We start from the raw sequence: 112,613 nt of genomic DNA, 5'->3' as shown, positions 1-112,613 counted from the left end.
GGCGGCCAGCTGCAGCGCGCCATGACGGCGATGGCGCTCTGCCCCAATCCGGAGCTGATCATCTTCGACGAGCCGACCACCGCTCTCGACGTCACCACCCAGATCGACGTTCTTGCGGCGATCAAGCATGCGATCGAGGAGACGCACACGGCGGCCCTCTACATCACCCACGACCTCGCCGTCGTCGCGCAGATTTCCGACGACATCATGGTGCTGCGCCACGGCAACATGGTCGAGTACGGCACCGCCAAACAGATCATTGAGGAGCCGCGCGAGGAGTATACCCGCGCGCTCGTCAATGTCCGCGAAATGGGCAAGCCGGAGGCCGAGGACCAGTCCGACGCCGTGCTGAAGGTCGAGAATGTATCGGCAAGCTACGGCAACGGCTTCAAGGTGCTGCACGATGTCAGCCTGCATGTCCCGCGCGGGCAGACGCTGGCGATCGTTGGCGAATCCGGTTCGGGCAAGTCGACGCTTGCGCGCGTCATCACCGGCCTGCTGCCGGCGTCGGAGGGCAAGATCACCTTTGACGGCGAGGTCCTGCCGCCGGCCCTCAAGCAGCGTTCGCGCGATCAGCTGCGCCGCATCCAGCTCATCTACCAGATGGCCGACACCGCCATGAACCCGCGCCAGACCGTGGGCGACATCATCGGCCGGCCGGTGACCTTCTACGAGGGGCTGACCGGCGCCAAGCGCCGGGCGCGCGTCAACGAGCTGCTCGAGGCCATCGAGATGGGCAAGGGCTTCTTCGAGCGCTATCCGGCCGAGCTTTCCGGCGGCCAGAAGCAGCGCGTGGCGATCGCCCGGGCGCTGGCGGCCAAGCCGGAACTCATCCTTTGCGACGAGCCGACCTCCGCCCTCGATCCGCTTGTGGCCGAAGGCATCCTGAAGCTGTTGATGAAGCTGCAGAAGGAGACCAACGTCTCCTACGTCTTCATCACCCACGACATCGCCATCGTCCGCGCCATCGCCGACAGCATCGCCGTCATGCTGCAAGGCAGGCTCCAGCGCTTCGGTCCGAAGTCGAAGGTGCTTTCGCCGCCCTTCGACGACTACACCGACCTGCTGCTGAAGTCCGTCCCGGAAATGGAAATCGGCTGGCTGGAAAAAGTGCTGGCAACCCGACGAATGGAAAGCGCCGGCAATTGACGATCACATCAGGTGCCGCCCTCCCGGGGGCGGCATTTTCTTTTTGTGACGGGAGGATGACATGCAGCTTCGTGACGTGCCGGACTGGGCTTACCTCCTGCAGGAATTCGACTCGCTCTATCGCCAGAGTTCCTCGGGCGGCAGCAAGGCGATCCGCAGCCACCGCAAACGGGTTCGCGAAGCCCTTTCCGCCGTCATCGACGGCAACCCCGAACTGATCGACCGGCAACCTCAAGTGAAGCCGGTCACGGCCCATCTTGGCCGCGCCTTCGAGATCGCCGCCCGCGCCGGCGTCTCGCGGCTCAGCCGTACGCTGGAGCGCGTGTCACATCTGCTGACCTGGGAGTATGGCTACCAGTCGGTGCCGAAGGCGCTCGCCCAGAAATATGCCTATTGCGAAATCCTCGGCTCCATCGGCCCGATCCGCTCCGAACGGCTGATCCTCGGTTTCGTGCTGTTTGCGCCGAACACCGTCTATCCCCGCCACAGCCATCACGAAATCGAGGAAAGCTACATCTCGGTCGCCGGCGCCTGGTCGGAAAACGAAATGGCGGTCTACGCGCCGGGCTCCATGGTCCTCAACATGCCCGGCCACGAGCACCGCATCACGACCGGCGAACACGACCCTTGTCTGCTGGCCTATGCCTGGATCGGCCCCGATGAACGCCTTGCCCAGCCCGGCATGAAGTTCTCGAAGGTGCGCAAACGCCTGGAACAGGGCATCTGACCGTCCGGACCGCTGCGGCACATCCGGAAATGACAGCCATCAAAAATCTGTCATGCATGCGTGGAATAAGCTCAAGGGTACCGAAGCAGATTTCTGACAGACGGAGCGCCCCGTGAACACACCCTTTTCCGCCGGTCCCGGCGCCGATTGGCTCGAAGCCGAGCTCGCCGATACGCTGGATGAGGACTATGAGCTGGAATTGTCCGAGCCGGCGCTGTCGGAAGAGATCAGCCGCATCTACAAGAAGAACCATCCGCCATCGATCCCGCGCATGGACTATTTCCGTGCGCTGCTGACCCTGCAGTCGGAACTGATCAAGCTGCAGGACTGGGTGTCCTACCACAAGGAAAAGGTCGTGGTGATCTTCGAGGGCCGCGATTCCGCCGGCAAGGGCGGCGTCATCAAGCGCATCACCCAGCGGCTCAATCCGCGCGTCGTCCGCGTCGTCGCGCTGCCCGCCCCGTCCGACCGCGAGAAGACGCAGTGGTATTTCCAGCGCTACGTGCCGCACCTTCCGGCTGGCGGTGAAATCGTCCTTTTCGACCGCTCCTGGTACAACCGTTCAGGTGTCGAACGGGTGATGGGCTTTGCATCCGAGGACCAGGTCGAACAGTTCTTCGACGACGTTCCGGAATTCGAACGCATGCTGGTGCGCTCCGGCATCCGCCTCGTCAAATACTGGTTCTCGATCACCGACGAGGAGCAGCAGATGCGGTTCCTGATGCGCATCCACGATCCGCTGAAACAGTGGAAGCTCTCGCCGATGGACCTGCAATCGCGCGTGCGTTGGGAGGCCTACACCAAGGCCAAGGAAGAGACCTTCGCCCGCACCAACATCCCGGAAGCCCCGTGGTACATCGTCGAGGGCAACGACAAGAAGCGCGCCCGCCTCAACTGCATCGACCACCTCCTGTCGACGATCCCCTATGAGGACGTTCCGCATGAGGAGGTCTGCCTGCCCGAACGCGTCTTCAATCCCGACTACGAACGCAAGGTGCTGCCGCCCGAGCTCTATGTGCCGTCGAAATATTGACGCGGGCCATTGACGGTAAATGATCGGCAATCCACATTATGACCACAGTAGTCATAATGTGGATTTTGCCATGAAGGAAATCCAGCTGAAGGATGCCAAGGCACAGCTCTCCTCGGTCGTCGATGATGCGGTCAATGGAAACGGCGCAATCATAACCCGACACGGCAAGCGCGATGCGGTACTCATCTCCTTCGAAGAGTTCCAGCGCCTGACGAAGCAGCTGCCTACCTTTGGATGGCTGCTGTCACAAGCCCCCCTGGAGGATGCGGATCTTCCCACCCGCAAAAGCGCCCGCACGTTGGATGAAGACGCCGTCTGATGTATCTGCTCGATACAAATGTCATTTCGACACTTTCACCGTCTACTCCTGAAGGGTCTGCCGAGACTGACCCATTGAGGCGCTGGCTGTCGACAACGGATGCAGAGCTGTATCTATCTGTTGTCACGGTCGCAGAAATCCAGGCCGGGCAGGCCAAGGCGGAACGGATCGGCGCCACCCGGAAAGCTAGAGCCATTGCGGCGTGGCTCGAGGCGATCATCGGCTTTTATGGCAACCGGATACTGGCTTTGGATTCCGTCGCAGCCAGGGCCACCGGACGCCTGCTAGACAAAGCCATCGGAGCGGGAGGCGATCCGGGGTTCGAAGATGCGGCGGTAGCCGCGATTGCACAGCAAAACGGGTTGATCGTTCTGACCCGGAATGTACGACACTTCCGGCATTTCGATGTCGCATTTGCCAATCCCTTCGAGAACCTGCCACCCTTATGATCTGATTCGAACTCACTCCCGTTTCCTGAAGGCTCCCCCATGACGTCCCGCCCCTTTTCCGTCATCGAAAACCAATGGATCACGCTCGCCGACGGCACGCGGCTTGCGGCCCGCATCTGGATGCCGGACGGTGCCGAGGCCGAACCGGTGCCGGCCGTCTTCGAATTCCTGCCCTACAGAAAGCGCGACGGAACGAGCCCACGCGATGAATCCACCTACCCGGTCTTCGCCGCCGCCGGCATCGCAGGCGTGCGGGTCGACATTCGCGGCTCCGGTGAATCCGACGGCGTCATCGACGGCGAATATACCGAACTCGAACTCGCCAATGCCTGCGAGCTGATCGCCTGGATCGCCGCCCAGCCTTGGTCGAACGGTTCCGTCGGCGTGATGGGCATCTCCTGGGGCGGCTTCAACTGCCTGCAGGTCGCAGCCCTCCGCCCGCCGGCGCTGAAGGCGGTGATTTCCATCGCCTCCACCGTCGACCGCTACAATGACGACATCCACTACAAGAACGGCTGCCATCTCGCCGCCCAGCTCGGCTGGGCATCCAATATGCTCGCCTACCAGTCGCGCTCGCCCGACCCGGCGATCGTCGGCGACCGCTGGCGCGACATGTGGCTGGAACGGCTGGAAAACGAGCCCTATTTCCTGGAGGAATGGCTTGCCCACCAGCGCCGCGACGCCTTCTGGAAACACGGCTCGATCTGCGAGGATTTCAACGACGTCGAGATCCCCGCACTGGTGATTGCCGGCTGGGCCGATGGCTACCGCAACACGCCGCTGCGCGCCGTTGAAGGCCTCGGCGAAAAGGCCAAGGCGCTCCTCGGCCCATGGATCCACAAATATCCGCATTTCGCCTGGCCGAAGCCGCGTCAGGATTTCCACGGAGAGGCGATCCGCTGGTGGAACCGCTGGCTCCGCGGCGAAGAAAACGGCGCGGAAAACCTGCCACAGGTCCGCGCCTACATCATGGAAGCCATCCGCCCTGCCCCGCGTCGCAATTTCGATCCGGGCTTCTGGATTGCCAAGAATGCCTGGACCGCACCGGAAAGCCTCGACGTCTCCGTCTCAGGCACCGGAAAGTTGGTCTTCGGTGCTCCGAGCGCCGCCTCCGGCACCGGCGACATCTACCATCGCTCGCCGCTCGACACCGGAACCTCCTCGGGGGAATATTTCACCCTGAAGCCCGACGCCGAAATGGCCGTCGACCAGCGCGGCGACGATGCCGGCTCGCTGGTCTTCGAAACCGCCCCGCTTGAAGCAGATATCGACATTCTCGGACGCCCCGCACTGACGGTCGAGGTCGCTTGCGATGAAGACTGGGCCAATCTCTGCGCCCGCCTCGTCGACATCCATCCGGACGGCACGGCCTACCGCGTCGCTTTCGGCGTCCTCAATCTCGCCCACCGGAATTCCTACGAATTCCCGGAAGCCATGCCGAAGGGCGAAAAGGTCAGGATCAAGCTGACGCTCGATGCCTGCGGCTATTCCTTCAAGAAGGGCCACAAGCTGCGGCTCGCGCTTTCGACTGCCTACTGGCCGATGATCCTGCCGGCGCCTTCCGATCCGGGTCTCACCTTCGACACCGCGACGCTGGGTCTTGCCCTGCCGCTTCTTGGTGAATACGAAAAGATCTCCGTCAAGGAACCGGACAATCCGGATCCACTGCCGAAATACATCGAGCACAAGCCGGGCGAGACGAAACGCAAGGTCGTGCGCGATCTGCAGGCCGGCGTCACGCGCTACAAGATCTATGAGGACACCGGTCTGAACGAGCATCCCGGCACCGGCCTCTCCACCCAGCAGATCCGCGACGAAACCTGGTCGATCGCGCTCGACGACCCGCTGTCGGTGACCGGAGAGACGACATGGACCTGCGACATGGCCCGCCCCGGCTGGTTTGTCCGCACCGTCTGCCGCACGAAGCTCGCCTGCACGAAAACAGACTGGCTGCTGAGCGCCAGCGTCGTGGCCTATGAAGGCGAGACGCAGGTGTTCGAAAAGACCTTCGAGAAGGTCATCCCGCGCGACTTCATGTGAGGAGCGCCTTGATCCCCTCGCACAGCGCCACAAAGCCGGCGCGTGCGCCGGGGCTCATGTGGCGGGCTCTGAGCCAGGCATGCACCATCTCCGGCTCGTCGCGGTAGGTGACCGCGACGCCTGCGGCTTCGAGCCGTTCGGCATAAAGCCGCGCATCGTCGCGCAGCGGATCGAAATGGGCTGAGGTGATATAGGCTGGCGGCAGACCGGAAAGATCATTGGCCTTCAGCGGAAAGGCGACCGGATCGTCCTCCGGCGCGCTGAGTATCTTCCGGTAATACGCCACGTCCGCCGTCGTCAGTCCCGGCGCGTTGGCCATCTCGGCATAGGAGCCGGAGACGAGGTCTCCTCCAAGCCCCGGATAGATGAGGACCTGCCCTATGAGACCGCCGGCGATGCCCTGTTGGCTGGCTCGAATCGTGACACCGGCCGCCAGGTTGCCGCCGGCGCTGTCACCGATCACGATCACCTTGTCGCCCCGGTCCAGGATAAGCCGCAGCACAGCATAGCAATCGTCCGCCGGAGCGGGATAGCGGTGTTCCGGCGCCAGACGATAGTCGACCGCCGTCAGCTCGGCGCCGACGGCATCGGCGATCTCGGCACAGATGCCATCATGGCTTTCGAGCGAACCGACGACGAAGCCGCCGCCGTGAAAATAGCAGAGCTGGGCATCGGTGGTGACGCGTTCCGGTCGATAACGGCGAACCGGCACACCTGCGACGACGCCATCCTGCTTCTCCATGCCGGCCGGTAGCGGTGGTGCGAATGCTGCACAGAGTGCGTCATACCATTGCCGCTGCTGCGCGATCGGCGCATCGACTGCGTCCGGCGGATAAAAGGCCTCGCACTGCCTCTGGAAGGCGAGAATTTCCTCTTCCTGCGGCATGACCTGCGTACCGTCCAACATTGCTCATCCTCCGGAGACCCCGGCGAGACTATCGCAGCAAGCGCCTGCAATCTGCAATGCCCTTCATCAGCGCCGTGACGGCAACAGCCCTGGACGGTTAATGGGCCTTCACCGGATATTCGTTGGCGTCGAAGACGTGGTGATGCACCCTGCCGGTGAACATCTCGAGAAGCCCCTTGGTCACTTCACGGCTTTCGAAGCGGACCGGGCTTTGCAGCGCGGCATTGCAGGTTTCCATGTCCGGATAGCGGATGGCGAGCGCCATGGCGTAGACCGGTGCACCCTCGTCACGCTCCATCCCATCGAGGACCCGCACCTCCGTCGCGCCCGGAAATTGCGTCCAGAGCGGCACCAGCCGGTCTTTGACATAGGCGCGGAAGGCCGCTTCCTTGCCAGCATGAATTTCACCCTCGAACAGGGCATAACGAATGATCATGGAAAGCACCTTGAAGGGAGAGATCATCAAAAAGGGCACGCCTTTCGACGTGCCCTTTCCGGGAGGTGGGCCGGTTACATCTTGCCCCAGATTTTCTTGTATTCGTCGCGGTAGCCGTTGTCGGGATCGAAGGTGTTCTTCGGTCCGCCGTCGAATTCGACGTTGGCGGAGGTCACGACATGCAGCGGCGAGACATAGCCGGACCACTGCTCACCCGCGAAGGCGCGGTTCAGCTCGTCGACCAGCTGCCAGCCCTGCAGGTTCAGCGGCTCCGCAACGGTGACCTGCTGATACTGCTTGGCGCGGATGCGCTGATAGGCGCTTTCCGAACCGTCGCCTGCGGCGACATTGACGGGATGGCCGTCACCGGGAATGCCGGCAGCGGAGAGCGACGGACCCATGAAGTCGAAATAGAGGTCGTTGATCGCCAGCGAATGCGTCCACTGGTCGCCGTATTTCTGCAGGAGCGACGTGGTGAGCTGCGGCATGCGCTGCGAGGTTTCGGCAATCGGAGTGTCGACATATTCGAGCACCTTGCCGCCGAGATCCTCGATCTCTTTCTTCATCCGGTCGGCCTTGGCGATCGCGATCTGGTAGGTCGAGTCGGTGAAGATGATGACGCCCGGCTTGCCCTTGGCATCGACATAGGCCCAGTCGGCCGCGGCCTTGGAAACTTCCATCGCGTCCGTGGTGACGTTGGCGAAGACGCCGACATCCGGAACCGGGCCGACGGCAGGCGCCGCATGCCAGGAGACCATCGGAATGTTGGCGGCCTTGGCCTGCTCCATCGCCGGTCCCTGTTCGACGGCGTCGAAGCCGTTGATGATGATGCCGTCCGGCTTCAACGCCATGGCCTGTCCGAAGGCGGCCGTACGGCCGGAAATCGAGCCGGCGCCATCGAGCACGGTCACCTTCCAGCCGGCGGCGTCGGCCGCTTCCTGGATGCCGTTGACGACGCCGAGAATGCCGCCGTTTTTCATGTCGCCGGCGAGAACGACGATGCTCTTGCCGTCGGCCGCCTTCGGACCGGTCGTCGGACCGTCCCACTTGTCCACCTTCGACGCGTACTTGTCGACGACGGCCTGTGCGTCCGCCATGGCATCGGCAAAGGCCGGTGCGGAGATCATCATCGCCACGATGGCGACGGTCGCTTTCATCATTGTCCTGCGTTTCATGCTCATTCCTCCCTTTGAGTATTCCGGCAAGCCCTCTGGAACTTGGCCTTATTGCCGTGGAGCGGCCTTCTTCACCGCCCCGCGTTTGCGTTGCGCGTATCCCGCGATGCCGATGGCCACCAGCAGGGTCACGCCGTTGAAGAGCGGCTCGACGAAGAACGAACCGCCGAATTGCTGAATGCCCGATATGCCGACCGCCAGGATCACGACACCAACGATGGTGCCCCAGACGTTGACGCGGCCGGGCTTGATCGTGGTCGAGCCGAGGAAGGCTCCGACCAGCGCCGGCAGAAGGTATTCAAGGCCGACGCTTGCCTGGCCGATCCTGAGCTTGGAGGCGAGCAGCACGCCCGTCATCGCCGACAGGAAGCCGGACGAAATGAAGGCGCCCATGACGAACTTGCGCACAGGAATGCCGTTCAGCGCCGCGGCCTTGGGGTTGGCGCCAATCGCATAGAGGTACCGGCCGATCGGCAGATATTCGAGCGCGATCCACATGACGACGGCGACGATCATGACGTAGAAGCCGGTGATCGGCAGGCCGAAGAGCATGGTGCCGTTGAGCGCGTAAAAACCGTCCGGCAGAACGCCGACGACCTGCCGGCCGCCCGTATGCCAGAGCGCCAGCGCGTAGAGCACCGTGCCGGTGCCGAGCGTGGCGATAAAGGAGTCGATCTTGGCGACCTCCACCAAGAGGCCGTTCAACAGGCCCGTGAAGGCCCCGAGCGCGAGCACGATCAGCACCGCCACCGGCCAGGGCAGGCCGAACATGGTCTGCAGGCTGATCGCCAGGATGTGCCAGAGCACGATTCCGTAGCCGATGGTCAGGTCGATGCGGCCCGCCGCCATCGGGATCATCGCCGCCAGCGACAGGAGCGCGATGATCGCTTTGTCGGAAATGATCGAGCGCAGGTTCAGGAGCGTCGGAAAGGTCCGCGGCAGCATGATCGAGAAGAGAATGATCAGCGCGGCCGTTAGGATGACAAGGCCGTAGACCGGCAGCAGCCGGGCAATCCGCTGGCCCACCGTCAGCCCTTTCATTTCCGCCTTGGTCGGCTCAAGCGCCGTGGATTCGATCGACTGCATGCTGTTCTCCCGTTCAAGCCGCTTCGGAGGCGGAGGCCGCGGTTATCAACGCGGGCGTCGTCAACGCCTCTCCGGCAAGTTCACTGACGATATGGCCGCGCGAGAAGACCAGCGCGCGGTGGCAGATATGGGCGATTTCCTCGAAATCGGTGGACACCACGACGACCGCCAGACCGGCTTCGAGCGCACGGGCGATCAGCCGGTAGATGTCCGCCTTGGCGCCGACATCGACGCCGGCGGTCGGGTCCTCGGCAATCAGGAGCTTGCGGCCGGTCGCCAGCCAGCGCCCAACGACGACCTTCTGCTGGTTGCCGCCCGAAAGCGCTTCGACCGGCAGGTCCGGATCGTTCGGCCTGAGACCGACTGACTGGCCGATGAACTCCGCATGCGCCGCTTCGCTGCGCGGCGTGAGGAAGGAAAACAGGCTGCGCTTGCCGGCAGCCGGATTGAGAAAGGTGTTTTCGCGCACCGACAGCGACAGCGCGACCGATTCTTCCGTTCGGTCGCGGGCGATCAGGCCGATGCCGCAGCGCATGGCCGCAAGCGGGCTCGAGAGATCGGGCGCCTCGCCGTTCAGCAGGATCTTGCCGTCGAAGTCCTCAGCCCCGAAAAGCGCCCGGCCGATGAGTTCCTGGCCTGCGCCGCGAAGACCGACGAGACCGAGCAATTCGCCCTTGCGAATGTCGAAGGAGATCGGAGCCGTACCGGCGCACTGCAGGTCTCGCACTTCGACGACGGCCTTGCCCGGGTTGGCCGCGGCCTTGACGAAGAGTTCATCGGTGGAACGGCCGACGATCATCTGCACCAGTTCGGCCGGCGTCGTATCGGCGACCTCTTTCTGGCCGACGAGCTTGCCGTCGCGCAGCACCGCGACACGGTCGGCAATGCGGAAGATTTCATCCAGACGGTGGGATACGTAGATCATGCCGACGCCGCGTTCTTTCAGCGGCCGGATCGCGGCAAACAGCCGCTCGACCTCGTCGGCCGGAAGGCTCGCCGTCGGCTCGTCGAGAACGAGCACGTCCGCCTCGACCGCCAAAGCGCGGGCGATCGCAACGAGCGACTTTTCCGTCCGTGTCAGGCTGGAGACCCGTGTCGAGGGATCGAAATCGCAACCGACCAGCTTCAACGCTTCCGCCGCGCGCCTCTCCGTTCCCGACCAGTCGATCAGGCCGGAGCGCATGGAAAAGCCCTGCGCCAGCCCAACGTTTTCTCCGACCGTCATCCATTCGATGAGGCCGAGATCCTGATGGATGAAGGCGACCGGCTGGCGTTCATTGGGTTTCGGGGGACGATGGGCGTAGGCTTCGCCACGGAAGCGGATTTCACCGCCATCGGGCTTGTGGATGCCGGCCAGCGTCTTGATGAGCGTCGATTTTCCCGCCCCGTTCTCGCCGAGAAGAGCCAGTATTTCGCCGGCCTTCAGATCGATCGACACGTCGGAAAGCGCACGGGTTCCCCCGAACTCCTTCGTGATCGATCGAAATTCCAGAAGCTGGCTCTCTCCCACTAGACGCTCCTCCCAAAGCCTCTTGATGAAGTTATGTTATCGATAACAATTGCGAACCGTCAAGCCCAAAAGCGGATAGTCATCGCAATTTTGGAATGCCTGACCGTGGCCTTCAGCCGAGGTCGCCGTCGAGCAGCCGCATCATCTCAGCGGAATCCTTCGGACCAAGCCCGGCGGCGCAGAGCAGACGGTGGATTTCGACGACCGGACCGGTCATCGGCAATGGTGTCTTCGTCTTCAGGGCGAAGGCCTGGAGACTGTCGAGATCCTTCAGCATGTTGTCGATCCGCCCCGTCGGCGTGTAGTCGCGCGCGGCGAACTTGCCCATGAATTCCTGCAGGATGGCGCTGTCGGCCCGTCCGCCCTTCAGCGCGGCGGGAATCCGGGCGGCATCGACGCCGCCCGCCTCGGCAAGCTTCACCGCCTCGGCGACCGCCTGGAACGCGACCGCGCAGAACAGCTGGTTGATGAGCTTGACCGTCTGGCCGGCACCATTCGGCCCCATCAGCGTATAGTTGGCAGCGAGATGCTGCATGACCGCGCGGGCCCGCTCGAAATCGGCTTCGTCGCCGCCGGCCATGATCGTCAGCCGCCCGCCAAGTGCGCCCGGCGCACCGCCCGACAACGGGCAATCGACCCACTTCATCCCGGTCTCGGAGGCCAGCTTCCTGGCCATGTCGGCGGTATCCTTCGGATCGATCGAAGACATGTCGATCAGCAGTTTGTCGGCCGTCGCGGCCTTGGCTACACCCGTCTCGCCAAACACCACGGCCCGCACGATATCGGCATGGTTGAGGCTGAGGATCACGAAATCGGAGGCGCCGACAGCGGCGGCGACCGTCTCGGCCGACTGGGCGCCCTTGCGCGTCAGCGCCGCGACCTTTTCGGCATCGAGATCGAAGGTGGTGACCGTCTGGCCGGTTTCGAGAAGACGGGTGGCGATCGCCGATCCCATGATGCCGGCCCCGATCACCGCAATTTTCAGCGCATCCCTGTCTGCCATCCTCCGGCCTCCCGTTTTGTTCAGTTTCCGATCAGTGCCGCAACGCGAGCGACGGCCGTCTCCAGCGGTTCCGCGCAATCGACCGGTATCGCGTTTTCATCTGCCCCTGGCACTTCCAGCGTCGCCAGCTGGCTGTCGAGCAGCGAGGCCGGCATGAAGTGGCCGGGACGGTGCGTCATGCGTTCGAGAAGCAGTTCCCGCGACCCGTGCAGATGGACGAAGATGAGGTCATTGCCCGCCTTGCGCCGCAGGACATCGCGATAGACCCGCTTCAGCGAGGAGCATGATGCAATCCCGCCACCGTCCGCGCGCATCGCCGCCAGCGTCTCGCCGACCTTCTCCAGCCAGGGCCAGCGGTCTTCGTCGGTCAGCGGAATGCCCTTCGACATCTTTTCGACATTGGCCGCCGGATGCAGGGCGTCACCCTCCACGAACGGCAAGCCGAGCCTGTCGGCCAACGCCGCCCCCATGGAGGACTTGCCGCAACCGCTCACCCCCATCACCACGATCAACGTCATGTCTTCTCCTCAAAGGCAGGCGGTAATGCCGCCATCGACATGCAGCGTTTCGCCGTTGATGAAGGAGGACGCCTTCGACGACAGGAAGACGGCGGCGCCGATCAGTTCCTCGACATCGCCCCAACGTCCGGCCGGCGTGCGCTTTTCCAGCCAGGAGGTGAATTCCGGATTGTCGATCAGGGCCTGGTTGAGCGGCGTCTTGAAATAGCCGGGCGCGATCGCGTTGATCTGAAGCCCGTATTTCGCCCAGTCCGTGCACATACCCTTGGTCAGGTTTTTGACCGCGCCCTTCGTCGCCGTATAGGGCGCGATCGACGGACGGGCGAGTTCGCTCTGCACGGAGGCGATGTTGATGATCTTGCCGCGCCCGCGGGCGATCATGTGGCGCGCCACCGCCTGCCCGACCAGGAAGACACTCGTCACGTTCGTCTTGAACAAAAGCTCGAACTTGTCGGCCGGATAATCCTCAAGCTGGGTGCGAAACTGCATGCCGGCATTGTTGACGAGAATGTCGATCGCGCCGATCTCCGCTTCGATCTTGGCGATGCCCGCATCTACCTCGGCCTTGTCCGTCACATCGAAGATGGCTGCGTGGCTCGTGTAGCCCTTGGCGGAGAGTTCCTTGCGCGCCTCTTCCACCTTATCCGCATTGCGGCCGTTGATGATGACCTCGGCCCCGTGCGCCGCAAGCCCATGGGCGAGCGCGAGGCCGATGCCCTGGCTGGAGCCGGTGATCAGCGCGCGGCTGCCCGAAAGATCGAACAATGGAAACATGACTTTCCTCCCGAAATTCTTGTTTGCGTATCAAGCGGCCAGACTGGCAGACCCGGCCCGGCCGCTCAATGCGGCATTGCGTACTCGATATATGTTATCGATAACATTTTCAATCTGAAACTCTGCCGATCACGCGGATCGTCGAAATTTCAGACCTCGATCGGATCCGCGCCGATGGCGGCAAGCGCTGCCTGCGCCACGGCAACATCCTCCTCACCCTTTCCCGAGCCAACGCCGATGGCGCCGGCGAGAAGACCGGAGAAGCGGATCGGCAGACCGCCCTTCAGATGCGTCACCCGCCCCTGCGAGGCGATGCCCGCCGCCGTGCCGAATTCCGGCGGCATGTTGCCGGTGGCGGCGTTGATCGAGGCGGCCGTGATGGCCTTTGCCGATGCCGTGTGCATCGAGGTGAACTTGGCGCCGTCCATGCGGAATTTCGCCAGCGTCTCGCCGCTCTGGTCGACAATGACGATATCCTGCGGGACACCCATCTCCTCGGCCTTGGCGATGGCAGCGGTCAAGGCGGCCATGACACCCTTGTGGGTCAGCGCGGTGGCGGGGCGGGTATAAGACATGATGAGGGCCTTTCGGTATGGATCATTGAAAAGTGGAGTGGAAAGGGATCAGGCACTTTCGCGCAGGATCACCTTGTACGGGGTGAGGATCAGTTCGTCGCCGCTGACTGCTTCGCCGGAAATCGCCTGAAGCAGCCTCTGCGCGGCGAGCCGGCCGATATCGTAGCATCCGACATTCACGGTCGAAATGCGGGGGTGGCAGAAAGCCGAAATTTCGTAGTCGCCAAACCCGGCGATGGCGATGTCGCCCGGCACCTTCATGCCGCGCCGCTGACATTCCATCAGCGCGCCGAAGGCCGAAAGGTCGGAAACACAGAGCACGACTTCCGTGTCCGGCCAGCGCTCCAGCATGGAGACGACGGCCTGCGCGCCCTGCTCGATGGAAATCGGCGGCACCCCGAAGGAAATCAGCCGCCCCGGCTCCAGCCCGAGTTCCTCGACCGCCTTCAAGAAGCCGGCGCGGCGCAGGCTGCCGCGCGTGTCGCGGGCCGACGTGCCGCCGATATAGCCGAATTTCCGGTACCCCTTGGCGGCCAGCGCCCGGACAAGATCGGCCATCACCTCACTGTTGGAAAAACCGACGACGTGGCCAATGGGCTCTTCGGGGATTTCCCAGGTCTCGACCACGGGGATCCCGGAATTCTGCAGCATCCGCCGGGCCTGGGGCGTATGCGATCCACCCGTGAGGATAATGCCCTCCGGCCGCCGCTGCAGCATCGATTGGATCAGCTTCTCCTCCTTCTCCGTCGAATAATCCGTGTAGCCGAGCAGAAGCTGGAGCCCCGATTGTTCGAGCGCGTCGGTGATGCCGCGTGCCGTATCGGAAAAGTTGGAGTTGTTGATCGAGGGAACGAGCGCCGCGACGAAGCCCGTGCGCCGCGAGGAGAGAGAACCGGCAGCCTGGTCGAGCACGTAGCCGAGCTGATCGACGGCTTCGAGGATGCGCTTGCGGGTCTCCTCGGAAACGCGGCCGTCCTTCTTCAAAGCGCGCGACACGGTCATGGTCGAAACGCCGGCATAATCCGCCACATCCGCCATCGTCGGTTTGCCGCCGATGCTGGAAGGCAACGGCCCGCCCTTGCTCATCCCCTTCTTCGCCAAACCTGTCCTCCCGCCATTCTCTACCAGCGATCATAAAGTTATCGCTATCACCCAGCAATAACCCGACCGCGTTTTTCCATAAGCCTCGCTAGAAGCGACATTCGGCATTCGAATCAATGCAATAACGACGGATGCGACCACCGGCTCAATCTTCGAACCTCACATTCCATCTTGAAAATGATATCGATAACAGAGATAGAAACGGACTGGATCGGGCAATCGTCGATGCTATGATCCGCGCCAATTCGGGAGGAAGACTGATGTTTGGAGAGTTGGAAGGAACGGGTTTCGAGGTCGTCGATCCGCGGTTCGAAGCCTGTTTTGTCGGGCATGCCAAGGTCGAGCGCCTTTGGACGGGCGGCCGCTGGCTGGAAGGCCCGGCATGGTTTGCGCCGGGGCGCTATCTGGTTTTCTCCGACATCCCCAACAACCGGATGATGCGCTACGACGAGGCCGGCGGAACCACGGCGGTCTTCCGCCAGCCGTCCAACAATTGCAACGGCAACACCGTCGACAATCAGGGCCGGCTCGTGACCTGCGAGCACCTCGCCCGCCGCGTCACCCGCACGGAAGTCGACGGTTCCATCACCGTCATCGCCGACAATTTCGAGGGTAAGCGCTTCAACTCACCAAACGACGTCGTGGTCAAATCCGACGACACGATCTGGTTTACCGACCCCTCCTACGGCATCATGCATGACTATGAGGGCGATTACGGCAAGGAAGAGATCGGCGGCTGCCACGTCTACCGCCACGATCCGTCCACGGGCAAGACCGTCCGCGTCGCCGATGATTTCGTCAAGCCGAATGGCCTTGCCTTCTCGCCGGACGAAAGCCTGCTCTATATCGTCGACACCGGTGGCACGCACCAACAAGGCGGCCCGCACCACATCCGCAAGTTCGCGGTCAATGCCGACAACAGCCTCAGCGACCTCGGCCTCTTTGCCGACTGCACCGCCGGTTTCTTCGACGGCTTCCGGCTCGACCGCACCGGCCGTATCTGGACCAGCGCCGGCGACGGCGTGCACTGCTACGATCCCGACGGCACGCTGATCGGCAAGATCCGGATCCCCGAAATCGTCTCCAACGTCACCTTCGGCGGGCCCAAGCGCAACCGGCTGTTCATCACCGCCACCACCTCGCTCTACGCGGTCTACCTCACCGCCAACGGCTGCAAGCTCGGCTGACAGCAAGCGCGGATTGTCGAAGAACATGCCCTCGACAATCCGCCGCAATCCGATATGTTATCGATAACAATAATAGTTGCGCCGGGAGGCACCCTTGTCGAAAATCGAGATATTGCAGGTCGGTCCCTACCCGTCATGGGACGAAGAACGCCTGAACGAGAATTTTGTCATGCACCGCTATTTTGAGGCGGACGACAAGCCGGCCTTCCTCGCCGAAAACGTCGCCGGCATTCGCGGCATCGCCACCCGTGGCGAGCTTGGCGCCAGCCGGGCGTTGATCGAAGCCCTGCCCAACCTCGAGATCATCAGTGTCTACGGCGTTGGCTATGACGCGGTCGATCTTGCTGCTGCCCGCGAGCACGGCATTCGCGTCACCAATACGCCGGATGTCCTGACGAAGGATGTCGCCGATCTCGGCGTTGCGATGATGCTGGCGCTCTCGCGCGGCATGATCGGCGCCGAGCGTTGGGTCAGAAGCGGCGACTGGGCGGCAAAAGGCCTCTACCCGTTGCAGAGACGCGCTCACGGTAAGCGCGCCGGCATTCTCGGCCTCGGCCGCATCGGCTTCGAAGTGGCCAGAAGGCTTGCCGGCTTCGACATGGAGATCGCCTATTGCAACCGCAGCCCGAAGGCGGTGGCCGGCGACTGGAAATTCCTTGCCGACCCGGTCGAACTGGCCAAGCACTCGGACTTTCTCTTCGTCGCACTGGCCGCCACGCCAGACACCCGCCATATCGTCAACCGGCAGGTGATCGAGGCGCTCGGTCCCGAAGGCATGCTGATCAATATTTCCCGCGCAGCCAACATCGACGAGGACGCGCTGATCGAGGCCCTGCAGGATGGCAGGCTCGGCTCCGCGGCACTCGACGTCTTCGAAGGCGAACCGAAGCTCGATCCGCGCTTTCTGACCCTCGACAACGTGCTCCTGCAGCCGCACCATGCATCCGGTACCTATGAGACCCGCAAGGCGATGGGCAAACTCGTCTTCGACAATCTCGCCGCACATTTCGCAGGCCGCGACCTGCCGACACCCGTTCTCTGAAAGACACGTCCATGAAAGCCATCGTCATTCACGCCGCCCACGATCTCCGCATCGAGGACCGCACCGAAGTCCAGCCGGGCAAGGGCGAAGTGCAGATCCGTCTTGCCACCGGCGGCGTCTGCGGCTCCGACCTGCATTACTACAATCACGGCGGCTTCGGCGCGGTGCGCCTGAAAGAGCCGATGATTCTCGGCCACGAAGTCTCCGGCCACATCTCAGCTCTGGGCGAAGGCGTCTCGGGTCTCGCGATCGGCGATCTCGTGGCGGTCTCCCCGTCGCGTCCCTGCGGTACCTGCGAATACTGCCAGAAGGGCCTGCACAATCATTGCCTCAACATGCGCTTTTACGGCTCGGCCATGCCCTTTCCCCACATCCAGGGCGCGTTCCGGGAAGTGCTGGTGGCGGACGCCAGCCAATGCGTGAAGGCCGATGGGCTTACCGCCGGCGAAGCGGCGATGGCAGAACCGCTCTCCGTCACCCTGCACGCCACCCGCCGCGCCGGTGAAATGCTCGGCAAGCGCGTCCTCGTCACCGGCTGCGGCCCGATCGGCACGCTGGCGATCCTTGCCGCGCGACGCGCCGGCGCCGCCGAAATCGTCGCGACGGACCTGACCGCCCAGACGCTGAAATTTGCCGAAACCGTCGGCGCGGACCGGACCATCAATCTCTCCGACGATCCGGATGGGCTGAAGCCCTACACCGCCGGCAAGGGTTATTTCGACGTCCTCTACGAATGCTCCGGCGCGGCACCGGCCCTTGCCGGCGGCATTGCGGCCATGCGTCCGCGCGGCGTCATCCTGCAGCTTGGCCTCGGTGGCGACATGAGCGTGCCGATGATGGCCATCACCTCGAAGGAACTCGACCTGCGCGGCTCCTTCCGCTTCCACGAGGAATTCGCGACCGCCGTCAGGCTGATGCAGGCGGGACTGATCGACGTCAAACCGCTGATCACCCACACCATGCCGCTTGCCGAAGCCGAGCAGGCCTTCATTGCTGCGTCCGACCGGACACGCGCCATGAAGGCACAGATCAGCTTCAGCTGATAAATCGGGACGCCTCTCACAAGGATTGCCAAACACTTAGTTCGCCCTCCGAACTTATTCGCAAAGCTGTAACGTTACTGTCATCCCGCTGTCACTCGCCAGGATTAGCAGGGGCCCATTCCGGTCCCTGACAATCCATGGAGAGTGACATGAAGAGACGCGAATTTCTGGCCGCTTCGGCCGCAGCCGTTGCCGGCGCCGGCCTGATGCCGCGCTTTGCCTTTGCCGACGAGCACACGATCGAACTCTACAGCGGGTCCGATTCCAACATCATCGATCTCTGGAACAACGTCGTGCGTCCGGCCTTCGAAAAGGCCAACCCCGACCTGAAGCTCAAGGTCGTCGACGCCCAGGACAATAACGGCCTGCGCGCCATCGCCGATCGTGCGCTTGCCGCGTTGAAGACCAAGACCGATCCGAAGGCCGACATGTTCGAGCACTTCGATCCCCGCCTGCCGACCGACGGCATCAAGGAAGGCCTCTGGGTCAAGTTCTCGACCGAAAACACCCCGGACTATGCCAAGGTCAACCCGATGGCGATCGACAGCGACTACTCGCTGCCCTATCGCGGTTCGCAGGTGCTGCTCGCCTATGACAAGACCAAGCTCGACCCGAAGGACGCCCCGAAGACCTGGGATGCGCTGGTTGCCTGGATCAAGGCCAATCCCGGCCAGTTCATCTACAACCGTCCGGACAAGGGCGGCTCCGGCGGCAACTTCGTCCGCCGCGCCATCCACGAGGCCAATGGCCGCGATCCGTCGAAGTTCACCGTGGCGAACTACACCGAGGACTTCGCCGCCAAGGCTCTGCCGCCGGCCTGGAAGATCCTCAACGACATCGCCCCCTCGCTCTACGACAATGGCAGCTATACGGCCGGCAACAGCCAGTCGCTGCAGCTGCTCGCTCAGGGCGTCGTCACCATGACGCCGGTCTGGTCCGACCAGGTTCTCCAGGCGATCGCCCAGGGTGTCCTGCCGGAAGAAACCACCGGCCTCGTGCAGCTGACCGACCTCGCGCTCTGCGGCGGTTTCTCGCGCATGACCGTCTTCACCAACGGCGCCAACAAGGACGCCGCCATGAAGCTTGCCAACTACATGCTGTCTTCGGAGATGCAGGAAGCCATCATCACCAAGATCGGCGGCTTCCCGGGCGTTTCCTGGGAGAACATCTCTGACGACCTGCGCCAGAAATATGCCGACGTCATCCCGCAGACGATCCCGACCTTCCCGTCGGGCGATTGGGAAACCGCCGTCAATGACGGCTGGTACCGCAACGTGGCTCCGAACCTGAGCCGCAGCTAATGGCCGTCACCGGCATCGCGACAGCGCCGGTCGGCAATCTGGGACTGACGAGAAGGGGGCTCACCGGCCTTCTTCTCGTCGCCATTCCCGTCCTGCTGCTCTTCTGGCTGATCATCTATCCGATCTTTTCGGCGATTTACGACACGCTCTTCCTCGCCGACCAGACCGGAACACGTCATTTCTCCACCGAGTCCTACCGGTTCTTCTTTTCCGACGGCTACAGCCTCAACAATCTCTATCTGACGCTCTGGACGACGGCCGTCTGCGGCGTCCTGCTGATCGTCACCGCGCTGCCGATCGCGCTTTACCTGCGCTTTTCGACCAGCCGCCTTGCCGCCTATGTGCAGGGGCTGGCGATCTTTCCGATGTTCGTGCCGTCGATCATCCTCTCCTATGCGCTGATCCGCACCATCGGCCCGAACGGCGCCGTCGACATCATCCTCAACAGCGTCGGCCTGCCGAAGCTGCCCTCCCCCTATCTCTCCCCCTGGGGACCGGTGATCGGCCTCGTCTGGGACAACCTGCCGCTGACGGTTCTGATGCTCGTCGCCGGCCTGGGATCGATTTCCAACAACGCCATCGAAGCCGCCCGCGATGTCGGCGCCTCACCGTTCCGGGTGCTGGCCCATATCATTCTGCCGCGCATGGGCAATTCGCTGCTGGTCGCCGCCTCCTTCGCCGTGCTGGGCATCTTTTCTGCCTTCACCCTGCCCTATCTGCTCGGGCCAGCATCGCCGGAAATGATGGGGCCGTTCATGCAGCGGACCTTCAACGACCTCAACGATCCGCTGAACGCCACGACGCAGGCCGTCGTCACCTTCGGCTTCTGCCTGTTCTTCGGCATCTTCTACGTCTACTCGATCGCCAGAAACCGGGAGAAGAGCTGATGGCCATCCTCACTTCCTCCCCGCGCCGCATCGACTGGACCGGCTGGACGCTCGCCGTCCTGCTGACGCTCTTCATCGCCCTGCCGCTGCTCGTCGTCGGCACCTGGGCCTTCACCGAGGTCTGGCGTTATCCCTCCCTGCTGCCGCAGCAGTTCGGACTGCGCTTCTGGCACCAGACGCTGGCCCGTCAGGATGTCTGGGACGCGCTGTTCATGAGCCTGCGCCTGACATTCACCGTGACGATCCTTTCGGCAATCATCTGCCTGCCGGCGGCCTACGCCTTCGCCCGGCTGAAATTTCCCGGCCGCAACATCTTCTTCCTCTCCTTCCTCGCTTCGCACGCCTTCCCGAAATTCGGTCTCCTGGTGGCGATTGCGGCGATCTTCCTGAAGCTCGGGCTGATCAGCACCTTCTGGGGCGTCGTCCTCATCCAGCTCGTCGGCACGCTGATGCTGATGATCTGGATACCGGTTGCCGCCTTCCAGTCCGTCGACCGCCGGATGGAGGAAGCCGCGCGTGACGCCGGCGCCGGGCCTTTGCGCGTCTTCTGGTCGATCACCCTGCCGCAGGCCTTCCCGACCATTGCCGCAGCCCTGCTTCTGACCTTCGTCGCCACCTTCTACGAAACCGAAGGCGCATGGCTGATCGGCACGCCCGACATCCGCACCATGCCGGTCCTGATGATCACCTTCATCAACAACCAGATCGTCGTTCAGTACGGCGCCGTCCTCTCGGTGATGCTGTGGGTTCCCTCCTTCATTGCCCTCATGTTCGCCCGCCGCGTTGTCGGCGCCGGTGCCTTCGCCAAGGGATTCGGTGCATGAGACGGACAGGACTTCAATTCAGAAAGGCATTCCCATGGCCCGCTTGAGCATGAAGCAGGTATCGAAGAGCTTCGGCACCGCCCATGCCGTCCGCGATTTCTCGCTGGAGGTCGAAGACGGCGAACTCGTCTGCCTGCTCGGCCCCTCCGGCTCCGGCAAGTCGACATTGCTCCGGATGATCGGCGGCTTCGAGCAACCGACCGGGGGTGCAGTCGAGATCGACGGAGAGAACGTCACGCGCCTGCCGCCGGAACGCCGCCCGACCGGCATGGTCTTCCAGAGCCACGCCCTCTGGAGCCACATGAACGTGTTCTCCAACATCGCCTTCGGCCTGAAATTGAAGGGTATGCCGAAAGCCGATATCCGCAACCGCGTGGAGGAGGCGCTGACGCTGGTCGGCCTCTCCGGCTACGGCAAGCGCATGACCTGGCAGCTCTCCGGCGGCCAGCAGCAGCGCGTGGCGCTGGCCCGCTCGCTCGTGCTGGAGCCGAAGATCCTGCTGCTCGACGAACCCTTTGCGAGCCTCGACCAGCACTTACGCGAGCGGCTTCGCGAAGAGGTGCGCGACATCCAGCAGCGCCTCGGTATCACCACGCTGTTCGTCACCCACGGACAGGACGAAGCACTGGCGCTGGCAGACCGCATCGTCGTCATGCGCGACGGCGTCAGCGAACAGGCCGCCGCTCCCGATGCCATCTACCGCCGCCCGGAAACCGAATTTGTGGCCGGCTTCATCGGCTCGATGAACTTCGTCAAGGGCCAGGTCCGCTCGGGCTATTTCGACCATCCCCTTTTCCCGGTCGCAGTCCATGCGCCGGACGGTCCCGCGACACTCGCCGTGCGCCCGGAAGCGATCCGCGTCGACCCCGCCCGCAACGGAACGGCGGCATCGATCCACCGCGCGACCGATTTTGGTACCCACCTGATCGTCGACGTCGACCTGACCGACGGCACGCGGCTGAAGGCGATGACCTCGCCCGGCCGGCAAATGACGCAGGGCATGTTCGTCACGCCGACGATCAGCGCCTATAGCCTCTTCCGGGACAACCGGATAATCTTCCGATCCGACATCCCCGCCGAAACCCAAGCTCCGGAATTTCTCGCCCATGCCTGACGGTATCTTTCTTGAAAGAGACGGCCACAAGACGTGGCTGAAATGGCATCGCGGCCACAAGCAGGCCGGCGACATTTCGTTCACCTGGGAGAGGATCGCCGAGGGCATGCGCCTCGGCGCCAGCCTCGAGATCGACCTGCTCTGCCATGCCGGCGGCGGCTTCGTCGTCCTGCACGACAAGACGCTCGACCGAGCGACGACAGGAACCGGACCGGTGGCGACCGCCACGCCCGGGCAGCTTGCCGCCCTGAACCTGCGCGACGCATCAGGCAACCCGACCGACCATCCCGTGATGTTGTTCGACACGCTCTGCCAGCGCCTTGCCGGCCAGCAATCCGGCGAAGGCGCGCTCCTGCAACTCGACATGAAGGAGGGCGCGGCAGCGCTTGGCGATAGACAGGTTGCCGCCTTTGCGCAAGCGATCGCGCCGGTGAAGCACCTCGCCATTCTCTCCGGCGGCGATGCCGAGGCTGTCTCGCGCCTCTCCGCCGCCGTTCCGGGCATGCGGATCGGTTACGACCCGTGCCACTTCGGCGTCGCGGAAAAGACGGCACGCACCGGCGAATTCGAACGCTTTGTCGAAACGGCTCTCTCCGATTCCCCGAAAGCGGAAATGATCTATCTGGAATATGAGCTGGTTCTGACCGCCGAGCGCGCCGGCTTCGATCTGGTCGCGGCCTTTCATGCAGCCGGCCGCCGCATCGACGCCTACACGATCACCGGCGCCACGGCGGAAAATCACCCGGCGGTCGTAAGGCTCCTGGCCGCCAGGGTCGATCAGATCACCACCGACGACCCGGTCGGCCTCGAAGGACTGATGACCGGCTGATCAGCCGGCAAAGCCCTGAACCAGCCACGAATGCAGCGCCGGTGTCGCGGCGAGCACATCTCCGTTCACCCCGACCGGACCGCCCGTGAACCCGGTGACGATCCCGCCCGCCTCGCGCACGAGCAGGGCCGCCGCCCCGTAGTCATGCAGCGACAGTCCGTCCTCGAAAAATCCGTCGAGACGGCCGGCGGCGACATAGGCCGTCGACAATGCCGCCGAACCGAGGCGGCGCACGCCGGCTGTATTGTCCATCAGCCGCCGCAGTGCGGAATGATACCGGTCCACGCCGACCGACTTCACCTGTCCCGGCACGGGAAGCCCCGCACCCACGATCACGTTCTCGACGTTGCCTTCTTCGCCACAGACCAGCCGCTCGCCGTTGAGATAGGCGCCGCCATCCTTCTCGGCGCTGAAAAGCTCGTCGAGCATCGGATCGTAGACGGCACCGGCGATCAACTCGCCGCCCTCCTCGATCAGCACCGTCATGCCGAAATGCGGAAGACCCCAGGCGAAATTTGTCGTGCCGTCGATCGGGTCGATGTGGATCACCGGCGCGCCGTCACGGCCCGTCCGATCGCTCATCTGCTCCTCGCCATGGATCGTGTAGTCCGGAAAGGCTTCGGCGAGCCGCCCGGCAATCTCCGCTTCGACGGCGCGGTCGATTTCGGTCTGGTAATCGCGCGGCCCCTTGGACACCATCTGGCTCGAATACCGCCGCTTCAGCGAACCGCGCGCCAGAATGCCGGCCTGAAGCACGGTTTCGGCAAGGGTCACGAGGCGGGAGGAAGCCTGCGGCGAGAGGCGGGCGAGAACGGAACTGTCTGTCATGGGAAGAACTGCCGGATGAGCTGGAGAGATGGAACAGGCTGGACCTCTATGCCGGCCCGGCGTGATCCTTTTATGAAGAAGGGCGGCGCGAATGACACAGCGCCGCCCTCCGGGGGCCTTACTTGGATGCGCCGGCCGTCAGGCCTTCGATGAACTTGCGCTGGAAGATCAGGTAGACGACGACGATCGGCAGGATGACGAGCACCGCCCCGGCCGTCAGTACCGGCGTATTGACCGTGTAACGTCCCTGGAAGAACAGCATGCCGAGCGGCATCGTCCGGTAGACGTCGTCGTTGACGAGGATCAGCGGAATCAGGAACTCGTTCCAGGTCCAGATGAACAGGAACAGGCCGAGCGTCGAGACGGCAGGTTTCAGAAGCGGAATGACGACGCGCCGCAAGATCAGCGTCCTTGATGCCCCGTCGAGCATCGCCGCCTCGAGAATGTCCTTCGGCAACTGCTCCATGGCGCTCGCCATGAAGATCGTCGCGAACGGCACCGACATCGCGATCTGCGGTAGGATCATCGCCCAGTAGGAATTGATCAGTCCCAGATAGCGCATCTCGTAATAGAGCGGGATGATGAAGGCCTCCGTCGGCACCATCATCCCGATCGTCAGCACCACGAATGTCAGCTTCTTGAATGGGAAAGACAGGAAGGCGAAGGCGAAGCCCGTCAGGACGCCGAGCACGATGCTGACGGCCACCACCGGAATGACGACGATGATCGAGTTCCAGAAGTAGATGCCGAAATGCCCGTCCACCCAGGCGCTGACATAATTCTCGAAATGCGGATAGGCCGGCAGCACGAAGGCGCCCTTGAACAGGTCCTCCTTGCTCTTGATCGAGGTCAGCAGCAGCAGTCCGAACGGAAACACCGTCATCAGCGAGAACATCCACATGATGACGCGGAACGAAAACGTCTTGGCGGTGCTGTTTGGTGAGTAACCCGCCATCAGCGTGCCCTCCCGTCGGCAGGCCGAACGAAGCGGTGGACGATGTAGTTGACGACGAAGATCAGGATCGCGCCGATGATGGCGACAGACGCCGCATAGCCGAAGCGGTTCAGGTGGAAGCCCAGTTCATACATGTAGATGTTCGGGACCAGCGTCGCATTGGCCGGCCCCCCTCGGGTCATGGTGAAGATGAGGTCGAAGCTCTTGATCGAGGCGATGATCGTCAGAAGCAGAACGACACGAATTTCCGGCAGGAACAGCGGCAGGGTGATGCGGTAAAAGATGTACCACGGCTTGGCGCCGTCGACGCGGGCCGCTTCGAACAGCGACGGATCGATGCGCTGCAGGCCTGTCAGGAAGATCACCATGCAAAAACCGAAATAGTACCAGGCCGCGACCATGCCGACGGCCGGAAGCGCGAAGGTGAAATCACCGAGCCAGGGCAGCGCGATCGCGCCGAGCCCCATCAGCTTCAGACCCTGGTTGATCGGTCCGAAGGCCGGATTGTAGAGCCAGTGCCAGATGATGCCGAGCACGGCGGACGGCATGATGTAGGGCATGAACAGCAGCGTTCTGATCGCCAGCTGTTCCTTGGCGCGAATGGAGCTGACGATCGCAGCCAGCACGATGCCGATCGCAAGCGGCACGACGCAATAAAAGATCATCAGGACGGCGTTGTTGCGCAGCGAGATGAAGAAGCGGCTGTCACTGAACAGCTCGATGTAATTGCCGAAGCCGACGAAATCCGGCGCGCTGATACCGTTCCATTTCGTCAGGCTGAGATAGATCGCCGCCAGGATCGGCAGGAGCACGAACGCGGCATAGATGATCAGGCCCGGCAGGACGAAGATAAGGTTCTTGCGCACGGGAGCGTCAAGGACGGAGGCTTTCATTCTAACTCCTCGTGAGGGCGGCCGCACGAATGCGGCCGCGGGAATTTTCGATCCGCCGAAGCTTACTTCTTGCTCGCCAGATAGCCCTGGTAGTCCTTGTCGAGAGCCTCGACGAACTGCTCCGGCGTCTCGGTGTCGGCGAGAAGCAGCGGGGTGTTGTCGTCATAGGTCTTCAGCATGGTCGGGCTTGCCCAGTCCGGATAGTGACCGATGGCGTCGGCAGCGTTCAGCGTCTTCCACATGGAAATGCCTTCGCTGAGCAGCGGCGACATGTCGATGCTCGTGCCTTCCGGCAGTGCGGTCGACGGGAAGTAGCCGGCCTTGGCCCATTCGACGGCGGCTTCAGGCGAAACCATGTAGTCGATGTAGGCGCCGGCCGTGTCCTGCTCTTCCTTGGTCTTGGCGATGCTGGTGATTGCCCAGGCAAGGTCGACACCGCCGACGGTCAGCGGATGCTCGACGCCTTCCGGAGCCGGGATCGGCATGAAGTGAATGTCCGGATTGGCCTTCATGTCGCCGAAGTACCAGGTACCCGACACGAGGAAGGCGGACTGGCCGGCGATGAAGAGCTGCACGGCGTCGTCGCCGGAAATACCCTGGTAACCGTCCGTGAAATAGCCGTCCTTCGCCCAATGCTGGACGAGCTTGGCGGCTTCGAGGTTGCCGGGCGTGTTGAAGCTGCCGCCGCGGCCGTAGATCAGGTCGTCGAGTTCCTTGCGGTTCTTCGAGTCGATCTGCGCCTGGCTGATGGCGGCGATCAGGTGCAGGGCGAGGTGCTGCTTGGCGGTGCCCATGGTGATCGGCGTCGTGCCCTTGGCCTTGAGCTTGTCGAGGGCGGCTTCGAAGTCGGCGAAGTTCTTCAGCGGCAGTTCGACGCCGGCGTCCTTCAGAAGCTTCTCGTTGTAGAACAGGCCGACCATTTCGCCGAGGCCGGAGATGCCGTAGGTCTTGCCTTCGCCGAACTGTCCGGTGTCGGACCAGCGGTCACGTGCCAGAAGGCTGTCCGATTGGCGCTTGTCCCAGCCGTACTTGGAAATGTAGTCGTCAACCGGCTGCAGCAGGCCTTCCTTGACCATGGCGCCCATGTCGCCGGCGCCCTGGTTGACCTTGGTCACCATCGGGCCGTCACCGGCCGAAACGGCGAGCTTCAGGGTCAGCGCCAGATCGTCGAACGTGCGCTGGGTGCGAATGACCTTGACGTCCGGATGAGCCGCTTCGAAGTTCTTGTTCAGCGTTTCCATGACGGCGCTCTGGCCCTCATAGGTGTAGTCGTCCCATACCGGCAGGTCGGCTGCAACGGCAGCGTGCGACGCCGAGAGGATCATGACCGCAGCAGCCGTCGTGGTCGCCGTGGACATGCGTGAGCGTAGCTTCATGCGCATGAGGATTGTGTCAAACATTTCCTAGCCCTTCTGGATTTGAACCCTTGTTTGTCGTTACCGTTCACCCTGCGCAAACCTTCTGTTTGCGCAAGGCATTTTCCGCCCGGATGCGTGTCCGGCGAACTGTCCCCGCTTCAGCAGCGGATGAAAAATTTGCGATTTCGGCCCCTGTTCTTGGCCCCGGGTTTGATCTAGCTTCCCGCCAATCCGCCCGCCGCTTCGCCTCTCGCAAAACGCGAGCGTGCCGCCCGCCAGTCACAAGAGGATGACAGACATGACCGAGAAGACCTCCGCGCTTTCCATCCGCCGCGCGACGGAAGCAGACATGGACGCGCTGTACGAGATCTGCCTGAAAACCGCCGACAGTGGCTCGGATGCAAGCGCCCTTTACAGCAACCCCAAACTGCCAGGCTACATCTGGGCCGCGCCCTACGGCAAGTTCGAGCCGGATTTCACCTTCCTGCTCGACGACGGCGAAAAGGCGATCGGCTATGTGATCGGCACACCCGACACGGCGGCGTTCAGCGCCCGTCTTGCAGCCGAGTGGTGGCCTGACATCCGCAAGATCGTTGCCGGCATGCAGCCGTCCGCACCGCTCGACGCCGGTGCGCTGGAGCGCATCGCCAATCCGGATCGCCCGCTTGCCGACCTGCATGCAGAATATCCCGCGCATCTGCACATCAACATCCTGCCCGGCGCGCAGTCGTCCGGCTGGGGGCGACGTCTGATCGAGACGCAACTGGAGGCGCTGAAGGCGCATGGTGCGGCCGGTATCCATCTTGGCGTCAGCCCCACCAACGAAAAGGCGAAGGGCTTCTACCGCCACCTCGGCTTCGAAGACATCAGCCGTGACGGCCACGTCATCTTCGGCATGAAATTCAGGGCCTGACGCGACAACAGCAGCGGACCGTTCATACAGTCGCGGCGCCGTCGCGGGAAACGCATCATGCCTTTGGCAGATCAATCCTGGAACGGCGCGCGCTGCGGTCATGGTAAGACGCCTCCACCAGGGCAGCACCACGCCTGAAACCGGGATGCCAACGCCACCGGGCGGGCGCAAAACCCGCTTCCACGCGATGTCTCATCCGATCCCATCGTCAGCATATGCCGCTCTTTCCGTTCAAGGTTAGGCGAGCGTACAAACACCGATCATTATTTGTCAAGGAGGTAGACAAATGAATCGGAATTTGCCAATTGATTGGCAACGAGAGCGCTGAAATCGTCGTCCATCGGCATGAAGAGGCCGATTTTGACGATCTCGGGCCACAATTAGGACCGCGTCCCTGACGAACTGGAGTACCATGGTGCCAAACGCCGCTGATCGGCCCGTCGCCCGCAAGATTTCCATCAACGCGGTCATGCGCACCATCCTCCAGCAAGGTCCGCAGTCGAGGACGAGCATCGCCAAGATAACCGGGCTTTCGAAACAGACCATATCCGAAGTCGTCCGCGATCTCGAGAACGATGCATGGCTCGTCCCGGTCGGACATATCGAGGCCAAGGCCGGCCGCAATGCGCTGGGTTACGAGATCAACCATCGAGCAGCTTTCGCCGTCGGCATGGACATCGGCGGCACGAAAATCGCGGCGGCCGTGACGGATCTCGCCGGCAACATCCTCTCCGAAACGGTCGTGCCGACCGACAAGCGTGGCGGTGAACACCTCGTCGCACAGCTGGAGACCGTGGTTGCCGACCTCATGACGGAGGCCGGCGCACCGCGCTCAAAGCTCAGCATCGCCGTCCTCGGCACGCCGGGCTACCAGCAACCGGGAACCGGTCATATCGCGATCGCCCCGAATATTCCCGGTCTCGATTCCATCGATCTGCGTGGCCTTCTCTCCACAAGGCTAGGCGTGCCGGTCGAAATCGAGAACGACGTCAACCTTGCGGCCTGTGGCGAGCAGTGGCGGGGCCACGGCAAGGAGATCGACAACTTCGCCTTCGTGGCGTTCGGCACCGGCGTCGGAATGGGTCTGATCGCCAATGGCAAGCTGGTGCGCGGCGCGCGCGGCGGAGCGGGCGAGATCGCCTATTTGCCGATCGGCGCTGACCCTTACGATTCCCGCGGCTTCCTGCTCGGAACGCTGGAGAGCTCAATCGGCAGCGTTGCGATTTCCGAGCGCTATCAGGGCTTCGGCGGAAAGGCGGGAAGCACCGTTCGCGATATCTTCGCGGCACTCGAAACCGGCGATCAGGCGGCGGTCGCCGCGCTGGAGGAAACAGGGCGCATCGCCGCATCGGCACTTGCCGCCATCGCCGCGATCCTGGATCCCGAACTCGTCGTGCTCGGCGGCAGCATCGGCGCGCGGCAGGAACTGATGGACGTCATCTGCCGCCACCTGCCGCGCTGCACGCCACTGCCGCTGCGCCTGGAACTCAGCCAGTTCGGCAGCCGTGCGGCCTTGATGGGTGCCGTCGGCGTCGCCACCAATCGCATGCACGAGACCCTCTTCGGAGTGGAAATCCAGCTTCCCGGCTGACATAGTGGTTTCATCGCACATCTGAAGGACTGCGGTCGACCGTGGCAGCGTCTTCGGCCCCTGGATCGACAGGCCCGGCTCGCGGCGTGACATAATCGCTATCCGTACCATAATTTTGATTTCCTCGTATATTTTGCTATTTGCCATATACTCGGATTGCCATAGATGATGGATGCGAGCCGCGCCGGCCGAAAGCGACCACCCAATGTGATCTTGAGCGCGCGTCAAAGAGAGGAAATGGACCGATGAAGACTTCCATTGCAACCGTCTCGATCAGCGGCACACTGGGCGAAAAGCTGGAGGCGATTGCCGCCGCCGGTTTCGACGGTGTCGAGATCTTCGAAAACGACTTCCTCACCTTTGACGCCTCGCCGCGCGATGTCGGCAACATGGTCCGCGACGCCGGGCTTGAGATCACGCTGTTTCAGCCGTTCCGCGATTTCGAAGGCATGCCGGAGCCGCAGCGATCCCGCGCGTTCGACCGCGCCGAACGCAAGTTCGACATCATGCAGGAACTCGGCACCGACCTGATGCTCGTCTGCTCCAACATCTCCCCGATCTCGCTCGGCGGCATCGATCGCGCGGCCGACGATTTTCGTGAGCTCGGCGAGCGCGCGGCAAAGCGTGGACTGCGCGTCGGCTACGAGGCACTCGCCTGGGGCCGACACATCAATGACCACCGCGACGCCTGGGAAATCGTTCGCCGTGCCGACCACCCGAATATCGGCCTCATCCTCGACTCCTTCCATACGCTCTCCCGAAAGATCGACGTCAATTCGATCCGCTCCATCCCCGGCGACCGCATTTTCATCGTCCAGCTCGCCGACGCGCCGCTGATCGACATGGATCTGCTCTACTGGAGCCGGCATTTCCGCAACATGCCGGGCGAAGGCGATCTGCCGGTCGTCGCCTTCATGCGCGCCGTTGCAGCAACGGGCTATAACGGTCCCCTGTCCCTGGAAATCTTCAACGACCAGTTCCGCGGCGGCGCTCCGAAACTGGTTTCCAATGACGGCCACCGGTCTCTGATCCACCTGATGGACAGGGTCAGGAGGGAAGAGCCGGGAATTGCGATCGCGTCGAAGGCGATGCCGGACAGGGCGGAGGTGAGCGGGGTCGAGTTCATCGAATTCGCAACCAGCCAACGGGAAGCGCAGACGCTTTCGAAACTCCTGCGGATGATGGGCTTCCGTGCTTTCGCTCGCCACAAGTCCAAGGCCGTCACCCTGTTCCGCCAGGGCGCCATCAATCTCGTGGTCAACACCGAGCACGAGGGCTTTGCCCATTCCACCTTTGCCGTCCACGGCACATCGGCCTACGCGATGGGCCTGAAGGTGGGAGATGCTGCGGCCGCGCTGAAGCGCGCCCAGGCGCTCGATGCCGTCCCCTTTGAGCAGGCCGTCGGGCCCGGCGAGTTGAACATTCCGGCCATCCGCGGCACCGGCGAGGGACTGATCTACTTCATCGACGACAAGAGCGAACTCGCTCGGGTCTGGGACATCGAGTTCGAACCGATGCAGGACGAAAACCCGCCGGTCGACGCCGCCCTCACCCGCATCGACCATGTGGCGCAGACGATGCGCTCGGACGAACTGCCTTCGGCGTTGCTGTTCTACACGTCGATTTTCGACCTCGCCAAGACCCCGCAGGTCGACATACCCGACCCGAGTGGGCTGGTCCGCAGCCAGGTCGTCGAAAGCAGCGACGGCAGCCTGCGTATCACGCTCAACGGCGCCGAGAACCGCAAGACACTCGCCGGCCACTTCATGGCCGAAAGCTTCGGCTCCGCCATCCAGCATCTGGCCTTTGCAACGGACGATATTTTCGCGACGGCCGAGGCGCTGGCCGAAAACGGCCTGCAACCCCTGCAAATCCCGCGCAATTACTATGACGATGTCGAGGCCCGCTTCGGCCTGGAGCCGGCGCTTGCCGATCGTCTGCGCGCCCACAACATTCTCTATGATCAGGATGCGGACGGCGAGTATTTCCAGCTCTACAGCCCGGTGTTCGGCGAAGGCTTCTTCTTCGAGATCGTCGAGCGCCGAGGGAATTATCGCGGCTATGGTGCGCCGAACGCACCCTTCCGCATCGCCGCCCAGAAGCGGCACATGAAGCCGGAAGGCATTCCCACCCGCTGAAGCCGAGGGACAGGCCCTCTCCCTCAGCGCGGCAGGATGATCGAATTCGCGACTTCCATCAGCTGCGGAGCTATTTCCTTGTGAACCCGCTCAAGGGACCATTTGAGGCTGGAAACGGAGCACTGGACCGTGCCGCCCACCTCGCCGTTCTTGGTGAAGACAGGCGCTGCGATGCCGATCTCGTTGATGATGTTCTGGTTGACCGCGATCCCGTAACCGAGCGCGGCGGCTTCCTCGACCTCCCTGGCAATGATCGATCGGTCCGTGATGGTCTTCGGCGTGATCTGATCGATCGGCCAGGTCTCGAGCGCTTCCTTGCGCCGCGCCTCGTCAAAATGCGCCAGCATGATGCGACCCGATGACGAACTGAGCGCCTGCACGCGGCGGCCGACCACCATCGCCGAGAAGCTGGTGAGTTGCGTTGGAATGCGCACCACGTAAATGATGTCCGACCCCATCGGCCGGGCCGCGTTGATGCGCTCGCCGAGGCTGCGGCTGAGCTCGATCAGCTTCGGCATGGCCAACTGCACGAACGGATCTGACGACAGATAGCTGGCGGCCAGTTCCAGGAACTTCAGCGACGGCCTGAAACGACGGCTGTCCGCATCCTTTTCCAGATAGCCGATCTTGTGCAAGGTGTTGGCCAGCCGTTGGGCGGCACTCTTGTCGAGATCGGTCAGTTCGGCAAGCTCGGTCAGGCCGAGTTCGGCGTGATGCAGCCCGAACGCCGCCATGACGCGCATGCCCTTTTCGAGCGACCCGACAAACAGCGTGTCCTGCTTCTTCTTCTCCCCCTCAGACATTTTGCTCATTCCTTGTGCGCGCCCCCGATTTAAGCAACCGCTTGACAATCAGAGTTCGTAAAATACACTGAATGAATATACGGTTAAAAGTATCATATAATAATACAAAGAAGAGTCAACAGAGGGGCGGCGCAAGCCGTTGAAAACAGATGAAGCCATTCCTTTCCGTAAGTGCATTCACTCTGGCCGCTTTGCTTTCCTGCAGCCAGGCACACGCAAACAAGGCGGACGACACCCTGCATGTCGCCTTTACCAAGGAACTTGAGTCACTCGATTTCTACTATCAGTCGGCCCGCGAAGGCACGATCCTCAATCGTCAGATCTGGGACGGTCTGGTTTTCCGCGATCCCGCGACCGGCAAGTATGTCGGCGACCTCGCCACCTCATGGAAATGGATCGACGACACCACGCTGGAGTTCAAGCTGCGCGAAGGCGTGAAATTCCACAACGGCGAGGACTTCGACGCCGACGACGTCGTCTACACGGTGGCGACCGTCACCAATCCCGACAGCCATGTCGTCACGCCGAGCTATGTGAACTGGATGAAGAACGTTGAGAAGATCGACAAGTACACGATCCGGATCCACACCAACGGACCGTTCCCGGCTGCACTGGAATATCTCTCCGGCCTCGTGCCGATCTATCCGGACAAGTACTACGCCGAAGTCGGCGCCAAGGGTATGGGCCTGAAGCCGGTCGGCACCGGCCCCTACATGGTCGAGAGCGTCGAGCCGGGCAAGCATTACGTCCTGAAGAAATTCGACGGTTATGTCGGCGCCAAGCACAAGGCCGACATCGGCACCATCGACATCCGCACGATCCCCGACATCAACACCCAGCTCGCTGAACTGTTCTCCGGCGGCCTCGATCTCATCTGGGGCGTTCCCGCCGACCAGGCCGAGCAGATGGAAAGCATGGACCAGCTGACCGTCGCCAACGAGAGCACCATGCGCATCGGCTATATCGTGATGGATGCGGCCGCCCGCGGCGGCGACAGCCCGTTCACGAAGAAGGAAGTCCGCCAGGCCGTCGGCTACGCGATCGACCGCAAGGCGATCGTCGAAAACCTCTTGAAGGGCAGTTCGGAGGTCATCAACTCCGCCTGCTACCCGACCCAGTTCGGCTGCACGCAGGACGTTCCAAGCTACAGCTACGACCCGGCAAAGGCCAAGGAACTGCTCGCCAAGGCCGGCTATCCGGATGGCTTCACCACGAGCTTCTACGCTTACCGCGACCGTCCCTATGCCGAAGCGATGATGTCCTACCTGAATGCCGTCGGCATCAAGGCGGATCTGAAGTTCCTGCAGTATTCCGCGCTCCGCGACATGCAGAAGAAGGGCGATGCCGGATTCGGCTTCCTGACCTGGGGTTCGAACTCCATCAGCGACGTCTCCGCCATCACCAGCCTCTTCTTCGAGAAGGGGGATCAGGACTTCGCACGTGACGATCAGGTCGCCGAATGGCTGAAGGCCGGCGACACCACGGTCGACGAAGCCAAGCGCAAGGAAGACTACGCCAAGGCGCTGACGAAGATCGCCGAGGAAGCCTATTGGATCCCGCTGTTCTCGTACAACACCAACTATGTCTTCACCAAGGATATCGACTTCAAGCCGACGCCTGACGAAATCGTCCGCTTCTTCGACATGAGCTGGAAATAACAGCCTGCGGACCTGTCCGTCTCCTGGCGGGCAGGTCGTTCCTCTCTCCCGGCGCGTACCTCCCATCCTCCCCGCGCCGGGAGAGGTGACGCCGCCACGGCATGAACGCCGCGGCCGCCCCAAGGAGACGTCGTATGCTTGCATTCACATTGAAACGGCTGGCGCTTGCCATTCTGGTCACGCTCACCGTCTCGGTCATCAGCTTTTCACTTCTGCATCTTTCGGGCGATCCGGCGGCAGCGCTTGCCGGCGAGAACGCCAGCTCCACCGATCTTGAAGCCATTCGCCACCTCTACGGCTTCGATCGTCCGCTGACGACGCAATATACCGAATGGCTGTGGAACGCCCTGCACGGCGATTTCGGCCAGAGCTACTATTTCAAGCTGCCGGTCGCCGACCTGATTTCCGATCGGCTCTCCGTCACCATGCTGCTGGGCCTCTGCAGCATCACCTTCGCGCTTCTGGTCGCCGTACCGCTCGGCGTCGCCGCCGCGGTCAAGCCGAACTCGATCATCGACCGGCTCGCCCTCTTCCTGTCGGTGGCCGGCCAGGCGCTGCCGAGCTTCTGGTTCGGCCTTGTGCTCGTCGTCATCTTCTCCATCAAGCTCCGGCTCCTGCCGCCCTCCGGCTCCGAGACCTGGAAGCACTTCATCATGCCGACCATCGTGCTTGGCTATTACGCCATGCCGGCCATTATGCGACTGACGCGTGCCGGCATGCTGGAGGTGCTGAACGCCGATTACATCCGCACCGCGCGCGCCAAGGGTGCAGGCACCATGCGGGTCCTCTTCAAGCACGCACTGCGCAACGCCATCATTCCGGTCGTCTCGCTGTCTGCCGTGCAGATGGGCTTCATGCTCGGCGGTTCCGTGGTCGTGGAAGCGATCTTCGCGCTCCACGGCGCCGGCTACCTCGCATGGGAATCCATCTCCCGGCACGACCTGCCGACCGTGCAGGCGCTGATCCTGATCTTCTCCTGCTTCTACATCCTCTTCACGTTCCTCTCGGATCTGACCAATGCCTGGCTCGATCCGCGCATAAGGGTGGGCTGACATGAGCCAATCGACCGCTCCCGCTGCCGACGCCATTGTCGGCATGACACCGGCCGCCATGCTGCGGCGGCGCATCTTCGGCCATCTCGGCCTGATGATCGGCCTGACCATTCTCGCCGTCGTCGTCGCTGCTGCCATCTTCGCCCCGGTGCTGACCTCGCACGATCCCTATGCCCAGGATCTCTTTGCCCGCATGAAGCCGCCATTCTGGATGGCGGGCACCAACCCCGACCACGTCCTCGGCACCGACCAGCTCGGCCGCGACTACCTCGCCCGGCTGCTCTACGGCGCCCGGATATCGCTGCTGATCGGTCTCGTCACCGCGCTGATCTCCGGCACGATCGGCACGCTGATGGGCGTCGCTGCCGGCTATTTCGGCGGCAAGGTCGATCTGTTCGTCACCTTCCTGATCAACGTCCGCCTCGCCATGCCGGTCGTTCTCGTGGCTCTTGCCGTGGTCGCCCTGTTCGGCGGTTCGCTGGAGGTGGTCATCCTGGTGCTCGGACTGCTGCTCTGGGATCGTTTCGCGGTCGTGATGCGCTCTTCCGTCCTGCAGATCCGTGATCTCGAATACGTCAACGCGGCGCGCGCGATCGGCTGTTCCACCACCCGCATCGTTCTCTCCGAGATCATGCCGAACATCGCCAACAACCTGATCGTCGTGATGACGCTGGAAATGGCGCACGCCATCCTCCTCGAAGCCGCCCTCTCCTTCCTCGGTCTCGGCGTCCAGCCGCCGACCCCCTCCTGGGGTCTGATGATCTCGGAAGGAAAGCAGATGATGCTCTTCCAGCCCTGGCTGGTCACCATTCCCGGTATCGCGCTTTTCCTGCTGGTACTGGCGATCAACCTTCTGGGCGACGGACTGCGTGACGTCACCGCGCCGGAGTCGAAATGATGACTGAAACCAACGACACCATTCTCACGGTCGAGGGCCTGACGGTCGACATTCCGATCGGCGTTCACACGATCCATGCGGTGCGCGGCATCGACTTCGATCTGAAGCGCGGCGAGACGCTCTGTATCGTCGGCGAATCCGGCTCCGGCAAGTCGCTGACCTCGCTGGCGATCATGGGCCTGCTCGGCAAGAACATGAAGGTTGGCGCCAAGAAACTGGAGTTTGCCGGCCGCGACTTGCGGTCCGTTTCCAAGGCCGAGATGCAGACGCTGCGCGGCGACCGCATGGCGATGATCTTTCAGGAGCCGATGACCTCTCTGAACCCGGCCTACACGATCGGCGACCAGCTGAGCGAGGCGCTTCGCCTGCACCGCCCGATCTCGAAGGCTGACGCCATGAGGCGCGCCGCCGAGCTTCTCGGCAAGGTCGGCATCACCGCCGCCGAAAGCCGCCTGAAGCAGTATCCGCATCAGCTCTCCGGAGGCCTGCGCCAGCGCGTGATGATCGCCATGGCGCTGATGTGCGAGCCGGAACTGATCATCGCCGATGAGCCGACGACCGCACTCGACGTGACGATCCAGGCGCAGATCCTGCGGCTGCTGGCCGATCTGAAGCGCGAGCTGAACATGGCGCTGATCCTCGTCACCCACGATCTCGGCGTCGTCGCCCGCATCGCCGACAAGGTGGCGGTGATGTATGCCGGCGAGATCGTCGAGGCGGGAACCGCCGCGGAAATCTTCGACCGTCCGGCCCATCCCTATACCCGCGGCCTGCTGCGCTGCATTCCGGCGCCCGGCAAGACCAAGCCCGGCGAACCGCTCGGCTCCATCCCCGGCATCGTGCCCTCGCTGATCGGCGGCATCGAGGGATGCGCCTTCCGCGAGCGCTGCGAACTGGCGGAAGCTGCCTGTTCCAGGCCCGTCGCACCGCGCGAAGCGGGCGGCCAGCACTGGTACCGCTGCATTCAGGATATCGCTGCTATGGAGGTCGCCTCGTGACCGTCTCCAACACCTCGACACCCGTCCTCGAACTGACCGGCATCACCAAGACCTATCAGGTCAAGCAGGGCATGTTTTCGAAGCCCCGGCCGCTGCAGGCGCTGGGTGGCGTCTCGCTCAGGATCCGCAAGAAGGACGTCCTCGGCCTCGTTGGCGAATCCGGCTGCGGCAAGTCCACGCTTGCCAAGGTCTTGCTCGGTCTCGAACAGCCGACGACCGGCCAGGTTCTCGTCGACGGACGGGTGATCGGACCGGGCGACCGTCAGCTGCTCGCGCGCCGCATCCAGCCGATCTTCCAGGATCCCTACTCCTCCCTCAATCCGCGGAAGTCCATCGAGGACATCGTCTCCCTGCCGCTGGTCGTCCACAAGATCGGCGACAGCGCCTCGCGGCAGAAGGCGGTTGCGAAGATGCTCGACCTCGTCGGCCTTCCGCAGCGTGCCCGCAAGGGCTATCCCGGCCAGCTTTCCGGCGGCCAGCGCCAGCGCGTGGCAATCGCCCGCGCCCTGATCATCAATCCGGAAATCGTCATTTGCGACGAGCCGACCTCGGCCCTCGACGTCTCGATCCAGTCGCAGATCTTGAACCTTCTTGCAGAACTGCGCGAGGAACTGGGGCTGACCTATCTCTTCATCAGCCACAACCTCGCCGTCGTCGAGCATCTGGCGACCCGCGTCGCGGTCATGTATCTCGGCAGGATCGTCGAGGAAGCGCCCGCCGCCGAACTTTTCCAGGGACCAAAGCACCCCTATACCCGTGCGCTTCTGGACTCGGTCCTCACTCCGGACCCCTCCCTCTCCGTGCCCGATCTTCAACTCGGCGCCACCTTCCCCAATCCGATCTCCCCGCCCTCCGGCTGTCATTTCCATCCGCGTTGCGCCGTGGCAAAAGACATATGCAAGACGCAGGCACCGCCGCATGTGGTTGCCGGCGCCTCGCACGTCGACTGTCATCTCTTCCGCACAAGCGACGACCGAAAATCCATCCTTCCTGCCTGAACGGTGATCCATGAGCAATTTCTCGACGACCCAGACCGTCACCAAGCGCGTGACCCCGACCCGCGGCGGCATCGTCGCGGCCCAGCATCGCAAGGCGGCCGAAGTGGGCGCGGCAATCCTCGAAGCAGGCGGCGACGCCATCGACGCCGCGGTTGCCACCTCTTTTGCCATCGGCGTCGTCGAACCGTGGATGAGCGGACCGGCCGGCGGCGGCACGATGATGATCTGGCGTGAGGCCGAACAGAAGGCCTACACGCTGTTCTTCGGCATGCGCTCGCCGAAAGCGCTCGACCCGAAGGACTATCCGCTCGACGGCTCCGGCCGCTCCTCCGACCTTTTCCCCTGGCCGACCGTCAAGGACGACCGCAATGTCCAGGGCGCAACCGCCATCGCCGTGCCCGGTACGGTCGCCGGCATGGAACTCGCTCACCAGACCTTTGGCACGCTGTCGTGGAAGGAGCTTCTCGCCCCCGCCGTCGGCCTCGCGAAAGAGGGCATGCTGGTAGACTGGTTCGCGTCGCTGATGATCTCGTCGTCCACCCGCGACCTAGCAAAGGACGCGGATTCCGCCAGCCTGTTTCTCGAAGACGGCCAGTGGCCGAGAATTGCCGGCTGGACGGCGCTGTCCGATACGCGGCTCGACCAATCGCGGCTGGCTGCAACACTCGAAAGGCTGGCGGATGCCGGCGCGCGCGATTTCTATGAAGGCGAGATCGCCCGCGCCATGGTCGCCGACATCCAGGCAAAGGGCGGCTGCCTCGGACTGGACGACCTGAAGGCCTACAAGGCGGAACTGCGGGACACGATTGCCGTTCCCTATCGCGGCGGCACCATCCATGCATCGAAAGGACTGACGGCCGGCCCCAACCTCGCCGATTGCCTGGCCATGATGCAGGAGAGCTTCGAGCCCGGCACCGAGCCCGACGGCAAGAGCTATGCCGCCATGGCCGCAGCACTTACCGCCGCCTACGAAAAGCGCCTGAAGGGCATGGGCGATCTCGACGCACCGCATGCGCCCTCCTGCACCACGCATTTCTCGGTCGTCGACCGCCACGGCAACATGGTCGCCGTCACCCAGACGCTGCTGTCTATATTCGGATCCAAGGTGATTTCGCCTTCGACCGGCCTTCTTATGAACAACGGCATCATGTGGTTCGACCCCGAGCCCGGCAAGCCGAACTCGCTCGGCCCCGACAAGGGTTGCCTGATGAACGTCTGCCCGGCCATAGGCGAGAAGGACGGCAGGCGCTTTGCCATCGGCGCCTCCGGTGGCCGCAAGATCCTGCCGGCCGTGCTGAACCTCACCTCCTTCATGACCGATTTCGACATGGATCTCGGCGAGGCCTTTCACCAGCCCCGCATCGACAATACCGGCGGCGGCACCATCGTCGCTGACGAAGACCTGTCGCCGGGGATCATCGCGGCGCTCGACGCCGTCCTGCCGACCGCAACGGCCAAGCGGACGGTGTTCCCCTACGCCTTCGCCTGCCCCGCCGGCGTTGCCCGCGAGAACGGCCTGAACACCGGCTGCACCGAGATCATGTCGCCCTGGGGCGATGCGATCACCGAAAAGGAAAAGACGCACTGACATGACGGATCGCAATACCGCCCTCGACGCCATCGCCCGCTATGCCGATACCGGCGGCTTCACCGACGAACTCGCCGGCCTCGTCGCCATCGGTTCCGAAAGCCAGGACCCCGCCGGCCGCGCCGAGCTTGCCCGCTATCTCGACGAGGCGATGATCCCGATGCTGGAGACGATGGGCTTTGCCTGCCGCATCCTCGCAAATCCGCTGGACGCCGGCATTCCGTTTCTCTTTGCCGAACGCATCGAGAGCCCGGACCTCGAGACCATTCTCGTATATGGTCATGGCGACGTTATCCGTGCACAGACCGACCAGTGGCGCGACGGGCTGGCGCCGTTCAGCCTGGTGATCGAAGGCGACCGCGCCTATGGCCGCGGCACCGCCGACAACAAGGGTCAGCACCTGATCAATTTTGCAGCACTCCGCGAGATCATTGCCACCCGCGGCGCGCTCGGCTTCAACTGCAAGATCATTCTGGAAATGGGCGAGGAGTGCGGCTCGCCGGGCCTCAATGAACTCTTCGCCGCCAACCGCGGTCTCCTCAAGGCCGACGTCCTCATCGCCTCCGACGGTCCGCGCCTGCATCCCGAGCGTCCGACGATGTTCATGGGTTCGCGCGGTGCCGTCAACTTCGACCTGCGCGTGACACTGCGCGAAGGCGCGCATCACTCCGGCAACTGGGGCGGCCTCCTGAAGGACCCCGCCACCATCCTCGCCCACGCGATTGCCGCGATCGTCGACCGTCGCGGCCAGATCAAGGTGCCGGAATGGCGTCCCACCAGCCTGACGCCCGCGGTCCGCAAGGCGCTGGAGGATTGCCCCGTCGGCGGCTTCGACGGACCGACGATCGACACCGACTGGGGCGAGGAAAGCCTGACGCCGTCCGAACGCGTGTTCGGCTGGAATTCCTTCGCGGTGCTCGCCCAGAAGAGCGGCGTGCCGGAAGCGCCGGTCAACGCGATTTCCGGCATGGCCAACGCCCATTGCCAGCTGCGCTATGTCGTCGGCACCGACCCGGACGACATTCTGCCGGCGCTCCGCCGCCATCTCGACCGCGAAGGTTTTGACGATGTCGAGATCATCCCCGCCGAACGCGGCTTTTTCCATGCGACCCGGCTCGATCCCGACCATCCGTGGGTCAAGCGCGTCGCCGCGTCGGTCAGCGCAACGACGGGCAAGCGGCCGGCTATCCTGCCGAACCTTGCCGGCTCCATTCCGAATGAATGCTTCTCCGAAACGCTCGGCCTGCCGACCGTCTGGCTGCCGCATTCCTATCCCGGCTGCTCGCAGCATGCCCCCAACGAGCATATCCTGCTATCGTCCAGCCGCGAGGCGCTGCAGCTGATGACCGGCCTGTTCTGGGACATCGGCGCCGACGTTCAGGCACAGAAGGAAAGACAGCACGCATGACCACCGATCCGGCAGACCTTGGCGCCATCGAGGCCCGTCAACTCATCGCCCGGCGCAAGCTGTCGCCGGTCGAACTGACGGACGCCTGCATCGCCCGCACCGAAGCGATCAATCCGGCAATCAACGCCGTCGTCGCCACCGATTTCGACCGTATGCGCGCCGAAGCCCGCAAGGCCGAAGAGGCCGTCATGGCCGGAGGACCGCTCGGGCCGGTTCATGGCCTGCCCTTCGGTGTGAAGGACATGATCGACGTCACCGGCCTGCCGACGACGCTCGGCTCGGAAATCTACCGCGACAACATCGCCACGAAGGACGACGCCATCGTCGCCGCCATGCGTCAGGCGGGTGCGGTGGTGCTCGGCAAGACCAACAATCCGGAATTTTCCGCCGGCGGCAACACGGTGAACACCGTCTATGGCCCGACCGGCAATCCGCATGATCCGACGAAGAGCGCCGCCGGATCCTCCGGCGGGTCGGCGGCAGCGCTGGCGACCGGCATGGCGCCGCTCTGCACCGGTTCGGACACCGGCGGCAGCCTGCGCAATCCGGCCGCCTTCTGCGGCGTCGTCGGCTTCCGCCCGTCCCCCGGCGTCGTTCCCGGCGACACGCGCGGCATGGCGCTGATGCACCTGCCGACCTCCGGCCCGATGGCCCGCACGGTGGCCGACACGGCGCTGATGCTCTCCATCATCGCGAGACCGGATCGCCTCGACACCTTCACCGCGGTCATCGACGGGAAAACGCTTTGGAACCCGGCCGATTTCGCCCGCCTGCCGCGCCGCGATCTCTCCTCGCTGAAATTCGCTTTCACCGAGGACTACGGCTTCGCGATGACCGAAAAGGTCGTGCGCCGAGCCTTCTCGAGCCGCATGGACTGGCTCGCCCCGACTCTCGGCCGGGCGGAAGCGACCACGCCGGACTGCACAGATGCCGACCGCATCTTCGCCGTGCTGCGGGCGCTGATGTTCCTTGGCAACCATCATCCCGGGTATGCCAAGATGCCGGAGCGCTACGGTCCGAACATCATCGCCAATGTAGAGGAGGGCCTGTCCTATTCCGCCCTCGATGTCGCTGACGTGATGAACCGCCAGGGCGCCTATTACCGCAGATGGCTGAGCTTCTTCGACAGCCATGACTACCTGCTCTCGCCGGCCGTCACCATCAGCCCGCGCGACTGGCACGAGCTCTATCCGAAGGAGATCGACGGGGTCGCGACGCAGAGCTACTACCAGTGGCTGGCGATGGCCTATGCCTCGACGATTGCCGGTCACCCCTCGATCACCATTCCGGTCGGCCGCGACGAACTCGGCATGCCCTTCGGCCTGCAGATCGTCGGCCGCCGCAACGACGATCTCGGGGTGCTGGCGGTCGCCGCCGAACTGGAAGCCGTCTTCGCCGGCAGCAGTGAATTCGCACGCCCGCTGCCCGACATCGAAGCCCTGAAGAAGGCCCGGCCAATCCTCGCCGACGGGATCGCCGCGATCACATGAGCCCGGAAAGCAATATCCTTGCGACCAGACGCCGGCGCTCCTCGAACAGGGGCACCGGCGTTTCTATTTTGCCGCCATTCTGCACGGCAATCGGACGCCATTTTCATATGACGTTATCTTCCGATATTTTTCATTAATGTGGAAGCTATTTATCTGAATTTCGACATATAAGAATTATTCCGATAATTTATTGACTGAATAAGAGAGCACATTTCATCCGATTTTCTCTATGTTGGCGCCATATTCAGCCCAGTTCAGCAAGGAGCCAACTGATGTCCCTCTTGGAAAAATTCGAACGTTACCCCCTCACCTTCGGCCCCACCCCGATCGAACATCTGCCGCGCCTTTCGGAAGCACTCGGCGGCAAGGTCGAAATCTACGCCAAGCGTGACGACTGCAATTCCGGCCTCGCCATGGGCGGCAACAAGCTGCGCAAGCTCGAATACATCGTGCCGGACGCGATCGCCTCGGGCGCCGACACGCTGGTCTCGATCGGCGGCGTGCAGTCCAACCACACCCGCATGGTCGCCGCCACCGCCGCCAAGATCGGCATGAAATGCGTCGTCATCCAGGAGAAATGGGTGCCGCATTATGACGCCGTCTACGACCGCGTCGGCAACATCCTGATGACCCGCCTGATGGGCGCCGACAGCCGCCTCGTCGACGACGGCTTCGACATCGGCATCCGCAAGAGCTGGGAAGACGCGATCCAGTCGGTGAAGGACGCCGGCGGGACGCCCTACCCGATCCCGGCCGGCGCTTCGGTCCACAAGTACGGCGCGCTCGGCTATGTCGGCTTTGCCGAGGAAGTCGCAAAACAGGAAGAAGAGCTCGGCTTCAAGTTCGACTATATCGTCGTCTGCGTCGTCACCGGCTCCACCCAGGGCGGCATGATCGTCGGCTTCGCGGCTCAGGACCGCGCCGACCGCGTCATCGGCATCGACGCCTCCGGCACGGTCGAGCAGACCCGCGCCCAGGTCCGCCAGATCGTCGACAACACCGCCGAGCTCGTCGGCCTCGGCCGCGCCGTCACCGAAGACGAGATCGTCATCAACCCGGACTACGCCTACCCCGCCTACGGCGTGCCGTCGGAGGAAACCAACGAAGCGATCCGGCTTGCCGCCCGCACCGAAGCGATGATCACCGACCCGGTCTACGAAGGCAAATCCATGCAGGGCCTGATCGACCTCACGAAGAAGGGCTTCTTCCCGGAAGGCTCGAAGGTCCTCTACGCCCACCTCGGCGGCGCCCCGGCATTGAACGGCTACAGCTATTACTACAAGGAAGGCTGAGCCCTCACCCAACTTCCCGCCAAATGATAACGCATTGCGTCATATGACGTGATGCGTTATGCTTCTTCATGATCCAGAGTTTCGCCGATCCGGAAACCGAATGCATCTGGTCGGGTCGGCGAAGCCGGAAGCTTCCGCCGGACATTCAGCCGGTTGCCCTGCGCAAGCTGCGCCTTATCAACCAGGCCCGCACGCTGCAGGATCTGCGCGTCCCGCCCGGCAACAGGCTTGAAGCGCTGAAAGGCAACCGCACCGGCCAGCACAGCATCCGGATCAACAGCCAGTGGCGCATCTGCTTCATCTGGCAGGAAGGAGGACCGAGCCATGTCACAATCGCCGACTACCATGACTGATCTCTTGCCGAACCCGCATCCCGGCGAGATCCTGCTCGAAGAATTTCTCAAACCCATGGGCGTCAGCCAGAACGCGCTCGCCCGCGCCGTCCACGTCCCGCCGCGCCGCATCAACGAGATCGTGCTCGGCAAACGCGCCATGACTGCCGACACCGACCTGCGCCTCGCCCGCTATTTCGGCATGTCCGAAGGCTTCTTCCTGGGCCTGCAGACCGACTACGACCTCATGCAACGCCGTCGCCAAATCGAAGATGATCTGTCGACGATCGAGCCGAGGGCGGCATAGGCGGCTGGCGCGCCTCAAGCGTCGAGCCTGGTCTCCGGGAAAGCCCCTTCTAGTGCGCCGCCACAACTCATCCAGCATGATCCGGTCGTCGCAGTCATGATCCGCCGAACTCGTCGGCTCGTTGGACTGACATTACGTGGCGCACCGTCGGCCGATCCCGCACCGCAGCCGCGCTTCCCGAAAGGGTGACAGACCCGCCAGTGCTGCCGGTGCGATTCTCATGATGTCCCCTCTTTCTGTTCGCATCGCGGTCCGAAAGCTGAGGCCGGACTGAAGGGAGAATCGGGATTACAATTTTTCCGGAGGATTGCCGTAAGATTACGATCTCGGAAGTTGGCCGGCGCAGGCCAATTTCCACAAACGCTCAATATCTGACTTCTTACAACAACTTGCACATTTATTCATCCCTTGACCGACAGACGTCGGATCAGGTCTACTTTAACGTGCTGCCCAAAATGATGGCGACATCATAATCGAGGCGGAAATCGACTTAGCGAAACTCCCCATGCTGTTCAGACGAACCGAGCACATCAACTTCAAAATATAGACCAACTTATGCACCAAAATCGCCGCGTTAAGCCACTAGGATTAATTGAGCCAGACCGACTAAAATTGATGCCGAAGGATTGCCATGCCGCGCATGAGTTTTGCTTTCGGCTCCACGATCAAATGGTATCTTTGCTGATTGCCGGTGAAGAGAACGAAATCAATGTCATCAACATTAGATTTCAATCTCCAGAAGAGTTGAAGCGGTTTGAAAAATCTAGCGACCCATTCGATTATTTTTTTACGACCGGACAGGATCACATTCCCCGGAAGATCGTAATCAATCATCTGACGGTCGCACTATTTTCAGATTTACTTCACTTTATTCACGAAGCTCTCAAGGCACTCGAGAAACGTAAATTTACTGTTGCAATGGCACTTCTACGAAAGCCTTTGCGTGAAAACTTGATGTTCGCCACTTGGCTTAAAGCTGATCAAGACGATTTTTACACCCGTCTAAAAGAGTCCCCCGCAGACTTGATGGAAAACCGGCATCTCACACCGGCTCGTAAGATCAAACTGCTTGAGGAGGCGATTAGAACCTCAAAAGGTACAGATTTCGCGAGCGCAGAAAGGCTCTACGAAATCATCTTTGACAAAAAAAGCGCTTACGGTTTCGCCACGCTTTTTGACAAGGCCAATCATTTGGTCACCAGCCACCCGGCAATGAGAACAGAGGAGTTGAATTTAAACTTCATATTTAAAAACCCAAGCGACAACGATTTATACGAAACACTATACGTCGATTTGGCATATGTACTAATGTAAGCCAATGTATTGATGATATCTTTATATTCAGAAATGTCAGCGGTAGAAGAAAGATATCTCGATTACATTCTTCTGACGTCAATCGGCTCCTACGGCTCTTTATTTGGTGAGGGGCGGAATGAAATCGCGATAGAAATCAACAAAATGTTCAAGGAGTTTCTCAACTGCCCACATTGTGGCATGAAAGTGAGTATTCGAAAATCAAATGCGGCGCGTTTCTTTCTGATGGAAATGATGGACTGCGAACATTGCGGTGAAGACCATCATTTCCCGTTCCATTGGCTTCTTTCAAAGACAAAATTTCGGCTTAGGGAAAAGGAGAGCCACCCCCTAACAGAGACCCAGAATGACACCCCAGCCCATCCACGCACGGATTTCCCCGTGCCGACAGAAGATTGACATGTCGCGATCGGATCAGCCCCTGCGCCATGGCTTCGGGGCATTCTGCGCCTGAAATCGATCACTGGATCGATGTCTCCCGCCTTTGGCGGGACCGGCTGGAATGGTAGCGGAGGAGGGATTCGAACCCCCGACACAAGGATTATGATTTGGCCAAGGTGTCTGCGCGATTAGGCTCAGGTGTGAGCAGGTTGTTTTGGTAGATCGTTGAATTGGTTGAGCGCGGGCTTTCCGATCTGTTCGGTGTGTTTCCAAATGCGCTCATTCAAGCTCAGCGACTTTAGCTCCCCTGTGACACCCAAAAAAATACTGGATTTTCAATTCAAGTGCTTCCTAGAATTAAGGATCTTAATCAAGGAGCTTCGCATCGCATGATAGCGAGCATCATCATATTTCATGACCAGATGGTCTTGGATCTCGTGCTCTGAAAAATGTCTCCGAACCAAATCTCTAGTTACGCTGCCATCGTTAGAAAGAGCACGCCAAAACAAATCGACGCTTGCGAGAAAATAGCTTACATTGGTCTTTTTTTCCAAATAAGAGTTCAATTGTTTTCCAGCCTCAAAAAACACATTGTCAAAATTATTTGAAACGATAGATATCATACAAATATTGGCATTTACTCTCGAAAGAACCTTCTCCACACAATCATATACACGAGATAGATCATCTTTTTTACGTAATTCATAACTCGATTTACGTAACATTTCCGAAAGTTCTAAATAATCCCTACGAATACTTTCAAGCGCCACGACTTCGCTGCCATTATCACCATCATAGTGCTTCTGAAATATGTCCATGAGCTGAATTGCCAGTTCTTCAGCCTCGAAACGTTCCGGCACAGCGAGGAGGCTTGCCTCTTGAACAAGCTCCTTCTCATGTATTGCTTTTGCGCGATCGAGATAGCGATGGGCTTTCTCAATATCCCCTAAATGCCGGAAACAATAAGCTGCCAAATAACATGCTTCCCGGCCATGTCCGGTAGTGCCATGAGCCGGTTCAGGATATGTAGCTTTCTCAATAGCCCTCACTGACAAGATTGCGCCAACCCTCCAATCGCCTCGCGCAGCGAAAAGTGCGGCGTGTGCTATATAATAAGCATAAATATAATCTTCACCGGTTTCAGCACGAACAGTTTCTAATCCATTGTTATAAGTTTCAACTTCGATGTCCTCCACAGCTCTCCAGGCGCTTATAGTCTGCAGGAAGGATTCTGTTTCGGGCCAGCGGTCGAAACGCAAAGGAGGAACCAGTCTTGACGGATGATCAGAAAGCCCCCAACCGACAAATGTGCCAGTGCGAATGGCCGTCTTAAAACAAGCCTCCCAAGCTTGATGTTTCTCGTATTCTATTTGATCATCTAAGCTATCGCGAACCCGCTCCCAATCGGTCAAAGTTCGTAAAGCTTTTCCACCAATGTCTTGTTTGATACGTTCCAGAATTGAGTCTGGCGGCATGTATGACGAAGACAAACTATCAAGATAGTTCCTCCACTTATCTCGGAGGTCCAACCCTATCTTTTCATCCTTTTGGAAGGCTTGAACGGCAGCATTGAGCAAATTTTGGTTGATGTGAAAGCCTTCCGGGGCCCGCCCCAAAAAGTCTGGATCGAACTCACATTCAGAGAGAAATGTCAGGACCCAATCATAAAATTGACTCCTTCTTTCCCCGCCTGAAATCCCACTCTGAGAGCCAACTGCGACTACGTCTGGAGACGCCAAAAAATATCGGGGATGTCTGATATACTTTCGATAAAATCGAATATTTTCAATATATCTTTGATAAGCGGCACGAATTATATTAAGCGATCCGGTAATATATAATACCCTGATTTTATACGATTCTAAGTATTTATTCATCTGCTCCAGTCGAGCCAAAGCATAAGAATCAGACATTAGCTTTACACGACGAAGATTGCTAAATTTATTGCCACCATGTGCATCTTCTAAGAGATGAAGCCATTCGCTTGAAAGAACCGAATGCTCATACATTTCAGACATTCCGGATTCCTTTGAAAGGAATTCATAAATCGGTTGAGGAAAACCGTCATCCTTCCGGACAGAGTTTGCCGAAATAATTCTTCTCTGTTCCAACAAATAGGAAAGCCTGCGATACTCGGTTTGTGGGCTCTTGCCACGCAGCGAAATCAACTGAGAGAACCGTTCAAAAACTTCAAACGGCATGGTTTCACCGCTTTCCGATTGAAGTTGTTCCAATGATGCCTTTAGCCCAGCCTCATCTACGAAGGCTCTTTCAGGCTCTCTACCCAAACGGAGCGTCAGCGCCTGCAATATGGACGATATCTCTCTATCAATAGGTGGCAATACCAAAAGCGGATTATTCGCAGTCAACTTGAAGAAGATGAAATCGGCAAGTCGCTCCGCAAGCGACCTGCTGTGATGCGCGAAATCATCCGAAAATACTTGTGAATACCCAAGTCTCTGTTCTGTTCTTTGCGCCTTCGTTTCAGGCGAACCATAGAGCGTAAAAATATCAGCGTCGACAGCATAGACCGTCTGCCATTCAGAGGCATCATGATCACGATCATGTTCCCATGGATACATCAATCTTAGCTGCTCGACAGCATCCTCCACCCTCCTGACAAATGCCTTTTCGTCTTGAGAGTGATTTGTCATTTACCTACCCTTGAAACTCGAAACCAGCTCTATGAGCCAGCTCTGGGATGTAGCCTTCGTCTTCTTTTCTTTCCCTTATGTCCCTGGATTTCTCGATCGCAAACTCACTGTGAACTTGTTTAGCAACAGAAACAAAAGACTCCTCGGATGGAAGTGCGCTACCCCAGTCTCCCATATCTTGCCACCAATCAAAGCCAGATGCATCCGGTCGTCGAAACTTGGGCAAAATACCGGCTACGGCGAATACTCCGACTAGTTTGGGAGAACGAGCAAACGAAAAGACCTTCTCCCTCCATTTCCAACGCTGCGCTTCCAAGCTTTCCTCTCTACTTAGTGCCATCAAAGGATCAAAGCGCTCTCTAAACTCCGTCAGTGCTACCAGGGGATCAACACTCGAAACCACAATCGGTCGAATGAAGAGAGCGTCAATCAACTCACCAACTGATTTTGCGCCTGGCACTCTTATAGGCTCTCCATCTAGAGGCATTTTCCAACCGCGAGGTTCAATTGCCTCTGCCTTTACAATCAACTCCTCTGCCTCTGGATAACGCCTCTGTAGGTAAAGACGCCTGCAAGCAGCATGCAGAACAGCTTCGGCCGTTCCCACTCCTTGTTTGCGAATTATCAATCGCAGCCTAGGCAAGAAATCGAACGGTTGCACTTTGTTCGCATCGAGAAACTGTTGAACAAAACCAACGTAAGCGCCAGACGCTAGATTAGTAGAAGCTAAGTCCAGCCATAACAGGGGGTGAAGTGTTTGCAGGTGCTTTTCGGAGTTCAAAATATCAATATCCACCTTGGCACCGACAGATCTTGCCAGCATCAAAGCGTAAGCTCTGCAGCGTTGCGCCGCCTCGGATTGGCACGCTTGTGGCTCTGAGAACTTCCTATCATCTAAGAAGGACAAGACAGCCCTCCGAGCGCCCCTAGAAAATCTTCCAGCACCAACACCGTCCGCGAATTGTTCAGCGGAAACAAACAAACTCTGAAGATCAGACCAGTTCCACTTCCACTCATCAACAAGAGACAGAAAGGCATTACAGAAGGCGTGACCGACCTCGTCGCTAGAAAGGCCTCTTGCCTCGATTGCAAGAGGGGCAGTTTCATCACGGCTACGATCTCCATGCTTAGCCGCATCAAATAAGGCCGCCCGTAGGCGATCTTCAAAACTGACCTCTTGTATGTTTTCGACTGCCATTATGAAGATATCCAATTCCCAAGCTATAATACGTGGAACTTAGTTAAGCTCCGCTCAAGATTCATCGCAAAAAACTATATGATACTCTGAACTGACAGCGCCAACAACGGTCGGCGTGTCGACGACTTCATCCAGTCCTTCGAGGCCCGTGATCCAGGGCGACGTCTGCCCTCCAGGCCTCCAAAAGTCTAGGAACGAAAGTGCTCCACTGTCGGTAAATCGCGGCCTACGGGGATCATTGAGTTTGAGACGATCAATCTTAAACACAATATAGTCACGCCCCGATCCAACTGCTGCTGACGGTAAAGCCAATTTAAGCGCCAAATTCACGTCGACGTGCTTCATTGGGTTTGATGAGTCGTGCTGATCAAAAAAATACCAGGTCACTCTCCTTGGAAGGATAGGGAGTGGCAGACCGGGATCAAGCAGCGCTCGAAATTTCGACATGGACGCTCCATCTGCCCCCGAATTATCATAGGCATCCTTGAGTTGATCAACCACATCTCGAGCAATATCCGCATCCATGGGACTTGAGCCAAACCATCCCTCTACCAATCCACGGTGAAATGCATGAAGCGTCATCGCGCGGCCAAGTATAATTCCTCCGCTGGGAAGCGCTGGCCCTAAAAGGCTTTCCCCATCGCACATATCACCAAACAAGCGACCCAAATCTGGCGACGCCTCAAGATCGAATATCACCGCCACCCTGACTTGCCTATCAACGGTGCCGTCATCAAATATCGCCGAATGCGCCTTGTCCGAAAGTTTGTTAGAAGGCGGCGGATCGCCAGCCCTAGGTGCAGGTAGACTCAAATCCGCCCCCAATCCCCAGAAGTAATTCATTCCCCTCTCAAACCATACCCTGACAATCGGACGTTGCAATCTTATTTTGCGCGTCATGAAGAAGAAACTGACACCCAAGCTCATTGAGAATTTGCCGCCTGCTTCTGGCAAGCGCTACGAGATCCGCGATGAATTGCTGACCGGGCTGCTGCTGCGTGTGTCGGCCACTGGCGCAAAGGTCTGGTATCTGGCGACGCGCATTGACGGACGGTCCCGGCGTTTGAAGCTCGGGTCATGGCCGATCCTGTCGCTGAAGGATGCGCGCGAGAAGGCGCAAATGATCCTGCGCGATATTCAGTTGGGATTGTTTCGTGAGCGTGAGGATGAGCCAGCGCCGAGATCGTTGACGCTTGGCGATGTCATCCCTCAGTTCATCGAAAAGCACGCCAAACGGCACACCAAGGACTGGAAGGGAACCGAAAGCGTATTGCTGCGCATGAACAAGCTTCACGGGCTGAAGATCGACGCCATCAAACGCGCTGATGTCATTCGTGAGCTTGAACGCCTTATATCTGACATTGAGGATAATGGTGGAAGAGGCACACGGGCAAACCGTGGGCTGGCTGCAATCAAGAAACTGTATTCATGGTGCATTGATCAAGGCATTGTCGAAATATCGCCTGTGGCCGGTCTGAAACCGCTGATCAAGGAAGTCGCCCACGAACGGTGGCTATCCGATACCGAAATCAAATCCTTCCTGATGGGCTGCGAAGCTGAAGGCTATCCATTCGAGGAATTCGGCAAGCTTCTGCTTCTCACAGGCCAACGCCTTCGCGAAATCGCCGATATGCGCTGGTCCGAACTCGATCTCGACAAGGGGACACTAACGCTGAAAGCCGAGCGCACAAAAAACGCCACCCTGCATGTGGTCCCCTTACCCACTCAGGCTATCGAAATCCTGAAAACCATTCCACGTTTCTACGGCTCCGATTACGTGTTCACGACAACAAGCATCTCACCCATCTCAGGCTTTGGCCGTTTCAAGAAGCGCCTCGAAACCTTCGTGGGGCTTGATGCCGAGGACTGGCGCTTTCACGACCTGCGCCGCACGGCTGCAACCAACATGGCAATCCTCGGTGTTCAGCCGCACATCATCGAGGCCGTATTGAACCACAAAACGGGAGTGGTCTCTGGCGTTGCCGCCGTCTACAATCGCCACTTGTATTTCGATGAAAAGCGTGAGGCGCTGCAGATATGGGGCGATTATGTCGAAAGGCTCACCGCGCCCAAGGCTCAACCCATTCGTCAGGCATCCACAGGTGCTGATGCCGTCGCCTACCCGTGAGAGGAAAAACGTTCCATGTTTCCTTGCCATAAGGGGTAGGAAAGCTGGAAAGTCGACAAGCATTCAACAACATGCGCGTATCCGTGGGGCAAAAAAGTTTCCGACTTTCCCTATGTATATATGCAGGAAACTTGGAAACTTTTTCAATGCCCCCGAAATCCCTTCAGCCACAATTGCCGAGAGACGAACAAAAGCTGCGCTCGCGTGACCGTATGATTGATCTGCTTCTGTTGGGCATCATAGCTGCGAACCCGATAGAAAACGTGAAAACCAAAGACGTAACCCGTCTTGCCCGTGCAAGAGCAGCGCTGCTCGGCGACGAAAACAATCAGGGCCAGAAACCCACACACAATCCTGTTCTTCTCTTTCCCATTATTGCCGAGGCCCTGAAGGCCGACCGAGACCAGATGATGCGTTTGCTCAAGAGTGCGCAAAAACCAGAGATACAAGTTGAGTGGGACGCAAAGCTGGCTGAAGCCGAACCATCATTCCGTGGTCTCGCCAAGAAATACGCCCCTGACTTTGCCAAGATCATGACCGCAACGACCAGCACCGAAGACTGGATACGTAGGGCAATCGACGACATCTCAGTGACAGGGCAAGACATGGCTGATCTTGAGGGTCTGTTTCACGGCGACTCTCCGAAAGCCGAGCGCCTCCAGCGCATATTCGATGACTTGAATGGCCTTGGCATTGCCTGCAAAAATCCGATTGGGACCGAAACCACGGATATAACGCCCAAGCAGGACTGAATTTTATGGGATAAATAGATGGCCTCTGAAGAAAGGAGGTCCAAAATGAATGAACATGCTACGGCACGCAAAAGCGTGTCACATCATGCCAAGGTCTTGCTCTCACGTACCGATTTGAAAGCCCTTGGCATTACCGTCAGCAATTCCAGTCTTTTGCGCTGGGAGCTTGCTGGCCGTTTTCCCCGTCGCGTCCGTATGGCAGGCACCACGGTTGCGTGGCTGAAAGCTGAAGTCGATGACTGGCTCGAAGCGCGCGCCGATGAACGCCAGCGCCATGTATATGCCGAATTCTAATATGGGGGGCTTCGGCCCCTCAAAACTTTCCAAGTTTCCGTCATATATATGCATGGAAAGTTGGAAACTTTTTGCACCTCATGGGATCGAAAGGCTGGATATAACGCCCGATACGCCAGGGAAAATGCATAGTAGATGGGAGTCCTTTTGCGAAAGGACAGACCATGAAGAAACGCATAGCTAACCTCTCCCTTGCGTCCATAGACGACGTAGCTGAACGGCTGGAAAACGTCAGATGGAAAAGCGACGGCAGCCTGACCGCCCTTTGCCCTGCTCACGACGATCATCGCAACAGCCTGAGTGTCGGCGTTGGCGACAAGGGCCAGCCCATTTTCCATTGCCATTCTGGCTGCGAATACGAGGAAATCGTTGAGGCCCTGGGCGCAAGCAAACCGTCTACAAGCCCAAGGCGCAAGAAGCCTGACCGTGAGAAGAAAAAGGCCAGTGATGGCATGAAGCGCGTTGGCTTCGTTGGCCCGAATACGCCTGACTCCGATTTCAAGGAAATGCTGGGACGCAAACCCGACGACACCTATCGCTACGCCGATGCGCAGGATCGCACAGTGGGTTATGTCGTGCGCGTCGAAGGCAACAAGGGCAAGCGCTTTTGCCAGATCACGCCTTGGCGCGATGAGAAGGGCGCGATCCACTGGCTGATCGAGGATTTTGTCAAGCCGCGTCCCCTCTATGGCCTTGATGAACTGGCTGCTGCCGAAGCCGACGAGCCTGTGCTGATTGTCGAAGGCGAAAAGGCTGCCGATGCAGGGCAGGATATTTTTCCTTCTCACGTAGTCGTATCGTGGCACGGTGGAGCGAATGCCACGCGTCAGACCGATTGGTCGCCTTTATAGGGTTTCGATGTCACAATCTGGCCCGATGCCGACGATCCCGGTCTCGCTGCTGCTGACGATATCGCCAGAACGCTTCGTTCGATTGGAGTCAAATCCGTCAAGATCGTGGACCTGCCCGACATTTTGCCGAAGGGCTGGGACTTGGCCGATGATGTGCCGGAAGGCGTCGATATCGAAGCGCTCTTGCGTGACGCCAAGCCGTCAGAGGAAAACCTGACGAATTTCCTGATCTCCGCGAAGAAGCTCGCCGTCTTGGATATTCCGCCCCGAGAGATGATTGTCGATCCACTGATCGCCACGAACAGCGTCAACATGATGTTCGCCGAACGTGGAACGGGGAAGACATGGGTTGCGTTAGCAATGGCGAAGGCCGTGGCGACGGGCGAGGATTTCCTGGCTTATCATGTTCCCGAACCTCGCCCCGTCCTCTTAATTGATGGGGAAATGCCCTTGGCCGACTTGACGGAACGCATCCAGGCGATGAGAGCCGACGACATCGACAACCTGCAAATCCTATCCTCCGAGGTGATGCACCACGAGTTCCACGCCCTCAACATCGGTCGTGAGGATGACCAGCACCTTATCACCTCCATGCTCGACCAATTGGCCGATGAAGGACGCAAACCCTCACTGATTATTCTGGATAACCTGTCGTCGCTCAGGCGTGGTGTCGAGGAAAACGACAACTCGGCGCTTGACGGCCTCCTGCAATGGCTGATCGCTCTGCGTCACAAGGGCTATGCGACGCTTGTGGTTCACCATGCTGGCAAGCTGGGCAATCAGCGTGGAGCATCACGTCTTGAGGACCCGTTGGACACAACCATAAAGCTGACGCTGGCCGATGCGCCGAAAGGCGACGGTGCAGCCGTCAACATGGAGTTCACCAAGACCCGTAACGTCAAGCCGAACCCTGCCTATCTGACCATGGAATTGGTTGAGGGCGACGACGGCATTCTGGACTGGGATTATGGCGAAACTACCAAGGTCGTGCCGCAGGATCATACGTTGCGCATCATATACGGCGGTCCTGCTGGCGATGGCTCGAAGCGCTTCGCAAAACAGAAGGAGCTGGTGGATGCCGTGGGCCTGAAGCCGCCCGCGATCAGCAAGCACCTCTCCGCGCTGCGCCATGACGAACTGGTCGACAAGAAGGGCCTCACGGTCACGGAGAAGGGCAAGGAACGCCTTCGCGATGTGTTCCCCAAGGAGACCTTCGATTAATGCTTCTTTGGCGCGCTGCGAATGCTGGCGCGTCAAAAACTTTCCGACTTTCCTTCGTATATATGTCAGGAAACTTGGAAACTTTTTTTGCACGATCTTGCCAATCAACTTTCCCGTCCCGTTGTCCCAGCTAGCGCCCTATCGAATAGTTCCCGCGTACGTACAACCTCCTCGGGACTAGAGGCTCGGCCAGCCACAAGCTTCAAGGGCGAGTCACGATCCAAAGCCGAGACCGCGAGTTCCACCAGTCTCGGTATTTGCTCCTCCTGCTCCCATTTGATCACAGAATGCCGAGAGACATCTAGTGCATCGGCAAGTTCCTTTTGTGACTTGCCCTGAAGCTCACGCCACGCCTTTAGCTCTTCCCCTTTCATGACGCTTTGCCGGTTACCCGTTTGAAGAAGCCCCGCAGGTTTACCTTCCAGAAGCTCAAATCAAAAGAGACTTCGGTCTGGGTAGGGGCAACATTTACGGGAGCGTTCTGTTCGATGCGCTGAACCGGCCTCATGTCGTCTTCTGCGACATCATCTAGCTTTGATACATCCATAGCCATCTCGCTTTCTTTAGGAAATCAGTTTCCTATAGACGCATCATGGCTGCAAACACTAAATATAGTATTAACATGCTGTCGACATTTACAACACAAAAACGGCTACGGGCTCGAAACCTTGGTGGTCTATATGCCTGCCCGTGCACGGATTGAGGCATCGCCTATAAAAAACGACCTCCCCCATCCCCCTTGCGCTTGGATGATGGCGCGAAGTTTCCGACTTTCCGACACTTATATGAAGGGAAACTTGGAAAGTTGCCGGGCCGACAATGGTATTTGTTGTTGTGATGTCAGCCCGTCAGGCGAGGCGATTAACGCAACGATTTCAACGCCTGCATTTTCCTTCTCACGTGCATGATGCTCCGTGGGTGTCGAATAGGTCATTCGAAGGGGTGTTTTTCGCCTAAATTCGCGCCATGAGCGCCGTTCGCATCGTTGAGCGCATCAACATGCGCCGAGGGTGCCCGAGGCCAGCGCTGGCGCGAATATGAGCGCGAGACGTTCCGGCATTATCCAGCACCCGGCAATCGGCCATAGCGCCCCACTGGCGACGGTTCAGACGTTTGCAGTGGTTGGACAGCGAAACGAGCCGCGCCCTCGCTCCTCGGCCTTCTCTGTCCCTTCCCAACGCGGCCGCACGCGCCAATGTCCGTATAGAGTGCCGGTTAATTGCAGACGGCTACTCCCACTCGCCCGCTTTGTGCCGACGCCATAGTTCCTTGCGCACCCGTCGCCATTTGCCTTGCTCGACTGTGTTCGACCGACGCCATGCAGCATCTTCCTCGGCATAGGCCCGTTCTTCGGCATCAGGACCATGCTTTTCGATCATCTCATCGGCCAGCGCGGCAATCTCCTTCCTGGATACTCGCAGGGACTTGATGTGAAATTCCCATTCCCACCAGCCGAAGACCGAAAGCACGAACGCGCCGAAGATGATCAAAGGAAGATAGTCGGACATAGGAAGCCACAGGAAATGTTCATAATAACGAGAACGTATCCTACATGGACAAGGTCAGGCTGTCAGGAACATTTTGTTCCCCATGGAAGTGTTCGCAAACAACTTGAGACAAAGGGCGCAGGAACTTGGACTCGCCAATGCTGAAGTCGCTCGACGTGTTGGATTGAGCGAACGCCGCTACGCGCATTATGTCAGTGGCCGTAACGAACCTGACCTAGCCATGCTGTTGAAAATCGCCGATGTGTTGCAATCAACGCCCAATGAATTGCTGACTGAGGGCAACGCCACTAGAAGCGATAAGCGCACAGTTCTAGTTGATCGCTTGAACGCTGCGGCCACCGTCATGACTGATGATGACTTACAGGCTGCTGTCGCACAAGCCGAGGCAGTTGTCGCCCTGCGTAGAATGTAGCTGTCCTCAGCTAACCGGACATAGAGAAGCAGATGTCTGCAAGTGGCACTAAAACCTTCTTGTTTTCGTCACTGCTCACAATGAGAAAGTCGGGACCAACATCAACGATTGAATATTTTCCCAAAGCCGACTTCTGAATAGTTTTGGAGCAAGGCAAACCGTCGCCTTTTGAAATTTCGATTTTGGAGCCTCGATAATTTGCGCTCACTAGACTCGATTGATCGTAGCCCTCCGGAATTCTTCCACCTGAGGTACAGCCTGTCAAACTCAGCGCAAAAAAGATAATGCATATAACAACGTGCGCAGGTGATTCAGCGTTGATCATTGTTCGCTCCCCTGCGCCACAAATATATGCCCATACCGAACACTAACCAGCAAGCAAAGATACTTACGCCCCTCCAGAACTGCCTATTTGCAGCGTCAGTGATCACCTGATCCCAAAGAGATTGAGGAACACCAAAATCTGATCGATTATGTGGAAATTGCAGGTCGCCGAATAGACCAAAAATCATGATTAGCACATAGGAAATGGCGAATGCGTAAGCCAGTTCCAAAGACAACGAATTCAATCTTTGTCGCCAAAATTCCACTAACACGAAGAATAGCAATATCCCCACTATGGCGTCCCAAAAACCGTATCCACCTGTAGCAAACGCGTTGCCCGCTATCGCGGCAATACCAACTCCCAATATTGCGTTTCGTGCATTCTCATTTGGTTTAGCTTCTGACACTAATGCCCCCGACACAGCCTCCCATTAAGTATGATTGAAACACGACAAGAGCGCAATCAAAAGTAATCTAGGATTTTCCCTGACACGGGCTTTGTGGTCGTCTTAATAGTTAGATCGTCTTGAACAAGAAGGAGACGATCAATGACCGAGATTACCACCCTGAAACAGCTTTGCGCCGAACTGAAGCTTGATCCTCGTGAAGCCCGCGAACGCCTGCGTGACGCAGTACGCGATCAGAAGAAATACCCCGAACTAGCAAAGGCGCATAAGCCTCGCTCGCCTTGGCAGTGGGTCAAAGGATCGGCTGGCGAGAAGGAAGCGAGGGGGCTGTTTACCAGCAAAAGCTAGGCCACGTCCGAGATATACGCAGCAGATAGGTGGCTGGCAAAAAGGAAAACGGGCCGGCTTTGTAAACACCCGCCTAACCAGCCACCTCGACCTCGTCCTCGAACACGGCAACTTCTTTAGCAGCCCCAAACCGTTTGCTTAAGCTGCGATAGACATTGCCTACGGCATCTCGCCACCCATCCGCCGCCAAACTCAGACTTTCTGGCTCCAAGGCTTTTTTAACATCGTCTGGTGTCCATTCGCGGATCAGTTGTTTAGCCTGCGCGTAGACCACAGCATAACCCACTCTCCCCATTATCAGCCGCTCAGACCATTGACGCGAAAGTTCGCGTACCAACTCAGGATCTTCATAGGTTGCATATCGTAATTGCAGATGCTCCTGCGCCGCTGCGGCTGCCGAATAAGTAAGATTAACGAACAACTGGTTCGTTTCGCGAATATAGCGCGCTGCCTTTCCAGTTATTCCTTTCTCGGCAACTTCATCTTCATCACGAAGTGGAATTATTTCCGGCGCAACTTCAAGGTTCTTGGAAATATTCGCGCGCTTTGCACCTGTGGGATTGAAAATAAGATCAGTTGCACTCACAGACGCATCTTGGCCTCCGCTCGATCCGCCATCATGTCTGGGAGTAGCTCCGCGAGCACCACCCTCTTCAACATTTTCTACACCTTCGGCTGTTAGCCGCGGGCTTTGAGTTTTGACTCGAAGTTGGTTCAATAGGTCTTGCAGTTCTTTCCTTAGATCGTCCGTTGATGCGGAAGCTTTCGGCGCAAGCGAATTTATGATCTCAATTAGCCATTCAGGCCTATGTCGAAAAACGATCTCCGAAAAGTCGTCAACCGCAACCTGTCGCTGATCGCCGCCTGAAAGCTGAATGAAGCGCCTGTAGGGTTCATGACGGACTTGAAAATTGTTGGGCAATTCTATGTGAATGGATATGTGCCGAGCGCCGAACGGAATACCAAACGCTGGCGCATCCGCCGCCCACTTCCGTCCCTTCCGAACATCGTATATCTCACCTCTAAAGACGATGCCCGCTGTACTGATCGATGATGTCAACGAACCAGATATGGACTTATTGTGACCGCCATCCTGATACGGTGGGTCATAATAATAATGCACCTTAATACCGTTTCCCGCGTCCACCGTTTCAACGCGACCAAAAGCAGCCGACCGTTCCGGAATTGTCTTAAACTGACGCCTACCGTCACGGGGATGCGTACCTTCATGCAAATACACCTCCACCCCCTCGGGTAGGTTATAGAGACGATGGTATAAGTATGTGGTAATCCACTGTCGATCCTGTTCAGGATCTCCGCCGTAGGGGTCGGCAACTGTATCTTGATCGGCCCGGTTTCCGAACAAAACAACTTCAGTCCAGTCCTCGTCAAGTCGATACTCTTCCTCTTGCCGAACCAAATCAGTCACATCGACAACTTCTTCAAAGGAGTATTCAACCGGAACCCAAACTTTGCCGTAAATGCCTTCACGCTTTCCCAGAATAACTTGGCTCACCACACCAGCATGACAGGATCGATACCGCATCCCTAGAGTGTTAGATGGAAGAGAAGCCACTTTAGCGCCCATGCCGAAGTTGCCTTCAAGCGCCATGTCCTTCCCCAAAGACGCCGCAAGATCGCAAATGTGATCAAGCTCAACACTACTCATTCCTGGGCCAGTGTTCCAAATTGCTAGCTTTCGGGCTTCTCCACATTCAGAAACAGTCTTGCCTTTGATCTCTACAACACGGCGCCCATCAGGAGCCTTAGCAGCGGCTTCAATTGCGTTGACGACCAGCTCACGCAGCATCATTGTCTTCGGGCACTGTTCGATCTGGCGCGCAACCGTAAAATCAATATCCCGAATGGTGATCGGGGTTATCTGCTTTATGTGAGTCACTGCTTTCTCCCACTTCAGAGCTTGAATTCACCGCCACCCCGACCAGATGTCCGACCGAACCGAGTTTCCACCTCGGATATCGCTTCGCGCAGCGCCTTAATTATTTTCCGCACATCAGCATCGTCGTAGTCGTAAGTCTGTCGGTTGGAGAGATTGCCAATCAGGCGAACTGCTTCCAACGCCTTATTGGTTCTTTTCTCGGCGAGTTCACGGAACTTGTCATATTTTTTTTGATCAACGACCATTTGTACCACGCAATTCTTAATACCACAAAAATAATTGGGAAATGCGTGCAATTATGTCAAGATATTCCGAGAATATTTTTGAAATATTTTCAAAATAATCAAAATAGATACAAAATCCACCTGCCCTAGCACTGCGCACAGTCAGCAAGCGGAGGGAAGATCGGGAGGGAATATTAAGGCGAACAGCGCAAGAAAAGCGCTTAGACCAACTTGCAAACGTCCATAGCATTGCGCCCGACACATTTGCTCGAAATGTGCTTATTAGAAAAAGTTGCCGGGCTGGGCTGTATGAATGTACTCGTCCGCGATACTTTCTAAGAACTGCTGAGGGAGGACTCTCTCCCAAGCAGCGAGGGCAGCCTTAATCAGCGCCAAATATTGATCGTGGTCGCCACCTTCGACACGCCGCCAAAGGCTCGGCATGTATCGAACAACAATCGACAATGAATAAAGTGCGACCGTGGCCAATACGCGGTAGTCCCTCATACCTCCCAAAGTGGGCAACAAAGTTGTCGTTGGATGCTGGCTAGGAGACCTGTGCGTTGGAATTACATCCCACCAAACATCATAACCTTCGTGATCAACCCGAGCACGGTAGGCCTGTCCTGCGTATTCGCGCTCATCTTTTGGTATCAGTTGTACTTCGGCGATAGGAAGTCCAGCACGCTTCAGCCGATCAAGCCCAATTTTCTCGGAGAGATCGATAAACCTGCAATATGTGCTATTCGGCTTCTTGCCCGTTGAATTCAAAGAGACAATCTTATTGTCCGGCAGATGATATGCGGGTATCAACCAGCTCGGCTCCAAAGCAATAACTGACCGGTAAAGGTCATCAATTTCAGGGAAAGAACCAAGTAAGCCGCCCAAGCTTAGGTGCATTTGTCCCGAAATTTTGCCAAGGTCATCGCCATTTTTCGCTTTTTGCCTAGGAAAAGCGCTCGTATCGTAGCCTAGAAAATCTAGCCAACGTGGCAAAAAACCGCTGGCTAGTACCCCAACTGTCAAATCAGGCAGTTCGATACCGGTAGATCCAAGCGTGTACAAGCCATGCCCAAGTTTTGTTATCCCTTCAACTTCATCAAGATCGTGCGGACCGCTGGGCGAGGCCAACATCTCTGCGAACGCAAATGCAAGCGATCCATAATATAGCCCAAGAATGCGTTTATTCAGAGGGTCATCTTGGCGGACGCGAAAATAATCGAGAGCACTGCTTACCGAAAACGCCATTCCTTCAGCCTTGGATTTAAGAATATCGTCTGAGAGAGGGTAACCTGCATACTCGGCGCGCTCTGCAACGAGTTTTCGACACAGGAAAGGGCTTGTGAATTGCTCAAGACGAGTCAAAACAGACTGTTGAGGATTTTCGTCTGTTATGCGGCGCGAACGTCTTCTTCTTGGCTTCAGGGCATGAAAAATTCCCGTCGGTTCAAGTTGTTTGTTTAATTCCACAAGCACCGGAAAAAAATCTCCCATCGGCTCAATAGGAACCTCCACTCCTCTCGCATAACTATCTAACCGATAGGGCTGACCGTGATAAAAAATCCGTTCATTTCGAGATGCAATTTGACGGAAGTACGAGTTGTCGATTGCCGTCGTATAAAGGAAGGCAAACCGAGCGGTCCGAGCTTCTTTGGTGGCTTCAAGTTCAACGACATCATGCGCATTTTGTTCAGATACGATACTTACTGTCCAACCGTGCGAGCGCATTGGCTTGATTACCTGTTGCTCAATATCGCCTTTCAGGATGCGAACACGCGGATTTGTTTTTTCCACTAAATTGATCTCCGCATTTCAGAAAACAGGTTGGTAATCTAGCCTATTCTAACGCGGCATCCACCGCATAATTGCGTGCACACCTGACACCCAGAATGACACCCCGGCCCATCCGCGCATGGATTTGCCATCGCAAATAAATCCATAAACATCTGAAATATTTGAAGATTTTTGGTAGCGGAGGAGGGATTCGAACCCCCGACACAAGGATTATGATTCCTCTGCTCTAACCTACTGAGCTACTCCGCCGGGTCTTGGGCCGTTAAAAAGGCGCCTCGAAGGACGAAGCGCCGGGCCGTCAGGATTGGGGGCTTATAGGGCGGGGCGGGCTTGGCTGTCAAGCGCGAAAAGGGCAAAAAATCGCCTCTCCCGGGACCGCGAGGAAGAGCCCGCAAATGCGGGCTTTTCCGATGGTTGGCTGCCGGCCTGCCCGATCCGGTTCAGGCGGCCACGGGGCGGGCGAGAAGGGCTTTGAGCGCCGCTTCGGCATCCTCGGAGCGTTCCGACCGGTCGATGAAGCCGCCGCCATAGACGCGCTCGTCGGCGCCGATCCCGGAATAGAGGACGCAGGCCTGGCCGGGCGCGATGCCGGCTTCGCCGATCTCGAGATCGACATAGACGCCGTTGTCGTCCGCATGCAGCACGGCCGGCGCCGGCGCGCGGGTGGAGCGCAGCTTGGCGTAGCAGGCAAAACCGTCCTTCGCCGCCTCTTCGAGCGCAGCATCGCCGAGCCAGTTGACCTCGCGCAGATAGACCCGGCGCGTGTCGAGCGCTTCCTTCGGGCCGACGATGACGCGGCGGCCGCGGGCATCGAGATAGACGACGTAGAGCGGCTCGCCGGTGGCCACACCCAGGCCCTTCCGCTGGCCGATCGTGTAATGCAGGATGCCATCGTGGCTGCCGAGCACGCGGCCGTCGATATGGACGATATCGCCGCCAAGCGCCGCATCGGGCTTCAGCTTGGTGATGATGTCGGAATACTTGCCCTGCGGCACGAAACAGATGTCCTGGCTATCGGCCTTCTGGGCGACGACGAGGCCCATCTCTTCCGCCAGTTCGCGGGTCTCCGCCTTCGAGAGATGCCCGAGCGGGAAGCGCAGGTAGTCGATCTGCTCCTGCGTCGTGGCAAACAGGAAGTAGCTCTGGTCGCGGTCGCTGTCGACCGGGCGGAAGAGCGCACGGCGGCCCGCATCATCGGCCGTCGGATTGGGCCGCGAGCGGATGTAATGGCCGGTCGCCAGAGCATCGGCGCCGAGTTCCTTGGCGGTTGCCAGCAGATCGGCGAACTTGACCGTCTGGTTGCAGGAGACGCATGGGATCGGCGTTTCGCCGGCCACATAGCTTTCCATGAACGGGTTGATCACCGTGTCGCGGAAGCGCGCCTCGTAATCGAGCACGTAATGGGGAATGCCGAGCGTTTCGCAGACGCGACGGGCATCATCGATGTCCTGTCCGGCGCAACAGGAGCCGGCCCGGTGCACGGCGGCGCCATGGTCGTAGAGCTGCAGGGTGATGCCGAGGACGTCATAGCCCTCGCGCTTCAAAATGCCGGCAACGACGGAGGAATCCACGCCGCCGGACATGGCGACGACGACCCGGGTGTCTTCCGGCTTCTTGTCGATATCAAGTGTGTTCATCGGTTCCGATCCGCCAGTCCAGGTCAAGGTTGGATGTGAATCTGCATCATGTCGTCCTCACCGCCCTTCCCGGCCTGATCTTGGCCGGGCCGCGGACGGCAGACATTGGCGGCTGATATAGAAGCGAATGCCCTGTCACGCAAGGGTGGCGCGATTTTCCGGCGCCTCCCCGTCATTCCTCCAGCATGGCGACATCGAGCGCCGCCAGACGTTCAGGATCTGCAACCGCGCTGATTTCGGCGATACGGCCATCCTTGAAGGCGATCGCGAGGACCAGGAGCAATGACTTGCCGGGCGGCACGACGGCGATGCCGAGGCGGCCGTCGAGAAGGGCCGGATGGGCGGCGTGCGCCCTACCGAGAAAGGCCTTGGCAACGGCGGTCGCGCCGAGGGTCTCCGCCTTGTTTCCCAGCCGGATTGCCGCCTCATCGACCTTGAAGACGACATCGGGATCGAGCAGGTCGAACAGCGCTTCGAAATTGCCGCCGCGCGAGGCGTCAAGAAAGGCATCGACGATCCGGCGGCGGGCAGCAAAGGCACTGTCCGGCGGCTCGGCTCCCTGCACCCGGCGGCGGGCGCGGCTGGCAAGCTGGCGCGTCGCCTCCGGCGTCCGGTCGACGATCGTGGCGATTTCCTCGAACGAGACATCGAACATGTCGTGCAGCACGAAGGCGAGGCGTTCGGCCGGGTTGAGGGTTTCGAGCACGACGAGCAGGGCGAGGCCGACGGAATCCGCCATCAGCGTTTCGTCCTCCGGCCCGAGGTCCGCCGCCGGCTTCTCGTCCATGGCGAGCCCCGGCGCCTCGATCGGGTCCTCGCGGCGCGATTTGCGCGCGCGCAGCATGTCGAGGCAGATGCGGGCAACCACCGTCGTCAGGAAGGCACCGGGATTGTCGATGCCGTCAGCCTCTGCACGGGTGAGCCGCAGCCAGGCCTCCTGCAGAGCATCGTCGGCCTCGCTTGCCGAGCCCAGCATGCGGTAGGCGACCGCCCGCAACCGGTTGCGATCGGCCTCGAATTTCGCCGCCAGTACTTTTTTCGCCTCCATCTGTCACACTCCCTGGGTTTCATCCGTCAAGGCCATGACGAACGAAGTCTGGCCGATGTGACCGATCAAACCGGAAAATATCGGAAGCCTGCGTTCGAGGCGAAACCAAACCCGATGGAGACTTACCATGCAAGCCAGAATGCCAAACCCCGCCTTTGTTCTTCCGAGCGCCATGCAGGCCCTTTTCGCGCTGTCCAAGGCCGCAGACCAGGAAGGCCTGCCCTATGTGACCCGGGAACTGGTGCACCTGCGTGCCAGCCAGATCAACGGCTGCAGCGTGTGCGTGCAGATGCATTCCGAAGATCTGCGGAAGGCCGGCCAATCCGACGACCGCCTTTTCTCTGTCGCCGCCTGGCGCGACACGCCCTACTTCACCGAGGCCGAGCGCGCCGCCCTTGCGCTTGCCGAGGCGCTGACCCGGCTTGCCGACAAGGCCGAACCGGTATCGGACGAGATCTGGGAGGATGCCCGCCGGCATTACGATGAAAAGGCGCTCGCCGCCCTCATCACCACGATCGGCACCATCAACGTCTGGAACCGCTTCAACGCGGCCGTGAAACAGGTTGCAGGCTCGATCAAGCGCTAGGGCATGCGTATCCGCCGCGCGGGCCATGCTCGCGCGGTTTTCTTGTCGTGAGGACGAAGCGCTCGAAAGTGCCGCATCGAATTTATGTAAAGGTAGCCCTTTCGAGCGCCCCGTTCGGCGGTTTTTGTCCGCGGATCCCTCTGCGGCCATGCCTCGCGGCAGGGCCTTGCGTGCCTCCAAGGCACATCATTTCAGCGCATGGTCCCGAAGACATTTCAGTCATCGGGCGACATGCACAACCCGCCAGCACGCAACGGCTTGCGTCCTGTATGGTCCGGCATCACGTCCGGGACGTCTCGTTGGCGACGGGCTGAAGATAGCATGGGCGCAGAAGGCGTGAATTTAGGGGGACAAACTTACGGTCGGCAGGCAGGCTTCAGGCGCCGCTCACGACGACCGGCTCCGGAGTGGGAAGCGTGATCGGCCCGCCGATCAGTTCCTCGACGAAGAGGCCGAGAAGCTGGGTGCGGTTGCCGACGCCCGCCTTGCGATAGACGGCCGCCGTCTGCGCCTTGATCGTGCCCTCGCTGGTGCCGCGCAGGCGCGCCATTTCCGCCGTGCTCATGCCCTTGATGGTAAAGAGAGCCACCTCCGTCTCGGAGGGCGACAGCTGCCATTCGGCAAAGCGCTGCAGCATCAGCGCATGCATGGCGCCGGAGGCTGCCTGCAGCTGGGTCTCGACGTGGAAATTCCGCCGAAGCAGGAAGAAGATGACGTAGATGCCGACGCCGATGCTGAGGATGGCCGACAGCGCCTCGGCCAGTTCGAACATCTCGACGATTTCCCAGGGAATGTTGTCGTAGCCGCGAACGTCGTAGGCGATGAATTCGAGGATCAGGACGAATGACAGCAGCATCTGGGCGGAGATCAGCGCCAGCAGCAGGCGAAAACGTTGCGCCCCGGCGATCGGCCGATGCAGAGGCCGCTTTCCGAAAGGGAAGAACCGCATCATGAGTTGAGCCCCCCGACGTAGACACCACTCCCGGAAGGCGGATTTTCCGGGAGTGGCCGATAGCGGCAAGTGTTCATCAAGACATGCCGCTGTCAAACGAAATGACTTCAGTCGTCTCCGCCGCCGTGATCGTCGCCGCCGCTGTCGTGATCGGAGCCGCTGTCATGGCCTGAATCGCCGCCATGATCGTCATTGCTGTCGTGATCGGCGCCGTCATCATTGCCATCGTCATCACTGTCGTCGCTGCCGCTGCTCGCCGAGCGGCTGGAAGAGCCCGAACGGCCGGAATGACGGTCCTCGCTGTCGGTCTTGTCGCGCAGCACCTTGTCGAGATAGGGATTGTAGACGACCTCGCGTTCGACACCGCCGCTGCCTTTCGCCTCGATCTTGTAATTGCCGAGAATGGTCCGCTTCACCTCGGTCACGGTGAAGCCCTGCGCTGCAAGGCCCGCCAATAGGTCATCGACGGTTCCGGCCAGGGCCGAGCCGCACATGAAGCCGAGCATGGCCAGCGACATCAGATTTCGTTTCATCCGCATCGGTTTTCCTCCGGTAGATCCTGGCCGCCGAATCGGGCAGCCGACAGGCAAACCATCCCCAGAGACCGGCGGGCGGGATATTGGCCGCCGGCTTAGGAGGGCCGAATAAACTTCGGTTTATGAACGAAATCGGAAGCAGCCTTGCCGGAAGGCTTTGAATGACTTTCCGATTTTCCGTCTCTGGACAGGCGGTGCGATAAGCGTGCAAAACGTCACGGAACAGAGAGGAAAGAGGAGAAGCACGATGAGCGACAAGGTGGCACTGGTGACGGCGGGCGGCAGCGGCATGGGTGCGGCGGCGGCAAGACGGCTGGCGGCCGATGGCTATACGGTCGGCATTCTCTCCTCCTCCGGCAAGGGAGAGGCGCTGGCGAAAGAGCTCGGCGGCTTTGGCGTCACCGGCTCCAATCTGTCCAACGACGACATCGGCCGCCTGGTCAACGAGGCCATCGCCCGGCATGGCCGGGTGGACGTGCTCGTCAACAGTGCCGGCCATGGCCCGAAGGGGCCGGTGCTGGAGATATCCGACGAGGACTGGCACAAGGGCATGGACTACTACCTCCTGAACGTCATCCGCCCGACCCGGCTGGTCACCCCGCTCATGCAGGCCCAAGGCGGTGGCGCGATCATCAACATCTCCACCGCCTGGGCATTCGAGCCGGACGCCATGTTCCCGACGTCGGGCGTCTTTCGCGCCGGCCTCGCCGCCTTCACCAAGCTCTTCGCCGACAAATACGCGCCGGACAACATCCGCATGAACAATGTGCTGCCGGGCTTCATCGACAGCCTGCCTGAAAAGGAGGAGCGCCGCGACAAGATCCCGATGGGCCGCTACGGCACGGCGGAGGAAATCGCCGCGACGATCGCCTTCCTGGCGTCCGACGGCGGCGGCTATATCACGGGGCAGAACATCCGGGTCGACGGCGGCATCATGCGCGGTGTGTGAGGGTTCCGGTCGCTATCTCAAGGCGCTGGCTCGCAAAGTTCACCAAGCGGATTGTACAAACTCGGAAAATCACTTATATCAGCCGCATCGAACATTGCTAGCGAACTTCCACGCACCGCTCCGGCGGTTGAAGATTTCCTCTCATAATCGACCCATCGCCTGTAGGGTATCGCAGGCAACCAACAACGATTCATATGAAAGGAAATCGTTATGAACACCGGTACGGTAAAGTGGTTCAACACGACCAAGGGTTACGGCTTCATCCAGCCTGACAACGGCGGCGCCGACGTATTCGTCCACATCTCCGCAGTTGAGCGCTCCGGCCTCGGCCAGCTCGCAGACGGCCAGAAGGTGCGTTACGAGCTCGTCACCGACAAGCGTTCGGGCAAGACCTCTGCCGGCAACCTGCAGGCCGCCTAATTGGCGCCAGCATCCGGTCTCGGATGCAAAGGTTGACGACCCTGAATACGGAAACGGCGCCCTCTAGGGCGCCGTTTTTCTTTGTGGTGTCCGCCGGCTCCGATGGAGCCGGCTTTGGTGATCCGTGCCTCAGAATTCTTCCCAGTTGCCGCCGCCGGCACCTGCTGCGGCGACCTTGGCCGGACGCTGAACCATGGCCGCGGCAGATTGCGGGCGGGACATCGCCTTGGCGGTCTGGCGGAGCGAGGAGGCCTGGACCGTTGCCATCCCGTCGAGCTGAAAGCGGCTGACGAGGTCCTTGAGCCGGACGGCTTCCTGCGCCAGCGAGTTGGAGGCGGCATTCGACTGCTCGACCATCGCGGCATTCTGCTGCGTTGTCTGATCCATGGCATTGACCGCCTGATTGACCTCCTGGAGACCCGTCGACTGCTCCTTGGCGGACACAGCGATCGATTCCATGTGCTCGTTGATCGAAACGATGAAGCCGCAGATCGTGTTCAGCGCCGTACCGGCATCGCGGACCAGACGCACGCCGCTTTCCACCTCGACGGAGGAATTGCGGATCAGGTCCTTGATCTCCTTGGCCGCCTGCGCGGAGCGCTGTGCGAGCTCGCGCACCTCTTGGGCGACGACGGCGAAGCCCTTGCCGGCATCTCCCGCCCGGGCCGCCTCGACGCCCGCATTGAGCGCCAGCAGATTCGTCTGGAAGGCGATCTCGTCGATCACACCGATGATGTTGGAGATCTGCTCCGAGCTTCCCTCGATCTTGCGCATCGCCTCTTCGGCATGGGAGACGACGCCCGCGGACTGGGTCGCGGACGTATTGGCTTCGGCAGCGATCGTGCGAGCCTCTTCCGTCCGCTTCGCCGAATTCTGCACGTTCGAGGTGATCTCCTCGACGGCAGCCGCCGTTTCCTCCAGCGAGGCGGCCTGCTGTTCAGTGCGCCGCGACAGGTCGTTGGCACCGGAGGCGATCTCCTGCGTTCCGACCTCGATCGCCTGGATACTCTGCATCACCGATGTCAGGGTCGTCCCAAGCTGGCGGACGGACTGGTTGAAGTCGTGCCGCAGCGCTTCGAAATCGGGCGCGAAGGGCTCGTTCAGCTGGAATGCGAGATCGCCTTCGGCGAGACGCTTCAGCCCGGTGGCCAAGCCGGACGTTGCTGCCCGCAGCCGCTCGGCAGCCTCTTCCTCGGCGCGCTGCTGTACTGCAACGCGCTCGGATTCCGCGCGCTTGCGGTTTTCCTCGGCCTCCGCCTCAAGCCGCTTGTTGGCGATGGCCGCCTCGCGGAACACGCCCAGGGCATGGGACATGTCGCCAATCTCGTCCTTGCGCCCGACGCCGGGGATGGCGATATCCGTATGGCCCTCGGTCAGGCTTCGCATGGCTGCCGACATGCGCGTCAATGGCGCGGCAATCACGCGGGCGCCGAAGATGGCGGCGCCAAGACCGATGCAGAAGGCGATTGCCAGCGCGATATACGTGCCGAGCTGAGCCGTAGAGGCGAGGTGCGATGCCCTCGCACCTTCGTTCTTCGTGTCACCGGCCATATCGTCCACGGCACCCTGCAGGGCTTCGCCGGTGGCCTGATAGGCGCTGAGCGCATCACCGAAGAACAGCGCCCGCGCAGCATCCTCGTCGCCGGCCTGGAACTGCTTGTAGACTTCCTGCCATGTCCGGTCGGCAGCATCCCATTTGGCCCTGACGTCGGCAAAATATGCCTTGTCGGCATCATCGACGAGACGCGTCTGATAGTCATCGAAATCCTTGGCGATGCGGGAGGTCGCCTCCGCCAGGACGGGCGTGAACTTGGCGCGCTGATCGGCAGGCGCGTTGATGACGCTGCTTTGCGCGATCCGGACATCACCCAGATCCGCATTCATCTGACCCAGAAGAATGAAGGAGGGAACCCGGGTTTCCGAAATCAGACCGACGCTTTGACTGATGCTGTCGAAGGACCGAGCGGCGAAAAGGCCCTGTCCCAGAGCCACCACGATCATCAGCCCCGACATCAACGTCAGCATTTTGGCAATCGTCAATTTCATGTTCCGGCGCATCCTCGTTTGATCATGCGTCAAAATTACACAGACATGATTAACGAAGGCATAAACTGGCAAACATCAAGTCCGCCAAAGGCCTGAAACATCCGGGAAAAGACGATTGTGAAATGTCGCGCAATACCACCAAAATCAATCGCAGGACGAACCTGCACCGAAGGGTTGTATTGAAGAGCGTTTGATTACCGCCAGCCAAGTTCCGGCGCGACATACTTCAGCAAGGCCTCGATGACATGGGCGTTATACGCTACCCCAAGCTGGTTCGGGACGGTTAGAAGAAGCGTATCAGCCTCGGCCACCGCCTCGTCCTCCTTCAACTGCTTCACAAGTTGTTCCGGTTCCGCCGCATAGGACCGGCCGAAGATGGCGCGGGTGTTTGCGTCGATATAGCCGATCGAGTCCTGATCCTTGCTGTGACCGAAATAGGCGCGGTCCATGTCGGAGACGATGGCAAAGATGGAGCGGCTGACGGAGACACGCGGGGTCCGCGTATGGCCGGCCTCCTTCCAGGCTTCGCGGTATGCACGAATTTGCTTGGCCTGCTGAATGTGGAAAGCCTCGCCCGTCTCGTCGTCCTTCAGCGTCGACGATTGCAGGTTCATGCCGAGCTTCGCCGCCCATTGCGCCGTGGCGTTGGATCCGGCGCCCCACCAGATGCGGTCGCGCAGGCCTTCCGAATGCGGCTCCAGCCGCAGAAGGCCCGGCGGGTTCGGGAACATCGGCCGCGGATTGGGCTCGGCAAACCCCTCTCCCTTCAAGGCTTCCAGAAAGACTTCCGCATGCCCACGGCCCATATCGGCGTCAGAGGACCCCTCGGCCGGCACGTAGCCGAAATAGCGATAGCCCTCGATCACCTGCTCGGGAGAGCCGCGGCTGATGCCGAGCTGCAGCCGGCCGCCGGAAATCAGGTCGGCGGCGCCCGCATCCTCCGCCATGTAGAGCGGGTTCTCGTAGCGCATGTCGATGACGCCCGTACCGATCTCGATGCGGCTGGTCTTCGCGCCGACGGCAGCGAGCAGCGGAAACGGCGAAGCCAGCTGGCGGGCGAAATGGTGGACACGGAAATAGGCGCCATCCGCCCCGAGTTCTTCCGCCGCCACGGCGAGGTCTATCGACTGCAACAGGGCGTCGCCTGCCGAGCGCGTGCCGGACTGTGGCGAGGGCGACCAGTGGCCGAAGGAGAGAAAGCCGATCTTTTTCATGGGACAGAATTCCGCGGGTAGTGACTGAGATATGCACCCTTCTCGCACGAATCCCGTGCGTGATACAGCCTCCGGGCGGTGAACGCTGCGTCTTCGGCTAAGCCTCTTATCACCCTGTCCGGCCCGCAAGACGGAAAAACCCGGCGCAGTCGCCTGCACCGGGTTCGCGATTTGCCTTGGGAGGCTTTTATGATCAGTCGACGTTGAAGACGAGCTGCTTGACCTGGCGGATCGCCTGGTTGGCGCGGAGCTTGTCCAGAACGGCTTCGTCAACTTCGCCATCAACGTAGAGGAGCGCGATGGCATCGCCGCCCTGCGTGTCGCGGCCAAGCTGGAAGTTGGCGATGTTGACACCGGCCGAACCGAGCGTGGTGCCGATGAAGCCGATCATGCCCGGAACGTCGGTATTGGTCAGGTAGATCATGTGCGGACCGACATCCGCATCCATGTTGATGCCCTTGATCTGGATGAAGCGCGGCTTGCCGTCGGAGAAGACGGTACCGGCGATCGAGCGCGTCTGGTTGGCGGTCTTGACGGTTAGCTTGATGTAGCCGTCATAGACACCCGACTTGTCGCGCTTGACCTCAGACAGGATGATGCCCTTTTCCTTGATCATGATCGGCGCCGAAACCATGTTGACGTCGGCGACCTGGCTGCGGATGAGGCCGGCCAGAAGCGCGCTCGTCAGCGCCTTGGTGTTCATGGACGCCGTGGAGCCGTCGTAGAGGATCTCGATTTCCTTGATGGCGCTCTCGGTGACCTGACCGACGAAGGCGCCAAGCACGTCTGCGAGCCGGATGAACGGCTTCAGGATCGGTGCTTCCTCGGCCGTGATCGACGGCATGTTGATGGCGTTGGAGACGGCGCCCTTCATCAGATAGTCGGACATCTGCTCGGCAACCTGAAGCGCAACATTTTCCTGGGCTTCCGTGGTCGATGCGCCAAGATGCGGCGTGCAGACGACATTCGGCAGGCCGAAGAGCGGGCTCTCCGTGGCGGGCTCCACCTCGAACACGTCAAAGGCGGCACCGGCGACATGGCCGGACTTGATCGCTTCGGCAAGCGCCGCCTCGTCGACGAGGCCGCCACGCGCGCAGTTGATGATGCGAACGCCCGGCTTGGTCTTGGCGAGCGCGTCCTTGCCGAGAATGCCGCGGGTCTTGTCGGTCATCGGTACGTGCAGGGTGATGAAATCGGCGCGGGCGAGCAGCTCGTCGAGCTCGACCTTTTCGACGCCCATCTCCTGCGCGCGTTCCTTCGACAGGAAGGGATCATAGGCGATCACGTTCATCTTCAGGCCGATGGCGCGGGCGCAGACGATGGAGCCGATATTGCCGGCGCCGATCACGCCGAGCGTCTTGCCGGTGATTTCGACGCCCATGAACTTCGACTTTTCCCACTTGCCGGCCTGGGTGGAGGCATCAGCGGCAGGAAGCTGGCGGGCAACCGCGAACATCAGCGCGATGGCGTGTTCCGCCGTCGTGATGGAGTTGCCGAACGGCGTGTTCATGACGATGATGCCGCGGCGCGACGCGGCCGGAATGTCGACATTGTCGACGCCGATACCGGCGCGGCCGATGACCTTCAGATTGGCGGCGGCCTCGATCAGCTTCTCGGTGGCCTTGGTGGCCGAGCGGATCGCGAGACCGTCATATTGCGGGATCAGCTCGAGAAGCTTTTCCTTGTCCTTGCCGAGCTTCGGCATGAAATCGACTTCGACGCCGCGGTCGCGGAAAATCTGGACGGCGGTTTCCGACAGTTCGTCGGATACGAGTACGCGAGGTGCCATGGCAGGCCTCCTTCAATGATAGTCTGAAAACGGGAAGGAAGAGGTGCCGCTCCGGGCGACACCTCGAAATCGATCAGGCGGCGGCCTTGGAAAGCGATGCCTTCTGCTTTTCGAAGGCCCAGGCAAGCCACGGCATCAATGCCGCCATATCGGCGGTCTCGATGGTCGCGCCGGCCCAGATGCGCAGTCCGGAGGGAGCATCGCGATAGGCGCCGATATCGACGGCCACGCCTTCCTTTTCCAGAGCCGAGACCATGCCCTTCGCAAAGGCGGCCTGCGCGTCGGCATCCAGCTGAGCCACCTCGGCGTCCGCGATCTTCAGGCAGACGGAGGTGTTGGAGCGGGTTTCCGGCTTGACGGCCAGGTTGGCGATCCAGTCATTGGCATCGACGAAATCGTGGATGACCTTGGCGTTGGCATCGGCGCGGGCGATCAGGGCCTTGAGGCCACCGAGCGACTTTGCCCACTTCAGCGCGTCGAGATAGTCCTCGACGCAGAGCATCGACGGCGTGTTGATGGTCTCGCCGACGAAGATGCCTTCGATCAGCTTGCCGCCCTTGGTCATGCGGAAGATCTTCGGCAGCGGCCAGGCCGGAACGTAGTTCTCCAGCCGCTCGACGGCGCGCGGGCTGAGGATCAGCATGCCGTGGCCGCCCTCACCGCCGAGAACCTTCTGCCAGGAGAAGGTGACGACGTCGAGCTTGGCGAAATCGAGATCCTGGGCGAACGCCGCGGAGGTCGCATCGCAGATCGTCAAGCCCTTGCGGTCGGCCGGAATGAAGTCGGCGTTGGGAACGCGGACGCCGGAGGTGGTGCCGTTCCAGGTGAAGACGACATCGCGGTCGAAATCGACTTCGGCGAGGTTCGGCAGCAGGCCGTAGTCGGCCTCGAACTTGCGGACGTCCTTGAGCTTCAGCTGCTTGACCACGTCGGTGACCCAGCCGGAGCCGAAGCTTTCCCAGGCGAGCATGTCGACGCCACGTTCGCCGAGCAGCGACCAGAGCGCCATTTCGACGGCGCCGGTGTCGGATGCGGGCACGATGCCGATGCGGTAATCGGCGGGCACGTTGAGAATTTCACGGGTAAGGTCGATGGCCTCTTTCAGCTTCGCCTTGCCGACCTTCGCGCGGTGCGAGCGGCCGAGGGGAGCGTCGGAAAGTGCGTCGAGCGACCAACCGGGGCGCTTCGAGCAGGGGCCAGAAGAGAAATGGGTATTGTTCGGACGGGTGTCCGGCTTGGCGAGTTCAGTCATTTGGCTATCCTTCCAGATAGAAAGCTCCTCGTTGGGGAGGAGTGTCCCGCCGCCGGAAATATTGGAAGGCCAGAGTCGAGTCAAGAGGACTGTGACGCAGCCAGAAAACATTTTGTCGCATCGTCCGCGCTTCAGCGCCGAACCGCCGCCGCCGTATCTGGAAAAGTCCGCAAACGAAAAACCGCCCGGACAGAGCCGGGCGGTTTGCAATTCATGTTTCGATGTCGACTGTCTTACTTGTAGACCGGCGGCTGGGTCGGAATTTCGACCGGCGGCACGTAGGCGACTTCGTTGTTGCAGGAATTGAAGGTGTAGCGCAGACCGGCGCGCACTTCGTGCTGGTCGATGGCCTTGTGGTAGCCCGGGCCGCCGTTGCTGGCAAAGCCGAACATGTTGCCGCCGCTGACATGGCGGTAGCGATAGCCGATATCCGCCTTCAGGTTGCAGGTCACGTCGATTGCAGCACCGGCCATCAGCGCGTAGGAGAAGCGCCAGCCGCCACGACCCTTGTGGGTGACGGTGTCATCGCAACCATTTCCGGCACTGTCGTCATCGCAGGCGGTGTTCTTCAGATCGCCCCACTTCACGTAGGTGCCGCCGATGCCGCCGCCGACATAGGGCGTGACGGAATAATACGTGCCGAGGTCAACATAAGCGTTGGCCATCAGGCTGTATGCAGTCAGCGACGAGATATCCGTCGATGTACAGGCGTTTTCGCAAGCCGTACCGGCGGTAGCGCCACCGGAACTGTGCGTCGAACCGCGGAACTTGCTCTTGAACATGTAGTCGAAGGTCAGGTCCGAGCGGAACATGTCGTTGACCTGGTAACCGACGCCGACGCCGGCGGTGAAGTTGTCGTGCAGGTCGTGCTTGTCAAACGACGAATAGGTGTCGTTGGAGCCCTGGAAGAACTTCACACCGCGCAGCTCGTTAAAGGAGTAACCGACATCGCCGCGCAGGTACCATCCGCTGGCGGCGGCAACCGTGACTTCGGGCGCTGCAGCCGGCTGATAGACCGGTGCCTGTTCGGGTACGTAGAGGTCCGCAGCGGCCACCGGCGCGCTCAATGCAGAAACAGCCAAAAGGCTGGCAAGTACGATCTTCATGGCGTCTACTCCAAATCCATAACGCATTGGCCAGCCCACACGCCTGCCAATCTCCTGTACTGTCGTTAAGACTGGAGCAAAAAGGTTAAATCGTTACTAACCACGTTGATTCACCAGTTGTATTAACGAAGCCCTCAACCCTGCTTGTTGATTTTCTTGGAAAATAATTGTTCGCCAACAGAAAAGGCCGGCGAGTGGCCGGCCTTTCAACGGAAGGATGGGCGCGGGAAAAGCCTATGCAGCGCTGCTGCGGACGTCGGCGATCACTGCAGCAAGATCGTTGACGATCCGCTCGATCTTGGCGCGGTCGTCGCCCTCCGCCATCACGCGGATCAGCGGTTCGGTGCCGGAGGCACGAATGACCAGACGGCCGTTCTTGGCAAGCTCGCTTTCCGCATCGGCAATCGCCTGCAAGACGATCTTGTCTTCCAGCGGCTTCATTCCGGGAGCGGTGCGGACGTTCTTCAGAAGCTGCGGCACCGCGTCGAAACGATGGCAGACCTCGCTCACCGGCTTGCCGGTCCGCTTGACGCAGGCGAGGATCTGCAGCGCCGCGACAAGACCGTCGCCGGTCGTGCCGTGATCGGAAAGAACGATATGGCCGGACTGCTCGCCGCCGACATTGAAGCCGTGCTGGCGCATGTGTTCGACCACATAGCGGTCGCCGACTTTGGTGCGCGCGAGGTCGAGCTTCTTCGACTTCAGGAAGCGCTCCAGGCCGAGGTTCGACATGACGGTTGCGACGATACCGCCGCCTTTGAGCATCTGGTCGGCCGCCCAGGTTTCGCCGATCACCGCCATCAACTGGTCGCCGTCGACGATCTGGCCATTCTCATCAACGATGATCACCCGGTCGGCGTCACCGTCGAGCGCGATGCCGATATCGGCACGCACTTCGTGCACCTTCTTCTGCAACGTTTCGGGATGCGTGGACCCACAGGCGAGATTGATGTTCACGCCATTCGGCTCGTTGCCGATCGACACCACGTCGGCGCCCAATTCCCAGAGCGCCTGCGGGGCGACCTTGTAGGCGGCGCCGTTGGCGCAATCGATGGCGACCCGAAGACCGGTCAGCGTCACCTCACGCGGCAGCGTCCGCTTGACGAATTCCACGTAGCGGTCCTGCACACCGTCGACGCGCTTCGCGCGGCCGATATGGTCGCTGTCCGAAAGCTGGCCGCTCAGATCCTTGTCGAGCAGGTCCTCGATGCGTGCCTCGATCTCGTCGGACAGCTTGTAGCCGTCGGGGCCGAAAAGCTTGATGCCGTTGTCCTGGTAGGGATTGTGCGACGCGGAGATCATCACGCCGATGTCGGCTCGAAGCGACCGGGTCAGCATGGCAACGGCCGGCGTCGGGATCGGACCGAGAATGAAGGCATCCAGACCGGCAGCCGTGAAGCCCGCCACCAGCGCGTTCTCCAGCATGTATCCGGACAGGCGCGTATCCTTGCCGATGACGACCCGGTGACGATGATTGCCGTTGCGGAAGATGGTTCCGACGGCGATGCCGACCCGCATGGCCACTTCCGGCGTCATCGGGAACACGTTCGACTGACCGCGGATACCATCCGTTCCAAAATAACGACGTGCCATGAATGCTCCTAGTGTTCCAATTCATCTGCGGCTCCGCAGCAACTCTGCGAGCGAAGCGCTGTAATGCCACAAAAGCCGGCACCCGACACATGATTTAGCATCAAAAATGATTATATCCCGTTACCAAAAAGTGAGGCCGCACCCACCATGCGGCGGATGCGGCCTCTTCGTCTTCTGAAAATACAGTCGCGTCAGTGCGGTTGCGGCTCGAGACCGCCATCGGGCTCCTCGCCCTTGGCCTCGGGCGTTTCGCCCTTCTTGACGCCGGTCTGGGGCACGGCGGAACCGCGGCTCGGCGGCGTGTCGTCGCCGAGATCGCGCGCCGGCTTTTCACCGCGCAGGAGAGCCTTGATCTCGTCGCCGGTCAGCGTCTCGTATTCGAGCAGGCCTTCGGCAAGCGCGACGAAGCCGTCATGCTCCGAGGAAATGATCCGATGCGCTTCCTTGTAGGCTTCGTCGACCAGGCGACGGATTTCGTCGTCGATCTTCTGCGCCGTCGCTTCGGATACGTTCTGCGACTGCGAGACGGAGTGGCCGAGGAAGACTTCCTGCTGATTTTCACCGTAGGCGACCGTGCCCAGCGCGTCGGAGAAGCCCCATTGGGTCACCATGGCGCGGGCAAGCTTGGTCGCCTGTTCGATGTCGGAGGACGCACCGGAGGTGATGTTCTCCTTGCCGAAGGTCAGTTCCTCGGCGACGCGTCCGCCCATCATGATGGCAAGACGCGAGACCATCCACTTGTAGCTCATCGAATAGCGGTCGCCTTCGGGAAGCTGCATGACCATGCCGAGCGCACGACCGCGCGGAATGATCGTCGCCTTGTGCAACGGATCGGCGATCGGCACCTTGAGCGCGACGATGGCATGGCCGGCCTCGTGATAGGCGGTCAGCTTCTTCTCGGCTTCGGTCATGGCGGACGAGCGGCGTTCCGCGCCCATCATGATCTTGTCCTTGGCGTCTTCGAACTCCTGCATGGTGACGAGACGCTTGTTGCGCCGCGCCGCCATCAGGGCGGCCTCGTTGACGAGGTTCATGAGATCGGCGCCGGAAAAGCCGGGCGTACCGCGCGCAAGCACGCGAAGGTCGACATTCGGGGCCAGCGGCACGTTGCGCACATGGACCTTGAGAATGCGTTCGCGGCCGACGATATCCGGGTTCGGAACGACGACCTGGCGGTCGAAGCGGCCCGGACGCAGAAGCGCAGGGTCGAGAACATCCGGACGGTTGGTCGCGGCGATCAGGATGATGCCTTCATTGGCTTCGAAACCGTCCATCTCGACCAGCAACTGATTGAGCGTCTGTTCGCGCTCGTCATTGCCGCCGCCGAGACCGGCGCCGCGATGACGGCCGACGGCATCGATTTCGTCGATGAAGATGATGCAAGGCGCGTTCTTCTTCGCCTGCTCGAACATGTCGCGCACGCGGGACGCACCGACACCGACGAACATTTCGACGAAGTCCGAACCGGAAATGGTGAAGAAGGGCACGTTCGCCTCACCCGCAACGGAGCGGGCCAGAAGCGTCTTGCCGGTACCCGGAGGACCGACGAGCAACACGCCGCGCGGAATGCGGCCGCCAAGGCGCTGGAACTTCTGCGGGTCACGGAGGAATTCGACGATTTCTTCCAGATCCTGCTTGGCTTCGTCGACGCCGGCGACATCGTCGAAGGTGACGCGGCCATGCGCTTCGGTCAGAAGCTTCGCCTTGGATTTGCCGAAGCCCATCGCGCCGCGGGAACCGCCCTGCATCTGCCGCATGAAGAACAGCCAGACGCCGAAGATCAGCAGCATCGGCAGGAAGGTGCCGAGCAGGCTGAGGAAGCCCGACGAGCCGTCGGACGGCGCACGTGCGTTGATGGTGACGTTCTTGTCCTCGAGCTTCGTCATCAGGTTATCATCGATAACCGGTGCGTAGCTCTGGAACGTCGTTCCGCTCTCATTGTAGGTGCCGAGCACCTGCTGGCCGGTGATGGTCACATCGCGGACCCGGCCGGAATCGACATCGCGCAGGAACTGCGAATACGGAATTTCGCGCGAACTGGTCTGCGCCGGTGCCGACTGGAACATGGTGAACAGTGCGATCAGCAAGAGCGCAATGATCACCCAGAGAGCGACGTTTCTTACGTTAGGGTTCATAGAACTCCCCGAATTGCAACGGCCCGCATTGGCGGAACCTCAAGACTTGGCCTTAACATAGGAGTGCGCTACGCCGTTGCCAAGGCAAACGCAATCCCAAGCTCGTATTTTCCGGCGCTTACCCTTTCACCGGCGCGCCACCATAAGGCCTTCGCCCGAAATGGTTGGCTAAGGTATTTGCCAAAATGCGATCGAATCCTGGCAAAAAGCGGTCGAAGGGCGAAAGAATGTTTTCCATGGAGAAGGCCGCCTCTCCGGAGGCAGCCACAATCGGAAGCACCCGTGACGCGCCTTGCGCGATCCGCCGCGGCAAGGCCGCGAGATCATCCGGCACCGCCCGTTCCTCGCCACCGGCCGTCACGGTGATGTCCGTCTCTCCGGTATTGCGCACCAGAAAGCGGCCGTCAAAGCTCCGGACCGCACCGGCCGGAACGCTCACATGCGGCAGATCGCGCTGTTCGCGCAGCATGTAGAGCTCGTCGCGCCGGACCTCGAATAGCACCCGCCCCGCATTCCACCGTCCGCGTTCGCCGGCAAGATAGGCGTCGACAATCCTGTCCAGGCTCGTTGACGGCGGCGCAAACGGTCGTCCACCAAGGATAGCCGCAAGCGTGCCCACGAGATAGCGAAGTGGATCCCGCTCGCAGGTCGCTGCGATTTGCGGAAGGAGACCGACGGTTCCCGCCACAATGGTCAGATGCTGCTCGGCAATGTCAGCGGCACCCATGGAGAGTTGCGTTCGCACGCCGGCGTCGGACACTCGCTCAACGGACGGACCACCCGCAAGACTGCGCCGCACACGCACCCGCTCGTAATGGCAATCCTCGTTGGATGGATCGTCGCTCCAGCCGATCGACATGGTTTCGAGCATGGCGCGAATATCGGCGCGCCGGCAGGACAGGAACGGTCGGTAAATCCATTTCCGCCGGTCGAACAGCATGGCCTCGGCCATACCGGACAGCCCGGCGTTCGACGCGGACGGATTGCGCGCCGCCCGCATGGCAATGGTCTCGGCCTGGTCATCGGCGGTGTGCGCCGTGACCAGCAGATCCGCACCGGCGTCATCCGCCATGTCTGCGAGAAGGTCGTAGCGGGCTTCTCGCGCCGCTTCGGAGACGCCCGTGGCCGGCTTTTCGGCGTCCCAGGCACGCATGAAATGGCGGACACCCAATCGCTCGCAAAGCGCTGCAACGGATCGCGCCTCGTCGGCGGCTTCGGGCCTAAGCCTATGGTCGACTGTCGCGGCTGACAGCTTCAGTCCCTGCCCCGGCCGTTGCAGCAAAGCCTGGTGAAGGGCGACAAGCAGGCCGGTTGAGTCGCTGCCACCGGAGACGGCCACCATGATGGAGGCACCGGGGGAGACGCGTTCAAGAAAATCGGAAGCGGCGGCAAACGGCAGCGGCACGTCGGTCAAAGGCGAAGGCCTCGTCAGCAGCTCAGGCGCTTTTCCTCGCTGGCAAGCTTCTGCATGACGGCACGCGAAGCCTTGGGATAGCGTTTGCTCACTTCATGATACGTCGCACAGGCGGTATCGACATTGTTGAGTGCAGCAAGCGACATACCAAGTTTCAGGAGCATTTCAGGAGCCTTCGGCGAAGTGCCGTAGGTCTGGTGAGCAGCAAGGAAGGTCTTGGCCGCATCATTGTACTTGCCCTGCGAAAACTGTGCTTCGCCGAGCCAGAAGCTGGCATCCGCCGCCTTCGGTCCTTCCGGGTAGGTCTCGAGGAAGGTCTTGAATTCGGATTCGGCAGAATTGTAGTCGCCGCTCAGCATGTGCTCGTAGGCAACCTGATAGGCATCCTTTTCGCCAAGCGACGCGGTCGCCTGCGGATCTGTCGCAGCCGGTGCCGTGGCATCATTCCCGGCCTCGTTGACCGGCTTGCCATCCTGCATCAGGCCCGGATTCATGCTGTCGCCGACGGGATTGCCGTTGGCGTCGAACTCGATCGAACCCAGCGTCGTCTCGCCCGGGGCCGCATTCGGCTCGCCGGTGGCCGCGGCAGGCGGGCTGCCGGCGGGATCCACCGGCTGCTCGATGACATTGGCGATCTCGTCCTGCTTCCTGGCGGCATCGCCGGCGGCCGGCGGCACGTCGGACGGCTCGAGGCTGGTCTTCTTCTTGCTGCCGCCTTCAAGCTCCTGGAACCGGAACTCGTTGTCTTCCTGCGTCTTGCGCATCTGCTCCTGCATCTGCAGCAGCTGGAAGCTCATGTCCTCGATCTTGCCGGTGAGCGTGCGGACCTGGTCCTCAAGCTGCTGGAGCCGTATTTCCGCATCGGAGCTTTGTACCTGGGTGACATTCGGCGTGACGGTGCTTTCGTGATGGAAAAGCTTGCCGAGCGAGAACGGCTGTGCCGCTGCGCTGCCCTGGAAGGCGGTCAATGCGGCGAGGCTGACAGCCCCCGCCACGATAAATTTCTTCATTTTGATCGTCCTGTAATCCTCTGAGAGCCTTGTAACGAAACGGTACGGGACCTGCTTCGTTCCATGCGGAGAGTTTTCCAATTGGCGTCAAAAAGCAACCGGAGTGCGGCCAAACTATGGAGAAAAAGAAAGGCGGCCCGAAGCCGCCTTTCAAAATGCACGTTGAAACGGCTGATATGCCGATCAGTTGCTGGCGCCGCCGTTGAGAACGGTGACGGCACGGCGGTTCTGCGACCAGCAGGAGATGTCGTCGCAGACGGCGACCGGACGTTCCTTGCCGTAGGAGATGGTCTTCATGCGGTTGCGCTGAACACCGCGGGAAGCGAGGTATTCCATGACCGCTGTGGCGCGGCGGGCGCCGAGCGCAAGGTTGTATTCGCGGGTGCCGCGTTCGTCGGCGTGGCCTTCGATGGTGATCGCATACTGCGAATAGCGCTGCAGCCACTGGGCCTGACGGTCGAGCGTCTGGCGGCCATCGGCGCGGATTTCGGTCGAGTCCGTGTCGAAGAACACGCGGTCGCCGACGGAGACGGTGAACTCCTGCTGCGAACCGGGAGCACCGGCTGCGCCATTGGCGCCGCCGAGGCCGAGATCGGACGCATTGTTCGGCAGGTTCTTCTTGGAAGCGCAACCGGCGAGAGCGAGAGCCATGGCAAGTGCGATGACTGCGGGGTTGCCGGCAAGACGCTGCATGCGGCTCGGGGCGACGGTGTAGGTGCGGCTCATGGCCGGTCTCCTTGGCGTTTGAATTAGAGTTGCCAAACTCTAACAATCTTCAGTTAAAGGCCGATAAAGGGATATGGTTAACAGAATACTTCCAACCCGCCTCATGCCCTGATTTTCAAGGGATTGAGGCAGAAAAGAGGCAAGCCGGAAACCGGCTCGCCCTGTCCCCTATTCGAGCAGCGGCGACCAGGCCGGGTCGGATGCGTAGTTCGGCGTCTTGATCTCCTGCTCGTTGTAGCCGGTCAGGTCGATCGAGTAGAGCTGCGGGCCGGCGGCACCGGCGTTCTGACGGAAGAACATGATGACGCGGCCGTTCGGCGCCCATGTCGGACCTTCATTGTGGAAGCCCGTGGTCAGGATGCGCTCGCCCGAGCCGTCCGGCTTCATCACGCCGATCGAAAACTTGCCGCCCGACTGCTTGGTGAAGGCGATCAGATCGCCGCGCGGAGACCAGACCGGGGTGGAATACGACCCTTCACCGAAGGAGATGCGGTGCTGGTTCGAACCGTCGGCATTCATCGCGTAGAGCTGCTGGCGCCCTCCGCGGTCGCTTTCGAACACGATCTGCTGGGCGTCCGGCGAATAGGACGGCGACGTGTCGATGGCCGCGGTGCTGGTCAGCCGCGTCGTGGTACGTGAGCTCAGGTCCATCGTGTAGATGTTGGCATTGCCGCCCTGCTGCAGGCTCATGATGACGCGGCGGCCATCCGGCGAGAAGCGCGGGGCAAACGTCATGCCGGGGAAGTTGCCGACCACTTCACGCTGTCCGGTTTCCAGCTGCAGGAGATAGACGCGCGGCTGGTCGCCGGCAAACGACATGTAGGTGATTTCCTGCCGGTTCGGCGAAAACCGCGGCGTCAGCACGATCGAGCTGGCATCGGTGAGCATGCGGACGTTGAAACCGTCCTGGTCCATGATGGCGAGCTGGCGCTTGCGATCGATCTTCGGGCCGCTCTCCGACACGAAGACGATGCGGGTGTCGAAGTAGCCCTTCTCGCCGGTGATGCGCTCATAGATCGCGTCGGCGATGATGTGGGCGACGCGACGCCAGTTTTCCGGCTGGGTGAAGAACTGCTGGCCGGTCATCTGCTGGCCGGCGAAGGTGTCCCAGAGGCGGAATTCGGCGCGCAGGCGGCCATCGGCCTCGCGGGTGATGCGGCCGGACACCATGGCCTGGGCGTTGATGACCTTCCAGTCGTCAAAGCGCGGGGCAACATCCGGATTGGAGATCTTCTCGATGAAGGCCGACTTGTTGATCGGCGCGAACAGGCCGGAACGCTGCAGGTCGGCGGCGATGACGCCGGAAATCTGCGCGCCGAGCTCGTTGTTCGAAACGAAATCCGTCACCGCGATCGGCAGCGGCTCGACATTGCCCTTGTTGATGTTGATCTCGACCAGGGCAAAAGCCGGCGTGGCGATACCCGAAACCAGGGCGAGCATGAGGCAGGCGAGGAAACGGGTGAGGGAGCTTTTGAACATTTTCGTGCGGGCCTTCTTGTGGAAAGGTTACAACATACTCGACGGATCGAAGTTCACGATGACTTCGGACCAGGCGTCGTACTTGTCGCGGGGCAGGTTCTTGAACGGCGAAGACTTCAGGATGGCGCGGCGCGCGCCGCTGGCAAGCACCCGGCGGGCATTGTCGCTGCCGCCGCTGGCATCGACCTCGGGTTCGCCGACGACATTGCCGTCCTCATCCAGCCTCATGTGAACCCGGATGGTGACGCCTTCGGCGCCTTCCAGGCCGGGAATGATCGACCAGTTGTTCTGGATCTGGCCGCGCAGCGCGTCCATCTCGCTCTGCGAGAGTGTCGAGCCGGCCGTATTCTTCTTGCCGCCAAGCGCCGCCTGATCGGTCGAGCGCTTGGCGCCACCACCGGCCGGGTCCTGCTTGTTGAGGAGAGCAGCCACCTCGTCAGCGTTGAAATCGCTCTGCTTGGTCGACTTGGCCTTGGCCTTTTCCTGGGTCTTGTCGGCAACCTTGGCGTCCGGCTTCTTCTCGGCCGGCTTCTTTTCAGCCTCGGCCGACTTCTTTTCCGGCTCGGCTGGCTTTTCAGGCTTCGGCGGCTGCGGACGGGAAGCAGGCAGCGGCACGCTGTCCGGCAGGGCGGCGAGGTCCGGCTCCTGCGGCGTCGTTTCGGCAGGCTGCGGCGTCGGCTCCGGTGCCGGCTTGGCGACGGGCTCGGGCTTGGGCTCCGGAATGGAGGCCACTTCCTTCGGTGCCGCGACCGTGTCTTCCTTGATGATGTCCTTGATGTCGTTCTGCTCGTTGTCCTTGGTCGGCAGAACCTTGTCGACCTTCTCCGGCGCGGCGGCGGAATCCTTGTTCTGCGGGCGCTTGTCCGGCGTCGGGACGGATTTCAGATCGACGGAGTTGTCGCCGATGTTCTGGGCGTTCTCCACCGGATCGGGACGGCTGGTCGGGGTCGGCGCGGCGCGCTGGGCCTTCGGAGCCTTCTCGTCGCCCTGCTGGATCTGGGTGATCGATTCAACCGGGATGATGTCGACGGGCAAGGCTTCGACATCCGCCACTTCGAATGACTTCGGGGCGCTGAACGTAAACAGCGCCACAGCCAGAAGAAGGCAGTGCAATACCGCAGATGTGACGAGACTGCCCTTCATGTAGACCTGTTACTTGTCCTGTTCCTGAAGCGTGACGAGGCCGATGTTCTTGAAGCCTGCCGACGAAATGCGCGCCATGACCTTCATGACCGTGCCGTATGCCGCAGCGGTGTCGCCGCGCATGTAGATGCGTTCATCATAGCCGGTCGTGGCGATCGCCTCGAGCTTCGGAACGACTTCATCGATCGAGATCGGCGTTTCCTGGAGGAAGATCTCGCCCTTGGCATTGACCGAAATGGTGATCGGCTGCGTATCTGAATTCAGCGCCTTGGCCTGCGTTTCCGGCAGGTCGATCGGCACGCCGACGGTCATCAGCGGCGCGGCGACCATGAAGATGATCAACAGCACCAGCATGACGTCGACGAGCGGCGTGACGTTGATTTCGCTGACCGGCGCGTGACCACGCCCGCCGCGGCGGCGTCTTCCGCCCTTCCCGCCCTTGGCGCCTACGGACATTCCCATATCGTTACTCTCCCCGTTCCCTTATTCGGCCGGCTGGCGGGGCTGCAGCTTCTCGTCGATCTGTCGGGACAGGATCGACGAAAACTCGTCGGAAAAGCCTTCCATGCGGGCCGTCAGCTTGTTGGCGTCGGCGGAGAACTTGTTGTAGGCGATGACGGCCGGGATAGCGGCGACGAGGCCGATCGCTGTTGCGAGAAGCGCTTCGGCGATACCGGGCGCCACAACCGCAAGGTTGGTGGACTTCGAACCGGCAATGGCCTGGAACGAGGTCATGATACCGACGACGGTACCGAAGAGGCCGATAAAGGGCGCGGCCGAGCCGATGGTCGCCAGAAAGCCGAGACGACCTTCAAGATGCTCCGCCTCGCGAGCGAGCGTCACGTCCATGGCGCGGTCGATGCGCATCTGCAGGCCGATTGGCGAGCGGGCGCCGCGTTCGAACGACTTCTTCCATTCGCGCATCGCGGCGACGAAAATCGCGGCGAGGCCGGTATTGTTGCGTTCCGCGAGCGTCCGGTAAAGTTCTTCAAGCGACTGGCCGGACCAGAAGACCTGCTCGAACTTGTCGTACTGGCGCCGGGCCTTGCCGAAGGTGACATACTTGTCCATGACGATCGCCCAGGTCCAAACCGAGGCGCCGACAAGACCAAGCATGACGAGCTTGACCACGATGCCTGCCTGCAAAAACAGATGCAGCAGGCTGACTTCGCCACCTGATGCTGCTGCCAGACCGACCTGTTCCATATATTCAACCCCTTGAATCCAAACGCCCGGCGGGACACCGGGCGGCTCAAAAAGAAATCCTGCGAGAATGACTGGCTATGCCGCCGCCTAAGAGCCTTCGCTGCTCATAGCCCTTTTTGCCAGTAATTTTGGTCAAACGAAGGCGCAAATCGCTAGAATCCTAACGTTTCTACTTAGACACAATTATGGTTAACAAAGCGTGGACGCGCAAATTTTGCTGCCCAGCGAGGCCGACGGATTAAACCGTAACGTTCATTTGTGTCGCAAGTTCGGTCGGCAGCCGCCGCGGCCGGCCTTTGGCGTTGATGACCGCAATGATCACCTTCGCAGCGATCAGAACCGTCTCGCCGCGCCTGACCTCCTGCGCGAGCACCATCTTGGCGCCACCGGCCTTCTCCGTGCGGGTAACGATGGTCAGGATATCGTCCATGACGGCCGGCCCCTTGAAATCGATCTCCATGCGATGGACGACGAAGGCAAGCCCCTCCTCGTCCGCCGTCATCAGCGACGACTGCTCGACGCCGAGACAACGCAGGTAATCGGTCCGGCCGCGCTCCATGAAATGCAGGTAGCGCGCGTGATAGACCCGGCCGGAAAAATCCGTGTCCTCGTAATAGACGCGCTGGGTCAGATGGTGCACGCCATCGGTGATGACGCCGGAAATGGGAACGTGGGGGTCGGTCATACGGTCGTCCGTGGCGAAGAGCGCAGGCCTTGTCAAGTCGGGTCGTGGCGGATCACGTGCAACGAGCTCTCCGGCAAGCGATCAATGTGCCCAGCCAGGAAGTCAGGTACGACATTGGCCTCCGCCATCGCATTCTTCTTTGCCGCAACCCATCGAAACTCCACATCGACCCCATCATGAATACGATGAACCACCTCCGAAGGATGAAACGGAAACGGTACGGTCAATGCGATCAGGTAGATCAGTGAAAGCTCGTGCACGGACTTGCCGCGCCAATCAAAGAAGCTCTCGACCGAAAACAGCAGGCGGGAAATGCTGATGTCGCGATCAAGCTCCTCCTGCATTTCGCGTATCAGCGTCTGTTCCGACGTCTCGCCGATTTCAGCCCGCCCGCCCGGCAGGGCCCAGAAATCGTCTCCCACTGCGCGCTGAACCAGAATGTGGTCGTCCTGGATCAGAAGCCCTGCGACACGGAAGGAAAAGAGGCGAGTATCCTCAGCGATCCGGATCATCCGCCGCTCGGGCGGCACTCCGTCACTCATCTTCCGAAAACAGCCGGAACTGGCTCGCCTCCAGATCCTTCGGCGGGTTGAAGCCGAGGTGGCGCCAGGCGTTTGCCGTCAGCACACGTCCGCGTGGGGTGCGCTGGATGAAGCCCTGCTGGATCATGTAAGGCTCGATGATGTCCTCGATCGCATCGCGCGGCTCGGAAAGGCCAGCCGCGATCGTCTCGATGCCGACCGGGCCGCCGCCGAAATTCTGCGCGATCATCGAAAGATAGCGACGGTCGAGCTGGTCGAGGCCGAGATTGTCGACATGCAGGCGATTGAGCGCCTCGTCGGCCACCTTGGCGTTGACGGCCTCGGCGCGGGCGACCTCGGCGAAATCGCGGACGCGGCGCAGGAGACGCCCGGCAATGCGCGGCGTGCCGCGGGCGCGACGCGCCACTTCGCGCGCACCGTCATCCGTCATTGGCAGGCCCATCAACCGGGCGCCGCGCCGGACGATCAGTTCCAGCTCCTCGACGGTATAGAAATTGAGCCGCACCGGAATGCCGAAACGATCCCGGAGAGGTGTCGTCAGCAGGCCGAGACGCGTGGTGGCGGCCACCAGCGTGAACTTCGACAGGTCGATCTTGACCGAGCGCGCCGCCGGCCCCTCGCCGATGATCAGGTCGAGCTGGAAATCCTCCATCGCCGGATAGAGGATTTCCTCGACCGCCGGATTGAGCCGGTGGATTTCGTCGATGAAGAGTACGTCCCGCTCTTCGAGATTGGTCAGAAGCGCGGCAAGATCGCCGGCCTTGGCGATGACCGGGCCCGATGTAGACCGGAAATTGACACCGAGTTCCTTCGCCATGATCTGGGCGAGCGTCGTCTTGCCGAGACCCGGCGGGCCAACGAACAGCACGTGGTCCAGTGCCTCGCCGCGGTTCTTCGCCGCCTCGATGAAGATCTTCAGGTTGGCGCGGGCTTCCGCCTGGCCGGTGAATTCGTCGAGCGACTGCGGTCGCAGCGTGGCATCGATGTCCTCGCCGCGCTTGTCCGGGGAAATCAGTCGGGCGGTGTCGTTCATGTCAGAAGTTCCATTCCGGGGACATTCTTCGCAGCCTTGCGGTCGAAAGTCACTGTCGAACTGCATCCGGCCTTTTCCGCCAGATGCGCGATGATGTGATCGGAAAAATCGGCCGTTATGGTCCGCTTTTCATCGAATAATAAATCGAGGAAATCCTCGTCTTCGAAGACGAGGCCATCCGCGTCCAGCAAGTTCCGGAAGGCCGTCGCTATCTCGGCTTTGCCGTATCCCTTGGTTCCCAAATTCCAGATCGCCTCAGCCGTCACGAGAAGCGAAATATAGGCAGGCGTAGTCTCGTTACGCTCGGCAAAGAAAGCCTGCGCGGCTGCGAACTGTCCCGCATCATCCGCCAGAACGAACCTAAGAAGAATGTTTGTGTCTATTCCAATCATCAACAATTCTCTTGTCGTCTTCCGCCAGATAGTCGCCGACGGCCTTATCCGACTCTTCCGAAGACAGTGCAGCCTGCCCCGGCCGGTGCAGCATTCCAGCGAGATCGGAAAGCTTCTTGTTCTTCACCTTGAAATAGACCTTGTCGCCATCCACGAAATACCGAATTTTGTCTCCCGTCTTCAGCTTCAGCTTTTGCCTGATCTCCGCAGGAATTGTCGTTTGTCCCTTTGATGTCAGCGTGCTGTCAGAAATACCCATGGCACATCTCCTTACAGACCAAAGATAGTAAGGAATTTGAGATCCTGCAAGGAATCACCGCGCCAGTTCCTTCAACCCGAGGCGGATCAGCTTGGCGCTGTCGGCCCCCTCGCCGGCTGTCTTCATTGCTGCAGCCACCGCATTGGCGGCCTGGTCGCGCGAGTAGCCGAGATTGGTCAGCGCCGAGACGGCATCCGAGACCGGCGCGGCAGCAACGCCTTCGCCAAGCTCCTGCTTGAAACCAATATTGGTCGCATCGCCGGCGAAGGCGGGTGCCTTATTCTTCAGTTCGGTCACGATACGCGTTGCCACCTTCGGCCCCACACCCGGCGCGCGGGATACGGCAGTGCGGTCCTGCAGCGCGATGGCATTGGCGAGCTCGGACGGCGTCAGCGTCGAAAGAATGGCAAGCGCCACGCGGGCGCCGACCCCCTGCACGCTTTGCAGGATCAGGAACCATTCGCGCTCCAGCGCCGTCATGAAGCCGAACAGCTTGAACTGGTCCTCGCGCACGTAGGTCTCGATGTAGATCACCACGGCCTCGCCGACATTCAGCTTGGCAAGCGTCCGCGAGGAGCAGTGGACCTCGTAGCAGACGCCATGCACGTCGATCAGCGCGGTATCCTCGCCGATCTCGTCAACCGCACCTTTGAGCTTGCCGATCATGTCCTTGCGCCTTCATGGATGGGTTTCGGGGGTAATGAGCCCGACATTGGGAAAGTAGGCACGATATCCCTTGGGATCGCGTGTGAGGATGGTGTAGCCCCGGATTGCGGCATGTGCTCCGATCAGGAAGTCCGGCAGCACGCGTTCGCGGCCTCCGCCCGACATTCGATACTGACGGAAGGCGCGACCGGCGGCAAACGCCGCGAACCAGGGCAGGCTCTCGCGCCGGAACTGCTCCTCCGGCAGAAGCGCATCGACCTCATCGACGGAATTGTAGCGAACCGAAAACTCGGCATAGATGACGGGATTGATGATCAGCGCCGCCTCGCGCGCCAGTCCGAGCAGCTTGGCCCGGGACCAGGCAAGCCAGTTGGGATCGCGAACCGCAACATCGACCAGGACATTGGTATCGACGAGGACGGCCATCAGTCGCGATCCCGCGTCAGCGCCATCAGTGCATCGACATCGAGTGCCTGATCGCCCGTCCCTTCCAGCCGGTCGAGCGCTTCCACCAGCCGATCAAGGCGAGCACGATCGGCCGTCCGGATTGCCGCCCCCTTGGGCTCGAGGACGAGCTTGCCGTTCTCCAATGAAAAGACCACCTCGCTGTTGGGCTCGATGCCGGCGATCTCTCGCAAGTCGCGAGGAATCGTGACCTGCCCCTTGGATGTGACGCGCATAGCAAGCGCTCCCGAATGTTCACTTGTAATACTGAGTAAGAATTAATCCTACATCAGGAACAAGTCAAGAACAAATCAGCCGGCACGCATGATCTGAGCCATGCGCGACGCGCCGCGATTGTGGGCGTGGCAGATGGCGATGGCGAGCGCGTCGGCGGCGTCGTCGCCCTTGAAGGTCGCCTTGGGCATCAGCACCTTGATCATCATGTGGATCTGCTGCTTTTCACCGTGCCCGACGCCGATGACGGCCTTCTTGACCGCATTCGGCGCATATTCGGCGACCTGCAGCCCCGCCCGTGCCGGCACCAGCATGGCAATGCCACGCGCCTGGCCGAGCTTCAGCGTCGCGACCGCATCCTTGTTGACGAAGGTCTGCTCGACGGCCGCCTCGTCGGGCTGGTAGCTGTGAACGATCTCGGCGAGCCCGTCATGCAACTGGCAGAGGCGCGAGGCGAGATCCATGGTGCCGTCGGAGGTCACCGTTCCCGATGCCACGAAGCGCAGCGAGTTGCCGAGCGTCTCGACGACGCCCCAGCCCGTGCGCCTCAAACCAGGATCGATACCGATGATGCGAATCGCTTTTTCCATGCCCTCACCTTATCTTTCAGCCTCCATAGCTGCCAGCAAAATGTGAACAAAACAAAAACACGCAAAGGACGGCGCATACGTCGTCGGCAGGCACTGGCAATCAGGCAACCGGCACCTACATAGAAAATCAGCGTTTTCCACTCAGGATTTTCAAGAAGATGATTCCCTTTTCCATTCTCGATCTCGCCCCCGTCGGCGAAGGCAGCAGCGTCAGCGAGGCGCTTGCCAGTACGAGGCGCATGGCCGAGCGGGCAGAGGCCCTTGGTTACCATCGCTTCTGGCTCGCCGAGCACCACGGCATGCGCGGCGTTTCAAGTGCTGCGACTGCGGTCGTCATCGCCCATGTCGGCAACGCCACGAAGACGATCCGCATCGGCTCCGGCGGCATCATGCTGCCCAATCATTCGCCACTGGTGATCGCCGAACAGTTCGGCACGCTGGAAGCCCTCTTCCCCGGCCGCGTCGACCTCGGACTCGGCCGTGCACCCGGCACCGACATGCGCACCGCCCGGGCGCTCCGCCGCGATCTTGAAACCACGTCGCAGAATTTCCCGAACGATATCCAGGAGCTGCAGATCCTGCTCGGCGACAAGCTCGACAACCAGACGGTGATCGCCGTGCCGGGCATGGGCTCGCACGTGCCGCTTTGGCTGCTCGGCTCCAGCATATACTCGGCGCATCTCGCCGCCGCCCTTGGTCTCCCCTATGCGTTCGCCTCGCATTTCGCACCCGACATGCTGCTCGATGCCATCGAGCTCTACCGCGCCCGCTTCCAGCCCTCGGCGCAGCTGGACAAACCGTACGTGATGGCCGGCCTGATGGGTGTCGGAGCGGAAACGGATGAAGAGGCGGAATACCTCTTCACGTCCTCGAAGCGACAGTTCGTCAATCTGCGCCGCGGCACGCCCGGCGCCTTCCCGCCGCCGGTCGAGGACATGACGCCCTACTGGAACGAGATGGAAAAGGCCGGCGTCGAACATACGCTCAGATATGCCGCGGTCGGCTCCGTTACGACCGTGCGCGAGAAGCTCGCCCGCTTCGTCGATCAGACAAAGGCGGATGAACTGATCGTCTCCATGCCGATCCACAACCCGGAGAAGCGTCTTCGTTCGCTCGAGATTTTCGCCGAGGCACGCCAGGAAATGGCAAAAGCCGCCTAGGAAGCGCATATACGGCAAGGCTCGCACAACCTGACGATGAAACGGTGCCGCATGGCACCCTCATCGTCAGGCTCCCCCGATGCCGTCAACATTGCAGTCTATCTATGCCCATTACGCCACGCAGGATTTTCGCGCCGCGCTCGATCTCTTCGACAATCTTGAAGTCGAACCGGACCCGGCCGACGAACGATTGATGGCAACGGTCGCGCAATGCCATTTCAAGACCGGCGACAAGTATCAGGCCGCCTGCTTCTTCCTGCGCGCCGCGCGAGCCGGAACGCCGCCAAAATTGCAGTTCGCCTCGCTCGCCTTTGAACTCGCGCGCATGCAGGAGGATAACTGGACAGCGCTCAAGGCCGCCGAAGTCATTCTAAAGATCGCACCGGACCACGCCACAGCCGCCCAGTTCAGACGACACCACCTGTTCGGCTTCCTGGAACTCGACGAGCTGAAAGCCGCCAACGATGCGGCTCTTGCCGGCATACAGGCCGGGCGCAAATTGGCTCTGTCCTGTGAACTGCCGCACAACCACATCATGTGGATGGGCGACGAGCGGTTGAACGCCAGGATCGCCGACAGCCGCTTTCCGCTCTACTCCGAGCATGATCGCCTGCAGCGCCGCAACAGGCCGCATCTGTTCGGTGACAGGATCCGGATCGGCTATCTGTCGGGCGATGTCTCGAGCGCACACGCGACGATGATCCTGATGCGCGGCGTTCTTGAACAGCACGACCGCGAGAAATTCGACATCAGGATCTATTGCAACACGCCGGGGGATCTGATCGCTCGCGACGACGGCTTGCGAAAACACATCGGCACGATCGTCGACATCAAGGCGATGTCGGATGACGAAGTCGCCGCCCGCATGCGGGCAGACGGCATAGATATCCTTGTCGACCTCAAGGGGCATACACGCGATGCCCGCATCGGCGTCGTCAATGCCGGCCCGGCGCCCATCCAGGTCGCCTGGCTTGGCTTTCCCGGCAGCGCGGTGGGCATCGATTGCGACTATGTGATCGGCGACCGCATTGTCACGCCCGACGAAAGCCGCCCCTTCTATCACGAGAAGTTCTGCCGGCTGCCGGACTGCTATCAGCCGAACGACGACCACCATCGGCCGCTGCCGCCGCCGGCCCTGCGCGCCGGTCTCGGCCTGCCCGAAGACAGGTTCGTGTTTGCCTCGTTCAACAATGTCCGCAAGATCTCGCCCGAAGTGGCTTCCGCATGGGCACGCATCCTGAACGGCACCGCCGACAGCGTGCTCTGGATCATGTGCAACGACGAACGCGCGCGGGCACATTTCCTGGCCTGGATGAAGCAGCGAGGCATTGAAGGCGAGCGGATCATCTTTGCCAGGACGATTGGCCGCGAGGCCCATGCCGCCCGCCTGCAGGCGGCCGATCTCTGCCTCGACACCTTTCCCTGCAACGGTCATACGACCACCTCAGACTGCCTCTGGTCTGGCCTGCCGGTGCTGACGGTCAGGGGCAGAAACTTCGCCTCGCGCGTCTCCGAAAGCCTGCTGCGCACCATCGGACTGCCGGAACTGGTGGCGCCGACGGTCGAGGACTATGTCGCCAAAGCTATAGGGCTCTCCCGCAACCGCGGCGAAATCGGCCGGCTGCGCACCCGCCTCATCGGCAACCGCGCGACGACACCGCTCTTTGATACCGAGCGTTTCACCCGCCATCTGGAGAACGCCTACACGATGATGGTGGTAAGGGCGAAGTCGGGCCTGCCGCCGGACCATTTCGACGTGCCGGCGCTGGACAATGCTGGCGTCGAATCCTCTCTGACGGCCGCCTGACAGCAAAAGACCCGACCGCCGAAGCTGCCGGGTCTTTGAAACGGTATCGATAGCGCCGGCTCAGGCGGAAAGCTTGGCCATCACTTCGTCGGAAATCTCGAAGTTGGAATAGACGTTCTGCACGTCGTCATCGTCTTCGAGATTGTCGATGAGCTTCATCAGCGACTGGGCCTTTTCCTCGTCCACCGGAATGGTGTTCTGCGGCTTCCAGACGGCCTTGACGGATTCGGCTTCGCCGAGAACGCCTTCCAGCGCCTTGGAGACTTCGCCGATGTCTTCGAAGGCGCAGTAGATCGTATGACCGTCTTCGCTGGATTCGACGTCGTCGGCGCCGGCTTCGATCGCCGCTTCCATGACGGCATCCTCGTCGCCGACTTCAGGCTTGTAGACGATTTCGCCGACACGGTCGAAGGAGAAGGACACCGAACCGGTTTCGCCAAGCGCGCCACCGGCCTTGGTGAAGGTCGAGCGGACGTTGGAGGCCGTGCGGTTGCGGTTGTCGGTCAATGCCTCGACGATGACGGCGACACCGCCCGGGCCATAGCCTTCGTAGCGGACTTCATCATAGTTCTCGCCATCGGCGCCCGCCGCCTTCTTGATGGCGCGTTCGATGTTGTCCTTGGGCATGGACTGCGCCTTGGCGTTCTGGACGGCCAGACGCAGGCGCGCGTTCATATCAGGATCGGGCATGCCGGACTTGGCCGCAACGGTGATTTCACGCGCGAGCTTGGAGAACAGCTTGGATCGCACGGCGTCCTGACGGCCCTTGCGGTGCATGATGTTTTTGAACTGTGAATGGCCAGCCATGGCACCCCTGCATTGTCACTTTTATTGGAATGCGGGCCTTATATGCGCGCTGGCACCGCCATTCAAGACCCCGGCCGCAATTCCGCAACGCACCATGGACCACCACGGCATCGGAACATTTCAAAGCGGCCTCCGTTTCTCAACCAGAGCAACACGAACAGAAATGGAGCCCGCCATGGTCAGCCTCAGCGCCACACGTGAACATCCGAAGTCGCAGCTTTGGGAGGAAATCAACCGCATTCACGCCGGCATGCTCGGCATTCACGGCTCCCCGCATTCGATGCAGCCGATGGCCCCGCAGGTCGATGAGAAAGGCGAAACCATCTGGTTCTTCGCCAAGCTCGGCACTGACATCGTCAATGACATCCAGCCGAATGCCACTGCGACCTTTTGCGTCGTCGGCAAGGATCATGACTACCACGCCTGCCTGAACGGCCCTGTGGCACTGCGCCGCGACCCGGAAATCATCGAGCGCTACTGGAGCTCCATGGTCGAGGCCTGGTATGAAGGCGGCAAGAATGACCCGGACCTGACCCTGATCGAGTTCCGTCCGCACAGCGCCGAAATCTGGGCATCGACCGGAAACGTCGTGAAGCTCGGCTGGGAAATCGCCAAGGCCAACCTCAACGACGACGAGACGCCCGACGTCGGCCTGCGCCAGCACGTCGACTTCGCCGCCTGACCGGCAGCAACCGCTACATGCCGCGAAGCACGAGGATCATCGGCTTCTTCGGCAGCGTGCGCATCGACACACGGATACTGTTGCTGGTCGACGCCATCTTGTCGAAGTCCGCTCCGAACAGGGTGAGGAAGCGGCTGACCGGCGGGCCAGTGCGATGCATCGCAAGAATGAGTGACGATCTGAGCCGGGTAATCACCCGGCTCATGCTGTCTGCGCCCATGGTCAGCCCTCCGTCGACCGGCACCATGACCACGTCCAGCCGCCCGATCTGGGCATAATGGCTGTCCGTCAGCTCGTAGTGCAGATGGCCGAGATGGCCGATGCATAGTCCCGCCACCTCGAAGATGAAGATGGAGTTACCGTTCGGTTCGGCTCCACCGCCGTAAAAGCCGCGAATATCCGTCGGCACGTTGCGGATATAGGCATCCCCCGCCACCATTTTGATATCGGCCGCCTCCCCCGGCGTGTCCGACCAGCCATGCAGGACATGCGGGATCGCCGGATCGGGCAGCAGCGTGTAGTGGCTCGAATGCGCCTTGTTCATGGTCACCACGTCCGGCACCAGCGGCGAACGCAAGGAACCGCTCCAGTCCGTGGCGATCCGCGTGCCGTCCGGAGTCTCGATGAGAAAGGTCGAGTGGCCGAGAAACGTGATCGTGACGTCCTCGTTGGCGGCGGTTTTCACCAAAGGCAGAGACGACCCGTCGAAACGCGCATACTGCGCGTCGGGCATCATGCCGGCGATCATCTGGCACTGGCTGACCGGCGGACGTTCCTGAGCACGACCCTCACCCGCTAAAGCGATGAGGGCCACAAACATGCCGACGATGAATGACAAATGTCTCAGCATTCCCGGCTACCAGCGATGTTGAGCACTCGTCGCATGATGCGGCAATGCTTGCCATCCGTCCAGCCGGCTCACGCATTCGTGACTATGTGGGGATCAATTCCAGAATGCCGGCAGGGTCTCTTCCAGGCGCGCGCCGAGGCGAAGCGGCGCGATCTTTTCGGCGAGCCCCGTGCGGTCCGAGATTTCGACGCCGACGCCGCAGATGGTGGCGGGACCGGAAGCGGCCTCGAAGCGGCCCTTCGGCATCTTCGAGATGAAGCGGTTGAGCGGCTCTTCCTTTTCCATGCCGAGCGAGGAATCATAGTCGCCGCACATGCCGGCATCCGACATGTAGGCGGTACCGCCATTGAGGATCTGATGGTCGGCGGTCGGGACATGCGTGTGCGTGCCGACGACGAAGGACGCGCGGCCGTCGACGAAATGCCCGAAGCACTGCTTCTCGCTGGTCGCTTCCGCATGGAAGTCGAAGACGACGGCATCGGCCTGCTCGCCGAGCGGACAGGCGGCGAGGATCGTCTCGGCCGAATGGAAGGGATCATCGAGTTCGGGATGCATGAATACCCGGCCCATGATGTTGGCGACGAGCACGCGCGCACCGTTTCGGGCATAGAACAGCCCGGAGCCGCGGCCCGGCGTGCCGGACGGATAGTTGGCCGGACGCAGGAACTGGTCGTGCTGACCGGCGAAGGTCACGGCCTCGCGCTGGTCCCAGACATGGTTACCGGTGGTCACCACATCGGCGCCGGCATTGATCGTCTCGAGAAAGATGTCCTCGGTGATGCCGAAGCCGCCGGCGGCATTCTCGCCGTTGACGATCACGAAATCGAGCTTCAGATCGCTGATCAGGCCGGGAAGCCTGTCCCACACCGCCTTGCGGCCGGTCTTGCCGACCATGTCACCGAGAAAAAGAAGACGCATTCCTATTCCAATCACCCGAAACTACGGAAGCCGCTTTCCGTCAGAACGCCATCAAGGCGGACGTCATGCGGCTCAAAAGGCACCTTTGCCACTTCCTGCACGTCGAAGGCAATGCCGAAAAGCTTCGGTTTCCGGCCTTTTTGCTGCAGTTTCTCGATTGCGCGGTCATAATAGCCGCCACCATAGCCGATCCGGTGACCTTCACGATCGAAGGCTGCAAGCGGCACCAGCATGATATCAGGATCGACAACGGCCGCGTTCTCACCCGGCCCCATCGTGCCGAAGCCGGTTTCGACCAGCGGCACGCCGGGCGCGTATGTGCGGAACTCGATCGTCTCCTTGTCCAGGACCACCGGCAGGCAGAGCCTTGCTCCGCGATCCGCAAGATCCGCCATCAGCGGACGGATGTCGGCTTCCGAGCGGATCGGAAAGAAGCCGGAAACAAGGCTGCCGGTCTCGACCGCTATGGCCATGACGCCATGACGGGTCATGGCGTCCGCCTTGGCCCGCCGTTCATCCAGCGTCAGCGCCGCGCGTGCGGCAAGCCGCTGCTTGCGCAGGACGGATTTCAGTTCGCTGGGCGGAAGATCGGCGGGTCCGTTTGGCATTCAGGCTTCCCATGGACAGAAAACGGCAGCAGGTCAGGCGGCCATGCTGCCGTTCTTCATGGAGTGGAATGACGGCGGAACGCAAGACCCCACCCGCCGCCTGTCTCAAGATCAGGGCAGGATGCTGGTGCTCGACCAGGCCGGGCCGTTGCGGTCCTCGTCCTTCAGGCTCTGGGAGCCGAAGCTGTAGCGCAGGCCGGCGAAGAAGGTGTGGCTGTGATCGTCGCTCAGGTCCGTGAGCGAGGAGGTCGGGTGATAATTGTCGAAACGATAGCCGGCAAAGACCGTCAGGGGCATGCTGTCCATGCGATAGTTGACCGCCGTCTTGATCGTCCCGATGTCCATGTCCGACTGGATGCCGTCGATATGGTGATACATGCCTTCAAGGTCGAGACGCAGATTTTCGGTCAGGAAATAGCGCGCGCCGATGCCGCCGAAATAATGGTCCGCGTCGCCGATGGCGTAGTCCTGCTTGCCATAGCCGGCAAGGCCGTAGAAGGTCGTGTTGTCCAAATAGGCCGCGACTTCCAGACCGCCGGACACTTCCTTCGTGTAATCACCGACGCCGACGATGCCGAGATTGCCGAACATGCCGGTCGCGACACGGTCGTATTTGACGAACCCGCCGATGGCATAGGCATTGGCCGGCCGGTAATAGAGGTGGGCTGCTGCGCTGTAGGGCGTGTAATAATGGTCTTCGATGTGGCTGCGCTGAACGCCGCCGTCGACCTGCAGATTGATCCCGTTGCCGGCATCATAGTTGAGCGCGCCGCGCAGCGACCAGGCCTTCTCGTCGACGTCGAATTTCTTCGAGCGGCCGATCACTCCACTTTTCTCGACATAGCCGCTGATGCCGGAAGAAGCCGATGCGCCGGACTGCAGATCGGCCGCAAGAAGCCCGCCCGGCAGAGGCAAAACGACGGTGGAAGCAAGAAGAACGACCTTGTGAAAACGCATAATACCCTCGCGTGCAGTATGCGAAAATCTGTAACAACTTGTGGTTAATCGTTCCTTACCCCGTCCCTATATTGCACTGCAGGAAAAACTTGCCTTCCATCGTGTTCTTTGTGAGGCTGGTTGCGAACACAGCCGGAGGCACACGCAATGAAAGTCGGGATTGTCGGCGCCGGCATGGTAGGCAGTTCGGCCGCCTATGCGCTCGCCCTTTTGGGCCTCGCCAACGAGGTGGTGCTGGTCGACCTCAATGCGGACCTGGCCCGTGCCCAGGCCGAAGACATTTCACACGCCGTCCCCTTCGTCTCCGCCCGCCGCGTGACGAACGGCGACTATGCGGATCTGAAGGGCGCGAATATCATCATCATAGCGGCCGGCGTCAGCCAGAGACCGGGCGAGACCAGGATCGCGCTCCTCGGACGCAACGCCGAGGTCTTCCGCAGCGTGATCGCGGAAATCTCCCGCGTCGCGGCGAATGCCATCCTTCTGATCGCGTCAAACCCGGTCGACATCATGACCGAGATCTCGACACGCCTTTCCGGTCTTCCGCGTGGCCGGGTCATCGGCTCGGGAACCATTCTCGACACCGCGCGCTTTCGCAGCCTGCTTGCAAGGCATCTCAGCGTTTCGCCCCAATCCGTGCATGCCTATGTGCTGGGTGAGCACGGCGACAGCGAGGTTCTGGCCTGGTCGAGCGCGCGGGTCGGGTCGGTCCCGGTCGAGACGCTGGCCCGGCAGCTCGGACAGCCACTCGACGCGGATGCACGGGCGATGATCGACGGCGGCGTGCGCAACGCCGCCTATACGATCATCAACGGCAAGGGCGCGACCTATTACGGCATCGGCGCCGGACTGGCGCGGATCGTCAGGGCTATTTCGAGGGACGAGCGTGACCTGCTGTCGGTTTCGGTCTCGACGCCGGACATTCTCGGCGTCAGGGACGTTGCACTGTCGATCCCGCGCATCGTCGGCGCCGACGGGATCATCGGCGACGTCATGCCGGATCTCGACGCCACCGAACGTGACGCCCTGCGCGACAGCGCCACGCTGCTGAAGAGCCTGGCGGACGCCGTGCCGCTTTGAAACCGATCAATGGATGAGAGAGAGGTGCGATCCACGGCAACCGATGGAAACGTCGATCCTGGGCGCCTACTGAAGTAGGTGGGCGCCGTGTAACCAAGCCCACGGGCGTGGTCAGGGACAGCTCCCTTAGGATCGGGTATGGCCCCGAGGATTCATTTGTTCCTGTCGCGAAGCGCAGACCGCAAAGCAGATATAGTGGAGTTCGCTGGGTTTCGCCAGTGGCGGCAATGACGATATTGCTCTCCTGAACCCCTTGCCAGACCGTCCCGGAAGGCTCCAGGACCGGGTCTTCGGCGGCACCCCAATATTGGCAGCGGATGTGCAACGAAATCTTAACGATATCGCGATCCACCGCAGCGGGTCTTTACCGTTCATTAGCAAGAAGCGGCAATAGACTTCTCCATTCAATGCGGGGAAGAATATCCGTGAAAAACAGTGCGCCGTCTGCCTTTCTCTCATCAATTCCGCAGCGGCTTTCCAAGCGCTTCGGCATGCTCTCGAAGCTGATCCGAAGCCGTGACGGCAACTTCTCGATTCTCTTCGTCCTGTCCTTCGTGCCGGTCGCGATCGCCGTCGGCACCGGCATCGATTTCTCGCGCGCATTGAACGCGCGCACCGAGATGCAAGCCGATCTCGATGCGGCAATCCTTTCGGCAACGAAGGACATCGGCAAGGACACCGAGGCCAACCTGAAGACAAAGGCCGAGAAGACCATGAAGGCGATGGCGCTTCAGCGCGGCAGCTACACGCTGGATGAGCTGGACATCACCGTCGACGCGACCAGCAAGTCGATCAGCGCAACCGCCAGCACAACGGTGCCGACGACGTTGATGCGCCTTGCCGGCATCGACGAGGTTCCGGTCAAGGTCGCATCGGCGGCGGCCGGCGGCAAGGACACCTATTACGAACTTCACCTCGTGCTCGACAAGTCGGCGTCAATGCTTCTGGCCGCGACGACCTACGACCAGAGCATCATGCAGAAGCTCAGCCTCAACTGTGTCTTTGCCTGCCACGACACCGCCTATGGCGAGAAGTACCAGGGCGTCTATTACAGTTCCTATTACGATTATGCGCGGGCGAAGAAGGTCGTGCTTCGCGCCGATGTCCAGGCCGACGCTGTTGCCACGCTCATGGACACGATCGACGCGTCCGATCCCTCCCACAACCGCATCAAGGTGGCAGTATATACGCTCGGGACCAATTCCACCGCGGCGCAGGTGCTGAAAAGCAATTACAAGGTCGCCGGCGGAATCCGTCAGGTCATCGCACCGACATACAGCACCAAGGATATTCGCACCCAGATGGTCAGCAATACCGAGCTGACCTCGGCCAGCTCCTACATCACCACCGACTTCAGGGCGTTGACGACCCTGAACAACTACATCTCCAAGGCCGGCGACGGAACGTCTGCGTCAAGCCCTCTGAAAATCGTCGTGATGATCACCGATGGTGCGCAATCGTCTGCCGACTGGGTATTCTCCGGCCAGCCCTACATCACGCCGCTGAACAACGCCTGGTGCGATACGATGAAGAAGCAGGGCGCCACCTTCTCGGTGCTCTACACGACCTATCTGCCCTGGACCAACCGATCCGAGTACAACAACACCATCGGCAACACGATGTCGAGTTCCAACTACAAGTCGATGTGGGGTGGCACGATGCCGTCGTCCAAGGTCACCCGCCATGACTATCTGACAACGGCACTGACCGCATGCGCCAGCAGCCCCGACTATTTCATCTCGGCCGCTTCGCCGGATGAAATCAAGGCCGGCCTCACCGAACTCGTAGGCAAGACACTCGGCTCCCTGCGTCTGACCCAGTAGGGGCGCGCTGAGATTACACAGCCTCAGCGCAACAGGGCCAGCACCACGTCCCTGTCATAGGGCTTGCTGATCATCGGGATGCCGGCGAATTCCTCCGGAAAGGCTCCCGTGTCGCCGTATCCGGACGCAAAGGCGAAGGGTATCCCCTGTTTCATCAGCAACCGCGCGATTTCAAAGCTCGTCTCGGTACCCAGATTGACGTCCAGAAGGGCAAAATCGATCGGGGTGGAACGCTGGCTGATTTCCTCGATCGCCAGCCCGACGCTGGAAACGACCACGGTGTCGCGGCTGCCAAGCGTGCGGAATATGTCCTCGGCCTCCATCGCGATGATAAGATTGTCCTCGACGATGAGGACCGACTGGGGCACCGCAACGACGTCGGCGGCAGGTGTCTTGTCGTTCACGCCAGCGTCCTGGGCAATCGGCGCCTCGCCGGCAACGATGTGTTGCGCCGGCAGTGAAAAGGAGGCCGTGACCCCTTCGAGATTGTAGGAAATCTCCGCCTTTCCGCCGAGTTCGAACGGGATGGTGCGCTCGATGATCGCCGAGCCGAAGCCGCGACGCTCCGGAGCCTTGACGGGCGGTCCGCCGATTTCCCGCCAGAAAATCTGCAGGTCGCCCTGCTCGGTCATGGACAGTGCAATCGTCACGCGCCCGCGCTGGTCCGAAAGCGCGCCGTGCTTGGCGGAATTGGTGATCATCTCGTGGATGACCAGCGCCACCGACGAAAAGGCCTGGGGCGACAGAAGGAGTTCGGGACCTTCGATCGAAATGCGTCCGCGCTTGTCGAGAAGATAGCTTTCCGCTTCGATCCGCACCAACTGCGAAAACGGTGCGGGAGACCAGTTCTGCCGCGTGATCTGGTCATGGGCGCGGGCCAGCGCCTGCACGCGACTGTCGAGCTTCTTGACGAAGTCCGCCGTCGTATCCTCGCCGGCGCTGGACTGCGAAATCAGGCCGCGCACCAGGCCGAGAATATTGCGGACCCGATGGTTGAGCTCGGCAATCAGCAATTCCTGCTTCTCGTTCGCCAGCTTGCGCTCGCGCCCCGCCTCGTCGGTGAGCCGGAGGACCACTTCCAGGAGCATGACGCGCAGCTGGGAAGCCGCGCGAATCTCGGCAGCCGTCCACGGCGCACTTTGACCGTGAACGGATGTCTGCCAGGCGGCAAAACTCTTGCGCGGGGAAATCCGTGAGCCGTCCGCGCCAACTTCCGCCGCCTTGTTCGGATCGCCGGCCCAGACGACCTGCTGCACCAGTTCACCGCGGAAGAACAGGATATAATCGTGCGGCGATCTGGAGATCGGCACCGACAGGATGCCGGCGGCCACATCCGCAATCGCGCGCGCCTCCGGCATCAGGGAAGAGAGCTCGTGGGTTGCGAGAACCTCGTTGTCTTTCCGAGTGTTAAGGAAGGACTGCAGCCGGAATACGTCTTCCCGCTCCGGCGCCGCGCCGCCCGTCAGCACGACCCCTTCCTGGATCACCGCGTAACCATCGGCCTTCAGGAGCTGGGCGAATGACTCCGCCGAAAGCTTGAGGAGCTCCGGGGCGGAAACACCCGTGGACATGGTCCTTGAAATCTGCGCCGTCAGCTCTGTCACCCGTGAATCGTTGACCCGCTCTTCCGCCGTCAGCCGGGTCTGGATGATCAGCGACAGCATCTGGCCAAACAGCAGGACGGCGCTTCGCTGGCGCATGGACGGCGTATGCTGCCGCTCATGGTGACAGGCGATCAATCCCCAGAGTTCGCCGTTGACGATCACCGAGATGGACATGGAGGCACCGACCCCCATGTTCTTCAGGTATTCGATATGGATCGGCGAAACGGATCTCAGCCGGCTACCCGACAGATCGATCGGCCCGGCACCCGCGGCAATGGGCGCCGCCAGCACGGGCGAGCCCGCGTCGTTGACATCTGCGATCAACCGGATCGGGTTCTCGACATAGAGGGCTCTTGCCTGCTTCGGAATATCGGTTGCGGGGTAACGCAGATTCAGGAACGTCCCCATGTCATACCGACGTGCTTCGGCCAGGACTTCGCCGCTGCCGTCATCGAGGAACTTGTACAGCATGACACGGTCGAAGCCGGTCATCATCTTGACGAAGCGAACGGCCTGCGAGCAGGCGGCGTGCATGCTCGGCACCTCGGCGAGCTGATCGATCGCGTTCCTGACATTGGCAACGTCGAGGGCAACGCCCTCCAGGGCTCCCGCCCTTTCGAATTCGAGGATCACGCGGCCCTCGCCGATATGCAACGACACGTCGAAACGCTCGTCGACTCCCTCGAGCGCCACGTCGTAGACCACTTCCACGCCCTTCTTCGGACGCAGGAACTGCAGGCGGTTGCGGATGGCGTGAATGGTTTCCGGCGTCAGCAACTGCGTGGCCGGCTTTTCCATGAGCGACGGCGCATCCATGGGCAGGAAGTCCCGCACATTCTCCGAGACATGCGAAATCGTCCAGTCGGGAAGCAGGGCGACCAGAAAGCCGAAGGACTGCACCTTGCCAAGAAGGTGGATGGGTTCGGCGTCACAATTCGCCAGATCGATGTGCTCAGACATGGACACTCTCCTCAAGGCCAGCTTCGGCACGCGCGGCAGACAGGTAGGATCCGAACACGAGGCTGGCGGCAGAAACCGCCTGGCCTATCGCTGTGTCGGATTGATCCCGTGCGGAAAGCCACGTCGTAAACGACTTCCAGAGCCCCCGTCCTTCGCCGTGGCGAAGGAACGATTGTGGCAGGGGAGGTCCACCTGCCTTGTCCTGCTGCGCCCGGATATGGGCCGCGCCCAGACGCGATCCTTCGAGCACGTAACAGACACCAACGACCGACAGGTCGTAATCCAGATAAGGCAGCGCCTCTTCGTTCGGCGCATTCAGCCCCATGTCCTGCAAATCGGATTTCAGCGCCGGCAATCGAGCACGCTCCTCGTGAAGCGGCAGCGTCTGGAACATGTCCTGACGGTCAAGCCAGGACTCCAGCGCCGGCAACAGACGCGCATGCATCATGAGGAAACGGCCATATCCTTCGCGCGTACTCAGATCGGCCCGGGACATCATGCAATCCAGACGCCCGTGGAGACCTGCAGTCTCGGCTCTCAAAGCTTTAATGAGGGGCATCCAGAAGGGTCTCCAGCCTGAAATTATGCAAAAGTTATCGATGGTTAAACTGAAAAGCGGGATTTGGCGAGAGCAATTGCTTCACGCAGCTGGTCGGGGCGCGATGGTTTCAGCACGACCTGGGAGCCCGCATAACGGGAGGCCAATAAATCGGCTCCCGTATTGGCCGTATGAAAGATCAGCGGTACTTCGTTTTCATAGAGGCGATCAGCCAGCGGAAAGACTTCACCATCCTGCAGGTTGACGTCGAGAACGGCGATCTTCGGAGCGCAGTTGCTGAGCGCGGCAATGGCGGAATGAACCGACGGGAACGGCCCGGCGACGCGACAGCCGAGCAAGGACAGGGTGTTTTCCAGCTCCCACGCCACGATGGGCTCGTCCTCGGTGACGATCACGTCGAGCAGGTCACTCTGAGCATTCTGGACCGCAAGCCCCATAAATTACATCCTTGCATCTCAATTGATTAATCTTGGTTAGCGACACAACGGCGGACGCAAGGAATTTGTTCCCACCCAATCGCCGCATGTTTGCGCCAACTCACACCGACGGCGTCCGACGACGGCGGCCGCAGACATGCGTTGGGAGCGGCTTCCAAACCGCGATCAGATTCGTTGAAGGAAGTTCCTGTTCAGTTCACCTTGCCCTGTGGGCGGCTGGTGAGCTTGGATGTCAGGCCATTGATCTGGCTGGTGATCTCGACGATGGCTTCGGCCAGTACCGCCTCGTTGCGGGCGGTTTCCGCAAGCGCCGTCTCGCGAACGTTTTTCAGGCTCAGGCTTTCCGCCTCGAGCTTCTCGAGCCGACGGCTGACCTCGGACAGTTCGTCCATGACCATGATGCCGGCCATGACGGTGAGCCTCAAATCGCCGATCTCGCCGAACTGGTCACGGAGATGCCCGACATAGCGGTCGAACTTCGCGGCAAGACCCGTCAGGTGCTCTTCCTGGCCTTCCTCGCAGGCCATGCGGTAGGCCTTGCCGTCGATGTTCACCGTAACCTGCGCCATGTGTCGTCCCTTGCTTCCTGCTTAGCGGTCCAGCACCGCGCGGATCGTTTCCATGGCGGTCACCAGACGCCGGGAAACCTCCCGATTGACCTCTTCCAGACGGTTGGCACGGAACTGGGATTCGTCGAGTTCCTGGGCGAGCCGCGACCGGTCTTCGTGCACGCGACGAACCTCTCCGTCGACGTCACGCTGGTCGCGCTCCTTCTCGAACCGGGCGTCGAGTGCGCTCTCCAGCCCGTTAAGCGCCTGCTTGAGACCAGCCAGCGCCGCATTTACCGTTGTGTCTACCGACATGCCCTCGTATTCCCTTGCCGCCACCGAATCGGCCGGAAAACAGCCATTCTGAGTGTGTGACAGTATTCTTCCGACTGTTTATCCGTCAACAAAGCTGACAGGCAAGCCCGGTGCGGAACTTGTGGACGAACAGGCGACATCGGCAAATTTCAGCCGGTCTTCTTTCCGGAGCCCGAAAATTATTCCGCCGAAAAAGCGCGCGAGGGCCTGTTTTATTGACTCATCCGCGCCACCTGCTATGTGTCAGCCGCGTTTGTAAGGCCCTGTGCAAGGGCCAGCACTTTCTTGACACCCGGAACAAGCGGACAAGCTATGATCTCTCGCGAAAAACACAACCGGATGGCCAATGCGATCCGTTTCCTCAGCATGGATGCCGTCGAAAAGGCCAACTCCGGTCACCCCGGACTGCCGATGGGCATGGCCGATGTCGCAACGGTTCTGTTCACGCAGTTCCTGACCTTTGATCCGAAGACCCCGCTCTGGCCGAACCGCGACCGCTTCGTGCTGTCCGCCGGCCATGGCTCGATGCTGCTCTACTCGCTCCTCTATCTGACCGGGTATGAGGACATGACCATCGAGGACATCAAGAATTTCCGCCAGCTCGGCGCCAAGACCGCCGGCCACCCCGAATATGGCCATGCCTCGGGCATCGAGACGACCACCGGTCCGCTCGGCCAGGGCATCGGCAACTCGGTCGGCATGGCGATTGCCGAGCGTAAGCTGCGCGACGAATTCGGCTCCGACCTGATGGAGCACTTCACCTATGTGATCGCCGGCGACGGCTGCCTCATGGAAGGCATCAGCCAGGAAGCCATCTCGCTTGCCGGCCACCTGAAGCTCAACAAGCTCATCGTCTTCTGGGACGACAACGGCATCTCGATCGACGGCGCGGTCAGCCTGGCCGACTCGACCGATCAGCACGCCCGCTTCCGCGCCTCCGGCTGGAACACGCTGGCCGTCGACGGTCACGATCCGGAAGCCATTGCCGAGGCAATCGTCAAGGCACAGCAGTCCGACAAGCCGACCATGATCGCCTGCAAGACCATCATCGGCTTCGGCGCGCCGAACAAGGCCGGCACCCACAAGGTTCACGGCTCGCCGCTCGGCGCCGACGAAATCGCCGCAACCCGCAAGGCCCTGAACTGGGAAGAAGAAGCCTTCGTCGTTCCCGCCGACGTGCTGGACGCATGGCGTCTTGCCGGCCTGCGCTCGACCAAGGTGCGCATGGAATGGGAAGCCCGTCTGGAAGGCGAAGCCGCCGAAAAGAAGGCGGAATTCACCCGCCGCTTCGGCGGCGACCTGCCGGGCGGCTTTGACAGCGCCATCATCGACTACAAGAAGAAGCTGGCCGAAACCAAGCCGACGCTTGCCACCCGCAAGTCTTCGGAAGATGCGCTCGAAGTCATCAACGGTGTCGTTGCCGAAACGATCGGCGGCTCTGCCGACCTGACCGGTTCGAACAACACCAAGACCAGCCAGACGGCTTCGATCAAGCCGGACGACTTCTCCGGCCGATACCTGCATTACGGCATCCGCGAGCATGGCATGGCGGCCGCGATGAACGGCATGGCGCTGCATGGCGGCCTGATCCCCTATTCCGGCGGCTTCCTGATCTTCTCCGACTATTGCCGTCCGTCGATCCGCCTGGCTGCCCTCATGGGCATCCGCGCAATCCACGTGCTGACGCATGATTCCATCGGCCTTGGCGAAGACGGTCCGACCCACCAGCCGGTCGAGCACATGGCCGCCCTGCGCGCCATCCCGAACCTTCTGATGTTTCGCCCGGCCGATGCCATGGAAACTGCCGAATGCTGGCAGCTGGCGCTGCAGCACCACGACCGCCCGTCGGGCCTCGCGCTGACCCGCCAGAACCTTCCGGCAGTGCGCACCAAGTTCTGCGAAAAGAACCTCTGCGCCAACGGTGCCTACGATCTGGTTCCGGCAGAAGGCGCCCAGGTGACGATCTTCGCCACCGGCTCCGAAGTCGAGATCGCTCTGAAGGGCCGCGAAGCACTGGAAGCCAAGGGCATTTCCACCCGAGTCGTCTCCGTCCCCTGTGTCGAGCTCTTCCTCGAGCAGTCGGAAGACTACCAGAAGTCGATCATCGGCAACTCGCCGGTCAAGGTCGCCGTCGAAGCCGGCATCCGCCAGGGCTGGGACCACTTCATCGGTTCCGACGGCATCTTCGTCGGCATGCATTCCTTCGGCGCCTCCGGCCCCTACAAGGAACTCTACAAGCACTTCGGCATCACGCCGGAAGCGATCGTATCGGCTGTCGAGGAAAAGCTCGCCTGATACCAGGACGTCATACCCTCCGGCCTCGCGTCGGAGGGTTTCTCCCCGCGACACAAGCGCGGTGGAATCCCACCCGAAATACTCTATAACGAGCACTGAAATCCGCGTCGCAAGACCAACGGGACCAACCTGACATTTCCAAGGAATGGGAGTTCGAGCAATGACTGTAAAAGTTGCCATCAATGGTTTCGGCCGCATCGGCCGCAACGTCCTCCGGGCGATCTATGAGTCCGGCCGCAAGGACATCGACGTCGTGGCCGTCAACGATCTGGGCCCGGTTGAAACGAACGCCCACCTGATGCGCTATGACTCGGTTCACGGCCGCTTCCCGCATGAAGTCACCGTCGATGGCGACGTGATCTCCGTCGGCTCCGAAAGCTTCAAGGTCTTTGCAGAGCGCGATCCGTCCAAGCTGCCCTGGGGCGACCTCGGCATCGACATCGTGATGGAATGCACCGGCATCTTCACCTCGAAGGAAAAGGCCTCTGCGCACCTCGCAGCCGGCGCCAAGCGCGTTCTCGTTTCGGCTCCGTCCGACGGCGCCGACAAGACGATCGTCTACGGCGTCAACCACTCGGCCCTGACCAAGGATGACCTCGTCGTCTCCAACGCCTCGTGCACGACCAACTGCCTGGCGCCGCTCGTCGACGTTCTGCATTCGGAATTCGGCATCGTCCGCGGCATGATGACGACGATCCACTCCTACACCGGCGACCAGCCGACGCTCGACACGATGCACAAGGATCTCTACCGCGCCCGTGCGGCCGCGATGAGCCAGATCCCGACCTCGACCGGCGCTGCCAAGGCGATCGGCCTCGTCATACCGTCGCTGAAGGGCAAGCTCGACGGCATCTCCGTCCGCGTCCCGACACCGAACGTCTCGCTCGTCGACTTCAAGTTCATTCCGTCGAAGGAAGTGACCGCCGAGCAGATCAACAATGCGCTGATCGCAGCCGCCGACGGGCGCCTGAAGGGCATCCTGGCCTACACGCGTCATCCGAACGTCTCGATCGACTTCAACCACGACCCGCATTCGTCGACGGTTGCTCTCGACCAGACGAAGGTCATGGACGGCTCGATGGTGTCGGTCCTGTCCTGGTACGACAACGAGTGGGGCTTCTCCAACCGCATGTCGGATACCGCCGTCGCGATGGCCAAGCTCATCTGATTGCCGTTGCCGCAGAGACATTGAGAAAGCGCGCCCCAGTGGCGCGCTTTTTTGTTGCACTGCAAAAAATGCATCTTGGTGGAGGTCCCAGGATCGGTCATTGTGACACGAGACACCGACCATAAAAGGCCCGCCATGCCCCAGACGACCGACACCGCCTCCCCTTCGCTCACCGGCTTCGACTTCGCCGCTCTGTCGGCCCGCGAACGCTACAAGCTGATGATCGGCACGATCATTCCCCGGCCGATCGCGCTGGTCACCAGCGTCGACGAGGACGGACGCGTCAACGCCGCCCCCTTCTCCTTCTTCAACTGCCTGTCCGCCGATCCGCCGATCATCGCCCTCGGCGTCGAGCTGAAGCCGGACATGTCCTTCAAGGACACCAGCCACAACATCCGCATGACCGAGGTGTTCACCGTCAACATCGTCTCGCACGCGATCGCCGAGGCCATGCATGTCTGCGCGGCGAAATATCCGCGCGGCGTCGATGAACTGAAGGAGGCGGGTCTGACCGCCGTGCCGGGGGTCAAGGTCGCGTCTCCCTATATCCGCGAGGCACCGGCAGCGCTCGAGTGCCGCCGCCACATGACGCTGGAACTCGGCAAGTCGCGGCAGATCATTCTCGGCGAAATCGTCTACGCGCATTATCAGGACGGCATCGTCGACGAACGGCTGCATGTCGACCCCGCCGGGATCGACGCGATCGCCCGTCTCGGGGGTGACACCTGCGCAACCATCCGCGACCGCTTCGAGATGCTGACGCCGGTCATCTGAAACCATCTGTGGCCAGCGAAAAAATTCAGAATTTTCAGCCGGCTACCTCAAAATCTCCGCATTGCGCGCCTATGTTGCAGAAGCAGGGTTGCGAGATCGACAGGGGGCATATTTGGAGTCATTTTACATAGCCGTTTTCATCAGCATGGTGCTCGTGCTGTTTGCCATTTTTTCAAGCCTTATTGCCTTCCGATTTGGTGCTCCCCTTCTTCTGCTTTTTCTTCTGATCGGAATCGTCACCGGCGTTGACGGTTTCGGTATCGAGTTCAGCAATTACAACCTGGCCTATTTCATCGGGTCCATCGCGCTGGCGGTCATACTCTTCGATTCCGGGTTTGGGACGTCGCTGCATTCTTTCCGGCAGGCGGCCGCGCCGGCCCTTGTCCTGTCGATCGTCGGCGTGCTCATCACATCGGCGATATTCGGACTGGCGGCGATGGTGCTGCTCGGCTTTTCCTTTCCCGAAGGCCTGCTTCTCGGAGCGATCGTCGGTTCGACGGACGCCGCCGCCGTCTTCTTCCTGCTGCGCATCGGCGGCATTCACATTCGCGACAATGTCCGCTCGACGCTGGAAGTGGAATCCGGCACCAACGACCCCTTCGCCATTTTTCTCACCCTGACGCTCGTCAACATCCTCGCCGCCGGGCAGTCTTATCAGGATCTGGACCTGACCCTGCTAACCGGTTTCCTGCGGCAGATGGGATTCGGGCTCGCCTTCGGCTTCGTCGGAGGCGTGGCGATCGTCGCCCTGATCAAACGCTTCCAGCACGACCAGGGGCTGCTGCCGATCCTGGTTCTGGCCATGGCGCTCCTGGTCTTTTCGATCACCGGCGCACTCGACGGCAGCGGCTTCCTCGCCGTTTATGTCGCCGGCCTTTACGCCGGTAACGCCAAGATCCAGTCGGCGCTCTCCATACGCCGTTTCCAGGCCGGGATGACCTGGCTGGCGCAGATCATCATGTTCCTCGTGCTGGGCCTGCTCGCTACCCCGTCACAGTTCACCGAAATCCTTCTGCCGGCGCTGGCGCTCGGCCTGTTCCTGATCTTCGTCGCCCGACCGGTCGCCGTCTGGCTCTGCATCCGGCCGTTCCGCTACACCCGTCGCGAGACGGGATTCGTCGCCTGGGTGGGCCTGCGCGGCGCCGTCTCCATCCTGCTCGCCATCCTGCCGGTGACCGGTGGGCTGGAAAACGGCGAAGTCTATTTCAACGCCGCCTTCGTCATCGTGCTCGTTTCGTTGATCGTGCAGGGCTGGACCATCAAGCCGACCGCCAAGCGGCTGGGCCTCATCGTGCCGCCGCGCACCGGTGCGGTCGAAAAGCTGGAGGTCGATCTCCCGGGCGCCGTCAATCACGAGCTGATCGCCTATCGCGTCGCCCGCGAGAGCCCGGTGCTCAAAGGCGAGCGCATTCCACGCTGGGCGCGTCCGTCGCTCGTCCTGCGCAACGGCCGCTCTATGCGCTACCAGTATGCCGGACGCCTGCAGGAAAACGATCTCCTCTACCTTTTCGTCGATCCCGGTTTTTCCCGCCTGCTCGACCGTCTCTTCGCCGGTGCCGTTGCCGTCGCCAGCGATGACAACGAATTCTTCGGTTCATTTGCCGTCTCACCGTCACGACCGGCTCGCGAGCTGGACGCGGCCTACGGTCCCGGCCTGCTCACCGAAGCTGAAAGCGAGATGACGATTGCCGAGCTCATCAACAAGCGTGTGGGGGGCCAGGCGGACTATGCCGACCGCATTCGGCTTGGCCAGATCATCCTGATCGTCCGCGAGATCGACGACAATGGCCGCATCGCCAGCGTCGGGGTCTCGCTCGAGCCCGTCGACCCGTCCAACAAGCTGCCGCCGCTGGCCGGCGTGCAGGTCGGCTGGGAGCGTCTGCAGGCATTGATGGAGAAGTTCCGACGCGCATAAATCGGGAGCCGCCGCTTGCGT

112 protein-coding genes, 1 tRNA gene and 1 other RNA gene (1 of these 114 only partly in view) are annotated in these 112,613 nt (G+C 60.7%); 49 read left to right on the top strand and 65 right to left on the bottom strand.

Annotation, left to right across the window (positions count from 1 at the left end):
• From NN662_RS03415 to NN662_RS03390, 6 genes are all read left to right on the top strand, one after another.
• Window positions 1-1,149, top strand: the 3' portion of a protein-coding gene (locus NN662_RS03415; protein WP_261928908.1) for an ABC transporter ATP-binding protein. The gene continues 483 nt to the left of window position 1, outside the view; only the last 1,149 of its 1,632 coding nucleotides appear in the window; the start codon falls outside the window, past its left edge; the stop codon is at window positions 1,147-1,149.
• A gap of 61 nt (window positions 1,150-1,210) precedes the next feature.
• Window positions 1,211-1,876, top strand: a complete 666-nt coding sequence (locus NN662_RS03410) for a dimethylsulfoniopropionate lyase (protein ID WP_261928907.1) — start codon at window positions 1,211-1,213, stop codon at window positions 1,874-1,876.
• A 112-nt stretch (window positions 1,877-1,988) separates the two neighbouring features.
• The gene (ppk2, locus tag NN662_RS03405) at window positions 1,989-2,909 is read left to right on the top strand and encodes a polyphosphate kinase 2 (protein ID WP_261928906.1); all 921 of its coding nucleotides are present in this window, start codon (window positions 1,989-1,991) and stop codon (window positions 2,907-2,909) included.
• Window positions 2,910-2,979: 70 nt separating this feature from the next.
• A complete protein-coding gene (locus tag NN662_RS03400) occupies window positions 2,980-3,228 on the top strand; it encodes a type II toxin-antitoxin system Phd/YefM family antitoxin (RefSeq protein WP_261928905.1) in 249 nt (82 codons plus the stop codon).
• On the top strand, window positions 3,228-3,677 hold the full coding sequence (locus tag NN662_RS03395; RefSeq protein ID WP_261928904.1) for a type II toxin-antitoxin system VapC family toxin: 450 nt from the start codon (window positions 3,228-3,230) through the stop codon (window positions 3,675-3,677). The genes NN662_RS03400 and NN662_RS03395 overlap by 1 nt, the downstream gene beginning before the upstream one ends.
• 39 nt (window positions 3,678-3,716) lie before the next feature.
• Window positions 3,717-5,717 (top strand): CocE/NonD family hydrolase, encoded by a 2,001-nt coding sequence (locus tag NN662_RS03390; RefSeq protein WP_261928903.1) that lies wholly within the window; start codon window positions 3,717-3,719, stop codon window positions 5,715-5,717.
• On the opposite strand, the gene NN662_RS03385 is transcribed toward NN662_RS03390, so the two are convergent.
• The 10 genes from NN662_RS03385 to NN662_RS03340 form a co-directional block, all read right to left on the bottom strand.
• The gene (locus NN662_RS03385) at window positions 5,710-6,624 is read right to left on the bottom strand and encodes an alpha/beta hydrolase (protein ID WP_261928902.1); all 915 of its coding nucleotides are present in this window, start codon (window positions 6,622-6,624) and stop codon (window positions 5,710-5,712) included. The genes NN662_RS03390 and NN662_RS03385 overlap by 8 nt on opposite strands.
• 97 nt (window positions 6,625-6,721) lie before the next feature.
• Window positions 6,722-7,060, bottom strand: a complete 339-nt coding sequence (locus NN662_RS03380) for a hypothetical protein (RefSeq protein WP_261928901.1) — start codon at window positions 7,058-7,060, stop codon at window positions 6,722-6,724.
• A gap of 74 nt (window positions 7,061-7,134) precedes the next feature.
• Window positions 7,135-8,235: a substrate-binding domain-containing protein gene (locus tag NN662_RS03375; protein ID WP_261928900.1), complete on the bottom strand. Its 1,101-nt coding sequence runs from the start codon at window positions 8,233-8,235 to the stop codon at window positions 7,135-7,137.
• Between the two features lie 48 nt (window positions 8,236-8,283).
• Entirely contained in the window at window positions 8,284-9,321 is a 1,038-nt protein-coding gene (locus NN662_RS03370) for an ABC transporter permease (RefSeq protein ID WP_261928899.1), read from the bottom strand.
• Window positions 9,322-9,334: 13 nt separating this feature from the next.
• Window positions 9,335-10,831: a sugar ABC transporter ATP-binding protein gene (locus NN662_RS03365; protein ID WP_261928898.1), complete on the bottom strand. Its 1,497-nt coding sequence runs from the start codon at window positions 10,829-10,831 to the stop codon at window positions 9,335-9,337.
• Window positions 10,832-10,943: 112 nt separating this feature from the next.
• Entirely contained in the window at window positions 10,944-11,834 is an 891-nt protein-coding gene (locus NN662_RS03360) for an NAD(P)-dependent oxidoreductase (RefSeq protein WP_261928897.1), read from the bottom strand.
• A 20-nt stretch (window positions 11,835-11,854) separates the two neighbouring features.
• The gene (locus tag NN662_RS03355; protein WP_261928896.1) at window positions 11,855-12,352 is read right to left on the bottom strand and encodes a gluconokinase; all 498 of its coding nucleotides are present in this window, start codon (window positions 12,350-12,352) and stop codon (window positions 11,855-11,857) included.
• A gap of 9 nt (window positions 12,353-12,361) precedes the next feature.
• On the bottom strand, window positions 12,362-13,126 hold the full coding sequence (locus NN662_RS03350) for an SDR family oxidoreductase (protein ID WP_261928895.1): 765 nt from the start codon (window positions 13,124-13,126) through the stop codon (window positions 12,362-12,364).
• A 149-nt stretch (window positions 13,127-13,275) separates the two neighbouring features.
• Window positions 13,276-13,701: a GlcG/HbpS family heme-binding protein gene (locus tag NN662_RS03345; protein WP_261928894.1), complete on the bottom strand. Its 426-nt coding sequence runs from the start codon at window positions 13,699-13,701 to the stop codon at window positions 13,276-13,278.
• A gap of 48 nt (window positions 13,702-13,749) precedes the next feature.
• Window positions 13,750-14,739: a LacI family DNA-binding transcriptional regulator gene (locus tag NN662_RS03340; protein WP_261931852.1), complete on the bottom strand. Its 990-nt coding sequence runs from the start codon at window positions 14,737-14,739 to the stop codon at window positions 13,750-13,752.
• A gap of 323 nt (window positions 14,740-15,062) precedes the next feature.
• On the opposite strand from NN662_RS03340, the gene NN662_RS03335 reads away from it, so the two are divergent.
• The 8 genes from NN662_RS03335 (at window position 15,063) to NN662_RS03300 (ending at window position 23,029) form a co-directional block, all read left to right on the top strand.
• The gene (locus tag NN662_RS03335; protein WP_261928893.1) at window positions 15,063-15,989 is read left to right on the top strand and encodes an SMP-30/gluconolactonase/LRE family protein; all 927 of its coding nucleotides are present in this window, start codon (window positions 15,063-15,065) and stop codon (window positions 15,987-15,989) included.
• 94 nt (window positions 15,990-16,083) lie between these two features.
• A complete protein-coding gene (locus NN662_RS03330; RefSeq protein WP_261928892.1) occupies window positions 16,084-17,031 on the top strand; it encodes a 2-hydroxyacid dehydrogenase in 948 nt (315 codons plus the stop codon).
• An 11-nt stretch (window positions 17,032-17,042) separates the two neighbouring features.
• Window positions 17,043-18,074 carry an L-idonate 5-dehydrogenase gene (locus NN662_RS03325; RefSeq protein ID WP_261928891.1) on the top strand — a complete coding sequence of 344 codons (1,032 nt, stop codon included), beginning with the start codon at window positions 17,043-17,045 and terminating at the stop codon, window positions 18,072-18,074.
• A 149-nt stretch (window positions 18,075-18,223) separates the two neighbouring features.
• A complete protein-coding gene (locus NN662_RS03320; protein ID WP_261928890.1) occupies window positions 18,224-19,375 on the top strand; it encodes an extracellular solute-binding protein in 1,152 nt (383 codons plus the stop codon).
• The gene (locus tag NN662_RS03315) at window positions 19,375-20,262 is read left to right on the top strand and encodes an ABC transporter permease (RefSeq protein ID WP_261928889.1); all 888 of its coding nucleotides are present in this window, start codon (window positions 19,375-19,377) and stop codon (window positions 20,260-20,262) included. Before NN662_RS03320 ends, NN662_RS03315 begins: the two co-directional genes overlap by 1 nt.
• The gene (locus tag NN662_RS03310; protein WP_261928888.1) at window positions 20,262-21,086 is read left to right on the top strand and encodes an ABC transporter permease; all 825 of its coding nucleotides are present in this window, start codon (window positions 20,262-20,264) and stop codon (window positions 21,084-21,086) included. Before NN662_RS03315 ends, NN662_RS03310 begins: the two co-directional genes overlap by 1 nt.
• A gap of 34 nt (window positions 21,087-21,120) precedes the next feature.
• The gene (locus NN662_RS03305; protein WP_261928887.1) at window positions 21,121-22,200 is read left to right on the top strand and encodes an ABC transporter ATP-binding protein; all 1,080 of its coding nucleotides are present in this window, start codon (window positions 21,121-21,123) and stop codon (window positions 22,198-22,200) included.
• Window positions 22,193-23,029, top strand: a complete 837-nt coding sequence (locus NN662_RS03300; protein WP_261928886.1) for a glycerophosphodiester phosphodiesterase — start codon at window positions 22,193-22,195, stop codon at window positions 23,027-23,029. The genes NN662_RS03305 and NN662_RS03300 overlap by 8 nt, the downstream gene beginning before the upstream one ends.
• Here the strand turns inward: NN662_RS03300 and NN662_RS03295 are convergent, their stop codons facing one another.
• The 4 genes from NN662_RS03295 to NN662_RS03280 form a co-directional block, all read right to left on the bottom strand.
• Window positions 23,030-23,857, bottom strand: coding sequence for an inositol monophosphatase family protein (locus NN662_RS03295; protein WP_261928885.1), 828 nt, complete (start codon window positions 23,855-23,857; stop codon window positions 23,030-23,032).
• A 118-nt stretch (window positions 23,858-23,975) separates the two neighbouring features.
• Window positions 23,976-24,812: a carbohydrate ABC transporter permease gene (locus NN662_RS03290; protein ID WP_261928884.1), complete on the bottom strand. Its 837-nt coding sequence runs from the start codon at window positions 24,810-24,812 to the stop codon at window positions 23,976-23,978.
• A complete protein-coding gene (locus NN662_RS03285) occupies window positions 24,812-25,705 on the bottom strand; it encodes a carbohydrate ABC transporter permease (RefSeq protein ID WP_261928883.1) in 894 nt (297 codons plus the stop codon). Before NN662_RS03285 ends, NN662_RS03290 begins: the two co-directional genes overlap by 1 nt.
• Window positions 25,706-25,767: 62 nt before the next feature.
• Window positions 25,768-27,063 (bottom strand): extracellular solute-binding protein, encoded by a 1,296-nt coding sequence (locus tag NN662_RS03280; RefSeq protein WP_261931851.1) that lies wholly within the window; start codon window positions 27,061-27,063, stop codon window positions 25,768-25,770.
• 298 nt (window positions 27,064-27,361) lie between these two features.
• Here NN662_RS03280 and NN662_RS03275 point away from each other — a divergent pair, with 298 nt between their 5' ends.
• From NN662_RS03275 to NN662_RS03265, 3 genes are all read left to right on the top strand, one after another.
• On the top strand, window positions 27,362-27,976 hold the full coding sequence (locus NN662_RS03275; RefSeq protein WP_261928882.1) for a GNAT family N-acetyltransferase: 615 nt from the start codon (window positions 27,362-27,364) through the stop codon (window positions 27,974-27,976).
• Between the two features lie 412 nt (window positions 27,977-28,388).
• Complete coding sequence (locus tag NN662_RS03270) at window positions 28,389-29,567, top strand: ROK family transcriptional regulator (RefSeq protein WP_261928881.1); 1,179 nt, start codon at window positions 28,389-28,391, stop codon at window positions 29,565-29,567.
• A gap of 245 nt (window positions 29,568-29,812) precedes the next feature.
• Window positions 29,813-31,705, top strand: a complete 1,893-nt coding sequence (locus NN662_RS03265; RefSeq protein ID WP_261928880.1) for a bifunctional sugar phosphate isomerase/epimerase/4-hydroxyphenylpyruvate dioxygenase family protein — start codon at window positions 29,813-29,815, stop codon at window positions 31,703-31,705.
• 23 nt (window positions 31,706-31,728) lie between these two features.
• Here NN662_RS03265 and NN662_RS03260 read toward each other — a convergent pair whose 3' ends face one another.
• Window positions 31,729-32,508, bottom strand: coding sequence for an IclR family transcriptional regulator (locus NN662_RS03260; protein WP_261928879.1), 780 nt, complete (start codon window positions 32,506-32,508; stop codon window positions 31,729-31,731).
• Window positions 32,509-32,657: 149 nt separating this feature from the next.
• Here NN662_RS03260 and NN662_RS03255 point away from each other — a divergent pair, with 149 nt between their 5' ends.
• The 13 genes from NN662_RS03255 (at window position 32,658) to NN662_RS03195 (ending at window position 46,242) form a co-directional block, all read left to right on the top strand.
• Window positions 32,658-34,166: an ABC transporter substrate-binding protein gene (locus tag NN662_RS03255; RefSeq protein ID WP_261928878.1), complete on the top strand. Its 1,509-nt coding sequence runs from the start codon at window positions 32,658-32,660 to the stop codon at window positions 34,164-34,166.
• Window positions 34,167-34,300: 134 nt separating this feature from the next.
• Complete coding sequence (locus tag NN662_RS03250) at window positions 34,301-35,218, top strand: ABC transporter permease (RefSeq protein ID WP_261928877.1); 918 nt, start codon at window positions 34,301-34,303, stop codon at window positions 35,216-35,218.
• Window position 35,219: 1 nt separating this feature from the next.
• On the top strand, window positions 35,220-36,116 hold the full coding sequence (locus NN662_RS03245) for an ABC transporter permease (protein WP_261928876.1): 897 nt from the start codon (window positions 35,220-35,222) through the stop codon (window positions 36,114-36,116).
• Window positions 36,113-37,114 carry an ABC transporter ATP-binding protein gene (locus tag NN662_RS03240; protein ID WP_261928875.1) on the top strand — a complete coding sequence of 334 codons (1,002 nt, stop codon included), beginning with the start codon at window positions 36,113-36,115 and terminating at the stop codon, window positions 37,112-37,114. Before NN662_RS03245 ends, NN662_RS03240 begins: the two co-directional genes overlap by 4 nt.
• Window positions 37,111-38,112 (top strand): oligopeptide/dipeptide ABC transporter ATP-binding protein, encoded by a 1,002-nt coding sequence (locus NN662_RS03235; protein ID WP_315972579.1) that lies wholly within the window; start codon window positions 37,111-37,113, stop codon window positions 38,110-38,112. The genes NN662_RS03240 and NN662_RS03235 overlap by 4 nt, the downstream gene beginning before the upstream one ends.
• 10 nt (window positions 38,113-38,122) lie before the next feature.
• Complete coding sequence (locus NN662_RS03230) at window positions 38,123-39,700, top strand: gamma-glutamyltransferase family protein (RefSeq protein ID WP_261928874.1); 1,578 nt, start codon at window positions 38,123-38,125, stop codon at window positions 39,698-39,700.
• 1 nt (window position 39,701) lies between these two features.
• Window positions 39,702-41,108 carry a M20 family metallopeptidase gene (locus NN662_RS03225; RefSeq protein WP_261928873.1) on the top strand — a complete coding sequence of 469 codons (1,407 nt, stop codon included), beginning with the start codon at window positions 39,702-39,704 and terminating at the stop codon, window positions 41,106-41,108.
• Window positions 41,105-42,598, top strand: coding sequence for an amidase (locus NN662_RS03220; protein WP_261928872.1), 1,494 nt, complete (start codon window positions 41,105-41,107; stop codon window positions 42,596-42,598). Before NN662_RS03225 ends, NN662_RS03220 begins: the two co-directional genes overlap by 4 nt.
• Window positions 42,599-42,870: 272 nt before the next feature.
• Window positions 42,871-43,890: a 1-aminocyclopropane-1-carboxylate deaminase gene (locus NN662_RS03215; RefSeq protein WP_261928871.1), complete on the top strand. Its 1,020-nt coding sequence runs from the start codon at window positions 42,871-42,873 to the stop codon at window positions 43,888-43,890.
• 68 nt (window positions 43,891-43,958) lie between these two features.
• On the top strand, window positions 43,959-44,243 hold the full coding sequence (locus tag NN662_RS03210; protein ID WP_261928870.1) for a type II toxin-antitoxin system RelE/ParE family toxin: 285 nt from the start codon (window positions 43,959-43,961) through the stop codon (window positions 44,241-44,243).
• Entirely contained in the window at window positions 44,215-44,529 is a 315-nt protein-coding gene (locus NN662_RS03205) for a HigA family addiction module antitoxin (RefSeq protein WP_261928869.1), read from the top strand. The genes NN662_RS03210 and NN662_RS03205 overlap by 29 nt, the downstream gene beginning before the upstream one ends.
• Window positions 44,530-45,084: 555 nt before the next feature.
• Entirely contained in the window at window positions 45,085-45,843 is a 759-nt protein-coding gene (locus NN662_RS03200; protein WP_261928868.1) for a hypothetical protein, read from the top strand.
• Between the two features lie 12 nt (window positions 45,844-45,855).
• A complete protein-coding gene (locus tag NN662_RS03195) occupies window positions 45,856-46,242 on the top strand; it encodes a hypothetical protein (RefSeq protein WP_261928867.1) in 387 nt (128 codons plus the stop codon).
• 317 nt (window positions 46,243-46,559) lie between these two features.
• On the opposite strand, the gene NN662_RS03190 is transcribed toward NN662_RS03195, so the two are convergent.
• Genes NN662_RS03190 through NN662_RS03180 form a run of 3 tightly spaced genes read right to left on the bottom strand, consistent with a single transcriptional unit; the run spans window position 46,560 to window position 51,003 of the window.
• Window positions 46,560-48,878 carry a hypothetical protein gene (locus tag NN662_RS03190; protein ID WP_261928866.1) on the bottom strand — a complete coding sequence of 773 codons (2,319 nt, stop codon included), beginning with the start codon at window positions 48,876-48,878 and terminating at the stop codon, window positions 46,560-46,562.
• 4 nt (window positions 48,879-48,882) lie between these two features.
• On the bottom strand, window positions 48,883-50,076 hold the full coding sequence (locus NN662_RS03185) for a hypothetical protein (protein WP_261928865.1): 1,194 nt from the start codon (window positions 50,074-50,076) through the stop codon (window positions 48,883-48,885).
• A gap of 54 nt (window positions 50,077-50,130) precedes the next feature.
• Complete coding sequence (locus NN662_RS03180) at window positions 50,131-51,003, bottom strand: hypothetical protein (RefSeq protein ID WP_261928864.1); 873 nt, start codon at window positions 51,001-51,003, stop codon at window positions 50,131-50,133.
• Here NN662_RS03180 and NN662_RS03175 point away from each other — a divergent pair.
• The 5 genes from NN662_RS03175 to NN662_RS03155 all read left to right on the top strand — a co-directional run bounded on the left by NN662_RS03175 (window position 50,975) and on the right by NN662_RS03155 (window position 55,322).
• A complete protein-coding gene (locus NN662_RS03175) occupies window positions 50,975-52,204 on the top strand; it encodes a tyrosine-type recombinase/integrase (protein WP_261928863.1) in 1,230 nt (409 codons plus the stop codon). The genes NN662_RS03180 and NN662_RS03175 overlap by 29 nt on opposite strands.
• A 146-nt stretch (window positions 52,205-52,350) precedes the next feature.
• Window positions 52,351-52,956, top strand: coding sequence for a hypothetical protein (locus NN662_RS03170; protein ID WP_261928862.1), 606 nt, complete (start codon window positions 52,351-52,353; stop codon window positions 52,954-52,956).
• A gap of 45 nt (window positions 52,957-53,001) precedes the next feature.
• Window positions 53,002-53,250 carry a helix-turn-helix transcriptional regulator gene (locus NN662_RS03165; protein WP_261928861.1) on the top strand — a complete coding sequence of 83 codons (249 nt, stop codon included), beginning with the start codon at window positions 53,002-53,004 and terminating at the stop codon, window positions 53,248-53,250.
• Window positions 53,251-53,414: 164 nt separating this feature from the next.
• Complete coding sequence (locus NN662_RS03160) at window positions 53,415-54,101, top strand: hypothetical protein (RefSeq protein WP_261928860.1); 687 nt, start codon at window positions 53,415-53,417, stop codon at window positions 54,099-54,101.
• A 105-nt stretch (window positions 54,102-54,206) separates the two neighbouring features.
• A complete protein-coding gene (locus NN662_RS03155) occupies window positions 54,207-55,322 on the top strand; it encodes an AAA family ATPase (protein ID WP_261928859.1) in 1,116 nt (371 codons plus the stop codon).
• 104 nt (window positions 55,323-55,426) lie between these two features.
• Here NN662_RS03155 and NN662_RS21480 read toward each other — a convergent pair whose 3' ends face one another.
• The 3 genes from NN662_RS21480 to NN662_RS03145 form a co-directional block, all read right to left on the bottom strand.
• A complete protein-coding gene (locus NN662_RS21480) occupies window positions 55,427-55,696 on the bottom strand; it encodes a helix-turn-helix transcriptional regulator (RefSeq protein ID WP_410010902.1) in 270 nt (89 codons plus the stop codon).
• Window positions 55,693-55,875 (bottom strand): hypothetical protein, encoded by a 183-nt coding sequence (locus tag NN662_RS03150; RefSeq protein ID WP_261928858.1) that lies wholly within the window; start codon window positions 55,873-55,875, stop codon window positions 55,693-55,695. Before NN662_RS03150 ends, NN662_RS21480 begins: the two co-directional genes overlap by 4 nt.
• Window positions 55,876-56,551: 676 nt before the next feature.
• The gene (locus NN662_RS03145; RefSeq protein WP_261928857.1) at window positions 56,552-56,830 is read right to left on the bottom strand and encodes a hypothetical protein; all 279 of its coding nucleotides are present in this window, start codon (window positions 56,828-56,830) and stop codon (window positions 56,552-56,554) included.
• An 82-nt stretch (window positions 56,831-56,912) separates the two neighbouring features.
• Between NN662_RS03145 and NN662_RS03140 the strand changes: the two genes are divergently transcribed.
• Window positions 56,913-57,242 (top strand): helix-turn-helix domain-containing protein, encoded by a 330-nt coding sequence (locus NN662_RS03140; RefSeq protein ID WP_261928856.1) that lies wholly within the window; start codon window positions 56,913-56,915, stop codon window positions 57,240-57,242.
• A 10-nt stretch (window positions 57,243-57,252) separates the two neighbouring features.
• Here NN662_RS03140 and NN662_RS03135 read toward each other — a convergent pair whose 3' ends face one another.
• Window positions 57,253-57,567: a hypothetical protein gene (locus tag NN662_RS03135; RefSeq protein WP_261928855.1), complete on the bottom strand. Its 315-nt coding sequence runs from the start codon at window positions 57,565-57,567 to the stop codon at window positions 57,253-57,255.
• A complete protein-coding gene (locus NN662_RS03130) occupies window positions 57,554-57,973 on the bottom strand; it encodes a hypothetical protein (RefSeq protein WP_261928854.1) in 420 nt (139 codons plus the stop codon). Before NN662_RS03130 ends, NN662_RS03135 begins: the two co-directional genes overlap by 14 nt.
• 141 nt (window positions 57,974-58,114) lie before the next feature.
• Between NN662_RS03130 and NN662_RS03125 the strand changes: the two genes are divergently transcribed.
• On the top strand, window positions 58,115-58,321 hold the full coding sequence (locus NN662_RS03125; protein ID WP_261928853.1) for a hypothetical protein: 207 nt from the start codon (window positions 58,115-58,117) through the stop codon (window positions 58,319-58,321).
• A gap of 73 nt (window positions 58,322-58,394) precedes the next feature.
• Here NN662_RS03125 and NN662_RS03120 read toward each other — a convergent pair whose 3' ends face one another.
• The 6 genes from NN662_RS03120 to NN662_RS03095 all read right to left on the bottom strand — a co-directional run bounded on the left by NN662_RS03120 (window position 58,395) and on the right by NN662_RS03095 (window position 64,924).
• Window positions 58,395-60,221 carry an ATP-binding protein gene (locus NN662_RS03120; protein WP_261928852.1) on the bottom strand — a complete coding sequence of 609 codons (1,827 nt, stop codon included), beginning with the start codon at window positions 60,219-60,221 and terminating at the stop codon, window positions 58,395-58,397.
• A gap of 14 nt (window positions 60,222-60,235) precedes the next feature.
• Entirely contained in the window at window positions 60,236-60,466 is a 231-nt protein-coding gene (locus tag NN662_RS03115) for a hypothetical protein (protein WP_261928851.1), read from the bottom strand.
• 261 nt (window positions 60,467-60,727) lie between these two features.
• Window positions 60,728-62,239: a YaaC family protein gene (locus NN662_RS03110; protein WP_261928850.1), complete on the bottom strand. Its 1,512-nt coding sequence runs from the start codon at window positions 62,237-62,239 to the stop codon at window positions 60,728-60,730.
• 172 nt (window positions 62,240-62,411) lie between these two features.
• Window positions 62,412-62,488 (bottom strand) — tRNA-Met (locus NN662_RS03105).
• 191 nt (window positions 62,489-62,679) lie between these two features.
• Complete coding sequence (gene mnmA, locus NN662_RS03100) at window positions 62,680-63,876, bottom strand: tRNA 2-thiouridine(34) synthase MnmA (protein ID WP_261928849.1); 1,197 nt, start codon at window positions 63,874-63,876, stop codon at window positions 62,680-62,682.
• 172 nt (window positions 63,877-64,048) lie between these two features.
• Entirely contained in the window at window positions 64,049-64,924 is an 876-nt protein-coding gene (locus tag NN662_RS03095) for a sigma-70 family RNA polymerase sigma factor (RefSeq protein WP_261928848.1), read from the bottom strand.
• A gap of 127 nt (window positions 64,925-65,051) precedes the next feature.
• Here NN662_RS03095 and NN662_RS03090 point away from each other — a divergent pair, with 127 nt between their 5' ends.
• Entirely contained in the window at window positions 65,052-65,510 is a 459-nt protein-coding gene (locus tag NN662_RS03090) for a carboxymuconolactone decarboxylase family protein (protein WP_261928847.1), read from the top strand.
• Window positions 65,511-65,886: 376 nt separating this feature from the next.
• Here NN662_RS03090 and NN662_RS03085 read toward each other — a convergent pair whose 3' ends face one another.
• Entirely contained in the window at window positions 65,887-66,462 is a 576-nt protein-coding gene (locus NN662_RS03085; protein ID WP_261928846.1) for a helix-turn-helix transcriptional regulator, read from the bottom strand.
• 107 nt (window positions 66,463-66,569) lie between these two features.
• Window positions 66,570-66,995: a PepSY domain-containing protein gene (locus NN662_RS03080; RefSeq protein WP_261928845.1), complete on the bottom strand. Its 426-nt coding sequence runs from the start codon at window positions 66,993-66,995 to the stop codon at window positions 66,570-66,572.
• Between the two features lie 250 nt (window positions 66,996-67,245).
• Here NN662_RS03080 and NN662_RS03075 point away from each other — a divergent pair, with 250 nt between their 5' ends.
• Window positions 67,246-67,947 (top strand): SDR family oxidoreductase, encoded by a 702-nt coding sequence (locus NN662_RS03075; RefSeq protein ID WP_261928844.1) that lies wholly within the window; start codon window positions 67,246-67,248, stop codon window positions 67,945-67,947.
• A gap of 210 nt (window positions 67,948-68,157) precedes the next feature.
• Window positions 68,158-68,367, top strand: a complete 210-nt coding sequence (locus NN662_RS03070; protein WP_261928843.1) for a cold-shock protein — start codon at window positions 68,158-68,160, stop codon at window positions 68,365-68,367.
• 129 nt (window positions 68,368-68,496) lie between these two features.
• Here the strand turns inward: NN662_RS03070 and NN662_RS03065 are convergent, their stop codons facing one another.
• The 23 genes from NN662_RS03065 to ruvC form a co-directional block, all read right to left on the bottom strand.
• Window positions 68,497-70,413, bottom strand: a complete 1,917-nt coding sequence (locus NN662_RS03065) for a methyl-accepting chemotaxis protein (protein WP_410010901.1) — start codon at window positions 70,411-70,413, stop codon at window positions 68,497-68,499.
• 194 nt (window positions 70,414-70,607) lie between these two features.
• Complete coding sequence (locus NN662_RS03060; RefSeq protein WP_261928841.1) at window positions 70,608-71,627, bottom strand: LLM class flavin-dependent oxidoreductase; 1,020 nt, start codon at window positions 71,625-71,627, stop codon at window positions 70,608-70,610.
• A gap of 193 nt (window positions 71,628-71,820) precedes the next feature.
• On the bottom strand, window positions 71,821-73,416 hold the full coding sequence (gene serA, locus NN662_RS03055; protein ID WP_261928840.1) for a phosphoglycerate dehydrogenase: 1,596 nt from the start codon (window positions 73,414-73,416) through the stop codon (window positions 71,821-71,823).
• Between the two features lie 73 nt (window positions 73,417-73,489).
• Window positions 73,490-74,668, bottom strand: coding sequence for a phosphoserine transaminase (locus tag NN662_RS03050; RefSeq protein WP_261928839.1), 1,179 nt, complete (start codon window positions 74,666-74,668; stop codon window positions 73,490-73,492).
• A gap of 233 nt (window positions 74,669-74,901) precedes the next feature.
• Complete coding sequence (locus NN662_RS03045; RefSeq protein ID WP_261928838.1) at window positions 74,902-75,774, bottom strand: outer membrane protein; 873 nt, start codon at window positions 75,772-75,774, stop codon at window positions 74,902-74,904.
• A gap of 234 nt (window positions 75,775-76,008) precedes the next feature.
• On the bottom strand, window positions 76,009-77,367 hold the full coding sequence (glmM, locus tag NN662_RS03040) for a phosphoglucosamine mutase (RefSeq protein WP_261928837.1): 1,359 nt from the start codon (window positions 77,365-77,367) through the stop codon (window positions 76,009-76,011).
• A 191-nt stretch (window positions 77,368-77,558) separates the two neighbouring features.
• Window positions 77,559-79,502 (bottom strand): ATP-dependent zinc metalloprotease FtsH, encoded by a 1,944-nt coding sequence (gene ftsH, locus NN662_RS03035; RefSeq protein ID WP_261928836.1) that lies wholly within the window; start codon window positions 79,500-79,502, stop codon window positions 77,559-77,561.
• Window positions 79,503-79,620: 118 nt separating this feature from the next.
• Window positions 79,621-80,907, bottom strand: a complete 1,287-nt coding sequence (gene tilS, locus NN662_RS03030; protein WP_261931849.1) for a tRNA lysidine(34) synthetase TilS — start codon at window positions 80,905-80,907, stop codon at window positions 79,621-79,623.
• A gap of 23 nt (window positions 80,908-80,930) precedes the next feature.
• The gene (ybgF, locus tag NN662_RS03025) at window positions 80,931-81,926 is read right to left on the bottom strand and encodes a tol-pal system protein YbgF (RefSeq protein ID WP_261928835.1); all 996 of its coding nucleotides are present in this window, start codon (window positions 81,924-81,926) and stop codon (window positions 80,931-80,933) included.
• Between the two features lie 183 nt (window positions 81,927-82,109).
• Entirely contained in the window at window positions 82,110-82,652 is a 543-nt protein-coding gene (gene pal / locus NN662_RS03020) for a peptidoglycan-associated lipoprotein Pal (RefSeq protein ID WP_261928834.1), read from the bottom strand.
• 168 nt (window positions 82,653-82,820) lie between these two features.
• Entirely contained in the window at window positions 82,821-84,131 is a 1,311-nt protein-coding gene (gene tolB / locus NN662_RS03015) for a Tol-Pal system beta propeller repeat protein TolB (protein ID WP_261928833.1), read from the bottom strand.
• Window positions 84,132-84,158: 27 nt separating this feature from the next.
• Window positions 84,159-85,274: a cell envelope integrity protein TolA gene (locus tag NN662_RS03010; protein WP_261928832.1), complete on the bottom strand. Its 1,116-nt coding sequence runs from the start codon at window positions 85,272-85,274 to the stop codon at window positions 84,159-84,161.
• 9 nt (window positions 85,275-85,283) lie between these two features.
• Entirely contained in the window at window positions 85,284-85,736 is a 453-nt protein-coding gene (gene tolR, locus NN662_RS03005) for a protein TolR (protein WP_261928831.1), read from the bottom strand.
• Window positions 85,737-85,757: 21 nt separating this feature from the next.
• Entirely contained in the window at window positions 85,758-86,480 is a 723-nt protein-coding gene (gene tolQ / locus NN662_RS03000; protein ID WP_261928830.1) for a protein TolQ, read from the bottom strand.
• A 238-nt stretch (window positions 86,481-86,718) separates the two neighbouring features.
• Window positions 86,719-87,165, bottom strand: coding sequence for a tol-pal system-associated acyl-CoA thioesterase (gene ybgC / locus NN662_RS02995; RefSeq protein WP_261928829.1), 447 nt, complete (start codon window positions 87,163-87,165; stop codon window positions 86,719-86,721).
• A 32-nt stretch (window positions 87,166-87,197) separates the two neighbouring features.
• The gene (locus tag NN662_RS02990; protein ID WP_261928828.1) at window positions 87,198-87,677 is read right to left on the bottom strand and encodes an NUDIX hydrolase; all 480 of its coding nucleotides are present in this window, start codon (window positions 87,675-87,677) and stop codon (window positions 87,198-87,200) included.
• Between the two features lie 22 nt (window positions 87,678-87,699).
• A complete protein-coding gene (gene ruvB, locus NN662_RS02985) occupies window positions 87,700-88,740 on the bottom strand; it encodes a Holliday junction branch migration DNA helicase RuvB (RefSeq protein ID WP_261928827.1) in 1,041 nt (346 codons plus the stop codon).
• Window positions 88,737-89,132, bottom strand: a complete 396-nt coding sequence (locus tag NN662_RS02980; protein ID WP_261931848.1) for a PIN domain-containing protein — start codon at window positions 89,130-89,132, stop codon at window positions 88,737-88,739. The genes ruvB and NN662_RS02980 overlap by 4 nt, the downstream gene beginning before the upstream one ends.
• Window positions 89,101-89,391, bottom strand: coding sequence for an AbrB/MazE/SpoVT family DNA-binding domain-containing protein (locus NN662_RS02975; protein WP_261928826.1), 291 nt, complete (start codon window positions 89,389-89,391; stop codon window positions 89,101-89,103). Before NN662_RS02975 ends, NN662_RS02980 begins: the two co-directional genes overlap by 32 nt.
• A 54-nt stretch (window positions 89,392-89,445) precedes the next feature.
• Entirely contained in the window at window positions 89,446-90,057 is a 612-nt protein-coding gene (gene ruvA / locus NN662_RS02970; RefSeq protein WP_261928825.1) for a Holliday junction branch migration protein RuvA, read from the bottom strand.
• 12 nt (window positions 90,058-90,069) lie between these two features.
• On the bottom strand, window positions 90,070-90,483 hold the full coding sequence (locus NN662_RS02965; RefSeq protein ID WP_261928824.1) for a type II toxin-antitoxin system VapC family toxin: 414 nt from the start codon (window positions 90,481-90,483) through the stop codon (window positions 90,070-90,072).
• Entirely contained in the window at window positions 90,483-90,737 is a 255-nt protein-coding gene (locus NN662_RS02960) for an AbrB/MazE/SpoVT family DNA-binding domain-containing protein (protein ID WP_261928823.1), read from the bottom strand. Before NN662_RS02960 ends, NN662_RS02965 begins: the two co-directional genes overlap by 1 nt.
• Before the next feature lie 75 nt (window positions 90,738-90,812).
• A complete protein-coding gene (ruvC, locus tag NN662_RS02955; RefSeq protein ID WP_261928822.1) occupies window positions 90,813-91,325 on the bottom strand; it encodes a crossover junction endodeoxyribonuclease RuvC in 513 nt (170 codons plus the stop codon).
• 158 nt (window positions 91,326-91,483) lie between these two features.
• Between ruvC and NN662_RS02950 the strand changes: the two genes are divergently transcribed.
• Window positions 91,484-92,485, top strand: a complete 1,002-nt coding sequence (locus tag NN662_RS02950) for an LLM class flavin-dependent oxidoreductase (RefSeq protein ID WP_261928821.1) — start codon at window positions 91,484-91,486, stop codon at window positions 92,483-92,485.
• A 79-nt stretch (window positions 92,486-92,564) separates the two neighbouring features.
• Entirely contained in the window at window positions 92,565-94,292 is a 1,728-nt protein-coding gene (locus tag NN662_RS02945; RefSeq protein WP_261928820.1) for a hypothetical protein, read from the top strand.
• 60 nt (window positions 94,293-94,352) lie between these two features.
• Here the strand turns inward: NN662_RS02945 and NN662_RS02940 are convergent, their stop codons facing one another.
• Window positions 94,353-95,099, bottom strand: coding sequence for a YebC/PmpR family DNA-binding transcriptional regulator (locus tag NN662_RS02940; protein WP_261928819.1), 747 nt, complete (start codon window positions 95,097-95,099; stop codon window positions 94,353-94,355).
• Between the two features lie 175 nt (window positions 95,100-95,274).
• On the opposite strand from NN662_RS02940, the gene NN662_RS02935 reads away from it, so the two are divergent.
• Complete coding sequence (locus tag NN662_RS02935; protein WP_261928818.1) at window positions 95,275-95,781, top strand: pyridoxamine 5'-phosphate oxidase family protein; 507 nt, start codon at window positions 95,275-95,277, stop codon at window positions 95,779-95,781.
• Window positions 95,782-95,794: 13 nt separating this feature from the next.
• Here NN662_RS02935 and NN662_RS02930 read toward each other — a convergent pair whose 3' ends face one another.
• The 4 genes from NN662_RS02930 to NN662_RS02915 all read right to left on the bottom strand — a co-directional run bounded on the left by NN662_RS02930 (window position 95,795) and on the right by NN662_RS02915 (window position 99,114).
• The gene (locus NN662_RS02930) at window positions 95,795-96,631 is read right to left on the bottom strand and encodes an MBL fold metallo-hydrolase (protein WP_410010900.1); all 837 of its coding nucleotides are present in this window, start codon (window positions 96,629-96,631) and stop codon (window positions 95,795-95,797) included.
• Between the two features lie 93 nt (window positions 96,632-96,724).
• Complete coding sequence (locus NN662_RS02925) at window positions 96,725-97,549, bottom strand: YmdB family metallophosphoesterase (RefSeq protein ID WP_261928817.1); 825 nt, start codon at window positions 97,547-97,549, stop codon at window positions 96,725-96,727.
• 11 nt (window positions 97,550-97,560) lie between these two features.
• Complete coding sequence (locus NN662_RS02920) at window positions 97,561-98,157, bottom strand: 5-formyltetrahydrofolate cyclo-ligase (RefSeq protein ID WP_261928816.1); 597 nt, start codon at window positions 98,155-98,157, stop codon at window positions 97,561-97,563.
• 111 nt (window positions 98,158-98,268) lie between these two features.
• A complete protein-coding gene (locus NN662_RS02915) occupies window positions 98,269-99,114 on the bottom strand; it encodes a porin family protein (protein WP_261928815.1) in 846 nt (281 codons plus the stop codon).
• Window positions 99,115-99,261: 147 nt separating this feature from the next.
• Between NN662_RS02915 and NN662_RS02910 the strand changes: the two genes are divergently transcribed.
• Window positions 99,262-100,194 (top strand): L-lactate dehydrogenase, encoded by a 933-nt coding sequence (locus tag NN662_RS02910; RefSeq protein ID WP_261928814.1) that lies wholly within the window; start codon window positions 99,262-99,264, stop codon window positions 100,192-100,194.
• Window positions 100,195-100,218: 24 nt separating this feature from the next.
• Here the strand turns inward: NN662_RS02910 and ssrS are convergent.
• Window positions 100,219-100,378: non-coding RNA, 6S RNA (gene ssrS / locus NN662_RS02905), on the bottom strand.
• A 241-nt stretch (window positions 100,379-100,619) separates the two neighbouring features.
• Between ssrS and NN662_RS02900 the strand changes: the two genes are divergently transcribed.
• The gene (locus tag NN662_RS02900) at window positions 100,620-102,017 is read left to right on the top strand and encodes a TadE/TadG family type IV pilus assembly protein (RefSeq protein ID WP_261928813.1); all 1,398 of its coding nucleotides are present in this window, start codon (window positions 100,620-100,622) and stop codon (window positions 102,015-102,017) included.
• A 23-nt stretch (window positions 102,018-102,040) separates the two neighbouring features.
• Here the strand turns inward: NN662_RS02900 and NN662_RS02895 are convergent, their stop codons facing one another.
• The 5 genes from NN662_RS02895 to NN662_RS02875 all read right to left on the bottom strand — a co-directional run bounded on the left by NN662_RS02895 (window position 102,041) and on the right by NN662_RS02875 (window position 106,440).
• Window positions 102,041-104,581, bottom strand: a complete 2,541-nt coding sequence (locus tag NN662_RS02895; protein WP_261928812.1) for an HWE histidine kinase domain-containing protein — start codon at window positions 104,579-104,581, stop codon at window positions 102,041-102,043.
• Complete coding sequence (locus NN662_RS02890; protein ID WP_261928811.1) at window positions 104,574-105,140, bottom strand: biliverdin-producing heme oxygenase; 567 nt, start codon at window positions 105,138-105,140, stop codon at window positions 104,574-104,576. Before NN662_RS02890 ends, NN662_RS02895 begins: the two co-directional genes overlap by 8 nt.
• A gap of 44 nt (window positions 105,141-105,184) precedes the next feature.
• A complete protein-coding gene (locus NN662_RS02885) occupies window positions 105,185-105,577 on the bottom strand; it encodes a response regulator (RefSeq protein ID WP_261928810.1) in 393 nt (130 codons plus the stop codon).
• Between the two features lie 191 nt (window positions 105,578-105,768).
• Window positions 105,769-106,146 carry a cell division protein ZapA gene (locus NN662_RS02880; protein WP_261928809.1) on the bottom strand — a complete coding sequence of 126 codons (378 nt, stop codon included), beginning with the start codon at window positions 106,144-106,146 and terminating at the stop codon, window positions 105,769-105,771.
• Window positions 106,147-106,167: 21 nt separating this feature from the next.
• Complete coding sequence (locus tag NN662_RS02875) at window positions 106,168-106,440, bottom strand: DUF4164 domain-containing protein (RefSeq protein WP_261928808.1); 273 nt, start codon at window positions 106,438-106,440, stop codon at window positions 106,168-106,170.
• A gap of 312 nt (window positions 106,441-106,752) precedes the next feature.
• On the opposite strand from NN662_RS02875, the gene tkt reads away from it, so the two are divergent.
• The 4 genes from tkt (at window position 106,753) to NN662_RS02855 (ending at window position 112,592) form a co-directional block, all read left to right on the top strand.
• Window positions 106,753-108,735, top strand: a complete 1,983-nt coding sequence (gene tkt / locus NN662_RS02870) for a transketolase (protein ID WP_261928807.1) — start codon at window positions 106,753-106,755, stop codon at window positions 108,733-108,735.
• A gap of 160 nt (window positions 108,736-108,895) precedes the next feature.
• Window positions 108,896-109,903, top strand: coding sequence for a type I glyceraldehyde-3-phosphate dehydrogenase (gene gap / locus NN662_RS02865; protein ID WP_261928806.1), 1,008 nt, complete (start codon window positions 108,896-108,898; stop codon window positions 109,901-109,903).
• A gap of 135 nt (window positions 109,904-110,038) precedes the next feature.
• Window positions 110,039-110,677: a flavin reductase family protein gene (locus tag NN662_RS02860; RefSeq protein WP_410010899.1), complete on the top strand. Its 639-nt coding sequence runs from the start codon at window positions 110,039-110,041 to the stop codon at window positions 110,675-110,677.
• A 112-nt stretch (window positions 110,678-110,789) separates the two neighbouring features.
• Complete coding sequence (locus NN662_RS02855) at window positions 110,790-112,592, top strand: potassium/proton antiporter (protein WP_261928805.1); 1,803 nt, start codon at window positions 110,790-110,792, stop codon at window positions 112,590-112,592.
• The last annotated feature ends 21 nt before the right edge of the window (window positions 112,593-112,613 follow it).

This window comes from Rhizobium sp. NRK18 (assembly GCF_024385575.1).
Classification (GTDB): Bacteria; Pseudomonadota; Alphaproteobacteria; order Rhizobiales; family Rhizobiaceae; genus JANFMV01.
The sequence above is the reverse complement of the archived record's forward strand: the minus strand, read 5'-3'. Positions and strand labels throughout refer to the sequence as shown.

What these genes read in the sequence shown, in the direction of transcription:
- NN662_RS03410 (WP_261928907.1), top strand. Translation starts at nt 1,211, where the DNA reads ATGCAGCTTCGTGACGTGCCGGACTGGGCTTACCTCCTGCAGGAATTC.
- NN662_RS03400 (WP_261928905.1), top strand. Translation starts at nt 2,980, where the DNA reads ATGAAGGAAATCCAGCTGAAGGATGCCAAGGCACAGCTCTCCTCGGTC.
- NN662_RS03395 (WP_261928904.1), top strand. Translation starts at nt 3,228, where the DNA reads ATGTATCTGCTCGATACAAATGTCATTTCGACACTTTCACCGTCTACT.
- NN662_RS03390 (WP_261928903.1), top strand. Translation starts at nt 3,717, where the DNA reads ATGACGTCCCGCCCCTTTTCCGTCATCGAAAACCAATGGATCACGCTC.
- NN662_RS03385 (WP_261928902.1), bottom strand. Translation starts at nt 6,624, where the DNA reads ATGTTGGACGGTACGCAGGTCATGCCGCAGGAAGAGGAAATTCTCGCC.
- NN662_RS03380 (WP_261928901.1), bottom strand. Translation starts at nt 7,060, where the DNA reads ATGATCATTCGTTATGCCCTGTTCGAGGGTGAAATTCATGCTGGCAAG.
- NN662_RS03375 (WP_261928900.1), bottom strand. Translation starts at nt 8,235, where the DNA reads ATGAAACGCAGGACAATGATGAAAGCGACCGTCGCCATCGTGGCGATG.
- NN662_RS03370 (WP_261928899.1), bottom strand. Translation starts at nt 9,321, where the DNA reads ATGCAGTCGATCGAATCCACGGCGCTTGAGCCGACCAAGGCGGAAATG.
- NN662_RS03360 (WP_261928897.1), bottom strand. Translation starts at nt 11,834, where the DNA reads ATGGCAGACAGGGATGCGCTGAAAATTGCGGTGATCGGGGCCGGCATC.
- NN662_RS03355 (WP_261928896.1), bottom strand. Translation starts at nt 12,352, where the DNA reads ATGACGTTGATCGTGGTGATGGGGGTGAGCGGTTGCGGCAAGTCCTCC.
- NN662_RS03350 (WP_261928895.1), bottom strand. Translation starts at nt 13,126, where the DNA reads ATGTTTCCATTGTTCGATCTTTCGGGCAGCCGCGCGCTGATCACCGGC.
- NN662_RS03345 (WP_261928894.1), bottom strand. Translation starts at nt 13,701, where the DNA reads ATGTCTTATACCCGCCCCGCCACCGCGCTGACCCACAAGGGTGTCATG.
- NN662_RS03340 (WP_261931852.1), bottom strand. Translation starts at nt 14,739, where the DNA reads ATGGCGGATGTGGCGGATTATGCCGGCGTTTCGACCATGACCGTGTCG.
- NN662_RS03335 (WP_261928893.1), top strand. Translation starts at nt 15,063, where the DNA reads ATGTTTGGAGAGTTGGAAGGAACGGGTTTCGAGGTCGTCGATCCGCGG.
- NN662_RS03325 (WP_261928891.1), top strand. Translation starts at nt 17,043, where the DNA reads ATGAAAGCCATCGTCATTCACGCCGCCCACGATCTCCGCATCGAGGAC.
- NN662_RS03320 (WP_261928890.1), top strand. Translation starts at nt 18,224, where the DNA reads ATGAAGAGACGCGAATTTCTGGCCGCTTCGGCCGCAGCCGTTGCCGGC.
- NN662_RS03315 (WP_261928889.1), top strand. Translation starts at nt 19,375, where the DNA reads ATGGCCGTCACCGGCATCGCGACAGCGCCGGTCGGCAATCTGGGACTG.
- NN662_RS03310 (WP_261928888.1), top strand. Translation starts at nt 20,262, where the DNA reads ATGGCCATCCTCACTTCCTCCCCGCGCCGCATCGACTGGACCGGCTGG.
- NN662_RS03305 (WP_261928887.1), top strand. Translation starts at nt 21,121, where the DNA reads ATGGCCCGCTTGAGCATGAAGCAGGTATCGAAGAGCTTCGGCACCGCC.
- NN662_RS03300 (WP_261928886.1), top strand. Translation starts at nt 22,193, where the DNA reads ATGCCTGACGGTATCTTTCTTGAAAGAGACGGCCACAAGACGTGGCTG.
- NN662_RS03295 (WP_261928885.1), bottom strand. Translation starts at nt 23,857, where the DNA reads ATGACAGACAGTTCCGTTCTCGCCCGCCTCTCGCCGCAGGCTTCCTCC.
- NN662_RS03290 (WP_261928884.1), bottom strand. Translation starts at nt 24,812, where the DNA reads ATGGCGGGTTACTCACCAAACAGCACCGCCAAGACGTTTTCGTTCCGC.
- NN662_RS03285 (WP_261928883.1), bottom strand. Translation starts at nt 25,705, where the DNA reads ATGAAAGCCTCCGTCCTTGACGCTCCCGTGCGCAAGAACCTTATCTTC.
- NN662_RS03280 (WP_261931851.1), bottom strand. Translation starts at nt 27,063, where the DNA reads ATGTCCACGGCGACCACGACGGCTGCTGCGGTCATGATCCTCTCGGCG.
- NN662_RS03275 (WP_261928882.1), top strand. Translation starts at nt 27,362, where the DNA reads ATGACCGAGAAGACCTCCGCGCTTTCCATCCGCCGCGCGACGGAAGCA.
- NN662_RS03270 (WP_261928881.1), top strand. Translation starts at nt 28,389, where the DNA reads ATGGTGCCAAACGCCGCTGATCGGCCCGTCGCCCGCAAGATTTCCATC.
- NN662_RS03265 (WP_261928880.1), top strand. Translation starts at nt 29,813, where the DNA reads ATGAAGACTTCCATTGCAACCGTCTCGATCAGCGGCACACTGGGCGAA.
- NN662_RS03260 (WP_261928879.1), bottom strand. Translation starts at nt 32,508, where the DNA reads ATGTCTGAGGGGGAGAAGAAGAAGCAGGACACGCTGTTTGTCGGGTCG.
- NN662_RS03255 (WP_261928878.1), top strand. Translation starts at nt 32,658, where the DNA reads ATGAAGCCATTCCTTTCCGTAAGTGCATTCACTCTGGCCGCTTTGCTT.
- NN662_RS03250 (WP_261928877.1), top strand. Translation starts at nt 34,301, where the DNA reads ATGCTTGCATTCACATTGAAACGGCTGGCGCTTGCCATTCTGGTCACG.
- NN662_RS03245 (WP_261928876.1), top strand. Translation starts at nt 35,220, where the DNA reads ATGAGCCAATCGACCGCTCCCGCTGCCGACGCCATTGTCGGCATGACA.
- NN662_RS03240 (WP_261928875.1), top strand. Translation starts at nt 36,113, where the DNA reads ATGATGACTGAAACCAACGACACCATTCTCACGGTCGAGGGCCTGACG.
- NN662_RS03230 (WP_261928874.1), top strand. Translation starts at nt 38,123, where the DNA reads ATGAGCAATTTCTCGACGACCCAGACCGTCACCAAGCGCGTGACCCCG.
- NN662_RS03225 (WP_261928873.1), top strand. Translation starts at nt 39,702, where the DNA reads ATGACGGATCGCAATACCGCCCTCGACGCCATCGCCCGCTATGCCGAT.
- NN662_RS03220 (WP_261928872.1), top strand. Translation starts at nt 41,105, where the DNA reads ATGACCACCGATCCGGCAGACCTTGGCGCCATCGAGGCCCGTCAACTC.
- NN662_RS03215 (WP_261928871.1), top strand. Translation starts at nt 42,871, where the DNA reads ATGTCCCTCTTGGAAAAATTCGAACGTTACCCCCTCACCTTCGGCCCC.
- NN662_RS03210 (WP_261928870.1), top strand. Translation starts at nt 43,959, where the DNA reads ATGATCCAGAGTTTCGCCGATCCGGAAACCGAATGCATCTGGTCGGGT.
- NN662_RS03205 (WP_261928869.1), top strand. Translation starts at nt 44,215, where the DNA reads ATGTCACAATCGCCGACTACCATGACTGATCTCTTGCCGAACCCGCAT.
- NN662_RS03200 (WP_261928868.1), top strand. Translation starts at nt 45,085, where the DNA reads ATGCACCAAAATCGCCGCGTTAAGCCACTAGGATTAATTGAGCCAGAC.
- NN662_RS03195 (WP_261928867.1), top strand. Translation starts at nt 45,856, where the DNA reads ATGATATCTTTATATTCAGAAATGTCAGCGGTAGAAGAAAGATATCTC.
- NN662_RS03190 (WP_261928866.1), bottom strand. Translation starts at nt 48,878, where the DNA reads ATGACAAATCACTCTCAAGACGAAAAGGCATTTGTCAGGAGGGTGGAG.
- NN662_RS03185 (WP_261928865.1), bottom strand. Translation starts at nt 50,076, where the DNA reads ATGGCAGTCGAAAACATACAAGAGGTCAGTTTTGAAGATCGCCTACGG.
- NN662_RS03175 (WP_261928863.1), top strand. Translation starts at nt 50,975, where the DNA reads ATGAAGAAGAAACTGACACCCAAGCTCATTGAGAATTTGCCGCCTGCT.
- NN662_RS03180 (WP_261928864.1), bottom strand. Translation starts at nt 51,003, where the DNA reads ATGAGCTTGGGTGTCAGTTTCTTCTTCATGACGCGCAAAATAAGATTG.
- NN662_RS03170 (WP_261928862.1), top strand. Translation starts at nt 52,351, where the DNA reads ATGCCCCCGAAATCCCTTCAGCCACAATTGCCGAGAGACGAACAAAAG.
- NN662_RS03165 (WP_261928861.1), top strand. Translation starts at nt 53,002, where the DNA reads ATGAATGAACATGCTACGGCACGCAAAAGCGTGTCACATCATGCCAAG.
- NN662_RS03160 (WP_261928860.1), top strand. Translation starts at nt 53,415, where the DNA reads ATGAAGAAACGCATAGCTAACCTCTCCCTTGCGTCCATAGACGACGTA.
- NN662_RS21480 (WP_410010902.1), bottom strand. Translation starts at nt 55,696, where the DNA reads ATGAAAGGGGAAGAGCTAAAGGCGTGGCGTGAGCTTCAGGGCAAGTCA.
- NN662_RS03150 (WP_261928858.1), bottom strand. Translation starts at nt 55,875, where the DNA reads ATGGCTATGGATGTATCAAAGCTAGATGATGTCGCAGAAGACGACATG.
- NN662_RS03145 (WP_261928857.1), bottom strand. Translation starts at nt 56,830, where the DNA reads ATGTCCGACTATCTTCCTTTGATCATCTTCGGCGCGTTCGTGCTTTCG.
- NN662_RS03140 (WP_261928856.1), top strand. Translation starts at nt 56,913, where the DNA reads ATGGAAGTGTTCGCAAACAACTTGAGACAAAGGGCGCAGGAACTTGGA.
- NN662_RS03135 (WP_261928855.1), bottom strand. Translation starts at nt 57,567, where the DNA reads ATGATCAACGCTGAATCACCTGCGCACGTTGTTATATGCATTATCTTT.
- NN662_RS03125 (WP_261928853.1), top strand. Translation starts at nt 58,115, where the DNA reads ATGACCGAGATTACCACCCTGAAACAGCTTTGCGCCGAACTGAAGCTT.
- NN662_RS03115 (WP_261928851.1), bottom strand. Translation starts at nt 60,466, where the DNA reads ATGGTCGTTGATCAAAAAAAATATGACAAGTTCCGTGAACTCGCCGAG.
- mnmA (WP_261928849.1), bottom strand. Translation starts at nt 63,876, where the DNA reads ATGAACACACTTGATATCGACAAGAAGCCGGAAGACACCCGGGTCGTC.
- NN662_RS03095 (WP_261928848.1), bottom strand. Translation starts at nt 64,924, where the DNA reads ATGGAGGCGAAAAAAGTACTGGCGGCGAAATTCGAGGCCGATCGCAAC.
- NN662_RS03090 (WP_261928847.1), top strand. Translation starts at nt 65,052, where the DNA reads ATGCAAGCCAGAATGCCAAACCCCGCCTTTGTTCTTCCGAGCGCCATG.
- NN662_RS03085 (WP_261928846.1), bottom strand. Translation starts at nt 66,462, where the DNA reads ATGATGCGGTTCTTCCCTTTCGGAAAGCGGCCTCTGCATCGGCCGATC.
- NN662_RS03080 (WP_261928845.1), bottom strand. Translation starts at nt 66,995, where the DNA reads ATGAAACGAAATCTGATGTCGCTGGCCATGCTCGGCTTCATGTGCGGC.
- NN662_RS03075 (WP_261928844.1), top strand. Translation starts at nt 67,246, where the DNA reads ATGAGCGACAAGGTGGCACTGGTGACGGCGGGCGGCAGCGGCATGGGT.
- NN662_RS03070 (WP_261928843.1), top strand. Translation starts at nt 68,158, where the DNA reads ATGAACACCGGTACGGTAAAGTGGTTCAACACGACCAAGGGTTACGGC.
- NN662_RS03065 (WP_410010901.1), bottom strand. Translation starts at nt 70,413, where the DNA reads ATGAAATTGACGATTGCCAAAATGCTGACGTTGATGTCGGGGCTGATG.
- NN662_RS03060 (WP_261928841.1), bottom strand. Translation starts at nt 71,627, where the DNA reads ATGAAAAAGATCGGCTTTCTCTCCTTCGGCCACTGGTCGCCCTCGCCA.
- serA (WP_261928840.1), bottom strand. Translation starts at nt 73,416, where the DNA reads ATGGCACCTCGCGTACTCGTATCCGACGAACTGTCGGAAACCGCCGTC.
- NN662_RS03050 (WP_261928839.1), bottom strand. Translation starts at nt 74,668, where the DNA reads ATGACTGAACTCGCCAAGCCGGACACCCGTCCGAACAATACCCATTTC.
- NN662_RS03045 (WP_261928838.1), bottom strand. Translation starts at nt 75,774, where the DNA reads ATGAAGATCGTACTTGCCAGCCTTTTGGCTGTTTCTGCATTGAGCGCG.
- glmM (WP_261928837.1), bottom strand. Translation starts at nt 77,367, where the DNA reads ATGGCACGTCGTTATTTTGGAACGGATGGTATCCGCGGTCAGTCGAAC.
- ftsH (WP_261928836.1), bottom strand. Translation starts at nt 79,502, where the DNA reads ATGAACCCTAACGTAAGAAACGTCGCTCTCTGGGTGATCATTGCGCTC.
- ybgF (WP_261928835.1), bottom strand. Translation starts at nt 81,926, where the DNA reads ATGAAGAAATTTATCGTGGCGGGGGCTGTCAGCCTCGCCGCATTGACC.
- pal (WP_261928834.1), bottom strand. Translation starts at nt 82,652, where the DNA reads ATGAGCCGCACCTACACCGTCGCCCCGAGCCGCATGCAGCGTCTTGCC.
- tolB (WP_261928833.1), bottom strand. Translation starts at nt 84,131, where the DNA reads ATGTTCAAAAGCTCCCTCACCCGTTTCCTCGCCTGCCTCATGCTCGCC.
- NN662_RS03010 (WP_261928832.1), bottom strand. Translation starts at nt 85,274, where the DNA reads ATGAAGGGCAGTCTCGTCACATCTGCGGTATTGCACTGCCTTCTTCTG.
- tolR (WP_261928831.1), bottom strand. Translation starts at nt 85,736, where the DNA reads ATGGGAATGTCCGTAGGCGCCAAGGGCGGGAAGGGCGGAAGACGCCGC.
- tolQ (WP_261928830.1), bottom strand. Translation starts at nt 86,480, where the DNA reads ATGGAACAGGTCGGTCTGGCAGCAGCATCAGGTGGCGAAGTCAGCCTG.
- ybgC (WP_261928829.1), bottom strand. Translation starts at nt 87,165, where the DNA reads ATGACCGACCCCCACGTTCCCATTTCCGGCGTCATCACCGATGGCGTG.
- NN662_RS02990 (WP_261928828.1), bottom strand. Translation starts at nt 87,677, where the DNA reads ATGATCCGGATCGCTGAGGATACTCGCCTCTTTTCCTTCCGTGTCGCA.
- ruvB (WP_261928827.1), bottom strand. Translation starts at nt 88,740, where the DNA reads ATGAACGACACCGCCCGACTGATTTCCCCGGACAAGCGCGGCGAGGAC.
- NN662_RS02980 (WP_261931848.1), bottom strand. Translation starts at nt 89,132, where the DNA reads ATGATTGGAATAGACACAAACATTCTTCTTAGGTTCGTTCTGGCGGAT.
- NN662_RS02975 (WP_261928826.1), bottom strand. Translation starts at nt 89,391, where the DNA reads ATGGGTATTTCTGACAGCACGCTGACATCAAAGGGACAAACGACAATT.
- ruvA (WP_261928825.1), bottom strand. Translation starts at nt 90,057, where the DNA reads ATGATCGGCAAGCTCAAAGGTGCGGTTGACGAGATCGGCGAGGATACC.
- NN662_RS02965 (WP_261928824.1), bottom strand. Translation starts at nt 90,483, where the DNA reads ATGGCCGTCCTCGTCGATACCAATGTCCTGGTCGATGTTGCGGTTCGC.
- NN662_RS02960 (WP_261928823.1), bottom strand. Translation starts at nt 90,737, where the DNA reads ATGCGCGTCACATCCAAGGGGCAGGTCACGATTCCTCGCGACTTGCGA.
- ruvC (WP_261928822.1), bottom strand. Translation starts at nt 91,325, where the DNA reads ATGGAAAAAGCGATTCGCATCATCGGTATCGATCCTGGTTTGAGGCGC.
- NN662_RS02950 (WP_261928821.1), top strand. Translation starts at nt 91,484, where the DNA reads ATGATTCCCTTTTCCATTCTCGATCTCGCCCCCGTCGGCGAAGGCAGC.
- NN662_RS02945 (WP_261928820.1), top strand. Translation starts at nt 92,565, where the DNA reads ATGCCGTCAACATTGCAGTCTATCTATGCCCATTACGCCACGCAGGAT.
- NN662_RS02940 (WP_261928819.1), bottom strand. Translation starts at nt 95,099, where the DNA reads ATGGCTGGCCATTCACAGTTCAAAAACATCATGCACCGCAAGGGCCGT.
- NN662_RS02935 (WP_261928818.1), top strand. Translation starts at nt 95,275, where the DNA reads ATGGTCAGCCTCAGCGCCACACGTGAACATCCGAAGTCGCAGCTTTGG.
- NN662_RS02930 (WP_410010900.1), bottom strand. Translation starts at nt 96,631, where the DNA reads ATGCTGAGACATTTGTCATTCATCGTCGGCATGTTTGTGGCCCTCATC.
- NN662_RS02925 (WP_261928817.1), bottom strand. Translation starts at nt 97,549, where the DNA reads ATGCGTCTTCTTTTTCTCGGTGACATGGTCGGCAAGACCGGCCGCAAG.
- NN662_RS02920 (WP_261928816.1), bottom strand. Translation starts at nt 98,157, where the DNA reads ATGCCAAACGGACCCGCCGATCTTCCGCCCAGCGAACTGAAATCCGTC.
- NN662_RS02915 (WP_261928815.1), bottom strand. Translation starts at nt 99,114, where the DNA reads ATGCGTTTTCACAAGGTCGTTCTTCTTGCTTCCACCGTCGTTTTGCCT.
- NN662_RS02910 (WP_261928814.1), top strand. Translation starts at nt 99,262, where the DNA reads ATGAAAGTCGGGATTGTCGGCGCCGGCATGGTAGGCAGTTCGGCCGCC.
- NN662_RS02895 (WP_261928812.1), bottom strand. Translation starts at nt 104,581, where the DNA reads ATGTCTGAGCACATCGATCTGGCGAATTGTGACGCCGAACCCATCCAC.
- NN662_RS02890 (WP_261928811.1), bottom strand. Translation starts at nt 105,140, where the DNA reads ATGCCCCTCATTAAAGCTTTGAGAGCCGAGACTGCAGGTCTCCACGGG.
- NN662_RS02885 (WP_261928810.1), bottom strand. Translation starts at nt 105,577, where the DNA reads ATGGGGCTTGCGGTCCAGAATGCTCAGAGTGACCTGCTCGACGTGATC.
- NN662_RS02880 (WP_261928809.1), bottom strand. Translation starts at nt 106,146, where the DNA reads ATGGCGCAGGTTACGGTGAACATCGACGGCAAGGCCTACCGCATGGCC.
- NN662_RS02875 (WP_261928808.1), bottom strand. Translation starts at nt 106,440, where the DNA reads ATGTCGGTAGACACAACGGTAAATGCGGCGCTGGCTGGTCTCAAGCAG.
- tkt (WP_261928807.1), top strand. Translation starts at nt 106,753, where the DNA reads ATGATCTCTCGCGAAAAACACAACCGGATGGCCAATGCGATCCGTTTC.
- gap (WP_261928806.1), top strand. Translation starts at nt 108,896, where the DNA reads ATGACTGTAAAAGTTGCCATCAATGGTTTCGGCCGCATCGGCCGCAAC.
- NN662_RS02860 (WP_410010899.1), top strand. Translation starts at nt 110,039, where the DNA reads ATGCCCCAGACGACCGACACCGCCTCCCCTTCGCTCACCGGCTTCGAC.